This window comes from Roseomonas genomospecies 6 (assembly GCF_008365375.1).
Classification (GTDB): domain Bacteria; phylum Pseudomonadota; class Alphaproteobacteria; order Azospirillales; family Azospirillaceae; genus Azospirillum.
Genome location: NZ_QOKW01000020.1, coordinates 1 through 114,421, shown reverse-complemented (window position 1 = coordinate 114,421; position 114,421 = coordinate 1). Strand labels below are relative to the sequence as shown.

Sequence of the window (114,421 nt, the reverse complement as noted above, 5' to 3'; positions counted from 1 at the left end):
TCAACGTGTGCGCACCATCGGCCAGCGAAGCGGCGGCAATGGTCCAGGTTCCGGCTGCGGCCACGGTCGCCGTGCCGAGCGCCGTAGCACCTTCATAAAGGATCACGGTGCCGGCCTCGGCCACGCTCCCCGTGATGACCGGTGCCGCGACGCTGGTCAGAGTGTCGCTCGTGGAGCCGCTGTTCGACGAGACCGCCAAGCCGAGCCCCGTTGGGGCCGAAGCACTCGTGTCGATGGTCACCGTCAGCGCCGACGATGCTGTGGACGTATTGCCCGCCGTGTCGGTCACCGTGACGCTCAACGTGTGCGCGCCGTCCGTCAGCGAAGCGGCGGTGATCGTCCAGACCCCGGCCGACGCCGCGGTCGCCGTTCCGAGCGCTGTTGCGCCCTCGTACAGCACCACCGTGCCCGCTTCGGCCACGCTGCCTGTGATGACCGGTGCCGCGACGCTGGTCAGCGCGTCGCTCGTGGACCCGCTGTTCGACGAGACCGCCAAGCCGAGCCCCGTTGGGGCCGAAGCACCCGTGTCGATGGTCACCGTCAGCGCCGACGAGGCTGAGGACGTATTGCCCGCCGTGTCGGTCACCGTGACGCTCAACGTGTGCGCGCCATCGGCCAGCGAAGCGGTGGTGATCGTCCAGGTTCCGGCTGCGGCCACGGTCGCCGTGCCGAGCGCCGTAGCACCTTCATAAAGGATCACGGTGCCGGCCTCGGCCACGCTCCCCGTGATGACCGGTGCCGCGACGCTGGTCAGAGTGTCGCTCGTGGAGCCGCTGTTCGACGAGACCGCCAAGCCGAGCCCCGTTGGAGCCGAAGCACTCGTGTCGATGGTCACCGTCAGCGCCGACGAGGCTGAGGACGTATTGCCCGCCGTGTCGGTCACCGTGACGCTCAACGTGTGCGCGCCATCGACCAGCGAAGCGGTGGTGATCGTCCAGGTTCCGGCTGCGGCCACGGTCGCCGTGCCGAGCGCCGTAGCACCTTCATAAAGGATCACGGTGCCGGCCTCGGCCACGCTGCCGGTGATGACCGGTGCCGCGACATTGGTCAGCGCGTCGCTCGTGGACCCGCTGTTCGACGAGACCGTCAAGCCGAGCCCCGTTGGGGCCGAAGCACCGGTGTCAATGGTCACCGTCAGCGCGGACGAGGCCACGGAGGTGTTGCCGGCCGTGTCGGTCACCTTGGCGGTCAGGCTGTGCGGGCCGTCTGTCAGCGAAGCGGCGGTGATCGTCCAGACCCCGGCCGACGCCGCGGTCGCCGTGCCGAGCGCTGTTGCGCCCTCGTACAGCACCACCGTGCCCGCTTCGGCCACGCTGCCGGTGATCACCGGGCTCGTGACGCTGGTCAGCGTGTCCGCTGTCGAGCCGCTGTTTGACGATGCCGACAGGGCGAGCCCCGAAGGAGTGGCCGCCGTGGTGTCAATGGTCACCGTCAGTGCGGTCGAGGCTGAGGACGTATTGCCCGCCGTGTCGGTCACCGTGACGCTCAACGTGTGCGCGCCATCGACCAGCGAAGCGGTGGTGATCGTCCAGGTTCCGGCTGCGGCCACGGTCGCCGTGCCGAGCGCCGTAGCACCTTCATAAAGGATCACGGTGCCGGCCTCGGCCACGCTGCCGGTGATCACCGGTGCCGCGACATTGGTCAGCGCGTCGCTCGTGGACCCGCTGTTCGAAGCCGTGGTCAGGGACAATCCCGTCGGCGCCGAAGCACTTGTGTCGATGGTCAGCAGGAAAGACCCCGACGGCTCGCTTTCGACTCCGGATGTGACCACCTTGGCGGTCAGCGTCCAAGCGCCGTCGGCCATCGCCGTGCCGGGGGCCACCGACCAGGCGCCGGAGCCGTCGGCCGTTCCCGTCCCCAGATCGACACCGTTTCCGTACAGATGCACGACGCTGCCGGCGTCGGCGGTTCCGGTCAGGGTGGGCTGGGATGCGTTCGTCAGCGCGTCGCCGGGCAGGCCGCTGTCCGACGCCGGAGCGAGCGCCGGGGCGGACGGGCTGGCCGGCAGGACGATCAGCGTGTCGGTGCCGTTGAGGGTCAGCGTCTGGAACGGCGTATAGACGGTCTCCACGCCGGAAACGAACAGGGTCCCCTGGTTGCCGGGCGGGGAGAAGGTCACCATGTCGATGCCGGTGCCGCCGATCACCGTTTCCAGCAGCGACACCGTCAGCGTGTTGCCGCTGCTGCTGAGGGTCACCACGTCGGTGCCGGAACCGCCGGTCAGTGTTTCGACGCCGCCCACCAGCAGCGTGTTGCCGCCGGTGCCGAGCGTCACCGCGTCGGTGCCGCTGCCGCCGGTCAGCGTTTCGATGCGGCTCACCGTCAGCGTGTTGCCACCGCTGTCGAGCGTCACGACGTCGGTGCCGGCGAGACCGCCGGTCAGCGTTTCGATTCCGCTCACCACCATGGTGTTGCCAAAGGTGGAGAGCGTCACCACGTCGGTGCCGGAACCGCCGGTCAATGTCTCCAGCCGCCACACCGTCAGCGTGTTGCCACCGCTGTCCAGCGTCACCACGTCGGTGCCGCTGCCGCCGGTCAGGGTTTCGACGCCGCCGATCAGCATCACGTTGCTGCCGGTGCCGAGCGTCACCGCGTCGGTGCCGCTGCCGCCGGTCAGCGTCTCCAGCAGCCGGACGAGCAACGTGTTGCCGCTGGTGCCGAGCGTCACCACGTCCGTTCCGGAGCCGCCAGTCAGCGTTTCGATGCCGCTCACCGTCAGCGTGTTGCCGCCGCTGCCGAGGGTGACGAACTCGGTGCCGGTGCTGCCGGTCAACGTTTCGATGGACGACATCAGCATCGTGCTGCCGAAGGTGCCGGTGAGCGTCACCGCGTCGGTGCCGGCGCTGCCGGTCAGCGTGTCCAGCCGCGACGCCGTCAGCGTGTTTCCCCCGCTGTCGCCGAGCGTCACGACATCCACGCCGGATGTGCCGTTCAGCGTTTCGATGCCGCTCACCAGGACGGTGATGCCGCTGGAGGTGACCGACACCACGTCGATGCCGGAACCGCCGATCAGCGTCTCCAGGGAGGTCACCGTCAGCGTGCTGCCGCCGCTGTCGCCGATCGTCACCACGTCGGTGCCGGCGCCGCCGATCAGCGATTCCAGCAGGGACACCGTCAGCGTGTTGCCGCCGCTGAGGAGTGTCACGGCGTCCGTTCCAGTGTTGCCGATCAGCGTCTCGATGGACGACACCCTCAACGTGTTGTTGCCGGTACCGAGGTTCACCACGTCGGTGCCGGACCCGCCGGTCAGTGTCTCCACCAGCCGGACCTGCATCGTGTTGCCGCCGCTGCCGAGCGTCACCATGTCGATCCCGCTGCCGCCGGTCAGCGTTTCCACGCCGATCACCAGGGTCGTGTTGCCGCCGGCGCCGAACGTCACCACGTCCGTCCCGGCGCTGCCGACCAGCGTCTCCAGCGCCCGCACCGTCAGCGTGTTGCCGCCGCTGTTGCCGAACGTCACCACATCCGTGCCGGCGCTGCCGGTCAGCGTTTCGATGCCGCTCACCCTCAGCGAGCCGCCGCTGCCGATCGTCACCACGTCGGTGCCGATGCCGCCGATCAGCGTCTCCAGCAGGGCCACCGTTATGGTGTTGCCCCCGCTGCCGAGCGTCACGACGTCCGTGCCGGAGCCGCCGGTCACCGCTTCGACGCGGCTCACCAGCATCGTGTTGCCGCCGGCGCCGAGCGTCACCACGTCCGTGGCGGTGCTGCCGGTCAGCGTTTCGATCCCGGTGACGAGATAGGTCGCACCGAGGGTGCCGAGCGTCACCACGTCGGTGCCGGTGCCGCCGGTCAGCGTGTTGATCTGCGACAGCGTGACCGTGTTGCCGCCATTGCCCAGCGTCAGGACCACGGGCGAGATGTTGCGGAAATACTCCTTGTTGCCGCCGTCGAGGCCGAACAGCAGGTCAAGGTCGCCGTCGCCGTCCAGGTCGCCCAGGGCCGGCCGCGGGTAGGCCCCCGGACTGCCCGCCATGAAGGCGTTCGTCCCGACCAGCGAGAAGGTCGGCGAGGCGGTCGTCCCGGTGTTGATGTAGACGACGCTTTTGACCATGAGGTCGATGTCGCCGTCGCCGTCGATGTCCTTCAGCAGGGGCGAGGCGAAATCGTCGGCCTTGACCATGCCGAAGAGGTTGGTGCCTTGCAGCGAGAAGGTGGGCGCCAGCCGCGTGCCGGTGTTGCGGAAGAAAAGCAGATCGCCGCCGTTGTTGCCGATCAGCAGGTCGAGGTCGCCGTCGCCGTCCACATCGGCGAAGCTCGGCGTCCCAAAAGTGCCGCTGGACTGGATGCCGAAGAGGTTGGTGCCTTCCAGCGTGAAGGTCGGCGCCAGCGTGGTGCCGGTGTTGCGGAAGAACTGGACCGTGCCGGCGTGGTTGCCGATGAACAGGTCGAGATCGCCGTCGCCGTCGATGTCCGTCAGGGTGGGAAGCGCGCCGCCCTGGCTGATGTTGGCGAGGCCGAAGGGATTGGTGGCGTCCAGCGAGAAGGTCGGCGCCAGCGTGGTGCCGGTGTTGCGGTAGAGGATCGTGTCGCCGGACACGTTGCCGATCAGCAGGTCGAGGTCGCCGTCTCCGTCGATGTCCGCCAACGCCAGGGCGGCCTCGTTCCCGCTGTTGGCGAGACCGAAGCTGTTGGTGCCGATCATCGTGAAGGTTGGATTCGCCACGCTCTTTCAACCCTTCGCCAACGCAGCCGGTAGTAGCACCAGCCCTAAATGAACAAATGTAGGATAAAATCCTAATTATCAGTATATGAAGCTCTTGTCGGCTAAAATGTTGCGTAACGATATCTGTTCGCCCACAAATGGAATGAACTTCGGCTACGAATGTCTGGATGGCTGAGAAACCATCACTACCTTTCGCTGAAAAGGCCTTGAACCGTTGCGCCGTTCAGCGGCTGCGGGTTGCAGTGCGGATTTCAACGCTCCCCTTGTGGGCGATAAGCGGTGTTCGACCCAATCTCTGATGACGGAAGACGGACTCATGCACGGGGATGGCCGCAGCGACTCGGGTACCGACGACGATCCGCTCGGGGGCGCGGTGGACGCCGCCCTCGCGGCCAACCCCCGCGACGGTGGCGCCTGGAGCACGCTCGGCCTCCTGCTGCGCCGCGCCGGGAGGCTGGAGGCCGCCATCGCCTGCCACCGGCGAGGGCTGGAGTTCGCGCCGGACAAGGCCGGTATCTGGAGCAACCTGGGCAACGCCCTGACGGAGGCCGGCCGAATCGAGGAGGGCGTGGCCGCGCAGGCCGAGGCGCTCCGGCTCGATCCGGGCAACGCGACCGTTCTGCACAACGGAGTGGTCGCTCTGCGCAAGGCGGGGCGCTTCCGGGAGGCGCTGGCGCTGATCGACCAAGCCATGATCCGCCCGACTCCCGAGCTGCAATGGGAACGCGCGCTCGTCCGGCTGCAGGTCGGCGACTATGTCCACGGCTTCACGGACTACGAGGCCCGCCGGGGGCTGGCCGCCTACCATGGCCGGACGCCGTCGGGACTGCCGTGGGACGGCGGCCCGCTGGAGGGGCGCACCATCCTGCTGTCCGCCGAGCAGGGGTTCGGCGACGCGCTGCTGATGGCGCGCTACGTGCCGCTGGTCAGGGCTCTGGGGGGCCGGTTGCTGTACGAATGCCATGCGGAGCTGCGGCGGGTGCTGGCGGGGCTGGAGGTGGACGGCTTCGTCCCGGCGGGAGGCCCGGTTCCGGCCTTCGACGTGGAGGCGTCGCAGATGAGCCTGCCGGGCCTGTTCGGCACCACCCTGGCCTCGGTTCCGCCCCCGGTGCGCCTGACCATCCCGGTGGAGGCGCGGGAGAAGGCCGCCCGCCGCCTCGGCGCGCGGGAACCGGGCACCCTGCGCGTCGGGATCGTGTGGTCGGGCCGGGTCACTTTCGCCGACAATGGCCGGCGCGCCGCCAGCCTCGCCCGCTTCCTGCGCTTCGCCGAGGTGCCGGGCGTGCGGCTGTACAGCCTTCAGAAGGGGCCGCCGGAGGCCGAACTCGCCGGTCTCGGGCCAGCCGGCCGCCTGGTGACGCCGCTCGGCCCCGACCTGGAGGACTTCGCCGACACGGCGGCGATGCTGGAACAGCTCGACCTCGTCATCATGACCGACAGCGCGGTCGCGCATCTCGCCGGGTCGCTCGGCACGCCGGTCTGGAACCTCGTGCAGCACGTCCCCTACTGGGTCTACGGCTGTTCCGGCGCGCACACGCCGTGGTACCCGACGATGCGGCTGTTCCGCCAGGGCCGCGACCTGGATTGGGGACCGGTGTTCGCCGCGGTGGCGGACGCCCTGCGCGACGAGGTCAGCCGGCGGACGGGTCGGTCGAGGAATTGAGCCAACCGTGCCACAGGCCGCGGTATGCGTCCTCGACCGCGCCCGCGAAGCCCCGGTGGTCCAGAAGTGGGGATCGTTCGAGCATCCCCCGCAAATCCCGGCGCAGCGCGGCGAGGCGCGGCGGGTCCTGAGCCAGGGCGACGGCACTCTCCACATAGCCGGCCTCGTCCGTGGCGACGAGGTCCGGCAGCCCGCATCGGGTCAGCAGGCTGGCGCCCACCCGCGCCACATGGTGCCTGCCGGCCAGCGTGATCACCGGCACGCCCATCCACAGCGCCTCGCACGTCGTCGTGGTGCCGTTGTAGGGGAAAGGGTCGAGGGCGATGTCGAGGCGCCCGTAGGCGCGCAGATGGTGGTCGGTCGCGGGCAGCGGCGGCAGCAGCTCGACCCGGCCGGGCGCCACGCCGTTGTCCACGAACAGGCGGGCGTAGCGGCCGCGCGTCGGCGGGTCCGCGAAGGCACCGCTCTTGAGGAGCAGCCGGGCCGACGGCAGCCGCGTCAGGATGGCCGACCAGACCCGCACCACCTCCGGCGTCACCTTGGCGGCGTTGTTGAAGGACCCGAAGGTGATGCCACCGCCGCCCGGCGCCGGCGGGTCCTGCGGCGCGTCGATGCCGGGGGGAGGCCGGTAGGCGAGGAACCCCGTGGGAAGGCGGATCAGCCGCTCCGCGTGCCAAGCGTCGGTCCGGCCCGGCGGATCGGCGACGGCGTCGGTCAGGCGGGCGTCCATCGCCGGCATCCCGGTGGTGTCGGGATAGCCCAGCCAGGCGACCTGGACCGGGGCCGGTTTGCGGGCGAAGATCAGCGGGCGCCCTCCGGCGGTGTGGCCGGCCAGATCGACCAGGATGTCGATGCGGTCGCGCTCGATCCGCGCGGCGGCGGCGGCATCGTCCAGGCCGGCGAGCGACCGCCACCCGTCGGTCAGCGCCGTCAAGCGGCCGGTCACGGCGTCCTCGCGCCGCGACAGGGCATAGCCGACCACCTCCACCGCCTTGCGGTCGTGCCCGCGCAGCAGGGCTTCGATGAAGTGGGCGCAGGCGTGGGCGCGGAAGTCGGGCGAGACGTACCCCACGCGCAGCCGGCGGTTGGGGCTGCGGTCGTTGGCGAAGCGTTTGCCTGGCGGCGCTGGCGGCATCAGGGGCCGCGCATGCCGCTCGTTCCAGAAGGCGTGGGCGCGGGCGATGACCTCGGGCGGCACCCAGGGCGTGTAATGCAAGGCGAGCAGCAGGTTGGAATGCAGCAGGGCAAGGCCGGGGTGACGCTCCAGCCCGCCTTGCAGGACCTGAATGGCCTCGGCGATGCGCCCCTGCGCCTTCAGCGCCTCCCCCAGGTTGACGACGGGCTGCGGCAGGTCCGCCCGCGCCGCGATGGCCGCCCGGTAGAGGTCGATCGCGAGGCTCGACTCCCCCATGCGCTTGTGGACGTCGCCCAGATTGCTGAGCGCCTCCCCCATGCCGGGCGCCAGCCGGAGCGCCCGGCGGTACGCGGTCGCCGCACCCGCGTCATCGCCGGCGGCTTGGCACAGGTTGCCGGCGTTGAACCAGGCGTCGGCGTGGTCAGGGCGCAGGGACAGCGCAGCGCGCAGCGCCGCAGCGGCCTCCTCTCCCCGGTTCTGGTCGGCCAGCGCGCAGGAGAGGTTGCAACGGATCGCCGCGTCCTCCGGCGCCGTCCGGACGGCTTGGCGGTAGCGGACGACGGCCTCCTCCGCCCGTCCGGTGGCGCGCAGCAGGATCGCCAAGTTGTTGTTGGCGTGGGGGTGTTGCGGATTGTTGCGCAGGACCGCGCGGTAAGCGGCCTCCGCCGTGTCGAGCCGCCCGGCCCGGTGATCGGCCATCGCGGCGGCGAGGTCCGCATCGCTTCCGGCGGTCACCGCAGGCCCGCCTCGTCGAGAATGGCGAGCAGCCGGTCGGCCGCACGGCTCCAGGTGAAGCGTTGCAGCAGGTGGTCGCGGGCGGACGGAAGGACGTCGCCGCGAAGAATGCCGGCCAGAATGGCCGCCGCCGCGTCCTCGTCCGGGCTCCACCAGTCGAGCCCGTGGAACGGCGGAAAAGGCTGGTCGCTGTAGGGGAGCCGCGCCGGACCGACCGTAGCCGGGATCAGGCGGGCGACCCGGTCGTCCAGGTAATCCACATAGGCGGAATGGCGCGGCGCGATCAGGCCCAAGCCCAGAGCGCCCGCCCGGACCATGGGGAGGTCCCAGCCCTCGCCATGCGACATGCTCCAGTAATGGGTCGCCGTGCGGACCAGCGCCGTCATGTCCGCGTCCGTCAGCGTGTGTTCGACCAGCACCACGGGCGCCGCCTCCGCCAGCCGCCGGCCCACCACGGATTCCGAGCGCCGGACCAGGGTGGCGAGTTCCGCGCGCAGGGCCGGGCTGGCGCCCTTGCCCAGCTTCAGGATCAGCACCGCGTCGTCGGCCCGCGTCGTGCTGCGCAGCCAGACCCGCAGCAGCCCGTCGATGTTCTTGCGCGGCGTGAAGTCGGAAATGTTGAGGAAGCGGTGCCGGTAGCCGGACACCGGGCGCCCTTCGGGATCGACGAGGGTCAAGGGGGCGCCGCCGGCCGATTCGTCCGGGTCGACACCCTGCGGGCAGACGCGCAGGCGATCCTCCGGAAAGCCTGCCGCCGCCCAGGCGATGCGGGACGATTCGCAGGGCACGACGATCAGGTCGCTGAGGTCGCTCTGCCGCCGCCAGGCGGACGGAATCCGGGTTCCCTCGAACACGGTGAAGGTCACCGCGGCGAGGCCGGGCACCCGCTCCACCACGGCGGGCGTGACGAAACTCACCATGGTTTTGGCCGGCACCGGCCGGTCGAGGTCCTCGCCCGTCCAGGATTCCGCCCCCCGGACCCCAATCGCCTGGAGCGGCACCCCCCGCGCGCGCAGCGCCTGGACAAAGCGCCGGCAGGCATAGCCGTAACCCGTGCTGTTGGCGAAGGCGCCGCGGATGACCAGTCCGTCGCCCGTGCCCGCGTGGGGAACGGCTGCCGCGGCCAGTCGATAGCGCCGGCACCGCTCCAGGCCACCGGTCGCACCGGTGGCGGTCGGATCGAGCCGAAGCGCGCGGCGGAAGGCGTCCGCAGCCGGCACCACCCGGCCAAGGCGCAGCAGCGATTCGCCGAGCTGCACAAAGGCGGCGGTGCCGTCCGGGGCGATGGCGATCGCGCGGCACAGGTCGCCGATGGCGCCCGCGACGTCGCCGTTGAGGCTTCGCACCGTGCCCAGGTTGAACCAGTGAACGCCTGTTCGCGGAGCGGACCGGGCCACCCGCCGGAAGAACCGCAGCGACGCGTCGAAGTCCCCCATTTCCCCCGACACCGTGCCCAGAAGGTTGAGCGCGCCGGCATGCCTGGGCCCGGCCACCAGGACGGCTCGGCAGGCGCCGATGGCGTCATCAAGCCGACCGGCGCGGTAATGCCGGGTTGCCGTCTCGATGCTGGCCGTCACGGCCGATCCTCCCCTGTGTGTCAGGGCAACGCAGTGAGGTTGGAAAACGGCCTGCTTTTCCCTCTCCCCTCCGGGGAGAGGGGAGGGTGAGGGGGCAGCACAGGCAACGCCTGTGCCAGGGGATTGCCAAGGGGCAGAATGCCCCTTGGTGGCGCGCGAGCGCGCGCCAGCCCCCTCACCCTCCCCACCGCTGCGCGGTGGGTCCCCTCCCTCTCCCCGGAGGGGAGAGGGCAATTCCCGCAGCCGTTAAACCAAGCCCATTGATCCGCCCTAATGTATCGGCCTCCGCCTTCTGCTATCCTAGCGTCACCGGCGCCGCGTGGCGAGGCTGGGTGAGGCCGTGCGTGGAACAGACTCTGGCGTTGACCTGGCAGCTTTCCGAAATCCACGGCTGGGGGTTGGTCGGCGTCCACACGACGCTCCATCTGGTCGAGCAGGGCCGCCCGCCGCTCCTGCTGGAAAGGCCGCTGATGTCCACCCTGCGGCCGGAAAACCGGGAACGGCTGGAAGTCCTGGCCGACGGCCACCGGCAGATCGCCGCCATCGCCGCCCGCTCCGCCGCCCAGTCCGCCAACCGCGTGCTCGGCCTCGACGGCTGCACGGTCCTGCACGCGCTCGGCAACGGCTTCGTGCCGGGCCCCCTCTCCGCCCAATTCCACGGCGACCGCAACGTGGGGGTCATCGCCTTCGAAGACACGCTGTTCGACCGGGACACGCTGAACCGTGCGCGGCGGTACGACCGGCTGGTGGTGCATTCGACCTTCAACCGGGACCTGCTCGCGGAGCAGGGCATCACCGGCGTGGCCTGCGTCTTCCAGGGGGTGGATTTCGACGAGTTGCGGCCCGTGCCCCCGGCCAAGCGCTTCGGCGACCGCTTCGTGGTTTTCTCCGGCGGCAAGCTGGAGTTCCGCAAGGGGCAGGACATCGTCCTGGCCGCCTTCCGCCGTTTTTACGAGCGCCATCCCGATGCGCTGCTGGTCACCGCGTGGCACAACCCCTGGCCCCACACCTCCGCCGACATCGCGCAGTCGCCCCTGGCGCCGACCGCCCCCGCCGTGGGAGACAACGGCAAGCTGCGCATCGTGGAATGGGCGATGGCCAACGGCCTGCCACCGGAAGCCTTCGTCGACATGGGGTTCCTTGAGCGCCGCCAGCTCCCCGGCATCCTGGCGGAGTGCCACGCCGCCCTGTTCCCGAACCGCTGCGAAGGCGCCACCAACCTCGTCGCCATGGAGGCCATGGCCTGCGGCGTGCCGGTCATCCTGTCGGCCAACAGCGGCCACTTGGACCTGATCCGCGACGGTGCCTGCCTGCCGCTCGGCCACCAGTCCCCGGTGGCCGACCCCACGGGCCGGCGCCGGGGCTGGGGCGAGTCGTCCGTGGAGGAGGCGGTCGAACGGTTGGAAACCCTCTACACCGACCGGGCCGCGGCCCGCGCCCGCGCCGACCGGGCGCAGGCATTCCTGCGCGGCGAGCGGACGTGGCGCGCCTTCGCTGAAACCTTTGTCGCGGCGGGGGCCTAGGGCATGGCGGAAGACATGGCGGATAGCCCGGCAGCGCTCCTTGCGGCGGGCCTCGCCCACCACGGCGCCGGCCGCCGGGCCGAGGCGGAGACGGCGTACCGCCGGGTGCTGGCCGCCCGGCCCGACCAGCCCGACGCGCTGCATCTGCTGGGCGTGCTGGCGCTCCAGGACGATCAGCCGGCGACCGCGGCCGAGCTGATGGCCCAGTCCATCCACCGGCATCCCGGCAATCCGGCCTGCCTGTCCAACCTCGCCAGCGCGCTGCGGCGGCTTGGCCGGCGCGACGAGGCGCTGGCCCGCTGCCGGAATGCCCTGGCGCTGGACCCCGCTTTTGGCGATGTCCTCAACAACCTCGCCAACGTCTTGGCCGACCGGGGGGATCATGCCGGGGCGGCGACGGTGTTGCGCCGGCTGCTGCGCCTGAAGCCGCAACTGACCGAGCAAAGGGTGCAGCTCGCCCAGACGCTGATCCTCGACGGCCGGCCTGGGAAAGCCGTCGAGGAGCTGATGACCCTTCTGGGCATGACGCCACTGTCGGTCGCCGCCTACGCCACGCTGGGGCTGGCCTGCAGGCGCCTCGGCCGGGTGGAGGAGGCGGTCCGCTATTACCGTTGCGCGTTGGGATTCGCGCCGGGCGACGCGGGCGTGCTCAACAACCTGGGCGTCACGCTTCAGGATCTCGGGCACCTGGACGAGGCCGCAACCTGCTTCCGCCAGTCCATCGCGCTCCAGCCGGACGCCGCCCACGCCTACCTGAACCTCGGCCTTGCGGCGCGCGACGCAATGCTGGTCGATCAGGCGGTGGACGCGGCGCGGACCGCGGTCCGGCTCGCCCCCGCGCTGGCGGAGGCCCACACCGCGCTCGGCTTCGGGCTGCTGCTCAAGGGCGAGTTGGAGGAGGGGTTCGCGGAGTACGAATGGCGCTCGCGCATGGCCGACTTCCCGTCGCCCCGGCGGAGCTTTCCGTCACCCGCCTGGGACGGGCGCGACCTCGCCGGGCGGACGCTGCTGGTCCACGACGAGCAGGGCGTGGGGGACACCATCATGCTCGCCCGCTACGCCCCGCTGTTGCAGGCACGGGGCGTCCGCGTGATCGTCGAGTGCAACACGCAGCTCGTCCGCCTGCTCTCCGCCATGCCGGGCATCGCGGGCGTGGTCGGCCGGTTCGACGCCCTGCCGCCGCACGACGCCCATGTCGCGCTGGCGAGCCTGCCGCACCGGCTCGGCACCACGCTCTACACCATCCCCGCCGACGTGCCCTACCTGTGGCCCGAGCCCGCGCTGGCCGAGGCCTGGGCGGAACGTTTGGCGGGCACGCCGGGGCTGAAGGTCGGGCTGGTTTGGGCGGGCAATCCGGAATTCAAGGGCGACCGCTTCCGCTCGGCACGGCTGAGGGACTTCCTTGTGCTGCTGGAGGTTCCAGGCGTCGCCTTCTTCGCTCTTCAGAAGGGGCGGGGGCGTCAGGATCTGGACGGCTGCGGGCCTTTGCCGGCGTGCTTCATGGATCTTGGCCCGGACATCGCCGACTTCGCCGACACCGCCGCGCTGGTCGCCGGGCTGGATCTGGTGATCACGGTGGATACCTCGGTCGCGCATCTGGCGGGGGCGCTCGGCCGCCCTGTGTGGACGGTGCTGCCCTTCGCCCCGGACTGGCGCTGGCTGGGCGCCGGCGTCTGCACGCCGTGGTATCCGACGATGCGCCTGTTCCGCCATGACCGGCGCGACGACTGGCCATCGGTCCTGGCCCGCGTCCGCAACGCCCTCCACTCCCTCAGCCGGACCCGCTCCGCCGGGCGGTGAGCGCCGCCAGCGCCGCCGCCACGCGCTCCACGGCCGGCGCCCAGGCGCCCGGCTCCGGCTGGTGGAACAAGCGGAGCGTCGGATACCAGGGACTGTCGTCGCGGCCGGTCAGCCAGCGCCAGCAACCGTTGTAGCGCGACAGCACCCACACCGGCTTTCCCAACGCCCCGGCCAGATGCGCGACGGAGGTGTCCACCGTGATCACGAGGTCCAGCCCGGCGACCAGCGCGGCGGTGTCGGCGAAGTCACCGACCTCGTCCATCCAGTCCAGCAGTTCCATGCCGGGCGGCGGCTCCTTCGCCTGGGCGGCGGGCGAGCCCTTTTGCAGACTGATGAAAGCGACGTCGGTCACCGCGGCGAGCGGGGCCAGCGCCGCCAGGGTCAGGCTGCGCCTCCGATCCACCGCGTTGGCCTTCGGGCTGTGCGGCCGCGGGTCGCCCGACCAGACCAGCCCGACCTTCAGCCGCCCATCCAGCCGCCCATCCACCCGCCCGTTGGCCGGAAGGCGGGCGCGCCAGCGCTCGGCGTCCGCCGGATCAGGGGTGAGGTAGGGCATCTCCGCCGGAATATCGTCCAGCCCGGTGTTGAAGGCGCGCGGCAGGCTCATCAGCGGGCAGTGCAGGTCGGTCACCGGCAAGGGGTCGTGCAGGTTGTGCACGGACAGGAGGCCGGGCATCCGCTCCGCCAGCCGCCGCAACGCGCTGTGCACGGCCAAACGGACCCGGCCGCCACGTTGCGCGACCAGCGGCGCGTAGCGCATGAAGTGCAGCGCGTCGCCGTGTCCCTGCTCCGCATGCAGCAGTATGGTCCGGCCGTCCAGCGGCTCCCCGGTCCACAGCCGGCCCGGGGCCTTGGGCACCGGGAGTTCCCCGACCGTCCAGCGCGCCTCGTAATGCTCCCACCCCTCGCGCAGGCGCCCGGCCTTGAGCAGCACCAGCGACAGGTTGAAGCGCGCCGACGGGTTGTCGGGGTCGAGGTCGAGGATGCGGCGGAAGCCCGCCTCCGCCTCCTCCAGCCGCCGTAGGTCCAGCCCGGTCACGGACAGGACGTTCAGCGCCGGCGGGTGGCCGGGCACCAGCGCCAGCGCGCGGCGGCACAGCCGCTCCACGGTGGTGTAGTCCTCTGCCGAAGCGGCCTGGGTGCGCAACGCCTCCGCCAGATTGGCGTAGGCGACGGGATGGTCCGGGGCGAGCGCCAGCGCGCGGCGGAAGTAGGCCAGGGCCGACGCGGTCTCGCCGATCTCGTGCAGCGCGTTGGCGTGGTTGTTCCAGGGATCGGGATAGCCGGGCCGCAGCGCCACGGCACGCCGGTAAGGCAGCCGCGCCTCTCCGAAGCGTTGCGCGCCGAGCAACGCGCCGCCGAGGTTGTTCAGCGCCTCCGGAAAGTCCGGCTGCAGCGCCACGGCGCGGCGCAGGCAGCCCTCCGCTCCCTTCGGGTCCTTGCGCCTCAGCCGGATGTCCCCCAGGCTGCGCCAGGACTGCGCGGCGTCGGGGCTGAGGCGGAGCGCCCGCGCCAGCAGCGCTTCGGCCTCTGCCAGCCGGCCCTTGAGGGCGCAGGCGCGCGCCAGATGGTCCAACCCTTCGTCCCGGGCCGGGTTCAGCGCCAGAGCGTGCCGGTAGGCCACCACGGCTTCGCCGCTGCGCCCGCCATCGAGTGCGGCGTGGCCGAGCGCCCACCACGCGTCGGCCAGTTGAGGGGCCAGCCGAACAGCCCGGCGGGCGAGCCGGTATCGCTCCGCCGCCCCGGCCAGTTTGGCGAGGTTGACCAGCGGTTCGGCGTAGGCGGGGTCGATCACGGCGGCCCGCCGGAACCGATCCATGGCATCGCCGGACCGATTGGCGGTGCGGTGCAGCTCCCCCTGCGAATTGAGGAAGGCGGCCCGGCTGCTCTCCAGGCGGACCGCGTGGCCGAGCAGAGCCGCAGCGGCTGCCACCCGCCCGCCGGTGAGCGCCGTCAGCCCCAGCAGGTGCTGCGCGTCGGCATGGCCGGGGTCGAGCGCCAGCACATGCCGGTAGCCACGGGCCGCAGCCGCCGTCCGCAGCGCCCGGTGATCGGCCAGCGCGGCGGCCAGGATTGTGGGTATGGGATCGGCTCTCCCTTCCCCCGCCCGCTCCGCTGCCCATTTTGCTAAAGCGGCGGCGACGCGCGCGACGACCGGGTCCCAGGCGCCGGGCTCGGGCTGGCGGAACAGCCGCATGGTGGGGTACCAGGGGCTGTCCTCCCGGTGATCGAGCCAGCGCCAGCAGGCGTCGAAGCGCGACAGCACCCACACCGGCCGGCCAAGCCCGCCCGCCAGATGGCACACGGAGGTGTCGACCGAGATGACGAGGTCCAACCGCTCGACCAGCGCCGCCGTGTCGGCGAAGTCGCGGAGGTCGCCGGTCCAATCCACGATCTCCAGGCCGGGGGGAGGCGCCTTGGCCTGCGCCCCCGCCTCGCCTTTCTGGAGGCTGTAGAAGGCCACGCCCGGAATCCCGGCGAGCGGCGCGAAGGCGGCCAGGGTCAGGCTGCGCCGGCGGTCGACCGAGTTGGCCTTGAAGTCGTCCCGGCGCGGTTCCCCCGCCCAGACCAGCCCGACCTTCAACCGGCGTTCGCCCGCCAACCGGTCGCGCCAGGTCCGCCGGTCCTCCTCCGCCGGGACGAGGTAGGGCAGCGCGGCCGGGATCGTGTCGATCCGGGTGCCGAGCAGGCCAGGGACGCTCAGCATCGGCGCGCACAGGTCGCAGGGCGGCGGGGCCTCGTCGAGGCCGTAGGCGGCAGCCACGCCGGGCGTCCGGGACAGCAGGCGCTTCAGCGCCGGCTGCACCTGCACCACCACCCGCGCCCCCTGCCGCGCCAGCAGGGACGCGTAGCGGACGAAATGCAAGGTGTCGCCGTAACCCTGCTCGGCCACCAGCAGGAGGCTCCGCCCGTCGAGGGGGCCGCCGTCCCAGGCCGGGGCATGCGTCGGGTAGGCCGATCCCCACATCGCCCAGCGTGCCTCGTACAGCGGCCAGCCGCGGGCGAAGTCGCCCGTCGTCAGCAGCGCCAGCGACAGGTTGAAGCGGGCGGCCGGGCTCTTGGGGTCGAGCCGTAGGGCGCGCCCGGTCCAGGCAATGGCTGCGCCGAGATCACGCAGGGCGTGGAACAGCAGGCCACCGTTGATCAGCACCCCGGCCCGGTCGGGCGCCAGGGCCAGGGCGCGGCGGGCGTGGGCCATGCCACGCCGGAAGTCGCCCCGCATCATGCACAGCAGGCAATCCTGGGCGTCGGCCTCCGCCGCCGCCGGGTCCAGGCGGCGGACCCGCTGAGTCAGCGCCAGCGCGCCGTCATGGTCGCCCGCCTGCATCAGCGCCGTGGCGAGGTTGCCGCAGAGCCTCGCCTCCCCCGGCGCCAGGGCGACGGCGCGGCGGAGCTGAGCGACGGCGGCCGTCTCCTTGACCTCCGCCAGAGCGAGGCCGTAGGCGGCACGCGCCGTCGCGTCGGCGGGGGCCAGCACGGCTGCGCGCCTGATGATCCGCAGCACGGCGTCGGGCCGGTTCAGGTCCTGCAGCATCAGGCCAAGGCACTGCCAGCCCGCCGCCAACGCCGGATCGAGCACCAGCGCCCGCGCGGCCGTCCGCCGGGCGGCCCGCATCCCGCCGGCCTGCTGGTGCAGCGTGGCGAGCGCCACCAGCGCCCTGGGGTAGTCCGGGCGCAGCCGCAGCGCGCGGTGGACGGCGATGGCGGCCTGGGCCGGCCGGCCAGCCAGCCGCAAGGCCTCCCCCAGATTGTGCAGCGCCGACGCCCGGCCGGGTTCCAGCAGCATCAGCCGCGCGAAGCAGCGGGCGGCCAAGCGGAACCGCCCGTCGTTCAGCGCCAGCCCACCCAGCCGCAGCCACGCCTCCCCGACCATGGGGTCGGCGGCGAGGATGCGGCGAAGGACGACCTCCCGCTCTGAGAGCGCGGTGAAGCTGCGGCTTCGGAAGGCGACGTCCGGGGCGCCAAGGTCGGTCATAGGGGCGTCTGCCAGATCGTCGCACCAGCCCGGCTCCCTTGCACGCGCATTTGCGCACGCGTGTGATCTTGGGCCAAAGTTCCAAGCGCAAGAAAGGCGAGCTTGAGTTGCATGATGATCTCGGCTGCTCCCAGGCTCGTCAGTTGTGACGCCGTCTCGCGTACCACAGGGCGTAGTCCTTGATCCAGCCCCTGAACTATGCCCGTTTCCGACCCGCTGCAACGTGTTGCACGGAGGTGGTGCAGTTTGAAAAGGCCTCTTCCCTTGTAATGCTACTGTGTCATAGAAGGCTTGCCATATAGGAGACATGGCACAGAGGGGTTTGGATCGCCCCGATGCGGCTGAGCGCCGGTTCGATGAGTATCTGGAGGCCATCGCCGGTGTGTTGGGGCACGCTGACCGGCACGCGCCGATGCGCGCCTATTGCAGGGGTCTGTTGCTGCCGGGACAGCGCATGACACCGGCGTGCCGAAGAAGGGCAAACAGTCGGTCGGCGTGGCGCGGCAGTATTGCGGGCAGATCGGCAAACAGGACAACTGCCAGGTGGCCGTTACCCTGTCGGTCGCCAAGGATCACGCCAGTCTGCCCATCGCTCACCGCCTTTCCCTGCCGGAAACCTGGACGGACGATCCTGCCCGCTGCCGCACGGCCGGGGGGCGCCAAGAGCCTCCCAGGGCAAACCTGGCAGACGATCACATGGCGGGAGGGAACAAATGCGCCTTTGTCGTCGCGTTTCGCCGCCGGAGGAATGCCTGTTGGTGGAATGGCCGGACGGGGCGCCGGAGCCTGCCAAGTACTGGCTGTCCACCCTGCCGGCCGACACGCCGCTCATGGAGTTGGTCACCGCCGCGAAAGGCCGCTGGCGCATCGAGCGCGATTATCGTGAGCTCAAGCAGGAGGTCGGGCTGGGCCACTTCGAAGGGCGCGGCTGGCGCGGCTTTCACCATCATGCCAGCCTGTGCATCGCCGCTTATGGCTTTCTGGTCGCCGAGCGGTGTCTTTTCCTCCCTGAGCAACGCATCGAAACCGGGCAGCGCGCGGCGCCTGTCGTATCCGAAGAATACAGGCTCCGAGGGGTTGGTGCGTCCTGAACGCCACGCGCCGACGTCCATCGCCTCCGTCCATCGCCTCCGTCCAGCGGCGACCTTCAATCGGCTTGGCGCAGCGCCTGCCGAGGTGCCCATGTTGCCTTCAGGCTTACCAAGCTCAACAGCGGTGTTTATGACGCAGCAGTAGTATGTCGGTGCGGTAATGCTATGTAAATGAAAAGAGAAGGTTGGAAATAATACGCATGAATGCATTTGTTTCCTGTGCAAAATGATTTGCGCAAGTAGCTTCGCTAAATAATATTTTAAGTTTTCATGTTCAGCATTCTTGCAGTTAAAACACGGAAGAATGCACTTTCATGCTTGACGACGCCATGCGACCTCGCATGACGGTGGAGGAATTCGTCCGCAAATGGAAACGATCTTCACTGGGCGAGAGTCAGGGAGCACAACAACATTTCGTCGATCTTTGCCATGTCTTGGGGGAAAAGACTCCGGCAGATGCCGACCCGACGGCGAAGGACTATTGCTTCGAAAAGGCCGTCGCCAAGACCGATGGGCGGCCCGGACGCGCCGACGTTTGGAAACGCGGCTGCTTCGCCTGGGAATACAAGGGACCCGGACGCAACCTGGAAACGGCCTATGCGCAGCTTCAGCGCTATGCGCCGTCCCTCGACAACCCGCCCCTGCTGATCGTCAGCGACATGGTCCGTATCCGGGTCCACACGAACTGGACCAACGCCGTCACGGAGAAGCACGAGATCGGCCTGACCGACCTGCGCGACCCCGACCGCCTGAACATCCTGAAATGGGCCTTCACCGCTCCGGAACGGCTGCGTCCCGGACAGACGCGGACCATGCTGACCGAGGAGGCGGCCGGGCGTTTCGCCGCCCTTGCCGCCCGGCTTGCGGGACGCGGGCATGACCGCTGGACGGTGGCCCATTTCCTCATGCGGCTGGTCTTCTGCATGTTCGCGGAGAATGTCGGCCTGCTGGGCGAGCGGATGTTCACACGGCTGCTGGACGAGGCGGCCCACGAACCGGCGGAGTTCGTTCCGCTGGCGGAGCAACTGTTCCGTTCCATGCGCCACGGTGGGCGGGTCGGGTTCGAGAAGGTCGATTGGTTCAACGGCGGCCTGTTCAACGACGCCGACGCGTTGCCCTTGGAGGCCGGCGACATCGCGATGGTGCGCGAGGCGGCGCGGCTGGACTGGTCGGACATCGACCCGACGATCCTGGGAACCCTGTTCGAACGCGGATTGAGCCCCGAACGGCGCACGGTCCTGGCGCGCGAGGTGGTGCGGCGTGACCGCTCCGGCCTGTCGCAGGGGGCGGTCGGCGTCTACTACACGCCGGAGCCCACCATTCTGAAGCTGGTGGAGCCGGTGGTCACCCGCCCCTTGCGCCGGGAATGGATGGCGGCGCGCGACCGCATCGTCGCTTTGCTGGGCAAGGCCAGGGCCGCCGCGCCCACGGAACGCGAGCGCCTCCGCCGGAAGGCACGGGCGCTGTACGACGGCTTTCTGGACCGGCTGCACCGCTTCCGCGTGCTGGACCCGGCCTGCGGCTCGGGCAACTTCCTGTATCTGGCGTTGCGCGCGCTGAAGGACCTGGAGCACGAGGTGGTGGTCGAGGGCGAAGGCTTCGGCTTTCCCCGCCAACTGGAGTTGGACCTGAAGGGCAACGCGCGGCCGAAGACCATCGGGCCGGAGGCGGTGCTGGGGATCGACGTCAACCCGCTGGGCGTCGAACTGGCCCGCATCTCCGTCTGGATCGGCGCGATCCAGTGGATGCGCCGTCATGGCTACGACGTGCCGCGCAACCCGATCCTCCAAAGCCTGAAGACCATCGAGCAGAAGGACGCCCTGATCGACCTGATCGGCGGCGAAGCCCGCTGGCCCGACGCCGAGACCCTGGCCGCCGATGAGGATAAGGACAGGAAGAACGGGAACGGGGAGCCGTACCGCGTGGTCATCCTGGGCAACCCGCCCTTCCTTGGCGACAAGTCCATGCTGGGCGAGTTGGGAGAGGAGTATGTGACGCGCCTGCGCCGGCTGTTCGCCGGGCGGCTTTCCGGCAACGTGGACCTCGTGTGCTACTGGTTCGAGAAGGCCCGCGCCTTGCTGGAGGAGGGCAGGGTGGAGCGTGTCGGCTTCGTCTCCACCAATTCCATCCGGGGCGGGGCCAACCGTAGCGTGCTCGACCGCATCCGCGCGAGCGGCACCATTTTTGACGCTTGGTCCGACGAGCCCTGGCAGGTGGAGGAGGGGGCCGCCGTCCGCGTGTCGCTGGTCTGCTTCGGCCCCAAGGGCATCGACGAGACGCCCCGGCTGGACGGGAAGGAGGTCCCGGAGATATTCGCCGACCTGACCGGGGGCGGGGTGGACCTGACAACGGCGCGACCGTTGGCGGAGAATGGCGGGGTGTGTTTCGAAGGCATCAAAAAGTATGGGGCGTTCGATGTTCCAGGTGCGACGGCCCGCGCGTGGCTGGCTGGGCCGTTGAATCCGAACGGGCGACCGAACGCCGACGTGCTTCGTCCTTGGCTGAACGCCATGGATGTCGTGCGGCGTCCGTCGGACACCTGGGTGATCGATTTTAACGGTTTGAACGAACAGGAAGCCGCGCTGTACGAGGCGCCCTTTGAACATGCCTTGCGCCATGTCCGCCCTGAACGGGCCAAGGACCGTAACTTGCGCACCCGGCAATTGTGGTGGCTGCACGAACGCTCCCGTCCGGAACTGCGTGCGGGTCTGGCGGGGCTTACCCGGTGCATCGTCACCCCGGTTGTTGCCAAGCACAGGGTCTTTGCCTGGCAACCGACAAGCGTGCTGTCGGCAAATCTTTTGGATGTGATCGCACGCGACGACGACACTGCGTTCGGTATCCTGCACAGCCGCTTCCATGAACTGTGGGCGTTGCGCCTGGGAACGAGTCTCGAGGACCGGCCCCGCTACACGCCGTCCACGACCTTCGAGACCTTCCCCTTCCCGGACGGCCTTACCCCTGACCGTCCGGCATCGGCCTATGCCGACGATCCGCGTGCGAAGGCCATCGCGGCGGCGGCGAAGCGGCTGAATGAACTGCGCGAGAACTGGCTGAACCCGTCCGACCTCGTGGAGGCGGTGGACGAGGTGGTGCCGGACTACCCGAAGCGCTTGCTGCCCCGCGACGAGCGCGCAGCCGCGATCCAGAAGACCCGCACGCTGACCAACCTCTACAACCAGCGTCCGGCGTGGCTCGTGCAGGCCCACGCCGCCCTCGACGCCGCCGTGGCCGACGCCTACGGCTGGCCGGCAGACCTGTCGGACGAGGAGGTGCTGGAACGTCTGCTGGCCCTCAACCACGCGAGACTGGCAGCGAGCGAGAACAAGCGCCGGAAGAAGGTGGGCAAATTGCCCAACCCCAATGCGCCGCAGTTCTTCTACTCGTTTTCCGGAGACAAGGCGGAGGCGTCGGTTTCCACGGAAGCCGGTTCGCCTGGGACAATCCTCCCTTCCGTGCAGTCGGGCCAAGCGCGGAAGCTGAAAAGGACGGGTTGACCGCAGCCGTGGCGTCCCGAAACAAGAAGGGGCAGGCCGTAGCCTGCCCCGCATCTTGTGCCCGCCGGAGCGGGCTTGTTAACGGCTGGACCTCGGTTTCCCATCGGCTAAAACAGGTATCGTTTCCAGCTACGGAGAGAGTACCACAACCCTTCACGCGGTCAAGGGTTGTGGTACTCTCGACTATGAATGGTGTTCGATAAGGCTGCCGCCGCCGAACACGCGCATATTCCTTTTGGGGAGCGGACCGATCCCATGCAGCCCTATCGCCTGTCCCTTGATCTTGGCACCAATTCCCTTGGCTGGTGCGTGCTCGAACTCGATCACGACGGACAGCCGAAGGGCATCCGGCGCATGGGTGTCCGCATCTTTCCGGATGGACGCAATCCCCAGGACAAGAGTTCTCTCGCCGTGGCGCGGCGGATCGCGCGGCAGATGCGGCGGCGGCGTGACCGGACGCTGGTGCGGCGCGACCGGCTGATGGCGGCGCTGATCCGCTTCGGCCTGATGCCGGCGGATCGGGCGGCGCGCAAGGCGCTGGAGACGCTCGATCCGCTCGCTCTGCGCGCGCGGGGGGTGACCGAGCGGCTGGAAGCGAACGAGATCGGCCGGGCGTTGTTCCACATCAACCAGCGCCGGGGCTTCAAGGCGATGCGCGGCACCGGCGACGAGGAGGAGGCGGGCAAGATCCGCACCGCCATCGACAAGCTGGAAGTCCAGATGGAGGAGGCCGGTGCCCCGACCCTCGGCGCCTTTTTCGACTGGTTACGCGCCAACGGGCGCAGCGTGCGCGCCCGGATGGTGGGGAGGGGCGCCAAGGCCGAATACCCCTTCTACCCGGCCCGCCCGATGCTGGAGGAGGAGTTCGACAAGCTGTGGGCGGCACAGGCGTACCACCACCCCAACCTGCTGACCGAGGAGGCGCGGACGACGCTGCGCCACCGCATCTTCCACCAGCGCCCGCTGAAGCCGCCGGCGGTCGGCAAGTGCTCGCTGTTCCCCGACGATCCGCGTGCCCCGCGCGCGCTGCCCTCGGCGCAGAGGTTCCGGCTCTACACCGAACTCGCCAACCTGCGGATCATCGCGCCGGACCGCAGCGAACGCCCGCTGACCATCGAGGAACGCGACCTGATCTTGCGGGCGGCGAAGGCCAAGCCCACCAGGAAGGCCATCACCTTCAAGGACATCCGCAAGGTCCTGAAGCTCGGCTCGGACGTGGAGTTCTCCCACGAATCCACCCGCCGGCCGGAGCTGGCGACCGACGAGACCTCGGCCCTGCTGTCCGACAAGAAGCGCTTCGGCCCGCGCTGGGCGAAGCTGACCCTGGCCGAACAGGACGAGGTGGTCGAGCGGCTGCTGTCGGAAACCGACGAGGGCGCGCTGATCGACTGGCTGGCCGCCCGCTGGGAGCTGGAGCCCGAAGCCGCCGCCCGCGTCGCCGACACGCCGCTGCCCGACTTCCACCTGCGCATCGGCCGGAAGGCTCTGGCCGCCCTGCTGCCGGTGCTGGAGCGGGAGGCGCGCGAGGGGCGTCCGATCCGCTACGACGAAGCCGTGCCGGTCGCCATCCCCGGCGCCCACCATTCCGACCGCCGGCCGGGGGAACAGCTTTACACGCTGCCCTATTACGGCGCGGTTCTGGAACGCCACGTCGCCTTCGGCACCGGCGATCCCAAGCACTTGGACGAAAAGCGGCTTGGCCGGCTCGCCAACCCCACGGTGCACATCGGGCTGAATCAGGTCCGGCTGGTGATCAATGAGCTGATCGAGCGCTACGGTCGCCCGCAAGAGATCGTCGTGGAACTGGCCCGCCCGCTGAAGCAGAGCCACGAGGCCCGCCGCCGCGCCGAGAAGGAGCAGGCCGGGAATCAGAAGAAGAACGACGACCGCAAGGCCCTGCTGCGCAGCGTCAACGCGCCGGTCAACGGCCGCAACCTGATGAAGCTGCGCCTGTGGGAAGAGCAGGGGAGCGGCGTCAACCGCCGCTGCCCCTACACCGGCGAGACCATCGGGTTGGAGCTTCTGCTGTCCGAAAAGGTGGACATCGACCACATCCTGCCCTTCTCCCGCAGTCTGGACGACAGCGCCGCCAACAAGGTCGTCTGCCTGACCGCGGCCAACCGGGAGAAAAGCAACAAGACGCCTTGGGAGGCCTTCGCCGGGGACGAGGGGCGCTGGTCCCAGATCCTCGGCTGCGTGGAGGACCTGCCGCCCAACAAGCGCTGGCGCTTCGCCGAGAACGCCATGAACCGCTGGGACGAGGAGGGCGGCTTCCTCGCCCGGCAGATCACCGACACCCAGTATCTCGCGCGGCTGGCGCGGGAGTATCTGCGCCACGTCTGCCACCCCGACCGGGTGCGCGTCTCGCCGGGGCGGCTGACCGCTCTGCTGCGCCGGCGCTGGGGCGTCGATTCCATCCTGCGCGACCACAACCGCGAGGGCGGCGATCCGCCGATGGACGCGACCTTCGCCAAGAACCGCGACGACCACAGGCACCACGCGCTGGACGCGGCGGTGATCGGCTGCATTGACCAGGGCATGGTGCAGAAAGTGGCCCAGGCCGCTTCCCGCGCGGAGGACACCGGACTCGACCGGCTGATGGACGATCTGGATGAACCATGGAAGGGCTTCCGCGACGAGTTGGCCGCGCGGGTGCGCGGGCTGACCGTCTCGCACAAGCCCGAGCACGGCACCGGCGGCCGCCTGCACGAGGACACCGCCTACGGCCCAACCACGGAAAAGGAGCGGGAGAAGGGCTTCAACCTTGTTTACCGCAAACCACTGGACGGACTGACGGAAAAGGAGATCGCCCGCATCCGCGACCCCGACCTGTGCCGGGCGATGCAAGAGCGCGTGGCCTTCCACCGCAACGGCCCGGACCGGCTGGACGTCAAGCAGGCGGTGGCGAAGGCGGCGGAGGATCTGGCGGCGACCGCGCCCTGGATCGGCATCCGCCGCGCCCGCCTGCTGGCCAAGGAGGCCGACCCGATCTGGCTCAAGGGGCCGGACGGGGAGCCCTACAAGGGCCTGATCGCGGGCGACGTGCACCACATCGACATCGTGGCCCTGTCCGACGGCCGCTGGACCGGCCGCGCCGCGACCCTCTTCGAGGCGCACCGCACCGCCCTGCCGGACGGCCGCGCCGCGCCTTACGTGCCGGCGGAGGGCGAGCGTTTCGTCATGCGCCTGCACAAGGGCGACCTCGTGAAGCTGAAGCATGACGGGCGCCTGCGCATCATGCGCGTGGCCCGGCTGGAGCCCGCCAACAACCGCGTCCGCATGGCAGAGAATTTCGAGGCGGGCGAGCTGGACAAGCGCCACGCCGACCCGGACGACCCGTTCCGCTGGCTGATTATCGCCTTCAGCGTGCTGCGCCAGCGCGAGGCGCGGCGGGTCACGGTCGATCCGCTGGGCCGGGTGTGCGACCCCGGCTTTCCGAAATGGGCGACGACTCCCGCCGCGCCCTCCGACCTGGAAGCCGCCTCATGACCGGCCGCATCGTCGAGATTGCCGAGGACGGCCGGCACCTGTCCCTGTCGCGCGGATTTCTGGTGGTGGAGGCGCGGGGCCAGGAGATCGGCCGGGTCCCTTTGGACGACATCGGGTCTGTGGTGGCGAACGCGCACGGCCTGACCTATTCCAACAACCTGCTGTTGGCCTTGTCAGAACGGGGAGTGCCGGTGGTGCTGTGTGGGCCGAACCATGTGCCGGCGGCCTTCCTGTGGCCGGTGGACGGCCACCATGTGCAGGCCCAGCGCATGCGCGCGCAGCTCAACGTCTCGGTCCCGCAGACGAAACGGCTGTGGCAGATCCTGGTGCGCGCCAAGATCCGCCAGCAGGGTGCGGTGCTGGAGGCGCGCGGCGCGCCCTCCGGCGCCTTCGAGGCCCTGGCCCGCAAGGTGCGTTCCGGCGACCCGGACAACATCGAAGCGCAGGCCGCGCGCCGTTACTGGCCACTGTTGTTCGGCGACGATTTCCGGCGCGACTCGGACGCGGGCGGCGTGAATGGGCTGCTGAATTACGGCTACGCGATTCTACGCTCCACCGTTGCGCGCGGGGTGATGGGGGCGGGGCTACACCCCACGCTTGGGCTGTTCCACCGCAACCGGGCCAACCCGCTGTGTCTCGTGGACGATCTGATGGAGCCTTTCCGCCCCTTCGTGGACCTCGCCGTGCTGCGGCTGGCCGAAGCCGGGCATGACGAGGTGACGCCCGAGGCCAAGCGCTTCCTGGCGCTCGTGCCGTCGCTGGATCTGCCGACGGCGGAGGGAACGACGCCCCTGTCCACGGTGGTGATGCGGGCGGCGAGATCGCTGGCGCAGGCCTACGAGAGCGGGGACGCCACGCTTGATCTGCCGGCGGGCGAAGGCAGCAAGGCGTGGGCGCCGATGCCGCTGGAATGGCCAGCACCTCCAAAGGTGCCGCAACCGGCGTGATGGGGCAGGCCTACGGAGGGGCAATCAGGCGGCGATGCTGAGCGGATACCGGATCATGTGGATGATGGTTCTGTTCGACCTGCCGGTGCTGACCAAGCGCGAGCGCAAGGCTGCCACGAGCTTCCGCAAGTTCCTGCTCGACCAGGGATTCGAGATGTCGCAGTTTTCCGTATACCTGCGCCATTGCGTGGGCAAGGAGCAGGCCGAGGCCCTGACCCGCCGAATCGAGAAGGCTGTGCCGCCAACCGGCAAGGTGCACATCGTCTTCATCACGGACAAGCAGTATGAGACCATCGTGTGTTTCGACGGCCGCGTGCGCCAGCCATCCCGGAAAAATCCGGAGCAATACGTGCTGTTCTGACCCGCGCGGAGAGGGATTCCGTGCATGTGGAGGGCGGGATAAGGCTGCCTTTTCAGAGCCTTATACCGCCGCGTGCCGATGGGAAAACGCGGTCCAACCGCAACAAGTCGCCGATGGTCACCCCATCGACGTGCAGTGTAGCCGATGGGAAAACGCGGTCCAACCGCAACTCGCCGCGGCGCTTGACGACAACAGCGTCAAGTGTAGCCGATGGGAAAACGCGGTCCAACCGCAACAGAACCACCTTGCGGTCGTGGGCCGCCGCGAGTGTAGCCGATGGGAAAACGCGGTCCAACCGCAACGGCGGCAGGGGGCGGGACCACGTCGGGGTGAGTGTAGCCGATGGGAAAACGCGGTCCAACCGCAACGGCATCTGCCTGATGGTCGACAGCGGCGGCAGTGTAGCCGATGGGAAAACGCGGTCCAACCGCAACAAGAGCTTCCCCTTCGGCGCCATCACCTTCAGTGTAGCCGATGGGAAAACGCGGTCCAACCGCAACACCGGCGCCGCTGTCATCCTGCCACGCCACAGTGTAGCCGATGGGAAAACGCGGTCCAACCGCAACTCTCGGCGCACGCCAGCGACACCCATATCCAGTGTAGCCGATGGGAAAACGCGGTCCAACCGCAACGGCGAGCTGCGCGCGGCATGCCTCCCACACAGTGTAGCCGATGGGAAAACGCGGTCCAACCGCAACCACACAGCCGACCCGGCAGGCCCATGTAGATAGTGTAGCCGATGGGAAAACGCGGTCCAACCGCAACCGGGGGACAGTTGTCCGGTGGTGCCAGGATAGTGTAGCCGATGGGAAAACGCGGTCCAACCGCAACGCCGCGATGGGCGACACCTGACCGATGTAGAGTGTAGCCGATGGGAAAACGCGGTCCAACCGCAACTCTTCGAGCACATCCCCCTTAAACGTCTCGAAGTGTAGCCGATGGGAAAACGCGGTCCAACCGCAACGCGGCGTGACCGGTCGTGGCTCCGACGGTAGTGTAGCCGATGGGAAAACGCGGTCCAACCGCAACAGCGTGGTCAGCCCCGTCTTGATGCCAGCTAGTGTAGCCGATGGGAAAACGCGGTCCAACCGCAACATAACGCAATCGGCGCTGGAGAGGACCGCCAGTGTAGCCGATGGGAAAACGCGGTCCAACCGCAACCGGCAGAGCCGTAACGACCAATGGGCGGCCAGTGTAGCCGATGGGAAAACGCGGTCCAACCGCAACGCTGCCGGGTCGCGGCGGCTTGTGTTGATGAGTGTAGCCGATGGGAAAACGCGGTCCAACCGCAACAGCCATGACGCTGTGGTGGCAGGCGTGGCAAGTGTAGCCGATGGGAAAACGCGGTCCAACCGCAACCGGCAATTACACCCGCGTGGGTGCGTCCAGCAGTGTAGCCGATGGGAAAACGCGGTCCAACCGCAACTGGAGCCTGAAACCCCGTCTGAAACCAGCCAGTGTAGCCGATGGGAAAACGCGGTCCAACCGCAACTGGGCCGCTCGTTGTCAATGACCCATTTGACAGTGTAGCCGATGGGAAAACGCGGTCCAACCGCAACAGGACGTAGGGGTGCACGTTCACGTGCTTGAGTGTAGCCGATGGGAAAACGCGGTCCAACCGCAACGCTGCTGGCTGTACTGGGTCTTCATGGACGAGTGTAGCCGATGGGAAAACGCGGTCCAACCGCAACGAAGTCGTTCTTGAGGCGTTGGCGAATGGCAGTGTAGCCGATGGGAAAACGCGGTCCAACCGCAACGTGGCCATTGGGAGCGTCGGCCACATTCACAGTGTAGCCGATGGGAAAACGCGGTCCAACCGCAACAGCCCCGTGTAGGGCCGCACTGCGGCCTCCAGTGTAGCCGATGGGAAAACGCGGTCCAACCGCAACACGATGCGCCGCCCCCGCCCGAAGAGAGTGTAGCCGATGGGAAAACGCGGTCCAACCGCAACCATCCGGACGAGTCCCATAACGTTGCAGGGAGTGTAGCCGATGGGAAAACGCGGTCCAACCGCAACTACGGCGACGCGAGCGAGGCGCAGAAGGATAGTGTAGCCGATGGGAAAACGCGGTCCAACCGCAACCGGGCTGGAAGCCAGCCCCGCGCGCTCCGAAGTGTAGCCGATGGGAAAACGCGGTCCAACCGCAACGCGCCAAGCGCGTCCTGATCGACGGCATCTAGTGTAGCCGATGGGAAAACGCGGTCCAACCGCAACCGAAAATGGATGGCCCAATTCAAACAATCGAGTGTAGCCGATGGGAAAACGCGGTCCAACCGCAACGCCGCCGGGCGTGCTGCCGCCGATCCCGGTAGTGTAGCCGATGGGAAAACGCGGTCCAACCGCAACAGCCAAGGGCTGGCCCACGGCCTCATAGTAGTGTAGCCGATGGGAAAACGCGGTCCAACCGCAACGACCGCTTCGGCGTTGTCGGCCAGCGTCTCAGTGTAGCCGATGGGAAAACGCGGTCCAACCGCAACGGCCTGAAGAAGCCGGACGCCGAGCGGCTGAGTGTAGCCGATGGGAAAACGCGGTCCAACCGCAACGAACTGGCGGAGTCCCTGTTTGGCGAGGGCAGTGTAGCCGATGGGAAAACGCGGTCCAACCGCAACGTGATCGTGCTCGATCTCGTCGTGGTCATGAGTGTAGCCGATGGGAAAACGCGGTCCAACCGCAACGAACGGTTGAAGCTGGAGTATGACCACACCAGTGTAGCCGATGGGAAAACGCGGTCCAACCGCAACCACGCCGGTCGCCTTCAGCTACTTCGCGCGAGTGTAGCCGATGGGAAAACGCGGTCCAACCGCAACTTGGGAGAACTTGTCCTTGAGTTCGAGGGAAGTGTAGCCGATGGGAAAACGCGGTCCAACCGCAACGCCGCCGGTCACGATGCGGTGCTGGTGGATAGTGTAGCCGATGGGAAAACGCGGTCCAACCGCAACGACCTGCTCGCCCTCGACCGCGCTGAAGAAAGTGTAGCCGATGGGAAAACGCGGTCCAACCGCAACGTGGCGGAGGCGAGGGCGGCGAGCGCGTCAAGTGTAGCCGATGGGAAAACGCGGTCCAACCGCAACTCCGCCTGGATCGCCGCCAGCACCGCCAAGAGTGTAGCCGATGGGAAAACGCGGTCCAACCGCAACTGCACACCCACTACGTCGATGCCAAGCACAAGTGTAGCCGATGGGAAAACGCGGTCCAACCGCAACCGTAACCGGGGCTGACCCGCGCCGGCTTCCAGTGTAGCCGATGGGAAAACGCGGTCCAACCGCAACCGCGGTGCCGCACACGCCGGGCATCCCCGTAGTGTAGCCGATGGGAAAACGCGGTCCAACCGCAACAACCCGGAAGGCCCCAGACGGGGCGACCGGAGTGTAGCCGATGGGAAAACGCGGTCCAACCGCAACACCAGTCAATTCCTTGCGTTCGATGAACATAGTGTAGCCGATGGGAAAACGCGGTCCAACCGCAACGCGAGCGCGTCGATCCCGAGGATGCGGGTGAGTGTAGCCGATGGGAAAACGCGGTCCAACCGCAACGGCCTCTCCGAGCGCTCGGTCACCTCGGCCAGTGTAGCCGATGGGAAAACGCGGTCCAGCCGCAACATGGTGGCGTCAGTTGAGCGATAGGAGAGCCGAGACGAGGTGAACAGCGGCCAAGAAGGTGCCGGCGAGCTTGTCGGAGCGGGTTGTGATGGCTCGGAAGCTCTTCAACTTGTTGACGAATCGCTGGACGAGGTTGCGTTCCCGATACAAGGCAAAATCGGTGTCACGGGGCGTCAACCGATTCGCCTTGGAGGGGATACCGGGGTGATGCCTCGCGCCTCCAAGGCGACGATCATGGCGTCACCGTCATAGACCTTGTCGGCGATGAAGGCTTGGGGCTCGACCCGTTCGAGCAAGGGAGCGGCTTGGCTGAAATCGGAAACCCGGCGCGGTTCACCCAGCCGGGTGTCTCATTTCCCGGCCGCGGTACACTTGGACGGACCCGGTCCAGAAGCTCCACAGAGAAGCTCCACAGCGGCCTCGGCGACGTCACCGGGGCGGATGGAGGTTATGCATCGCTTGGCCTGTTCGACACACAGGCTCAGCCCACAGCCGGCGCACGTGGTGTCCCGGTAAAAGATCGCGTGCCCGCCGCCGCGTGGAAACCAGACGCCCGGCAGATTGCGGCTGCTGAACACGGCAACGCACCGTGTTCCAACGGATGCGGCAAGGTGCATCGGCCCGCTGTCGTGTCCCAGGAAAAGCCGCGAGCGCTGCAACACGGCGGCGCTCTCCCGAGGTGACAGGCGGCCGCACAGGTTGACGGTCAAGCCCGGCCAATGCGCCGCGATGGCATCGGATCGATCAACCTCGTTCCTCGCTCCAATGATTGCAAGTCCGAGAGAGGGGAATCGCCGACCGATTTCCCCGAGAACCACTTTCCAGTTCTCGTCGCCGTAATCGTTGGGCTGCCATTTCGTCCCGATGCTGAACGCAATGAAAGGGCGATCCATTCCCAACGGCGACAACGCTTCGACCGCCGCCCGATGCTCGCTGTCCAGAAGCCGCAGGGACCAGGAGGTTTCGTCTCCGATCCGACCGTCCCCCAATTCGCTCAAGCCATCGACGAGATGCTCCGTGATCGAAGGCCAGAGCCTCGTAACGGGGTCGCGTCGTGGGGTGGACGGCATCCCGAGGGGAACGCCGATCAGACGCCGGATGCCGCACAGGCGGAAGAACGCGGCGTCACGAAGCACCTGCGACCGCCGGCGTTGATCGACCAGGTAAATGAGAACGTCGGGGCGCCATGCCCGGATGGATCGCCAGAGCGACCAGAGAGCTTTCGGGTCCCGGGTCTCGATGGGATATTCGATCGTGCCGTGGATGAAACCGCCCGGTTTCAGCAGCGCTTCCGCGGGCGCCACGAAGCCGTTGATCGGGATGTTGGTCAGCAGCCGGCGCTCGGCCTGTGGAAAGGCCTTCTCGATCAAATGAAAACACGGCAAGGCGACCAGCGTGTCCCCCAGCGACCCCTGCCGGTAGATCAGAACACGCCGCGCCATGGCTGTTGCTCCACGTTCATGCGGTCGGAGGTGCGCAAGCGATGTGCCGATCATGCCGGTTTTCCCTGATGGCTGTCCCGCTTCCTGAGCGCGTACGCGACGGCCGCGACGTAGGATTCGGCCATGCTCTCCTGCGTCCAATGCGTGATGACCTGCCGACAGGCGTTCCGCATCCGGGCGGCCAGCTCCGGTTCCGTAAGGATGCGGCCGATCGCGTTCGCAAGCGCCTCCGCGTTGCGTTGCGGCACCACGAAGCCGGTCCGGCCGTCCTGAACCAGGCCACCCGCCGCAGCTCCGACCGCATCGGTGGCGATCACCGGAAGCCCTTGATTGAACGCTTCGTTCACGACGAGACCCCAGGTTTCCTTCACATAGTCCAATTCGACGGACGGAAGCACGAAGACGCTGGCCATGGCGTAGTGGGCCACCGTCCCCGCCCGATCGACGTAGCCGGAAAAGCGCACGCGCGGCCCGATGCCCAGCGAGTCCGCCAGTGTCCGAAGCGCCGGCAACTCTTCCCCCGTGCCGGCGATGACGAGCACGGCACGGTCGTTCGCGGCCGCCACGTCGGCAAAGGCCCGGACCAGATAGGGCAGTCCCTTCACCTCGTTCAGACGGCCCAGATACAGGACGACCGCCTGATCGTCCTCGATGCCGAGCCGGCGCCGGAGGTGCGCCACCTCCTCCGCATGGACGGGGCGCCGGTAGAAGGCGTTGTCCACGGCCTGGCGCGCGACGAAGATGCGGTCCGGATCGACTCCCTCGTCACGAAGGAACGACGACACATGCTCCCCGCAAGCGACGATGGCGTCCGCGTTCCGGTAGATGTGCCGTGTGATCGGGTAGAAGAATCGGTGAGCCGGAGTGCGGAACTTCATCCACACTTCCGTCCAGAGGATGAAGGGGCGGCCCTGAAGGCGTGCCATGGCGTAGGTCACGGGCAGGGCGAACCGGCCGTTGATGCACTTCACATAGGCGTCATACCGGCGCGCCATCAGGTGCAGCGGCAGAAGCGGAGCGATCCGGGTGTTCGCGATCGAAAATCCCTTGAGGTACTTGTGATTGATCGAGCCCTGCCAAAGCCCTTGCTCTTTCTGCCAGTACTTTTCAGTCCCATCGGAATAGAACAGAAAGTCGGTGTCCATGGTCTGGGCAATGGCATGGAACAGCCCGTCACGATAGGAGGTGTTGAAGTTGGTAACCAGGCACAGCTTCGTCTGCGGGTCCGTGGGAGAGGTCATCATTCGACTCCTGGCCGGCGGTGTTTCCGAAGTTCCGGTGCATCGGGTTCCCGGCACGCCTCTGCTGCGATGAGGGCGAGGGAAAACAGAAAGGCGATTTGGGCGAACTGGAAGACCCCATCCGCCCTGGGTTCGAAGAACAGGAGCCCCGCCATTCCGGACAGGACCCCCAGGCAGCCCCGGACCACCGCGCCCAGGAAGGGCGACGGTGCTCCGTGCGCGACGCTTCCACCCAGCCGGCGCAGGACGTGCAGCCACATCCAGGCGTACAGAACCAGGGACGGAAGGCCGAACATCACCGCCTGGTTGATCCAGGTGTTGTGGGCATCGGGGTAAAGCCAACCGGCCAGGGCCGGGCTCCAATACCGGATTCCCGCGCTGGCGTCGCCGAACAGCCAGGTGAATCCGTCGCCGTCCATCACGAACAGAGTGGTCTGCCACAGGCCGATCCTCGCGGCCGTCGTGGAGGTGTCGATCACCGCAGCATCCTGTCGAGGGAGGGCGCCGTACAGAGTCACGGCGAGGATCGTCAGCGGCGTGAGGAGGAGGGCGACGCGGTGACGGCTGCGCCCCCATGGACCGATCGCGATCAGCAATCCGACGCCGCACCACAGGAGCCCGCCCTTGCTGAACGAAACCACCAAGGCGGCGAAAAGGACGATGCAGAAGATCGACAGGAGAATTCCATGGGCATACCGCCGCCGCCGCAACTTCCAGACGGCGAAGGTCGCGCTCAGGATCACGCAGGGAACCAGCGCGGCGGCGAAATTGTTCGGGGTGCTGTACAGCCCAAGCGCGATCGTGGTCAGGTAGCTGCCATCGAAATCCGCCTTCCAGGCGTTGTTCTCCAGAGAGGGGAACAGATAGAAACTGCCGGTCTCGTATTGCAGTATGCCGAGGGCGGCCACGGCCACCGAGGTGCCCAGGTACAGGAAGATGACGCTGGACAGTTGGCGCTCTCCGCGGACGCAGGACTGCATCATGATGAAGACGAGCGCGCCTGGAAGCAGATTCTTCAACTTGCCGACCGTGTCACCGGAGGCGCGCAGGCCATAGACCATGATGACGGCGAACAGGCACCACGCCAGATACAGGAACAGGGGCGGCATCCTGTTCCACCCCCGGCGCAGAATGTCGGCCCTTCCGATGGAGAGTTCGTTGCCCAGAACGAGGCCGAACAGGCACCAGGCAAGGGTTTCGTAGAAATAGACCGACACCATGCTCGTCGTGTCTTGCCCGAAGAGCACGACATCCACCGGCAGGCACAGCGTCAGCACGACGGACACCGTCATGTAGGGAACCGCCAGAGGGCGATCCGCTCCCGCGGTTTCCGTTCGGGCTGCATCTCCGCCGGTTCCCGGCTGGCCGAGCGCTTCCTTCCGCGCGAGGTGGATCATCCGTCCACCCTCCCGTCCGCACGGGCCAATGCCACGCGGAAGCCTTCGCGCCGTCCGGACAGAAGGAACGCGATCACCAGCAGGCCGCACGCATAGGTCAAGGATTTTCCGATGACCGCCGGCAGTTCCCCGCCTCCGGCGAAACGCTCGATGATGACGCCGAGGGCCATCGCCGCGGCGCTCAGCAGGGCCAGCCGCGCAAACCTGAAATTGACCCGGTGGACGCGCTGCGACAAGCCGCAGAGCACGGCCGTGAAGACCAGCGTGGCGGCCGCCTTGGCACCGGCTCCGCCGATCATGCCCAGCGCCGGCACGAGCAGCACCGACAGCACCAGCGCGCCGGTCAGGCCGGCCGCGCTGGCGATCAGGTTCAGGTGCGTGAAGCCGGGCTTCAGCAGGCCGACATTCAACGGGTAGCTCATGCCGACCGCCACCACGCCGGCCAGCAGCAGAAGCAGGACCCCGGGCGCGTAGGGGATCTCCGGTGCGAACCACCCGAGCAGGAGCGGCGCGCTGAACCAGACGATGCCCGCCGCCAGCAGCAGCGCCGTCAGCATGAGAAAGGCCACCGTCCCGAAAAAGCGGTCGCCGCCGTCGCTGTCGTTGAAATGACGGAAGCGTTCCATCGGGAACCAGATCATGAAGGGGGTGGTCACTCCCTGCACGACAATGGTGGCCAGCTTGATGTGGAGCACATAGCCGCCGACCTCCGCGATGCTCGCATGCCCCGCCAGCAGATAACGGTCGCAATTCTCCAGCACCTGTCCCATCAGGCCGGTGAGCAGGATGAAGACGCCGTAGGTCCGGGCGTCCGCATGGCGGTCCGGCCGCCAGCGTGGACGCGGGCGAAGCGCGGCGATGAGCGCCAGCGCCAGCGCCAGCACGAGCGCCAGACGAACGCCGAGCAGCGTTTCGACCGGTGTGCGGCCCGCCGGCGAGAGCATGGCCATGACGGCCAGGACGATCAGGAACGACACGGACCGCCCGGCCTGCCCGACGCTGTAAACGGCCAACCGGTCGGCGGAGCGGTAGGCCGTGGTGATCAGGGTCAGCAGGGCTTCGGCGGCGACCAGCCCGGCGACCAACAGGGACACGGCCGCCCCGAACCACCAGTGGAGGACGGTCGCGCCGATCAGGTCGACAAGCAGGATGACCAGCAGAACGGCGGGCAGCAGGTCGCCGACGACCTTGCGGATCGACGTGCCGTCATGGGCCGCCTGCTTGATGACGCCGTGTTCGACCCCGCACAGGGCGACCATGGCGCCGATCACCAGCAGCGGTTCCAGAAGCGACCATGTGCCGAACTCATCCAACCCGAGCAGGCGCACCAGCAGCGGGACGGCCAGCAGGGTGGCCAGCGCGCCGCATCCCGTCGCCGCTCCATAGCCGGCGAGCCGCTGCAGCGACGGCGATCGCAGGAGGGTTCGAAGATCCCCCATGGGTCACGTCCGCAAATAATCGCGATAGGAGCGATCGGCGAGATATTGCGATTCGGTGCAGTCGAAGCGGGCGAGCTTCTTCTGATCGACCTTGTTGAAGACGACCCCGGACAACGTCGCACCGCCTTCCAGCAATTGATCGACGGCGTGCCGCACGACCCTTCTTGCGGTCCGGTTCCAGGCGACCACCATGATGGTGTGCTTGAACACGCCGGCCAGAAGCAGCGCGTCGGGAACGGGAAGCACGGGGGGGGCGTCGATGATGATGGCGTCGTATTCAGGCCGCATCGCGTCCACGAAGCCGCTCAGCCGCGCGAGATGCAGGGGTTCGATCGTCGCCTTGCCGGGGAGGGCCCCCGCCGTGACGATGTCCAGCCGCTCGTGGACGGTCGGGCGCCGCAGATCGGCCGCGGCGATCCCCTCCTCCGGAACGAGGAACTGGGCGAGGCCCCGCTCGTTGGTTTCCCCCAGCACCTGATGCACGCGCGGCCGTCTCAGGTCGGCGTCGATCAGAAGCACGCGCCGGCCGGAACGGGCCAGGATCAAGGCGGTCGAGACCGCCAGCGTGGTCTTCCCCTCTCCGGGCAGGGACGAGGTGAAGACGATGGGATCGCCGAGATCGTTGCGGCCAAGATCGTTTCTGTTGATCCAGGAGATGGTTCCGGCGACGAGGCTGCGCGCCGCCACGCCGAGGGAGGACTCGGGGTGGGCACAGGCATAGCCGGCCACATCGCGCCCGGTCCGGGCCCATCCGAGACGCTCCGGATGCCGGCGCGCGTTCCACACCGGAATGGTTGCATGGATCGGCAGGCCCAGGTCGGTCCGGAGCTGATCGATGCTGTAATAGCGGCGGCGTGCCCGCGCCTCGGCGCCCAGCGTCGCGGCGGCGCCGGCCAGCAGGGCGAGAAGAATTCCTCCGCCACCCAGGACGGCGAGGTTGGGACTGGACGCCTTCGCTGGAAAGTCCGCCCGCGCGATCACTTCGGCGTAAGGCTCCTGCGGAGCGATCTCCCGCGCCTCGCGGGAACGCTGCAGGAAGACCTCCAGAACGGACCGGTCCGCAGTGGCTTCCCGCTCCAGTTCCCGCAAGGTGATCTCGGCCCGGTTCATCGTGGCCTTTTCGGCCTGCAGGAGCTCCAAGGCCCCCTGGATGGTCGCCACCTGCCGCGCCGCCTCGTCCTGCTGCAGGCGCAGGCTTGCCATCCAACTCCGCGCTTCCCGCTCCATCTGGGTCTGGAGCTTCCGGATGCCTTCCTGGATCTCGGCCATGCGGGGGTGGTTCGGGCCCGAGTTGACGCCAAGCTCGGCGGCGCGGCGGACGAGGCCGGCCTCGTCGATGGTCAGCCGCTCCCCCACCGGCAAACGGGCAAGCCCCAGAACGCCGCGCGCCCCCCGTGCGGCTTCGGCGTCCTCCGCGGACTTCACCTGAGCGGAGCGCTGCTGCCAACCGGCCTGTGCCGTGACGAGCTGGCGGCTCCAGTCCGCGATCTGCTGGTCGATCACCTCGGGATCGCGCCCTTCCCGCAGGATGGAACTGGCGCGGAACTGTTCGACCTTGCCCTCCGACCGCCGGACGCGGTCCTTCAACTCGTCCAGACGCGCGTCGAGCCAGAGTGCGGCGCGGGACGTGGCGTTGACCGGACCCGCCGCCTTGGCCTCCAGATACAGATCGACCAGACGATTGGCCACGTCCGCCGCGAGTTGCGGATCTTGCGACCGGAAGGAAACCTCAATGGCGCGCGACGCATTCAGCGTCACCGTGTTCACCCGCTGGGCAACCTTGTCGATCACCCTTGCTTGCTGCAGCCGGCCCGAAGCCTCTGCTCCATCGCCGCCCGCTGCGTCGTTTAGCGCATCGTTGAACTCCGCGCGCCGGTCGAGCCGAAACTCTTGGACGATGGACCGGATCGCATCGCGGGATCGGATCATTTCGAGTTCGGTGGAAACGGCGGCGGGATCGCCCAGCACGCCTTCGACGACGGCCTTGATGTCCACGGTGTTCCGGGCACGCGGGTCCACGGCGACGATGGCACGCCCGGTGTAAATCTTGGGCAATGTCCATAACGCTCCGCCGATCAGCAGCGATGTTGTCAGGAACACGCAGAGGAAAAGCGTCCAATGCCGGCGCAAGGAGCGCCAGAACCACCCGACATGAAGTTCGGATAGGGTGTCGTTTCCCATTGCACCATCTTTCGTTCCAGCCGAGCCGGGAATGCGGGGCGTGGGGTGTCCCGCAGTGCGATCACTTCGGTCATCGAGGCACGGCACACCAGATCGTATTCAACCAGATTGGCGTTACGGGCAGATCGGTGTTACGGGTCTTCTGATGCGGTCGCAATGGAGAAATTCTTCAAACAAATGAGCGAACGTCTGTTGTATCCGTGTTTAAAAATTTTCATGATTGTTGCATTTTCTTCGCAGCCGAGCCGTAGGAAGCAAGCGACATCATGAGGTTTGTTTCTAGTTGGTATTCAACATCGCCGCCAATTGTTTTTTCGTTCCAAGAAGATCGTCCTTTATAGTTGTTCTGCGTTGAAATTCTTTGCAATGAGGAAAATGAGGTAGCGCAACGCATTGTTGGTAAACACAGGAACAAGTTGTTGGCAAACACAGGAACAGGACAAATCTGTAACCTTTGATTGACCCAGCGCGACGGTCGGAGCGGTGCTTCACCACAAGCCGGGAACCATAGGGAATGTGCGTGCGGATCGCTGTGGGAAAACCGATGCCGATGCGCTCAGGCATCAGCAATCCATTAATTTTTAATTGGTTAGTCGGCGGCATAACGCAGCATAACGTTGCTGACTGACAGCGCGGTACAGCCCGGTCTTCCATTGGAAAGCTAAACCCGGCAGGCTCCTCACAAATGAGGGGGCCTCCTTCAGTGCACCACATAGCGTCGCATAGCCCCGATCCGAATTGCCTATCTGCCACCTTTATACTGTAGTAGACATTTTCCTTTTTGCGGTTGTCTAAGAAAGTTATCTGGTGGCAGTAAGTTAACCTCACATTATTGGTGGCATGTATACAGGGTTCTCATCCCGTTATTGTCATCACGTTAAAGCGGCATGTGGGGAGAGCGATGTTGATCTGAAATATCATTTGGTATTTGCGATGTAATCTGCGTTTAATTTTCATAGGCGCGAAGAGTATTCGAAAGCCGTTCCCGGTTTGCTGGCCTGTCCGATGCCGCGAACCACCTCCCGAAGTCTGACGATGCGGAGGCTGGTCGATGTCCGCTGAAATGAAGGGGGCGCTCCGGTTGGGACGGCGCGACGTGGTACGGCTTTTCGCCACCGCCGTTTCCGGGTGCCTTCCGACATTCGCCTTGGCGGCCCGTTCTCCAGGTTCGCGAAGGTTTCATGTTTCCCCGGATGGAGCCGACGATCAGGACGGCCTGGCCCCGGACCGTGCGTTCAGAACCGTTGCGGCGGCAAACGCCCTGGCTTTGCAGCCCGGCGACGCGGTCCTTTTCCAGCGCGGCGGTGTCTGGCGTGAAACCCTGACCCTGGCCGCGTCTGGCGCGCCGAACCGCCCTGTGGGCCTTGGGGCTTTTGGTGTCGGAGATGCTCCTGTCATCAGCGGCGCGGATTCGCTTGCGGCAACGCCGCTGCTTGCTGGGGGAGCCGCAATCGACAACGCGGCTGATGACGGCCGAACGCGGCGATGGGTGTCTCCGGTTGCCGGCGAACCCTCCCAATTGTTCGTGGACGGGCAGCGGGGCAACCGCGTTGCGTCGCCGGCCTTTCTGTCCGCGCATCGCCAATGGTGCTACGACGCGACACGGAAGCACGTCATCGTCCTGGGCCAACCGGATGGAGCGAGGCCGGAAATCGAGGCCAGTGTTCGTGACCACGCCTTCGTCGCGAGAGAGCGAGCGGATTTCGTCATCGACGGGCTTCGGTTCGAACGGGGGGCTTGGCACACGGTTCTTCTTGAAGGGTGCAACCGCTTCCGCATAAGCGGCGCGGTCATCGCCGACGGCTTTGTCTCCGGTCTGCTGGCATCCGGCGAGCGACCGTCCACCGACGTGGACATTCGCGGTTGCACGATCCGGGGCTGTGGCGGTTCCGGAATCCTGCTCGGCGGCAACAGCCATCGGTGGGTGATCCGGGAAAACCTGATCTTCGACTGCTGCCAGCTTCACGACGCGGTGCTCGGCCCTCAGGACAAGGTTCGCCAGTTGGAATGGAGCGGCGGGATCAAGGCATGGGGGTGGGGCCGTGCCGGGCTCCAGGGCGCGGTGGTGGTCGAACGCAACCGCGTCCATCATTGCCTTCCCGCAGACTGGGCCGGGCCGGGGAGCGAGCCTCACAAGCGCGGCGTGGGTATCTGGTGGGACGAGGTGGTTGCCCCACGCGCCCGGCAGGTCATCAGCCGCAACCATGTTCACGACTGTCAATCGCGAGGCATCTTTCTTGAGAAATCCGACGACTGCGACGTCGATTACAACCTCGTGCACGATTGCGGACAAGTCCCATACGCCGCCGGACTGGCGATCCAGGCGAACGCGGCCGGATGGGACCCGGTCGCGGACCGGGCGGCCGATCTTCCCAGGGATGCCCGCAACAACCGGGTGCGCAACAACACGGTGGTCGGCGGCTGGTGGGCGCTGGAGATATCCTCGCGGACGGACGGCGCCGCCGTGTCGGGCAACCAGATCGTCAACACGATTGCCGTGAATGCCCGCCACCAGAACCTGTACGCGGCCGGGGGCGGCAGCAACGACCGGCGCCATGGGCAGGACAATGTCTACAGCAACAACTGCTTCGGTTCCGACGGCGGCCGGATGGCCGTCTGGGGCGGGGCACGCTGCGCGCGCCGCGACGAGTTGGAGCGCGTCTCTGCATCGGCGGTCAGAAACAGCGTCGCGGGGGACCCTCTTTTCGTCGATCCCGCACGGGGGAACTATGAACTGGCGTCGGCAAGCCCGTGCCGCGGCCGTGGACTGGAAACGGGGCTGAGCATGGATCGCCTGGGCAGAACCTTGCCTCGGCCCGGTGCGCCAGACGTCGGCTGCCACGAAGAGGGTTGATGGACCGTTTTGTCCGGCCCCTTCCGAATTAAATGACTTTGGCTCTAATACCACAAAAATGACCTTCGGCACCGGCTATGATCCTCGCATCGAAGCGCATATGAGGATCAGCCGATGGTCACGGCCGCGACACCGCTTATCGACGCAAACATCGTCGTCAACGCCTACGGCCATCCCGCCGCAGGCACTTGGCCGCATTTCCGTCTGCTGATCGACGGCGTGGATGCCGGTCAGGCGACCGTGAACAAAGCCGATCCCACCGCCTTTCACTTCACCGTGAAGGTGGCCGCCGACCGGCCGCACAAGATTCAGGTCCACTACGACAACGACGCCGTCGTGAACGGCGAGGATCGAGACCTGTCCGTCCGGTCCATCGTCGTCAACGGAAGCAGCCTGATGCCGTCCCAGGCCACCTATGACCGCTTTGCGCTGGATGGCCTGGACGTCATCGCCGGACAGGAGAATCTGTGGTGGCAGGGTGCACTCACCTTCGACACGCCGGCGAGCCTTTACGTGGCACCCCCGCCCCCCGGCGTTTCGACCATCGTGGTGAATGCCCGCGGCAATCCGGCGGGCGGGGTCAACGCCCATTTCAACCTGTTGATCGATGGCCGGAAGGTCGGCGAAGGACGGGCGGATACCGTGGCGAAGGATTTCGTCTTCACCGTGGATGCGGCCCCCGGCACGCCTCATCAGGTGCAGGTCCAGTATGACAACGACACCATCATCAACGGCCAGGACCGTTCGCTGATCGTCAACACCATCACCATCAACGGACGTTCCGTCGCGCCGACGGACGGATCGGTCACCTATGACAAGGGAGCGCTCGACGGCAAGGACGTGGTCAAGGGTCAATCCGGCCTGTGGTGGAACGGCACGCTGACGGTGAACGCGCCATCATCGGATTTTCCATCCGCGGCTCCGCCAGCCGTTCCCAACACCGAAGGCTCGACCATCGTGGTGAACGCCCGCGGCAATCCGGCGGGCGGCGTCAACGCGCATTTCAAGCTGCTGGTGGACGGTCAGGTGATCGGCGAAGGCGTGGCCGATACCACGGCGAAAGACTTCACCTTCACCGCCGACGTCGAGCTTGGCCGCGGCCATGCCATACAGATCCAGTACGACAACGACACCGTCATCAACGGCCAGGACCGTTCGCTGATCGTCAACGCGGTCACCATCAACGGGCGTGCCGTCGCGCCGACGGACGGCTTGGTCAGCTATGACAAAGGGGCGCTCGACGGCAAGGATGTGGTGAAGGGCCAGTCCGGCCTGTGGTGGAACGGCACGCTGGTGGTCAACGCCGACAAAAGCTTTTTCCCCGCGGTCGTGGACACACCCGTGCCTCCCGCCCCGGCATCCGCCTTCTACGTCGCGACCAACGGGAACGACGGGTGGTCGGGCAAGCTGGCGGCTCCAAACGCCGACGGAACGGACGGTCCTTTCGCGACCTTGGAGCACGCCCGCGACGCCATGCGCGCAACGCCAAACGTGACGACCACCTTCGTCCGGGGAGGGGACTATTATGTGGCTCATGCGCTGGAATTGACCGCAGCCGACTCCGGCAGAACCTATGCGGCCTATTCCGGTGAAACGCCGACCATTCACGGCGGGCACCCGATCGCGAACTGGAGTTCCTCCGGCGCGGGGGTGTGGTCGGCCGCGCTCTCCGTTCCGGAGCCCGGCGTGCTGGACGACGCTGATCTTATCGTGGGCGGCGGTCGCCAGACCATGGCGCGCTTTCCCGATCGCACGCCGGACAATCCGATCGAAGGCGGATGGCTGTTCGCCGACGCAAGCGGCCCCGCCGACAATCCCTATTCCAGTTTCAGGTTCCGTGAGGGCGACATCCCGACCGGGCTCGACGCCGCTGGAATGAAGGTCAACATCTACGGACAGCGCGGCTGGGAGAACTACGTCCTCGACGTGAAGAGCATCGACCACGCGACGAACACCGTCCATGTGGACGGAACGACATGGGACGCGCTCGGCGCCGGATCGCGATACTATCTGATGAACGCGCCCGCCATGCTGAACGCACCCAAGGAATGGTACATCGACGGAGCCACCCAGAAGCTGTTCTTCGTTCCGGAGGCCGCGTCCTTCGATGGGCATGGCGCGTTGCTCGCCACGACGGATAAGGTCATCAGCGTCACGGGTGCCAAGGGAATCGTTTTCGACGGCATCAGCGTCGATGGGACCATGTCCTCCGGCGTGGCGTACGCCGTCGATCGAAGCGACGACATCGTCATCCGAAACGCCAAGATCACAAACGCCGGCGTCGGCATTCACATCACGCAGAGCACCGATACGGTGATCGTCAGGAACGAGGTGGCGCAAACCAACGGACACGGCATCCTTCTGGAACACGGCGCCGACCGCACGCGGGTGAGCGGAAACTGGATACATGACGTGGGCGCTTTGACGAAGAAGGGCAGTGGGATCTGGTTCGACGCCTCATCCGACAATGTGTTCTCACACAACAGCATCGAGGACATCGCAAAATTCGGTATTGGCGGCGGATCTCTTGAAAGCGGCGCCGCGCTGCGCAACGTAATCGAATACAATGAAATCAAGAACACCAACGAAGAGACCAGCGACGGCGGCGCCATAATGCTGATCAATTGGTCACAGGTAAAAACCAGCGATGTCATTCGCTATAACGAAATTTCGAACACAAAAGCCGCCGGCAACATCGGCTGGGACGGTGTGGTCAGCACCGTCTTCCAAGATCCCACGACCAAGCTGGTCAGCAACGCCATCTATCTGGACGACTGGGCCAGCGGCGTGGAGGTTTACGGCAACCTCCTGCATGACAATATTGGCGGCATTTTCGTCCACTCCGGATGGGACAACAGCATTCACAACAACATCGTCACGCGAAACTCGGGCATCGCCCTTGCCGGCTTCGAACCCAATTGGCTTGGCGAGGGCAAGAGTCCACATGCGATGGAAAACAACGTTTTCAGCAAGAACATCATCGACCTGACCTATCCCAGCGACGGGCAATCAGGTGCGACAGCCGTCAACGGGGCCACGAGCACCGTTTTCTTCGATAGCAATGTCTACTCGGGCATTCAATCGACATCGTTCCATGCAACTCCCGTCAAGATGCCTTCGGGTTACAGCGGCGCGCTCGGCGAGTGGCAGGATTTGGGCTACGACATGCATGCGATTGTCGGCAACCCTCTCTTTAAAAATCCGGCAGAGGGAGATTGGCGTCTCCAATCGAACTCGCCGGCTTATGACGTTGGCTTCACCGACATCGCCTATGATCAAATTGGTGTGCATGGATACGTTGACCCAGTGACCATATAGCTGAGGTGGTATCCGTTCAGCGGACCGTCTCGTAGGACACGTCGATACCGCGTTCGGCCCGCAGCTCCTCGACGTCCCGGTAGCTCAGCGTGAACCGCAGATACAGCCAGATCGCGTGCTGGTTCACGGTGGGCTGCCACCGTTGCCGTGGCAATGCGCCTCGAAGGCGCCCGGTCCCCAGTGGTGGGACGTCGCACATGCCGATGCGGGCGATGCCCTCATGCCGTGGGCACCTGAAAGCGCCGCCGGAGCGACCGACTCGATCAATGAAGGCACCGATCGGCCGGCTTCACGGTTGGAAAATGACGGAAGTGATCATTTTCCAACCGTATCAGAGGCTCGACACCGTCCAGGCGGTGCTCCCGTGCTGGGCAGGGCGCTGGCTTCCCGTTGCCGCCGCACGGCTGACGACCTCGCCATCAAAGTTGACGAAATACGTCGCGGTGCGCGCGAGCTGCTCCGGCGTCAGGCCATTGGCCCTCAACTCCTCCCACATCTTTGCCATCTCGTGTTCTGGCCGACCAAGATAGGAGTCGGTGATGCGGTCCATCAGCTTCTGCTGGTCGGCCGTCACGTAGGGCATGTAGCCGCGGTCATTGACCGGCAAGGCCAGTTGAATGGCCGGCGGGTCGATCGTCCGCCCCTGGACGACCTTTTCCCGCTGGCGCTTGTACGCCTCCAGTTCCTTTTGCATGCGGGCGATCTCGTCGCTCTCGGCCTGCTCGGCCAAAGGCGCTTCGGGGGCGTTCGCCGACAGCAGGTCGGAGAAGGTGGGGGAGCCTGGGGGATGGCTGGCGTCCGCCGTCCTGCTCCGATCAGAGACGACGGTATGGCCGGCAGCCATGTGGGGTCCAAGGACGTGCACGCTCACCTCCGCTGCGGTTCGTGGCTTTCGCCATGTTCCGCTGAGCAAAAGCAATGGTTGTGCCACACCCGGCTCGGGCCGAAGGACGCCGTCGTCCGGCGCGCGGAAGGCCGATATGTGCCGCCTTTCGCCGGGCAGGCTTTGCCGATGGGCAGAATGCGCTTGGCGGGAGGCGGCTGGGATGCCAGCCACTACGGATCAGGCCGCCGTCGTCGTGCGGAAGCGCTTCCGGTAGTCGGCCGGGTTGATGCCGAGATTGCGGACGAAGGCGCGCCTCATGGTGCCGGCGTCACCGAAACCGCAAACAAAGGCAACCCGCTGGAGCGGCGTGGACGAATCGACCAGCATCCGGCGCGCCGCGTCGAGCCGCGCCGCTTCCACGAAATCGGCCGGAGGACGACCGACGTCGCGCCGGAACACCCGGGCGAAATTCCGCGCACTCATGCCGGCCTGGGACGCCAGGGCCTCCACGGACAGGTCGGCGGAGAGGTTGTCGAGCACATACTCCTGGATCTTCTGGATTTCGGTCCGGCTCGACGCCTGGGCGGCGAGATGGGCGCTGAATTGCGATTGCCCGCCGGGCCGCTTCAGGAACATCACCATGTAGCGGGCGACCAGCAGCGCCAGCTCCCGCCCGTGATCCTCCTCCAGCAGGGACAGCGCCAGGTCGATGCCGGAGGTGACACCGGCGGCGGTGGAGATGTTGCCGTCGCGGATGAAGATCTGGTCCGCATCGACCGTCAGCGTTGGAAACTCGGCGCGAAGCTTGTCGGCGCATTCCCAATGGGTGGTGACGCGGCGGCCATCGAGCAGCCCGGTGGCTGCCAGAAGAAAAACCCCCGTGCAGATCGACCCGTAGCGGCGGACTTCCGGCGCGCGCCGCCTGAGCCAGTCGATCACCGCCGGATCGATGGCGCTGAACGACGGGTCCCCCGCGATCAGCAGCGTGTCGATGGGCTGGTCGGGGTCGTGGATGGTGCGGTCGGCCAGGAACCGCAGGCTTCCGGTCCCGCAGACCGGCCCCTCCGCGGTGCCCATCACCTGGACCTCGTAGGCCTTCGGATCGCCGAGGCGGCGCGCCGCTTCCCAGAACACCTCCGCCGGACCCACCACATCCAACGCCTGCACCCCGGGAGGGGCGAGAAGCACAATCCGCATGAACGACGCTCTTCCTGAAATCGGGCGGCCGAGGGGGCCCAGCCGCCCGATTGTATTTGGCATGCCAACTGTCAGGCAAGAGCCGGGCTGCGCAGCGTGGTGACGCGAAGCAGCGGATTGGCGGCGTCCAGCCGGCCCAGCGCCCGCAGAAGCCCGCAACTGATCGCCGGCTCACACAGCACGACCGGCAGATAGGCGGCGGCGAAGACCGCCCAGTCCGCGAACGGCGTCGCCCGTTCGCCCATCATCAGCCAGAAGCCGACCATGGCGACCACGCCGCTGTAATAGACGGCGTCGAAGCGCAGCACCGACGACCAGCGGATCGAGGCCAGACGGCCGGATTCCAGCAGGCGCTTTCCGCCCATGGCGTGCGCGGCGACCAGCGGAACCATCAGCGACAGCGAATTCACGGCAAGGTGCGCGAGATCCTGCGGCTCGAACAGCAGGGCCTGGAGCGCAAGGCCGATGCCGAACCCGAACAGGGTCGCGGGAAAGCCGAAGACGAAATAGATGGCCGAGGCGCCGATGAAATGCAGTTCCGACGGGCCGACCGGCTGGTGCCAGACCTCCATGAAGACCGAGAAGAAGACGGCCGCCAGGAGCGCCTTGACCCATTCGAGGGGGCGGCGCAGGAAGGCCGGACAATGCGTGGCGAGAAGGCCGAGCGCGGCCGCGTTGGCGCCGACGATCTTGGCGGCGGACAGCATGCCGGGTTCGATGTGCATGAACGTCTCCCGATGTGTTCGGAGGGTGGTGTCAGGCCGACCGCGTGTCGGCGGGCGCGGTGGCGGTAAGGGTGGCCGTGGCGAGGCGGGCCGACAATTCGTCGGGCGTGGCGAGACCGGATTGCAGGATCGTCGCCTCCAGGGCGCTCAACCACTGCTCGTAATAGTTCCAGGAGGGGCCGTCGGGGGCCTGGGTCCGCTCCCAGTCGCCGATGGCGGCGATCAGGTTCTGGCGGAAATCCTCCCATTCGAAATGGCCCTCCCGGGCCAGGGCGAGCGCCACCCCGAAGGCCGAGCGCTCCCACTCCTGCGCGAAGCAGAGAGTGCCGTTGGCACGGGGCGGGGAATCCTCGGCCCCGGCCATGCTGGTCAGGGCGAAATGTTCGAAGCGGGTCAGCATGCCCGTTCCTCCGGACGATGTTGAGGGGCCGGTTCTGGGGTCAGGCGGAGGCGGCCACCGCCACGCCCATCATGGCTTCCGGCGTGACCAGGGCGGCGAGCTGGTCCTCGCTCATGCCCTCGGTCCCGGCGGGGCGCTCGGGGATGACGAACCAGCGGATCTGCGCGCTGCTGTCCCAGACCTTGACCTCGGTGCTTTCGGGAACGGTCAGCCCGAATTCCTTCAGCACGGCGCGGGGTTCGCGGGCGGCGCGGCTGCGGAAGGTCGGGTCCTTGTACCAGTAGGGCGGCAGCCCCAGAACCGGCCAGGGATAGCAGGAGCAGAGCGTGCAGATGACCAGATTGTGGACGCCCTCGCCATTCGCCACGGCGCGCATGTGCTCGCCCTCGGCACCGGCCATGCCCTCCGGCAAATCCGTCATCTCGGCGATGGCGGCCGGCGCGTCCTCGATCAGCCGCTGCTTGAAGGCCGGATCGACCCAGGCGCGGGCGACGATCCGGGCGCCGTTGAACGGACCCATCTTCGTTTCGAAGACGTTCAGCACCGTGTCCACGGTCTTGCTGGTGATGACGCCCTTCTCGATGAGCAGCGCTTCGAGGGCGCGGACACGCGCGGCGCTCCGGGCCTCGCGGTCGTCGGGATAATGGAAACGGTCGGTCATTCTCGATGGCTCCGGTCAGGCGGCGGGCTTGGTGACGTAGGCGGCGTAGAGGTCGGCGTAGAGCGTGACGTTCGGCTCCGTGTTGCCGGGCCACAGGTCCTCGGCCTCGAAGCGCACGCAGTAGACCGGCATCGGCGCGCCGACGCCGTCCGCCCCGGTGTCGGTCAGATAGCCGTAGGCACCGGGGTAGACCGTCTCGACCACGCCGTTGTGGTTGCGCAGGAAGCCGGGCAGGCGGGTGTGTTCGAGCGTCGGCACGTTCTTGACCGTCACCGTGTCGCCTTCCCGGAAGTCGGGCAGGACCGCGACGTCGCGCTTCGGGGAATCCCCTTCCGCCAGATAGCGTTCGACGCGCTGGTCGATCTCCGGCGCGCCGCCCTGCGGCAGAGGCTTGTCCGGGTCGGCGAGATACTCGGCGGTGCGCGCCTCCAGCTCCTCCTCCGTGATGTAGCCGTTCTCGATGAAGTAGCCGCTGATGCCGCCCAGCCACTTCTCGTAATAGCGGTATTTGAAGTAATCGAAGGGGTTGAGCCCCTCGGCCCCGGTGCGCAGGTGGGCCCAGGTCCAGACGGTGTGAAAGGCGCTCGGCGTGGCGGGAAGCGGCAGTTGCGGGCTGAGCGCCATCATCGCCGTGTGAATGCCGAAGATGCGCTTCTCCCACTCTTCCACGAAGACGCGCGTTTCGATGGTGATGGGGCCGAGACCTTGCAGGCCCCCGAGATAATGTTGCAGCTTCATTGGGTGCTTCCTGAATTCGGGAACGGGATCAGAGGGCGGGGGCGTCCGCCGGGACGGCGCAGCCGCGAAGTCCCTCCAGCAGCGTTTCGGCATCGAGGCCGCGACCGATGAAGACGAGCTGGTTCAGCCGTTCCTCGCCGGGCTTCCAGGGCCGCCCCGGGCGCCCGTCCAGCGTCATGTGGACGCCGTGGAAGACGAAGCGGCGCCCCTGGCCGTCGAGATTCAGCACCCCCTTGGCGCGCAGCAGGTCGCGCCCCTTCTCCTGGACGAGCTGGTTCAGCCAGCGGTCCACCGCCGCCGGGTCGAGCCGCCCGGCCTCGCGGAAGGCCACGCAGCCGATGGTGGCGTCATGTTCGTGCTCATGCTCCTCGAGGATGTCGGGGTCGAGGCGCAGGATGTTCTGCAGGTCGAAGGCGCCGATGCCGAGGATTTCCGAGAGGGGCAGGGCGCATTCCCGGGTGCGGTGGATGCGCGCCAGAGGGTTGAGCCGGCGGATGTCGCGCTCCACGGCGTCGAGCTGACCGGCGGGCTCCAGGTCGATCTTGTTCAGCAGGATCACGTCGGCGAAGGCAACCTGCTCGCGCGCTTCGTCATGGCCGAGCTGCAGGGGCAGGTGGCGGGCATCGGCGACGGTGACGATGGCGTCCAGCGCGAAGCGGCCGCGCAGCCCTTCGTCCAACACGAAGGATTGGATGACGGGCGCCGGGTCGGCGAGGCCGCTCGTCTCGATCACCACCCGGTCGAATCCGCGCCCGTCCTCGACCAGCCGGATCAACGCCTCGATCAGGTCGCCCCGGACGATGCAGCAGACGCACCCGTTGTTGAGTTCGACGATGGTCTCGTCCGTCGCCGTCACGAGCAGCCCGTCGATGCCAAGCTCTCCGTATTCGTTGACGATGACGGCGGTCCGCTCGCCGCCCTGTTCCGCCAGGATGCGGTTGAGGAGGGTCGTCTTGCCGGCTCCGAGAAATCCGGTCAGCACGGTCACCGGAATCGGTCGCATGGCGATGCTCCGTTGCTTCAGGTTGCAATGGGCAGCCTTCGCTAGCGCGGATAGCCGAGGAGATCCGGGCGTTCCGCTTCAGCGCTGCCGTGGCATACATTGCACCGCATACATTCCGCCGACTCAACAAGCGGCAGAGGGCAATTCCGGACAAAGCGCCTATCAGAATCGGCCAAGCGCTCCGCGCCCTTCGATGTCCGGCTGGCCCGTTCCGTTGGCCCGGAGAAGAACCGCCTCGCCCGATGCCGGATAGATGCCGGTCAGCGCGGACACGACCACCTGATGGGTGACCAGCACCACCGGCTCTCCCGTCGTCGGCAGAGCCGCCAGGAACGCGCGCAGCGATGCGATTTGCGCCTCCCGCTCCTCCTGCCGGTTGAAGAAGGAGTTGAGCGCCGGAAGCTCCTGCACGGCGCCGACGTCGAGCAGCCGGGCGGTCTCCAGGCACCGGCACCATTGGCTCGAATAGACGGCGGCGCGCTGAATGGCGAGGCGCCGCAACTGGTCGCCGATCCTCCGGGCCTGCTCCCGGCCGTTGGCGTCGAGGTTGCGCTGGGTCGCGCAGTCGCGGAGCTGGAATGCCGGCGGATCGCCGACCCCCGGCGCCTCCGCGTGCCTCATGAGGACGATCAGCCCCTTCGGATCGACCTTGTTCGGGTCGTTGGCCCAACTCATCGAAGCGGAGCCGGCAAACAGGAGCGCGGCGGTCACGGCGGCAAGCGACCTGCGGCGGGAGAGCGTCGGCATCGGACCGTGGCGGTTGGTGACGGAACCACGACGTCCATATTGGTCGGGCGGGCAAAAAGCCCAGCCCGCCCGGCGCCGCGCATTTGCCACTTGACCTCAACTTAACTTGAGGTATTAGGGTGAGTGCAATGTATTTGGCATACCAGCGGTGATCGCGTGGCAAGCCGCTGTCGGTATCACCTCTCACGGGCAGGATGACGATGACCAGTCGGACGGAGACTTCGCAGCGCTCGCCCTCGACAGCGCGGTCGTTGCGTGTTCACCGCTTGGAGCGGGTGGCGCCGCAGGTCCTGTCGGTGGAACTGCGGGACCCGGACGGCAAGCCCCTGCCGCCGGGCGAGCCGGGTGCGCACATCGACGTGCATCTGCCGGACGGTGCCGTGCGCTCCTACTCGCTGTGCGGCGACCCGGAAGACCGGCACGCCTACCGGATCGCCGTTCTGAACGTGCCGGGCGGGCGGGGGTCGCGCTTCGTCCACGGCGATCTGGCGCTCGGCACCACGGTCTCCGTTGGTCCGCCCCGCAACAATTTCCGCTTCGACGCCGCACGGCGCTATCTGTTCATCGCCGGAGGCATCGGCATCACGCCGCTGTTGCCGATGATCCGCAAGGCGGCGGACCAGGAAGCCGAATGGACCCTGCACTACTGCGTGCGCAGCGCGGCGGAGGCGCCGTTCCTCGACGAACTCCGCAGGGTGGGCAACGGTGACGTGGTGGTGCATGCCGCGGACGAGGGCCGGCGGCTGGCGGTGGATGCGTTGCTTGCATCGACGCCGGCCGATGTCCTGATCTACTGCTGTGGGCCGCAGCGCTTGATGGACGCCGTCGCGGCCGCGGCGCTGCCGACGCAGGATGTGCGCTTCGAGTGGTTCGCTCCGCGCTCGAACGGGGTTTCCGAAGCGGCGCCGGACGGCGGATTCGAGGTCGTCTGCGCCCGCTCCGGTGTGACCGTCACGGTGAAGGCGGGGGTCAGCGTGCTGGAGGCGCTCGACGCGGCGGGCGTTCCGATCGCCTCATCCTGCGAGCAGGGCATTTGCGGCACCTGCGAGACGGCGGTTCTTGAGGGCGAACCCGACCACCGCGACAGCGTCCTGTCCGACGCCGAGCGCGCCGCCGGAAGGACGATGATGGTCTGCGTGTCGCGCGCCCGAAGCGCACGGCTGGTTCTGGACGTCTGATCCCGGCCTTGATGGTTCGCCGTCAGGCGATCCGGCAACCACGCAAATCCGCGACGGTCCGGCAACCCAGCAGGGCCATCGTCCGGTCAAGCTCGTCGCCCAGGATCGCCAGCGCCCGCTCCGCGCCCTGTTGGCCGTCGGATGCCAGTCCGAAGAGCGGGGCGCGCCCGAGCAGCACCGCCTCGGCACCGGCGGCCAGCAGCTTGGCGGCGTCGCTGCCGCGGCGCACGCCGCTGTCGGCCAGCAGGGTCAAGCGGTCGCCGACCGCGTCGGCGATCCGCGGCAGGACGGCCAGGGGCGACGGCGCGCTGTCCAGGTTGCGCCCACCGTGGTTGGAGACGACGATGGCATCGACTCCGGCCTCGGCGGCCCGGCGCGCGTCGTCCGGCGACAGGACGCCCTTGACGATGATCCGCCCGCGCCAGCGCTGGCGCAGATCCGCCACGTCGGACCAGCTCAGGCGGTCGCAGAGACGGACGCGGTCGTGCGCCACGGATTCCGTGATGCGCCCGCGGAACTCCGCCGGGTAATGGGCGTAGGCGGGCCAGCCCCCGGTCCGCAGGCAGCGCAGAAGCACCGTCCAGGCCCAGACCGGATGAAGCGCCACGTCGAGCGCGCCGCGCAGGCTGGGAGTGACCGGCACGCCGAAGCCGTTGCGCTGGTTGTATTCGCGCTTGGGCGATACCGCGGTGTCCACGGTGAGCAGCAGCGTCTCCGCCCCGCAGCCCGCGACCCGGTCGAGAAGCGCGTGGGTCAGGTCGCGGTCGCGCCAGACATAGAGCTGGAACCACAGCTCCGCGCCCGATGCGGCGATCTCCTCGATGGCGGTGATCGACTGGGTGGAGACGCAGAAGGGAATCCCGGCGGCGGCGGCGGCCCGCGCCAGAAGCACCTCTCCCCCGAAGCGCACGAGGCCGGCCGCCGCGGTGGGGGCGATGACGAAGGGCAGGGGGCGCCGGCGTCCGAACAGCGGGGCGTCCAGGCTGCGGTCGCCGGTGTCGATCAGCACGCGCGGCATCAGTTCGCAGCGGTCGAAGGACTGCCTCAGCCGGGCGAGCGCCGTCTCGTCCTCCGTCCCCCGGTCGATGTATTCGAACATGCCGCGCGGCAGGAAGCGCCGGGCGGACCGGCGCAGGTCGTCGATGTTGAGCGTGGCGGCCATGGAATTCCCTGGGGGAACGGCGCCGGATGCCGCTACCGCGGATAGCCGGCGAATTTGTTGACGGAGATGGAGGTCGCCGCCACCTGCACATGCCGGGCGAGTTCCTGCTCGGCGGTCTCCGGCGTCCAGCGCGTGGTGGGGACGGAGATGTTCAGGCCGGCGACCGCGTGCCCATGCTCGTCCGTGATGGCGGCGGCGACGGAGATGTCTCCCATCACCGTCTCGTTGGTCACCACGGCGTAACCTTTTTCCGCCGCCTCCCGCACGCGGGCGCGCAGGCGAGCGGGGTCGTTGACGGTGAAGGGCGTGAGCGGGCGCAGGTCGGTGCGGGCGAGGATCTCCTCCTGCTCCTCCTCCGACAGGCGCGACAGGATGGCGGTGCCCGACGCTGTGAAGTAGGCGGGCAACCGGCTGCCGACCATGATGTCGATGTTCACCAGATGCCGGCCCGGGAACCGGGCGACGAAGACGATTTCGTGCCCGTCCAGCTCCTGCAGGTTGGCGGTCTCGCCGACGCTGCGGCTGATCTCCAGCAGGTAGGGCGACGCCTTCTCGATCAGTTCGTTCGCGCGGAGGTAGTTGTAGGAGAACTGCAGCAGCTTCGGGCTGAGCGCGTAGTTGCGCGTGCCGTGGACGCGCCGCAGATAGCCCAGTGTCTCCAGCGTGTAGACCAGCCGCTGGGCGGCGCTGCGGTCCAGCCCTGCCGCCTTGGCGATCTCGGACAGCGGCATCTGCCGGTGCGGGCCGTCGAAGGCGTGCAGGATCTGGAAGGTCTTCTCCGTCGAACCGACGAACAGCGACGAGTCGCGCGGGTCGGCCCGATGGCCGGCGGCTTCCGCCATGCTGCCCGTTTTGGTGGTCTTTCCGGCCTTCATCGGTGCTGTTCCTCGCGTCATCGGCATGGTCGCCTACGCATAGCATCCGGCGGACCGGATGCCACGCGCAAGCGGTGCCACCGGTCAGGCCACCGCGGCCGCCGGCAGTCCTTCATAAGTGGTCAGCAGGCGCGACAGTTCGCTTTTCAGAGCCTCGCGCAGCTCCGGACGCGGCTCGCGCAGAGGCGGCAGCATGGCCGGGGCGTTCACGCCGATCAGGTCCATCACCGATTTCATCGGGCCGGGGTTGGTCTCGGCGAAGGCGAGGTTCATCATCGGAATGAGCGTGCGGTGGGCCTCCAGCGCCTCGGCGGTCTTGCCGGACGAGGCGAGATCGAAGATCAGGCGCCAGGCGCGCGGCAGAAGGTTGGCCGTCACCACGATGCCGCCCTTGGCCCCGGCGGCCACATGCAGCGGGAACAGCGTGTCCTCGCCGCTCAGCATGGCGAAGGACGGGTCGAGCCCGGCCATCGTGCGCAGGAAATGGTACATGTCGGTGTTGCAGGCCTTCATGCCGACGATCCGCTCGTGGCGCGACAGCTCGTGAAGGACCTCCGGATCGACGGCGATGCGGGTGCGGTAGGGGATCTCGTAGATCAGGATCGGCACCGGCGATTCGTCGGCGTAGCGCAGGAAGTAGTCGCGGATGCCGGCCTGGGTCGGGTTGGTGTAGTAGGGCGTCAGGACCAGCAGGCCGTCGACGCCCGCCGCCGCGAAGTCGCGGCCCGCGGCCAGCGCGTCGTGGTAGCCGGTGTCCAGCACCCCGGCGATGACCGGCTTTTTGCCCGCCATCGCCTCGACCGTCAGCGCGGCGAAGCGGTTGCGCTCGGCCCGGGCCAGCGCGCCGTACTCGCCGGTGCCGCCTAGCGGGACCACCCCGTCGATCCCCTGGCGGTTCAGCCAGGAGAACAGCGCCTTCGACGCCGCGACGTCGATGGTGCCGTCGGCGGTCACCGGCGTCGGGGTGGCGGGCAGAATGCCGCGGAGTTTGGTGGCGTCGAGCATGATGTATCCTTGGAAGTGCGAAGAGGTGGAGCGTCGGTTCCGGTGCGGATCAGGAGGCCAGGCTGCGCCGGCGCAGCCGGTCGGCGGCGTAGATCAGCACCGCGACGAAGACGAGCAGCCCGGTCGAGACCGCCGCGATGACGGGGGAGACCTGAAGCGTCACCTCGTCCCAGAACTGCTTGGGCAGGGTGGCGCTGAGCCCGCCCGACGAGAAGAGCGAGATGGTCAGCTCGTCGAAGGAGGTGGCGAAGGCGAAGAGGAAGGACGACAGCATGCCGGCCCCCAGGATCGGGAAGGTGACGTGGCGCAGCGCCGCCAGCGGACGCGCGCCCAGGCTCTGCGCCGCGAGGTCGAGCCGGGTGTCGTAGTTGCGCAGCACCGCCGTCATCGTCATCACCACATAGGGCACGGCGACGACCGTGTGGCCGATCACCAGACCCAGGATGGTCCCGACCAGCCCCATCTGGGCGAACAGGTAGAACATGCCGACGGCGATGATCATGCGCGGAGCGATCACCGGCGACAGGATGAAGGCCAGCATCGCGCCCTTGCCCCGCATGCGGCTGCGCACCATCAGGAAGGCCGCCGGCACGCCGATCGCCATCGACAGCAGGCCGGTGCCGAAGGCCACCACCAGAGACCGGGTCAGCGCCTGCATCCACAGCGGCGACTGGAAGAGCTGCTCGTACCATTGCAGGGAGAAGCCGGTGGGCGGCCAGGCCAGCCCGGCCTTGCCGAAGGACAGCGGGATCATCAGGAAGGCCGGCAGGCTGATCAGCACCAGCATCGCCCACACCAGCGTCCGCAGGGCGGCGGACGGCATCTCGCCGGTGCCGCGCGGGCGGCGGCGCGGGAACAGGCCCAGCAGGGCGTCGCTCGCCGTGCCCAGAAGCCCCAGCACCCGGCCGCCCAGCCGCCGCATGGCGGTGTCGCGGTTGTGAGCGGTCCCGGCGGTCTCGCCGGTCAGAGTCGCGAAGCCGAAGACGCGGTCGTACAGAACGAACACCGCAAGCACCACCGTCAGCAGCAGCACCGAGATGGCGCCCGCCAGCCCCCAGTTCAGCGTCTGCTGGATTTGGTCGATGATGAGCTGGGTGATCATCGTCTCGCGCCGTCCGCCCAGCAGGGCCGGAACGATGAAGAAGCCGATGGCCGTCACGAAGACCATGATCGCCGCGGCGGCGACACCGGGCAGCGACAGCGGGAAATAGACGGTCCAGAAGGCGGTGCCGGGACGCGCGCCCAGCGTGCTTGCGGCGCGCGGCAGGGTGCGGTCGATGTTCTCCATCACCGCCAGCATGGTCATCACCGCCAGCGGCAGCATGGCGTGCACCATGCCGACCAGCACCGACCCGAAGCCGTAGAGCAGGTCGATGGGCCGGTCGATGAGGCCGAGCGACATCAGCGTGCCGTTGATGACGCCGTTGCGCCCCAGGATGATGACCCAGGCGAAGGCGCGCACCAGGAAGCTGGTCCAGAAGGCCAGCAGCACCCAGAAGATCAGCCGGCTCTTCGCCGGTCCCTTGGTGACGGAAATCAGGTAGGCGATGGGGTAGGCCCCGGCCACCGCGACCAGCGTCGTCGCCAGCGAGATCTTCAGCGTGATCCACAGAACGGTGACGTAGAGGCCGGAGGAGAAGAGCTGCCGGTAGGGCGCCAGCGTGAAGCCTTCGCCGTTGTAGACGCTGAGCGCCAGAAGCTGCCCGACCGGGAAGACCAGGAAGACGGTGAGCAGCAGGACGATGGGCGCGCCCATCAGCACCGGCTTGCGCCAGGCCGGTGGGGCGCCGCGCCGTGGGGCGGCGTGAGACATGGTCATGATCTGGTCGCTCATGTCAGGCCGCCTTGGCCGTGGTTGCGGGCATCGCCGCCGGGCCGCTGTCCGCGATCACCACGGCGTCGCGGCTGTCCCAGGACAGAGCCACCACGTCGTCGATGCGGATGGCCTCGGCCTCGTTGCGGGTGGCGAAGGCGGCGACCAGCGGCGGCAGGGCCTTGTCGAGCGGCTGCATGTAGACCTTGGTCAGGCTGCCGGTGACCATCACGTCGGACACCCGGCCCTTCACACCGGACGCTTGATCGTCCGAAGTGCGGGCGATGGTCAGGTTCTGCGGGCGCACCATCACCCGCACCGGGGTGCCCGGCGGCAGGTCGTGGCCATTGGCGAGCGCGCGCCCCGGAATGCCGGCGCTGCCCAGCCGGATTTCCGCCTCGTCGCCCAGGCGCGGCCCCAGCGCCGCCGGCAGCAGGTTGGATTCGCCGAGGAAGTCGGCGACGAACAGGGTGCGCGGGCGGAAATACAGGTCGGCGGGTGTGCCCAACTGCTCGATGCGGCCGGAATTCATCAGGCAGATGCGATCGGACATCGTCATCGCCTCTTCCTGGTCGTGGGTGACGTAGACGACCGTCGTCCCCAGCTCGCGGTGCAGATGCTTGATCTCAAGCTGCATGTGCTCGCGCAGCTTCTTGTCCAAGGCACCCAGCGGTTCGTCCATCAGGATGATCGACGGCTTGTAGACCATGCAGCGGGCAAGGGCGACGCGCTGCTGCTGGCCGCCCGACAGCTCGCGCGGGTAACGCCCGGCGATGTGCGGCAGATGGACCATCTCCAGCGCCTCGCGCGCCCGCGTCTTCGCCTGGGATTCCGGAATCTTCCGCATCTTCAGCGGAAAGGCGATGTTCTCTTCGATCGTCATGTGCGGGAACAGGGCGTAGTTCTGGAACACCACGCCGATGTCGCGCTCGTAGGGCGGGGCGTAGGTCACGTCCTGCGCGCCGATGCGCACGCTTCCTTCATCGGGCGGAACCAGCCCGGCGAGCAGACTGAGCAGCGTCGTCTTGCCCGAGCCCGACGGGCCGAGCAGGGTCAGGAATTCACCGTCGGCGACCACGAGATCCGTGGGGGCGAGCGCCACGAAATCGCCGTAGCGCTTGGCGAGACCCTGGACGGTTAGGCTGGACGACGACATGGCAGGTCTCCTCGCGTCGGAAGGGAAATGGGAAAAATGCGGGAGCCCCGCGACCGGCCCCGCCTTTCGGTCAGGGTGGGGCCGGTCGCGGGTCTTGGGGGGCTAGGCGCCCCGGCGCCTCAGCTCAGAAGCCAGGCGTTGTAGCGCTCCAGCGCCTTCTGCTGGTTGTCCAGCCAGAACTGCGCGTTGATCTTGACGCCCTTCTCGATGTTCGCGGGGAAGGTCGGGCAGTTGGGCGCGATCGCCGGGTCGATGTGCTTGAAGGCGTCGGGCATGGTGACGCCCGCCGGGAAGTACTTCGTCAGCTCCGCCTGCCGCTTGGGATCGCAGGTGAACTTGATGAACTGGCGGCAGGCGTCGGCGTTCGGCGTGCCGGCCAGGATGGCCCAGTTGTCGAGGCCCCAGATGTTCTGGTCCCAGACGATGCCGACCGGAGCACCGGCGGCGATCGCCGCCTGCGGGCGCGACACCCAGGTCGGCACGAGATCGACCTCGCCGGAAATCAGCATCTGCTCGACCTGCGCGCCGCTGGTCCAGAAGATCGGAATGTCCTTCTTGATGCGGTCCAGCGTCTTGAAGGCGCGGTCGAAATCGCAGGGATAGACCTCGCTGGCGGGCACGCCGTCGGCCATCAGCGCCTGTTCGATGGTGTCGAAGGGGTGCTTGCGCAGGGCGCGGCGGCCGGGGACTCCGGCGACGTCGTAGAAATCCTTCCAGGAGGCCGGGGCCTTGCGGCCCTTGAAGACGTCGGTGCGGTAGGCCAGCACGGTGGTGTAGACGTTGGTGCCGACGCCGTATTCCGACATGTACTGCTTGGGAATGGCGGCGACCGCCGGATCGTTCTCCAGCCCGTGCTTCTCCAGCATCGGCTTGTCGCCGGCGGTCAGCATCAGGATGGCCGGCTCGCTGATCTTGGCCATGTCCCAGGTGTAGGACTTGGCCTCCACCATCGAACGGATCTGCGCGGTCGGCTCGGCGTTGGCCTGGACGCCGACGACCTCGATGCCGGTGGCCGCGGTGAAGGGCTTGTAGAAGACCTCGCCATAGGCCTTGGTGTAGATGCCGCCGTCGTCGCGCACGACGATCCGCTTGTTCTGCGCGCGGGCCGGGCTCCAGATGGCCGGCATGGCAAGCGCCGCGGTGCCGGCGGCGCCGGCTTTCAGCAGGGTGCGGCGGGACCAGCCGGATTGGCGCATGCTCATGTCGGAACTCCTTTTGATGGGCCGGGACGGCGGAAAGAGGGTCGAAAGGGCGGAGGTGATCAGCCGGGCGGCAGAAGCCGTCCGGGATTGAAGATGTTCTGCGGGTCGAGCGCCCGCTTGACGGCGCGCATCAGCGCCAGCTCCGCCGAGGGCTTGTAGCGGGCCATTTCGGGGAGCTGGACGCGGCCGACCCCGTGTTCGGCGCTGAAGGTCCCCTTCAGCCGGGCGGCCTCGTCGTTGACGGCGTGGCGCAGCGCGGCGGCGAGCGCGTCGCGGCCGCCCCCCTCCGTCCCGCCGTCCTTCGCGGCGGCTTCCCAGGCGTCGAAGGTGAAGAAGGGGATGAAGTGGACGTTGCCGTCGCCGAGATGGGCGACGACGATCACCGGCAGGTCCGGCACCAGGGCGCGCACCGCCCCGGTCGCCGCCGCGATGAAGGCGGGAACCGCCGACAGCGGCACCGCGCAGTCGGTGGTCAGGCCGACGCCGGCCTTCTTGTTGGCCTCCGACACGCTGTGGCGGACCTCCCACATGGCGTGACGCTGCGCTTCGCTGGACGCCAGGGCCGCGTCGCTCAGCAGGCCGTCGGCGAAGGCGTCCTCCAGGATCGCCTGCAATTCGGCGTCGAGCGCGTCGCCGGACCCGTTGTCCGACAGCTCGATCAGCACATGCCAGTCGGCTTCGCTCCCGATCGGGCTGCGGCGGCCGGGGACATGGCCGGCCACCAGATCGAGCTGCAGGCGGTTGATCATCTCGAAGGCGGACAGCCGGGCCGCGCTGCGCTCCTGCACCCGGGTCAGCAAGGTCAGAGCGTCCTCCGGCGACGCCATCCCGACCCAGGCCACCGCATGGCGCGTCGGCAGCGGATGCAGCTTCAGCGTCGCCGCGGTGATGATGCCCAGCGTGCCTTCCGAGCCGATGAACAGGTGCTTCAGATCGTAGCCGGTGTTGTTCTTGCGAAGGCCGTACAGGCCCGACCAGATGGTGCCGTCGGCCAGAACGACCTCCAGCCCCAGGACATTCTCGCGCGTGTTGCCGTAACGCAGGACCGAGGTGCCGCCCGCGTTGGTGGCGATGGTGCCGCCGATCTGGCAGGAGCCCTCGGCACCCAGGCTGACCGGATAGAGCCGCCCCGCCGCCGCCGCCGCGTCCTGCACGGTGGCGAGGACGCAGCCGGCCTCGACCTCCATGGTGTTGTTCACCGGGTCGATGGCGCGGACCGCCCGCATGCGCGTCAGGCTGAGAATGACCGGGGCAGGACCATTCTCCGACGGAACGGCGCCGCCGCACAGGCTGGTGTTGCCGCCCTGAGGCAGCACCGGCACGCCGTGCCGGGCGCAGCAGCGGACCACGTCGGCCACCTGTTCGGCGGTGGCGGGGCGCGCGAGGCAGAGCGCCGGGCCGCGATAACGCCCGCGCCAATCCTCCGTAACGGCATCCAGGTCGGAGGGGGCGGTCAGGACGGCGTCGGCGCCGATCAGCCCCGTCAGTTCTGCGATCACGTCCACGCGCGATCTCCTTGATCTATCCACTATGTAATCGAAATACGATTACATCAACTGGAATATGATAGCTGGAGATTCGTTTGCCAACAAAGCTCTTTTTGCGGAGCGTACGAATTTTCGGTGCGGGCAAGAATCCGGCGAGAGCGCCATCTCGGCCTTCCCGGCAGGGGCGGTCGACAAGTGCACAGCGCGGTCTAAGACAAACACCGCTCGATAACCCGACCCGATCGGAGGCTTTTTCTTTACCCGTGACGTAATCGCAGGCGGATCGCGGAACGGCGATGCTGTGGGGGTCCGGAAGGTGCAAAGCGCACCGGCTTCCGCATTCCCCAACGTCCCGAACACGGGAGAACCGACCATGTGCACGCCTTCGACATCTCCCGCCGCCCCGGTCCAGCCCGGCTTCATCCACACGGATGACGGCGTGGCGCTCTTCTACCGGGATTGGGGAGGGGGGAAACCCGTCGTCCTTCTGTCCAGTTGGTCGCTGAACTCCGACTCCTGGGCCTACCAGATGCTGGCGCTGGCCGAGCACGGCTACCGCTGCATCGCGTACGACCGCCGCGGCCATGGCCGGTCGAGCGACCCGGGAGTCGGCTTCGACTTCGACCGGCTGGCCGACGACCTCGCCACCCTGCTCGACACGCTGGACCTGCGCGATGTCACCTTGGTCGGCCATTCCATGTCCTGCGGGGAAATCATCCGTTATCTGAGCCGGCACGGCAGCCACCGCGTATCCCGCACAGTCCTGGTTGGCACGGTGACACCAACGCTTTCCCGTTCCGATGACGACCCTGACGGAATCGATCCTGCCGTCTTCGAAGCCTTCCGCTCGGACTGTCTGATGCGGGACTTTCCCAAATGGTTGGAGGACAACATTCGCCCCTTCATGACGGCGGACAGTTCGGCCGACATGATGGCCTGGGTGAAATCGATGGCTTTGCAAGCCTCGATGAAGGCGCTTCTGGATTGTCACCGCGCGACGACCTCCACCGACTTCCGGCGGGAACTTCAGGGCATCGCCGTGCCGACCTTGCTGATCCACGGTGACTTGGATGTGTCCAGCCCGCTTGGCATCACCGGGAGGAAAACCGCCGAGCTGATGCCGAACGCGACGCTGACCGTCTACGAAGGGGCACCGCACGGCCTGTTCCTGACGCACATGGACCGCTTCAACCGCGACTTGCTGACCTTTCTGGATGCACGATAGGCGGCGCTGGTATCATGGAGCGCAAAGCACCAACAACGTCGAACGGGAGGCCAGAACGATGCCGCAAACAGCCGTCCGGCACCGCCCCCTCCCCAGGACCGTGCCGCGCCAGCCGGTCGGCGAGTTGCTGCGCGCATGGCGCAAACGGCGCGGCTTAAGTCAGCTCGACCTCGCCTGCGAAGCCGACATCTCGACCCGGCATGTCAGCTTCCTGGAAACGGGGCGGTCGCAGCCCAGCCGGACCATGCTGCTTCATCTGGCGGAACGGATGGACATCCCCTTGCGCGACCGCAACGCGCTGCTCGCCGCCGCGGGCTTCGCGCCGGTCTTCTCCGAACATCAGTTGGGCGACCCGGAGATGCAGGCGGCCCGTCAGGCTGTCGATCTCGTGCTGACCGGGCACGAGCCTCATCCGGCTTTGGCCGTGGACCGGCATTGGACGCTGGTCGCGGCCAACCGGGCCGTCGCGCCGCTGCTCACCGGCGCCGCGCCGGATCTTCTCCAGCCTCCAGTCAACGTGCTGCGCCTCAGCCTCCATCCGTCCGGGCTGGCACCGCGGATCGAGAACTTCGCTCAGTGGCAAACCCACATCCTGCACCGGCTGAACCGCCAGATCGACATCAGCGCCGATCCCGTGCTGGCCGCGCTGTATGGGGAGCTGAAGGGTTATCTGGTCCCCGACGGGCAGGCTCCGCACAGCCGAAGCGAGCCGCTGTCGTCGCATGATGGCGTGGTGGTTCCTCTGCGGCTTCGGACGGAAGCCGGCACGCTCAGCTTCTTCAGCACCACGACGGTGTTCGGAACCGCGGTGGACGTCACCTTGTCCGAACTGGCCATCGAGGCTTTCTTCCCGGCCGACCTCCCCACAGCGCAGGCGATGCGGCAGGCCCTCGCCGGGTTGTGAAGGGCATCCGTTTCACGCAAACGGACTCATTTCTGCCGCGACACTCCTGTTTCGGGGATGGGCGGTGCTTCCCGCATGGCCCCGATCGCTACACAGGCCACTTTTCGACCTTGGCCTGACCGCGAGAAACATCCGTGATCATGCGCACGACATCGTTCATTTGCTCACGAGGAACCTTGATCTGGAGCTGCACACCTTCGGGCGTGAAGCCGTTGGTCTCGGTGGCGACCGCAGGGAAGGTGCCAAGTCCCGACCTGATCCTGGCCTCGTCGGCGAAGGCGCAAGTGACGGACAAGGCTGCAAAGGTGATGATCGGCTGGCAGTCCGCGGCGTGGAGACAGGCCGCCGCGGTGCCGCCATAGGCGCGCACCAGCCCGCCCGCACCGAGAAGAACACCACCGAACCAGCGGCTGACCACCACCGCCACCTGATCCAGGTTCTGACCGTCTATGGCCTGAAGGATCGGACGTCCCGCGGTCCCCCCGGGTTCGCCATCGTCGCTGCACCGGTAGAGGTCGCCGATCCGGAAGGCCCAGCAATTGTGACCCGCATCCCGTCTGCTGCACGCGGTGATGAACCCACGCGCCTCCTCCTCAGTGCCGACCGGCCCCGCCGAGGCTAGGAAACGGCTCTTCTTGATTTCCTGCTCGAATTGCTCGTTCTTCTTGAGGGTGAACATTATCTCCTGCCGCCATCGTTCCTGCATAGGCCAGAGGCCGACTTCCCTCCGTGCCGATGGAACCTAATCGTCCAACGAGGACATTGCGACAGCGTCGCAGCGATGCCTGCAACGACGTGCGTAATGCAGGAGTCTTGCCCCTCCATCCATGACCATCGCCGTCATCCCCAAGCGTACCGATGAGCGTTGACTCAGCCGTAGCGCTCTTCCAGCCAATTGACGGCGAATGCGGTGATGGCGGTCGCAGGAAAGCGGCTCTTCGCGTGAGCGTTGCCCCTTTTCACGACATCAGTCCGGCCTCCCTGTGGGCGCCAACAGCGTCGGCGTCGCCTCGTCCATTTGCCCATCGAAGTGGCGCGCGAGCGCCTCCCGGTAGAGGGTCGTGGTCTCTTCCGCAGCCAAGGCGAACAGGGTCATGGAGGAATGAAATTTCATATCGTCCGGAGAGCCGAAGATCGTATGGAGCGTTCGCCCCTGGATCGCCAGCACGGCGCGGGTCGCTTTTTCCAATCGCAGGCCGAGCGTCGGGTGCGCCAGATAGGCCCGCGCCTCGTCGAGGGAAGCGATGCCGTAGAACTGGGCTGTCGCCGAGCGGCCAAGGCCGCGCAGTTGCGGAAAAACGAACCACATCCAATGGCTCCGCTTGCGCCCGGCCTGCAGTTCCTCGAGCACGGTCGCGAAGACCGGTTCCTGTGCGTTCACGAACCGCTGGAGATCGAAGGGATCGTTCATCTGGATACCACCTCTCCTGATCCGAGGCGTCCGCAAGGTTTTCCCGCCCCCTTCACCGATGCCTATCAGTAGGTTCAACGCCCGACTTGGAGGATCACCTTGCCCCGGCCATGGCCTGAGTCGAGCCGCTCATGGGCTTTGGCGACCTCCTCGAGCGGAAGGACGGCATCCACGACAACCTTGGCCTGCCCGCGCTCGAACAGCGGCGCCATCTCGCGCAACCGTGCACCCTCGCGCGTCAGGAAGGTCCCGAAGAGCGTCTGGTTCTTGGTGTAGAGGGCGCTCAGATCTCCGGTCGGCGGGAGAATCGTGGCGATCCGGCCGAAGGGCCGGACGACCAGCGTGCTCATGGGCACATTGCCGCCGGCTGTATCGAAGGCGGCGTCGACGCCGCGCCCGGCGGTTTCGCGGGTAACCTGGTCCGCCGCGTCGGGATCGCGATAGTCGATCGCCACGTCTGCGCCAAGCTCATGCAGAGCCGTGTGGTTCGCCTTGCTGGCGGTCGCGATCACGCGGGCGCCCGCGGCCTTGGCGAACTGAATGGCGAAGGAGCCGACTCCTCCGGCACCGCCGTGGATCAGCACCGTCTCGCCCGGCCGAACGTTCAGACGCCGTACGATCGCCTCCCAAGCCGTGCCGCCCGCCAAGGGGATGCCTGCCGCCTCGACGTGGCTGAGGTTTGCGGGCTTGTGCGCGACGATGCCGGCGGAGGCGACGGTGTATTCGGCGTAGCTGCCGTTCGGATTGCCGAAGATTTCCGGCGTGTAGAACACCTCGTCGCCGATGTTGAAGCCGTTCACGCCCGGTCCCAACGCGTCGATGACGCCGGAGACATCATACCCCAGCACGGCCGGGAACGGGATGTTCGCCCAAGTGCCGGCCTGCCGGATCTTGGCGTCGACAGGGTTGGTTCCGGAGGCGATGACCCGCACGAGGACCTCGCCGGGACCGGGCGTCGGAGGTGCGGTTTCCTGCTGCTCGAACACATCCGGACCGCCAAACCGGGTGATGACCATCGCGCGCATGGGTCCCTCCTTCATTCTGCGATGAGCCATGTGGATCATGGCGGGCCCTCGATCAAGCAGAGGCTTTACCCATGCTCTCGCCTGGGCAGCGCCGGCCCGTCGATGCGCAGGCCGTGCACCACGGGCAGCGGTCCGCCCGTGTCCCACAGCGGCTCCAGCCCCTTGACCACCGGGATGTGGGCGAAGTTGTAGCTGGGCGGCGGCGAGGAGGTCGCCCACTCCAGCGTCCCGGCGCCCCACGGGTTCGGACCGGCCATGGGGAAGAAGGCGACGTTGAAACCCACGAAGAACAGCCAGAAGTTCCAGCGCCCCAGCCGCTCGCCCAGCATCCGCCCGGTGACCTTCGGGAACCGGAAGCAGAAGGCGCCGAACAGCGGGAACACCGCGCCGCCAGCGCCGCCACTTCGGTGAAGGTGACCATCTGCGCCCAGAAGTCGGTGCGCTTGCCCGGCGAGAACTCCGGTCCGGCCATCGGGATGTTCTTGCCGACGGCCGCCGTGGCGACAGCCGAAGCTCACAGTGTGTATTCGTAGTACAGCCTGCGTTTTTCGGACGATGCCGTGTGTCCTTCCTCCAGAACGGCGCCCAGGGCGGCCGGCGGCGGTCCGTCGGAGCGGACGAGGTATCCGCCGGTTCTGGCGGTCAGCGCCTCGACCAGCTCGGGAAGCGGCATGTGGTCCCACTTCTTCTTGCGGGCCATCTCCTGGTCCACGGGGATCATGGCCAGTTGAAGCTTGTCCATCAACTCCAGGCCCTTCTGGCGCAGCGTGGCGTTGTGGCTGCCGTGGTGGCCGACCTTGTAGAAGACCGTCCGCTTCAGCAGGTCCGGCCCGGTCACCGTGCGCCCGTCCACGGTCCACTTCAGGTCCTGCCAGGACAGCCAGTTTCCGACCTGCGCGTCGGCGGCGAACAGCAGCACATCCCCGCCGTCGAGTTCGATGGCGAGGACGAGACTGGTGTTGTTGGTGTCGTTGTCGAGGCGGAGCGCGAGTTCGGTCGATGCCGCGAGCCAGTCGCCGTCGATGCGACGCCACGCGCCGCCGTCCTCGCCGCCGCCCCAGTAACGATCGCTGAAGAACGGGACCGTGCGGGCCACGTCCATGGGAATGGCGGACTGCTGCCCGAACGGAGCGGACTGTGAGTCGGGATCACCTTCGAGTTCCTTCAGGAACAGGGCCGCCCAGGCGTCCGTCCCGTCCATCCCGTAGGTTTCCGGATCGCGCTTCGAAGGGAGCGACGTCCTCAGCAGCGTCTCGTCCTCCGGCGGCCCGAGGACATAGAGCCGCGCTCCGGTCCCCGCGATCCGTCCGGGGGGTTCGGTCGGCTTGCAGTAGCGGGGCGTCTTGACGAAGCCGCGGGCGATTTCCAGGGCGCTGCGCGTGGAGTGGGTCCCGGCGGCCCCGAGACGTTCCTCCGTATCGATGTCCTCGCCGAAGAAGCCGAGGAACGTGTTCACGGTGTCGGCGGCGGCGTCGACGCCGAATCCGCGCATCCGGACGCCGCTGTCCACCAGGGCCTTGATCGCGGCGCTGCGGCGGGTGACGAGGGCCTGGGCCTTCTCGTCGTCCGGATTCTCGGTCCAGCCGAACCAGACGCTGCCGAACGTGATGCTCTTGAATTCCGTCTGCGCCTGGGCGAAGCCGGACACATGGTCCCAATGCTCATGGGTCACCACCAGCAGATCGATGAAGCCACCGGTCGTCTCGGCGATGTTCGCCACCACCTCCCGCATCTTCGCCTTGGCGTCCCCGGTGCCGAGGATCAGCCCGCAATCGATGAGGATGAACGCCTGCTCACGGCCATCCACCGGGGTGTCGCGCGGCAGCGTCACCAGGAAGCAGTCGCCCAGCCCATGGCAGTACATGCGTATCTTGGCGCGGTGACGGTCGGCCGCGGGCTCGACCGTGGGCTCCGTGCCCGTCCGCGCGGGCGAAGCGGCTTTCCTGATCCTGGCCATCTCGTCCCTCCCTCGTCAATGCCCGCCGTGGAGCATGGCGAACGGCTCGCTTTCGGCGCCGCGTGCGAAATAGTTGCCGGACAGCGAGACCTCGCCCGACCCCGCGAAGCCGAGTTGCCGTTCCACGCGGATTTCGTGGTTGAGCTTCTTGCGGATGAAGTAGCGGACCGCGCCCGTCTTGAGGTCGATCAGCAGGGTGCAGCCGCCACGGACCCTGTTGCGCCAGGACCCGGCGGGTTCCCAGGCCTGGGTGATCTCGACCACCAGGTCGGCACGGCTCTGGCCGTCCGGTCCGATGCGGCGGGCCGGACGCACCGAATGCACCTCGATGCCCCGATACCGGCCGTCCATCCGGCCGATGCGTCCATCCGATCCCGGCGCGCGGACAAGACCGAGCGTCTCGATCTCGCCGTCCGTCACCTCGTCCGGCGACATCAGCCAGTTGTGGAAGATGGCGGCGTTCTCCCGCGAGACGTCGAAGGCGGCGCGGCGGTTGGCGGTGAGGTCCCAATCCAGGTTCATCGCCTTCAGCACGTTCGCGACCTTGCGCAAGGGCTGCGGCGGCGGTTCCCAGACGACCGCGTCGGGCGACAGGTGCCGCACCCCCTCGGCGAAGATCCCCCGATCGCGGAACGCCGAGACCAGGGCGACGCGGTAGGAACGCTTGTCGTCGGGCACCAGATCGCGGTCGGCGGTGATGAGGGCGCGCAGATAGTCGCCGAAGGTGATGTCCACCGGCGGGCAGTAATCGAGGGCGCGGATGCAGATGTCCAGCCAGTGCCGGGCGATCTTCGCGGCCTCCGCCGCCAGCCTGTCGGCCAGTCCGGCGGGCAGAGCGCCCTCCGGCAGGACGCCGGACCCGCCGGTGGCGAGCCGGATGAACTCCGCCGCCCGCATGTCGTAGATCTTCAGGAAGGCGTCGAAGACCGCGCCGACCAGAACCGCGCCTCGATCGTGCGCCTCCATGGTCTCCTGGTAGATGCGCCGCTCGGGCGGTGCAGGTTCCCATTTACCGTTCTTCACCTCGCCGATGGCGTCGCGCAGCGCGCCGTAGCCGCGCGTCGCGCGGCCGAACTGCACGGCCAGCTTGGCGAGCGCATTTTCGCGCCGCAGGTCGCCGCCGGTGCGGGCGATCTCCTCGCGCAGCGCGTCGGGAAGCGTGAAATGCTGGAACAGGGCCACGATGTCGGCGAACGCCTCGTGGAAGGCCAGCACGTCCGGGTTGCTCGGCTTCCGGAAGCGCCGGTGCAGCCCGTCCAGCAGCGCGTGCGAGGTTTCGTGAGCGACGATGTCGTGCGACAGGCAGGCGAACACCAGGCCGCCCGGCAGCAGACCGTTGGGATTCCTCTCGGATTCCGGGAAATACCCGAACAGCAGGGCCTTGCGGTCCGGGCTGTAGAAGGCATTGGCGGTGCGCAGCGCATGCGGGTAGATGCGCAGGCGGCGCACGAACTCCTCGCGTGGCCGCCCATTGACGGTCGTCCAACGCGGCGCCCACAGCGCGACCCGCCCCAGCGCGCGCTCGAAATGCTCGATCGTGCGCATGGCCACCGCGTAGGCCATCTGTTGGTGGAACTGCGGGTTGGCCTCGGACGGCGCCAAACCGTTCTGCGGCAGCAGGAACGGATGGTCGAGGTCCACCGGCGCGTAGCAATGCCGGCTGGCCGGATCGATGTCGACCACCTCGATGTATTCGCCGACCGGACCGGGCTGCAGCTTTTCCCAGCGCACGTCGATTGTGGTTTCGTTGATGGCCAGCGTGGCGAGATCGGCACCGGCCGAGGGGTCCTGGGCATAGACGCGAAGGTGCCGCCGTGCCGGCGGGCGCACCGGCGGGTTCAGCGCGTGTTCGAGGAGCATCCGCTGCACCGGGTTCGGTGGCGGCGGAGGGGGCGGAACGGGCAGGGCGTCCGGCGTGCCGCCGGGGGACAGGTCCCGCAGCAGCGCCGTGTGCAGCTTGCTCCGCAGCGTACGGGAGATGCCGGGCCGCTCCAGCAGCGCCTCGGCGATCTGGCGCACGTCCCGCGGATCGGAGGGAGGATCGGACGGGTCCGGCAGAAGGCGCTCGACCTCCCGGCTCTGGGAAAGCTGGAGCGCCTCCAGTTCCAGCATGCGTTGCTGCGTCGCCGGCGTCTCGGAGACGCCGAAGCCGGTCAGGATGCGCAGGATCGGGAAGCTTACCGTGTCCGGCTCCTCCCGGCGGAGGCTCGAAGCGGGCGGGGGCGGCATGGCGAGCGCGTCCGCGGCGCGCAGCGCCCCGCGTCCGCAGCGCGGGTCCCGTTGCCCCGCTTTTTCGAACAGGGCCTTGCGCACCGCCTCCACGCGCAGCCACGGCTTGCCGTCGGGATACGCCTTCAGCGCGTCCCGGTGCGTGTGCAGCCACAGCGCGGCGGCCGCCGCGACCTGGGGCGTCGCCGCCGAGGTGCCCGCGCCATCGAGGTCCACGACCTCCGCGCAGCCGATCCTGGCCCAGGGCACATTGGGCGTGAAGGCCGCCACGGCGGTCGCCATCTTCCGATCGGGGCCGTAGTTGCCCGCCATCCGCCCGTCTCCGAGATCGGCATAGGGCTGGAAATCGGCCATGATGCCGCAGGCGGCGGCGACCCGGCCGAAGCGTGCGGGATAGACGATGTGGCGCGTGGGAAGGTTGTCGAAATTGTTGCCCGCCGCGGCGACCACGAACACGCCACGGTCGTACAGCGCGTTGATCGCATCGGCCCAGGCCTGCGACGGCACGCCGCCCAGGCTCATGGTGACGACGTCGATGCGCGTCTCCGGTTTGCCGGACAGCTCGTGCACGTAGTCCAGCGCCTTGGCGATGGCGCTGTTGCGGAACAGGACCACGCGGTCGGCGACGCGGATCGGCACGATTTCGGCAAGGGGCGCCGCGGCGGCGAGGATGCTCAGCGTTCCGGTACCGTGGCCGAGGTTGGTGAGCAGGCCGCTGGTCCGGTCGGTCGCGTCGCGCGGAAAATCCGCGTCGACGTAGTTGCGCTCCAGTTCGCGCAGCAGCGTCGGCGGGACCGTCGTGTGACGCGGGTCGTAGCCGGAATCCAGGTGCGCGATGCGTACGCGCGGCGCGTCGTCCACCCGCCGGGCAGCCGCGACGGCCTCCTCGAACTGCGCGTAACGGGCGTCGCGGTACCAGTACTCGGGCGTGCCGATCGGAAATTTGCGGTTGGGCTTCGCCTGGGTGCAATCCTTTGCGGCGCCGAAGCCGCGCGGCGGCTGCTCCTCGGTCAGCCAGCGCTGTTCGAAATCCGGTTCGGCGAACGCGATGCCATCGGCCCCGGCGATGCCCAGCCCGTCGCGCAGCAGGGTATGGCAGACGTCCCAGGGGTTGGCGTCCACGTCGGCCCGGGCGGCGCGCAGGATGTGCCACGCCGTGGCCGCCGCGTCGTCGGCCAGGGCTTGGCCGCCGGACACCGGCACGGAAGGAATGCTGTTGAACAGCGGTTCGACGGTGAGGTCGATTCCGCCCGCGCGCACCGAAAACCCGAACTCCGATCGGAGCGGGCGCATGCGGACCAGAAGCGACAGCCGGCTGGGATCGGTGCTCATGGCGTTTCACTCCGGCGGAGGGGGAGGCGGCGGAGGGGAAGGCGGCGGATTGGAACGGCGCTCCGGTGGCTCAGACACCGCTTTTGGGATAAGGGAAGCCGTCCGGCACCGGCAGGGTCGGCTCGTGGTAGGACCGCAAGGCCAGATCGCACACCGCATAGCCCCAGTTGATGAGACGCTCCTGAAGCCGGTCGTCCATGCGTGCCAGCCGGGTCGGCACCGCCGCCAGCTCCTGCGTGGCTTTGGCAGGGCAGGCGAGCGGCGTGGCCGCGGGAAAATCCGTGGATAGGCTGCGGATGCCCCAATAGGCGCCCTTCCGCGTCCCGTTGCAGAAGGAGCCGACGACCTGCCGCTTGCGCAGGGCGCGGACCTGGTTGTCCGTCAGGCTGAAGATCCGGAGAGAGTGCCGCGCCCAATCCTCGTGCGGTTCGTCTTCGGGCGCCATCTTCTGCCCGCCGTCGCTCACGAAAACCGTCCCGTACCGCTTCCAGACCGTTTCCAGGCCCAGATTGTCGTAGACCCCACCGTCGGTGAGCACCACGCGCGACGTGTAGGGCTTCCGCTGCAGCGGCGCTCCCGGGTCCACCTGGATCGTCGAGGGGTCGATCTTCAGCACCAGCGGCGACAGCACCGGCGGGAAGGCCGACGAGGCGGCGACCGCGGTGGACAGCGCCAGCGTCGGGTTGGGCACGCGACCGACTTGCCAATCCCCCATGTAGGGGCGCGAGAAGCGCCAGAGCGACCCGGTCTGAACGTTGGTGGCGTTGATGACGAAGCGGGGCGCGGGGGTGTCCGGCAGGTCCTGGAGCGTGGTGCCGCCGTAGAGGGTTTCGTCGTAGTTCCGGGCGACATGATCGGCGATGGTGCCGGGCAGGAAGATGCCGCCGATGATGGCGTTGGCATCGAGGGTGCGGCTCGCCAGTTCCCGCAGGGGCGCCACCACCAGGGGCTCGAAATCGGACCGGACCTTCGTGGGGATGAAGCTCAGCCGTCCCCAGCGCAGGGCGAGCATTCCAGCGGTGATCGACCCGCCGGAGACGCTGGACACGCGCGCCAGCGTCTTCAAACGATCGGCCTCGTACAGCCGCCACAGGACACCGACATGGAAGAGCATGGCACGATAGCCGCCGCCGGACAGGCACAACCCGGCACCGGCCGTCAGCGGTTCGTCGTTGTCCCGCGTGTTGTCCCGCGTATTGACCGGACTTTCCCGCAGCGACATCGAATCGGCAATGTCCGCCATCGCTCCCTCCCCATCGTCGTTATGATTTCAGGATGCGCAGCCCCGCCTTCGGTGCAGTCGTAATAATGATCGAGTCGTTCTCATATATCGCACCGAAGGGGGCGCGGCATGTGTAGAATTTACCAAATCACAAGCTATTGCATACTCGGGTATGAAAGATAAGTCATCGCGCTTGGCGATGATGCATGCCGTTGTATTCTTAAGATCCCGCTTTCGAAGCGTTTCGTTTTGGGGCAGGGTGCGGTAAGGACGATGGCTGCAACGCAGTCGCGCGGGAAAACGCCGTGCCTTGATTACCCTGGTGTATCTGGGGTTGTATGTTCGTTGTCGGTCTTTTCAAGGAAAGCGGAGCATGGCTGAGATCGTCATATCGGTTGACCGCGGCGACCATGCGGAGCGCCTCGGCGCGAACGAGCGGCTTCAGATGCACGCCTACGCGCAGGTGACCGGCTATCTGCTGACGTCGCTCGCCCATGCGCAGACGTCGCTGGATCGGGATTGCCGGTCGACCGAACGGCAGGACAGCCGGGACCTGCCCAGGGTGCACGACGCGATCTTCATTGAAGGCGGGCGCGGGACCGGCAAGACGGCTTTCATCCTGAATCTCCGATCCCAGGTTCCCGACGCCGACGCCAGGCGGATTCATTTCTGCGAACCGATCGACCCGACGCTGCTGAACGAGGGCGAAAGCTTCCTGAATGTCGTGATCGCCAAACTGCACGACGAGGTCAAGCAGCGCTCCGGCAAACCCGAGCGGAACGACCGCCACCACAGCGACCACCGGGCATCCTACTACGAGGCGCTGGAGGCCGTGTCCCACGGCATGGAGGCGCTGGAGGGAAAGGACCAGGCGCCGGGCATGGAACGCATCCTGGTGCACCGCAACGGGCTGGGCCTGCAACGCCACCTGCAACGCTACTACCGCGAGGTCTGCCACGCCCTGGACTGCGACCTGCTGGTCCTGCCCGTGGATGATGCCGACATGGCTCCCCATTGGGCGTTCGAAATTCTTGACGTCATCCGCCGCTATTTCGCGTGCCCCCTCATCGTTCCGGTGGTGACCGGCGACATCCGCCAATACCGGCACATCGTCGCCCGCGAGTTCAACGAGAAGCTGAACAGCAATGCCGAGCCGAAGTACAAGCCGGTTGCCGAACTTGCGGAGCAGTATCTCAACAAGGTGCTGCCCATTCATCGGCGCACGCGGCTGCTGACCGTGCCGGAGCTGCTGGAGCGGCACACGCTGTTCGTCAAGCAGGGCGAGCGGGCGATCCGTTTCACCGCCTTCCGAGATTTCTACAAGCACGTCATCTATCGCCGGACCAACGGCGAGGAGGGCAGCCATCCGTCCTTCGTTCCGGGCACCACGCGCGGCCTGATCCAATGGCTGCTCGCCACGGCCAAGCCGATCCTCGACGTGGAAGCGCTTCGCGCCATCGACGCGAAGAACCCGGACGATCTGGAGAAGCAGGTCCGCGATGTCGCCTGGAGCCTGCGGGAGAATACGGACGAGGCGGTGCGCAGTCGTTTCCGCCGGATCGTCGAGGCGATCTGCGCCTACGGTTCCAGTTCCGGGAAGTGGGTGGATTATCACCGTGGACAGGCCGATCTGCGGATGGCCGAAGTGGCGCTCTCCGACCGTCCGGCATGGCCGCTGCGCGATCTGGTGTGGCTCGATGCCCTGCGCCAGCCCCAGGAGCAAGCCGATTACCCGTGGCCGGAGGTTGTCGAAGAGGCATTGAGAGCGTCCGACAACCCGATCCCGCGGGGGCATGAATTCCCGCGGACCCTGGTGGCCTTCCCCCCGCTGGAACCGTTCAGCGTGGATGCGATCTTCTCGAAGGGCGACATGGCGGGAGTGAACGATCCCGAGACCAGGTTCCTTGCCCGTGTGTTCAGCTACAACAATTACTATTCGAGCTACCAAACCACCAATCTGGTCTTCTTCGGGCGGGCGTTCGAGATCGTGACCTCGTCGTTGCTGGGGCGTTACGATGAGAGAATCTGCGCCCGCATCCTGCGCGATGCCCCCTACCACTCCTACTTCCGCGCCTTTCCCACCAAGACTCTGGACGAGGTCGGTGAGGCGGATGCCGTTGCGGTGGCCGGAGATGAGGGCTTGGACGAGTTCCTCATCACGTTTGTCAAGAACGTGCAGAACTGGCAGGAGAAGCATGTCGGCGCCCGGCCGTCCGCGCAACTCGTGCAGAAGGCCATGAACAAGGCGTTCAATGTCTTCACCCAAATGAAGCGACGACGCATTTTGACCGGCGATTCGCTCTTCGACGTCATTGATCGTTGCCGCCGGGTTCTGTTGAACAGCTTTGCGAGCTTTGAAAAGAGCCCGCTCGACGGTGACCCGATCATCGTCCGCCAGAGCGTTGCGCTTGAGAAACGCACGACTGTACCCCGGGCCGGTGAGTGGGAGAACGATCCGTCGTTCCGTTTCAACGTTAAGCCTCTGCTTGTGAAGGGAAGCGTCACGCACGCCATAAACGCACATCCTCTTTTTGCGACGCTTGAAACGAGTGACGGCGCCACGCGGGCTTTGATGGTGCGTTCCACCTCAGGGAGTGCACCGGTTGTTCAAAACAGCCCGCCATCAGACAAACCGGGGGACGCTCCGTCGCCGGGAAACCGTTTGCGCCGCATACTTGCGAATAACAAGGTTCTCATAGAAACCGCCGCCAGAAGCCCCAGAAGCGATGCCCTCCACAGATCAATTGTTTCTTTCATTGACGCCATCAAAGCAGATAAATATGCGGAAATCATAAAATATTACATAAGTGATTGTGTCAATAACAATAAATCTAATGTTTCCATCGAGAGACTTTTAAATGCAGTTGCTGCGCAGGGTGCGGATGATCACCTGATTGACTGGATCAAATCATGATCCTTCGCACGCCGCTTGACCGCCAAGCCCGCATAATCCTGCTGCGCTCCGACCGGGTGCTGATGCGGGCGTTGCGGGCGCTGGGGAACGGAGCGGAGCAGGAGGATCTGGTCGATGCGGCGGCGCAGGCGCTTCTGGCGACCGATCCGATGCAGTTGCGCCATCGCGATGTGGAGGCGGCGCTCGACGGGGCCTTCGGCGGGGTTGGGCGCCCGGCCGTACAGCGAGGGATCTACCGCTTCCATGCGCTGCACGAACTGGCCGACGAATTCCTGTTCTTCGACGGCGACCGGTTGACGGCCAGACCCGAACGGCTGCTGGATTACGCGGCGCTGATCGCGGAGGTGGAGCCGGCGCTGCTGATCGGCAGCCTTCTCGCCGAGCGGCTGGACACGGGCGAAGTGACCCCCGCCAGTCTGGATGCGCTGGTCGAGGTCCAATGCCCGCTGGGCATGCCGCGGCACGATGCGGGCCGGCTGCACGTCGACAACCATGTGCATCTGGGGGGAGTCACCTCGGTCGGCCACGCGCTGATGGGATTTGCCATGGGGCGTGCCGGCGCGGTGTCCGGCTGGGCCTTGCCCAAGACGTTCCGGGCCGTGTTCGAGACGCATCTGGAACGGCCGATGCCGGCTCTTGCCGGTGCCTTCCGGATGCTGTTCGCGTCCATCGCCCGCTGGGTTATGGCGGGGGCGGAACCGGGGGCGGCGCAGCCATGGAGGGAACTGGCGGACGGCCTGGGTCCCGTGCTCGACCGCGGCCTCGCCGACGATGGGCCGGCGCCCCTGTCGTTCCACGCGATCGCCGAGATGGAGGGGGCGTGGCCCGGCGAGGTCGGGCGCAGCCTGCTGACCATGGCGGCCCGCCGCGCCGTCCGGGGGGATTGGAGCGGCGCCTTCCTGCTGGTCGCGACACTGATCTGCCGGCTCGACCGCCGGACGCCGATGTCGGCGCGCATCCCCCGGCTGGCGCTGATCGGTTTCGTGCATCTGATGCATGCCCTGCGCGACGCCATGATCATGCACGGGCTTGGGCTCGACTCTTTCGTCGAGTACTTCAATTCGCGGGCGCGCACGTTGCAGGCGGACCAGTTCCGGCGGCTGCGCTGGATGATCGGACACCATGAGTTCCGCGCCGACATCAAGACCACTTGGGTCGACCGGGCCGGTCTGCGTCACTACGCCACCGAATCGAGCGGGGCGGCCAGGACGGAACACCAGGATTCCCATCCCTGGCAGCGCTATCACCTTTCCTACCACTTCGTCCGCAAGGCGCCCGGACGCGCCGCCCTCGCGGACGAGCGCCTGCGCTTTCAGGCGCGCCGCCTGGAGATCCGGCAGGAAGCCCTCAGGCTGCGCCGCCGGCTCGCCATTCCGGAATTCCAGGAGACGGCGGCGATGGTGGCCGGGCGCCAAGTGTGCCAGGAAATGACCAGCCGCGTCCGCAGCTTCGACGTCGCCGGCAACGAGAACGACGAACCGATCGAGCTGTTCGCCCCTGCCTTGCGTTGGCTGCGCGAGAAGCCGCTGATCCAATTGGACCGTGGGGAGCGGCTGGCCGGTCGGCGTTCGCTCAGCATCCACGCCGGAGAGGATTTCGACCACATCGTGGGAGGGCTGCGCCACCTCGACGAAACCGTGCGCTTCTGCAACATGGGGCCGGGCGACCGCGTCGGGCATGCGCTGGCGCTCGGGCTTCAGCCGCGCGCCTGGGCCGAGCGGCAGGGCCGGGCCTTCGTGCCGCTGGAAACGCATTTCGACAACCTCGTCTGGCTGTGGCACCACGCGACAACGCTGTCGCGAGGGCTGGCGGCGGCGGGCGGCGTCCTGCCCGGCCTGGAGCGCCGCATCGCGTATTACGCCGGGCGCCTCGGCCTGTCCGACCGGGACCCGGAAATCCACCACCGGGCCTGGGGGTGGCGCCGCAACTGTGCCATCGCGCTGGGGCTGTGGGCGGACAGTCCCAGCCTGAGCGATGCCCGCTACTGGGTCCCCGACGCACGCACCGCCACCGACTCCCGCGATCCGGCCCATCGTGAATTCATGGACTATCTGTACCAGCGCCGGCCGAACAGGGCGCAACGGATCACCGTCCTGCTGGGCGAGGACGGACCGCCGGAGGACGAGCGCGACTGTTTCAGCCCGCACGACCTCGACTTCGTGGAGGCGCTCCAGGACCAGTTGATGACGGAATACGACGCCAGGGGTATCGTGATCGAGGCTTGCCCGTCTTCAAACGTCTTCATCGGGCGCATCGCCGATCTGGCGGAGCATCCCTGTCTGCGCTGGCATCCGCCGCATCCCGATCTGCTGGGGCCGGGTGGACCGTTCAACCGCTTCGGCCTGCGCAAGGGACCCGTCAAGCTGTGTCTGAACACCGACGATCCAGGCGTCTTTCCCACCACCATCGCCACCGAGCACCGGTTGGTGGCCCATGCCGCACGGGAGCGCTTCGCGCTGTCGCAATGGGATGTCGAGACCTGGATCGACCGGCTGCGCCTTGTCGGCATCGCCGTGTTCGATCAGGCCCATGCCGAAATCCGCTACCGTCCCGCGTCTTGGCCGGGCATGCTCCCGGGACGGGACCGCTGACCCGGTGCGACGCATCCCGGACGGTACGGTCCGAGGCGAACCTGCCCTACAGCTCCGCTGTGTGAATTTTCAATGCTCCGCTGGACGCCGCGTGGGAGCCGGCGCGTTTGGTTTCCTCATGATCCGGGAGAATTCTTATCCCCTCCCGGTATGTCAACCGGTAGTAGATTTGACTGTTTAAACATATCACCCGCAGTTTATTGCTGTTCTGTAATTGTTTCCCTGGGTTGATCATCGTCTTTGTTGTGATGTATGCTGGTTACATAAAATCCTTATGGCTCCGGTTCGAGGCCGGCAGGTCAATCGCCTGCGAACGATCGGTGCAGGCCTGGAGTGACAAACCGCGGCGATCCGACGCTCGCACGCGCCCACCGTATCCGGGGTTCTCGACAAACATTCATCAACCGATAGATTCAGGAGACTCTCATGGCGGCCGCCACTCAGACCGGTGTTGACAACAGCGAGGCGTTTCTCAAAACCGTCAATGACATGGGTGATCAGAGCGACATCGCTGCTGTCAGCAACCTGTTGAAGGCCCAGAATTGGCAGGGAGTCGTCGACTATGCCAAGACCTTCCAATACTACAACTACAACAAAAAGCCATTCACAGCCGCGGACGCCGATGTCGGCTTGAATCCGTGGATGTTCGTCGCGATCCCCGACGATTACAACGACAAGGACATCAAAGGGTCGATGGTGGCGATCAGGCCCTACAGCGGCGTCGGCTTCGGCGTCCTCGACAAGGGCGGCATCGCCACGATGCCCTCGGGCGATGTGCTGGAGACGGACAAGGCATCCACCGATGCCGGGAGCCCGGTCGGCGCCCCCTACACGGTCCCCTCCATGAACGGCACCAAGTCGAGCTGGTACCTGTCCCAGACCAGCACCGGAAAATTGGGCTTCTTCAAGGGGACGACCTGCCATTGCGTCCTTGCCGGCACGGGCACGGTTTGGACCAGACAGAATTCCGACATGAAGGAACCCCCCCTGGAGCGGTCCGACGGCAACCTGGTCACCGGTGCCTCGACCAGCGTTACCGCAGGGAACGACCTCGTGACCACCTTCGCCAACTACGCTGCGCAAGCGTGGTCGGTCGCAGAGACGGATCTGGGCAATCTGGTGTTCCGCTCGCAATCGACGAGCGGCGGCACTCCCATCGTGATCGCCGACGGGGCCACCGGTTTGCTGTGCAACGGGACCGGCGCGGTTTTCAAGCCGGACGATTTCAAAATCTCCTGGCAAGGCTACATCGACTACTTCTGGAAGGAATTCACCGATCTCACCGGCGAGGGCTTCGGCTGGGTCGAGAACCTTGCCGACATATCGGCTTCTTGGATGGAAGACGCCGCAATGGATACGTGGGATTGGATCAACGATACCGCTTCAGACGCCTGGAAGGCGATCGATGACAGTTGGGATCAGGTCGAGAAGGGCATCGATGACGGAATCAAGGACGTCGGAAAGGCACTCGATGTGACGAAATGGTAGTCTGATCGTCGTCGTGAACCAGCCGCCGCATCGGAAAACCGCCCGGACAGGAATGTGCGAGGCGGTTCCTCGGCGGCCTCTGAAGATGCCGCCGCTGTACGGGCGGCTGACGGTTGCGAAGCATGGGCGACTCCCTCCCTGAAACATCGGATACGATCCACGAACTTGCGTTGGCGTCCGGCGGATCGGGGAGACGTCCGCGCGGTGGAGAGGAATGCTCCGCCGCGTCCGTGTGGCGGCTTGCGGCCTCATCCATTGCGGAAGCGCTGGTGCCGCGGGCCGACCGGCAAATCATCGGGCGTGCCGTCGGCCCACTCCCCGCCGGATCAGCCATGATTGTGGAGCGGCCCCTCGGTACGGATGCGCCACGCGTGGACTTTTCGCTGGCCACGACTCGCGGCGATGGCAGCGACGCCATTTTGGCCGGGCATCACCATGAGAGGGACCTGCCGCCTTTCTGGCTGGAACAGCCGGAGTGGAGGACCATCCGCGACCATTACCGTCGTTGGATGCAGCGTGAGTCCGTTCTGCACGAGCCGATACAGAGCACATGGCTTGAATTCGACCACGACCAGCTTCTCTCCCGTTGCTGCCTTCCAAGTGTTTTCGTGGGATTCCGCGACACCTCCCTCATCGGCGGTCAGCCGCTTTGCGGCATTGCCCTGAACGATTTCGTCGCCCACGCGGCACGCGCAGAGGTCGCTGCCGCAATGCAAAGGATGTGGCCGCAGCTTCCCACGCAATCAGGGCTGCCGTTCGTGGGGGTCATGCTTCCACGAGATCGGAGCAGGGTCCGTCTCTGCATCGCCTTGCCCTTGTCCGAACTGACGGGCGTCGCGTCTCGGATCGGCTTCCCGGCCAGCCGCGCGCTGGAGCGTCTCGTCACGTTCGCGTCCGGACACGCTGACTCCGTGGTGCTTCACCTCGATGTGGGCGCACGGCTCGGGCCGACGCTGGGGGTTGAACTCAAGCCCGTCCGCAGACATGGCTGGTCCGCTCTGCTGTCCGATCTGGCGGGGGAGGGGCTGTGCACGGCGGGCGAGCGCGAAGCCCTGCTTGCCTTCCCCGGGCAATCGGCCCTTGTCCGGAGCGGACCGGAGCCGACCGGGGCCGCCGATCCGGTTATCGGTTCCCCGGACCGCTGGCGGGACGTCGGTCGCTGCCTCATCGTCAGAAGCCTGAATCACATCAAGCTGATTTGCCGGCCCGATCAGGCCGTTACGGCGAAAGCGTACATGCACATAGGCTATGCGTGGGGGAAACGGGTGGCTCCGCGTCCGCCGGGCCAAGGTCGATGATCAGCACATGGTCCTCCGACGGTTTGATGATGCCGTCCAGCCGGGCGTCCAGCGCGGCCCGCGCTCTCGGCTGCAAAGGTCACCTATTGAGTGAAGAAAATCCAGGCGGCGGCGGCGAGTGAGGCCAGCGCGGCGATCACGGCGCCGCCGCGCGTCATCACGCCCTGCCGGTGCAACAGCACGGCCATGCCGATCAGCAGCGGCGTGACGATCAGCAGTCCGATCTGGGCTTGGTTCATGGGGCACCTGTCGTTTCCGTACGCTCGGTTGACCGCTCCGGCGAAACACGAAATTGGGTGGCGGGAGGGTGACCGGCCTTGATCGTCGTCAAGCAGCGTTCAGGCGCCGTCCGCATCAGGCGCTGTCCGGACGGTTGAATTCCGCGATCTCGTTGACGATCCTGTCGCGGAACGGCAGAGGGGGCGCGCGTGGACCGGTTGCAGGCGATGCGGATTTTCGTGAAGGTCGCGGAGACGGAAAGCTTCGCCCAAGCCGCTCGCCACATGCACATAAGCGCTCCGGCGGTGACGCGCGCCGTGGCGGCCCTGGAGGAGCTGATCGGCGCCCGCCTGTTCGTTCGCACCACGCGTTCGGTGAAGCTGACCGACGCCGGGGCGCGCTATCACGAGGATTGCCGCCGGATACTGTCGGACATCGCGGAAGCGGAGGCGACGGCCGGCGGCTTCTACGCCACCCCGACGGGGACGCTCGCGGTCACCGCCTCCGCGCTGTTCGGGCCGATGCATGTGCTGCCGATCGTGACCGAATATCTGGATCGGCATTCCGGCATGCGCGCGCGGACGTTCTTCGTCGATCGTGGAGGAGGGCATCGACGTCGCCGTCCGCATCGGGCACCTTCCGGATTCGGGGCTCACGGCCATCCGGGTCGGTACGGTCCGGCGCGTGATCTGCGGCGCTCCGGCCTATTTCGACCGCCATGGCGTTCCGGCGACGCCGGCCGACCTCAGGCACCACCGGATCGCGGCATCGACGAGCGCCTGGGCCTCGCCGGAATGGCGGTTCGCCCGGGACCAGCGGGTGACCATCGACCCTGCGCTGCAATGCAACACCATCGAGGCGGTCATCGCCACCGCCAAGGCGGGGTGGGGCCTCACCCGGGTCCTTCATTACCAGATCGGCCCCGCCCTCCTTGCCGGCGAGCTGCGGATCGTGCTCGGCGACCATGAGGAACCGCCCTTGCCCATCCATGTCCTCCACCCCGAAGGGCGTCACGCGCCGGCCAAGGTGAGAGCCTTCGTGGATCTGGCCGTGGCGCGCCTGCGCGAGAACCCCCTCCTCAACTAGCGTCGCCGCGCCATGGATCAGACTTGCGGTTTGGGCGGCGCGGCGCGGCGTGGCTGCTTCACGCGACGGGACGTGACCGGCGGAATCCGGTCGAGCACGTCGCGCGCGTTGTTCAGGACCCCCGACGGTCCTTCGGCGTCCAGCGCAAAGACGAGGCGGTCGTCGGCGCGGCGCACGCGCCCGGTCCAAGCATGCTCCAGCGCCGCTTCGCGATCGGATCGGCAGGGTGTGTCATTCAGGGTCAGCGACACTCCCGAAGGGCCGGCGGCCAGGGCGGCGACACCCAGGCGCCGGCAGCGCGCGCGAAGAGCGGCAACCGCCAGCAACAGCTCGACCTCCTCCGGCAGCGGCCCGAAGCGGTCCTCGATCTCTTCGCGCAACGGCTCGACCGCCGCTTCGTCGCGCAGGCGCGAAAGGCGGCGGTGCAGGCCGATGCGCAATTCCTCCTCCGGCAGATAGGCGGCGGGAATCGTCTGCGGCACGCCCAGGCGCAGGTCGGGGGCGTCGTCCGCTTCGGCGCCCCCCAGCGCGCGGGCCAGCAGATGCTGGTACAGCTCGGTGCCGACGATCCGCAGATGGCCGCTCTGATCGGTTCCCAGCAGGTCGCCCGCCCCGCGCCGGTCGAGATCGAGCAAACTGAGGGTGAAGCCGCCGCCCAGGCTTTCGATCGCCTCCAGCGACCCCAGCCTCCGTTCGGTCCGCTCGCCGAGCGGCGTGTCCGGATCGGTCAACAGGTAGGCGTAGGCCTGCGCCGTCCCGCGCCCGACCCGGCCGCGGAGCTGATGGAGCTGGCCAAGCCCGAACAGATCGGGGCGGCGGATCACGATGGTGTTGGCGCGGGGAATGTCGATTCCGGTCTCGATGATGGGGGTCGAAACCAGCACGTCGACCGTTCCCTCCGCCACATCGACCATCACCCGATCAAGCTCGGCGGCGGGAAGGCGGCCGTGCGCGACGGCGACGGACAGGCCGGGGGCGAGCGCGCGCACCTCGGCCTCCAGCGCGGGCAGGTCGGCGATCCGCGGGGTCACGCAGAAGCTCTGTCCGCCCCGTGCCTTCTCGCGCAACAGCGCGGCCCGCAGGACCGGGCCGTCGTGGGGAGCGACCCGCGTGCGGACCGGCCGGCGGCGCACCGGGGGCGTGTCGATGACGCTGAGTCCCCGCAGCCCGGCCAGCGCCCCCTGCAACGTCCGCGGAACCGGCGTGGCGCTGAGCGCCAGGGAATGGACGCCGGACGAAAGCCGGGCCAGCGCCCGTTTTTGCGCGGTGCCGAAGCGCTGCTCCTCGTCCACGACGACCAGGGCCAGATCGGCGAAGCGCACCGTCTTCGACAAAAGGGCGTGCGTCCCGATGGCAATCGCCACCGAACCGTCGGCGAGGCCCTCGCGCACGGTCTTCGCGGCGGACGCCGCCATTCCGCCGGTCAGCGGCTCGATGCGCAGGCCCAACCCGGCCAGCCGGCGCCGGAACACCTCAAGATGTTGGCGCGCGAGCACGCTGGTCGGGGCAAGAACGGCGACTTGGCGGCCGGTGAAGGCGACCGCCGCCGCGGCGCGCAACGCCACTTCGGTCTTGCCGTAGCCGACGTCGGCGCAGACCAGATGGTCCATCGGGCGCCCGCTCGCCAGTTCGGCCATCACGGCGGCGATGGCACGCCGCTGCCCTGCGGTCTCCTCGTAGGAGAAGCGGGCGGCCACGCGGCGCATCGGTCCAGCGGGCGGCGCGATGACCGGGGCCTTCAGGCGGGCCCGGCGGGCGGCCTTGCGCACGAGGCTCTTGGCGGTCGCGCCGATCTCGCGCTCCAACTCCGCACGGCGGGTGATCCAACTCCCGCCCTTCAGCCCGTCGAGCGCCACCCCGGCATCGCCGCTGCCGTAGCGCCACACCCGGTCGAGGTCGGCCGCCGGCACCAGGAGCCGATCCTCGCGGGCGTATTCCATGACCAGGACGTCTTCCGGCTGACCTCCGGCATCGACCGTTTCGAGGCCGCGCACCGCACCGATCCCGTAGTCGAGATGGACCGCGAGATCGTCGCCCGACAGATCGACGGGCGCCAGCGGGGCCACCGGCCCCGCCCCGCCTTCCGGCCGCGGGCGCTGGGCGAGCACGGTCACGCCGTCGATGGCGAAGCCAGCCGCGACCCGGAGGACCAGCACCGCCGGCGTGACGGGAGGGCCATCCACCGGCCACCGGTCGAGCACCGGCACCGGCTGGCCGGTCGCCGCCGCCACCCGCTCCGCCATCCTGGCCGCGTCGGCGGCGTTCGCGGCGGCGACGATCACGGACCCGCCCGCCGCAATCCGCTCTCCGGCGATGCGTGGGAGGCTGCGTTCGGACAGCGCCGGCTCCTCGGTGGATGAGGCCAACTCCTCGGGCTCCAGGGTCAGGACCGCGCGCCCTCGCAGACCCACTTCCCACGCCTGTCGGTCGATGTGCATGGCCGATGCATCGGCTTCGGCCAGTTCGTCGAGCCGCGCCTCCAGCCGGTCGCCGACCCCCTCGTCGAAGACGACCGGACTGTCGGCCAGAAGTTCGAGCAGGCTCGGCAAGCGGACGTAGGCCAGGGGCAGCAGGCGTTCGAAGGCCTGGGGGCGCCGTCCGGCGGCGAGTTCCTCGGCAAGCCCCGCGGCCATCGGATCGCCGCGGCTCTCCAGCCCCCGGACCAGCCGATCGACGATCCCGGGCGCCGCCGGAATCTCGGTCACCGGATGAACGGTGATGCCGCCGCAATCGCCGATGGTGCGTTGGCTCACCGGATCGAAGGTCCGTATCCGTGCGACCCGGCCATCGACGATGTCGCAGCGCACGGGACGGTCCGCATCGCCCGGAAAGATCTCCACCACGGCCCCGCGGAAGGCGGCCTCTCCCGGTTCGTCGATCCGGTCGTCCAGGATGTAGCCTCCGGCAACCAGAAGGCTCCGCCATGCCGCCTCCTCGTAGGGCGCGTCCGTCGCGATGACCAGCGCGGAGCCGGGCCAGGCGTCGGGAGGCGGAAGACGTTGCAACGCTGCCTCGGCGGTCGCGAGAACCAGCCGCCCGGCACCCTCGGCCTGCCGGGACAGGGCGGCGATGGCGGCGGCCCGTTGCCCGAGCACGACCCGCGATGGCTGGTCCCGCTCGCCGAGGGGGATGTCCCAACTCGGGAGCAGCACGACGTCGAGGTCCGGCGCGGCATCCCGGATCGCCCGGGCGAGCCGGGATGCCCGGCTGTCGCTGCGGGTGACGACCAACGGGGCTGCCTGCGAACGGGTGGCAAATCCGGCGAGCCGTATCGCGAGGGCGCCTTCGGCGGGAGCGACGCAGGTCACGGACCGGCCCGCGGCGAAGGCGGCGCCGTCGAACTGCATCAAGGGAGCGGAATCGGGCATGGCTGGCTGCGTCACGGGAGTCGGGGGCGGTTGGCACTTAACAGCCCGGCGTCCAACCATTCCCGGCCAAATCGATGAAAATTGACTCGAGGCCGGTCAGGTGAGGCGGGGGCGCGCCGCCCATACGGGCCGCCCATACGGGCCGACCTTCCGCCTCTGCTGATTTTCCCCGTGGAAGACCCCTTGAGGAGGCCCGGCCATATCACCATCTGAGCACTCTCGCCGATGGCGCCGCAGAGCAAGCGCCGAGAAGACGGTCCATATTCGGGCCGCTCATCCTTGACAAAACGCGCCTCCGTCCCCATCTGCGTCGATAGAACGGCCCTGTGAGCCATCAAATGCTGAAGCGTTGAGCGCTCAGAGATCTTGAAAGCCGCTCCGTTATCACCATATATACAGTGTTGCGACGATGCATGGCGGACAGATCATCTCGAAGCTGCGCATCTGGATCTTTGGTTTTCAGTTCGGTGGCGCTGGTCACAGTGCGCCCTGCCTCTCCTCTCCAGCCTCGTGGCGTGCCGGCTGCCGTGATGCCCCCTCCCGCATCATGGCGCCGCCCGCGGGGCCGGAGAGGTCCCCTGCACCGCAAGCCAGTTTCCGCATCCACGAGCGATGCACGCCCACCGGCAGCGTCGAATGCCGGCCCTGAGCATCAACGACCGTGAACGCCGATCCGTACGGACGCCGAAGGGATTGCCCGACGGTGCTCTTCCTGTCGGCTTGGAGAGACAGAACGATGAAGCTGAACGCCGCTTCCGCCGAGCCGATGCAGTTGTACCTGCAGGAAGCCCGGAAGTATGACTACCTGACGCCCGAACAGGAACGCGATCTCGCCATCCGCTGGCGGGACCATCAGGACCGGCGCGCCCTGGACACGTTGGTCGGCAGCCATCTGCGGCTGGTTTTCAAGATGGCCCGCGGTTATCAGGGCTATGGGCTGCCGCTGTCGGACCTGATCGCCGAAGGCAACGTCGGCGTCATGCAGGCGGCGCAGAAGTTCGACCCCGACAAGGGCTTCCGCTTCGCCACCTACGCCTCCTGGTGGATCAGGGCGGCGATCCAGGAATATGTGCTGCACAACTGGTCGCTGGTGAAGATTGGCACCACCGCGGCCCAGAAGAAGCTGTTCTTCAGCCTGCGCCGCCTGAAGGCCCAGTTGCAGGATCGGCAAGACGGCTCGTCCGGTGGCGACCTGTCGCCGGAGGCGGTGGAGAGCATCGCGACGGAGCTGAACGTGCCCCAGGCCGAAGTGGTGGAGATGAACCGCCGTTTGGGCATGGACCGTTCGCTGAACGCCACCCTGGCGGAGGAGGGCGACAGCGAATGGCTGGACCTGTTGGCCGACGAGCGTCCCGACCAGGAAACCGTCCTGGCCGGTGCGGAGGAGCGCAAGCGGCGCCAGCAGTTCCTGAAGCTGGGGCTGGGTGTGCTGGACGACCGCGAGCGGCAGATCCTGGTGGCCCGCCGCCTGCGCGACGAGCCGCTGACGCTGGAGGAGCTGAGCCAGCACTTCCACGTCTCGCGCGAGCGCGTCCGCCAGCTCGAGGTGCGCGCTTTCGAGAAGATCCAGAAGGCCGTGATGGCGAGCGCCAGGGAACAACAGATTGCTGCGGCCGCAAAGGGCCGTGAACAGGGCCGCGCCTGATGCGCCGGCACGACGAAGGAACCTTATGGGTACGCATCTGAAGACCACCCGTAACACCGAAACCTCGCGGTCCTTTTGGGGCCGTGCCCTTGTTCTTCATCCGGTCCTTCGCGGGACCACATCCGACCGCAGCCCCGAAGCCTCGCTGGAGGAAGCCGTGGGCCTGGCGTCGGCCATCGATCTCGACGTGGCGCAGGCCGCCGTCGTCAAGGTCAACCAGCCGCGCCCGGCCACCCTTCTGGGCGGTGGCGCGGTGGAGCAGTACGCGCGGATTTTGGAAGAGGCCCGCGCCGCCGGGGCGGCGATCGATCTGGTCATCGTCGACCACGCTCTCTCTCCCGTGCAGCAGCGCAATCTGGAAAAGGCGCTCCAGGCGAAGGTCATCGACCGCACCGGCCTGATCCTGGAAATCTTCGGCGAGCGGGCCCGCACCCACGAAGGCCAGCTTCAGGTCGAACTGGCGGCGCTGAGCTATCAGAAGTCGCGGCTGGTGCGGTCCTGGACCCACCTGGAACGCCAGCGCGGCGGCTTCGGCTTCCTCGGCGGCCCCGGCGAGTCGCAGCTTGAGATCGACCGCCGGCTGATCGGCGACCGCATCGTCAAAATAAGGAAGGAGCTGGAGGACGTCCGGCGCACCCGCGGCCTGCACCGCAAGGCGCGCGCCAAGGTGCCGTACCCGGTGGTGGCGCTGGTGGGCTACACCAACGCCGGCAAGTCCACGCTGTTCAACCGGATGGCCGGGGCGGACGTGTTTGCCAGGAACCTGCTGTTCGCCACGCTCGACCCGACCATGCGGCAGGTGGTTCTGCCGTCGGGCCGCAAGGTCATCCTGTCGGACACGGTGGGCTTCATCTCCGACCTGCCGACCCATCTGGTGGCGGCGTTCCGCGCCACGCTGGAGGAGGTGCAGTCGGCGGACATCATCCTGCATGTCCGTGACATCGCGCATCCCGACACCGAAGCCCAGAAGGCCGACGTGGAGGCCATTCTGCGCGACCTCGGCATCGACCCGGAGCACGATCCGCGGGTGGTCGAGATCGCCAACAAGATCGACCGGCTGGACGGGGAGGCGTACGCCTCCGTCGTCGCCCGGGCCGATCGGTCCGGCGACGCCTGCGCGGTGTCGGCGGCGACCGGAGAAGGGCTGGACAGCCTGTTCGGCATCCTCGACCGCCGCATGACCGCCGGCCGGGCGGTCGTGGAGATGGACGTTGCACACGCCGACGGCGCGACGCTCGCCTGGCTCTACGCCCATGGCGAGGTGCTGGACCGCCGCGACGATGAGGACCATGCGCACCTTCAGGTGGCCATCGAACCGGCGATGCTCGCCCGCATGGGCCGGCGGCAGGAAGAAAGAGTTCCGGCCTGATGCGGCCTGAAAAAGATCACAGCGCCGCGTCGTCAGAAAAGTACTTGTAGCCGCTCACGCCGGCAGCCATATACCGGTTCAGTCGTCAACAACCGAAAGGAGGTGATCTCGTGTCTCATTGTCTTTCTCTGCTGCCGTCGGGCGCCGTGACCGGGTTCTCCTTCGCTGAGAAGGGTTCCCTCGTCTGATAAAGACGCGCCGTGGTCCGATGGATTGCGGATCGACAATGGAAGGGCTGCCGGAAACGGCGGCCCTTCTTTGTTTTCGGTGAGTCCCCGGACCCGCTGCGGACAGGCTCCGAGCCACCAACCGGCATTATTGCGATGGCTGTAATAATGAGCTGCCAAATCGGGTCATTCCCGTAACCGGCTGACCGCGGCAAGGTCGGTGTGCGGATCGGGAATCGGCCCGTCCGGCATCGCAGGAAGCAGCCATGAAGCTCTATCATCACCCGTTGTCGGGCCATGCGCACCGCGCCCGCCTGTTCGTGTCCCTGCTCGGACTGCCCCACGAGCTGGTCGAGGTCGACCTGAAGGCGGGCGCGCACAAGAAGCCGGAATTCCTGACGCTGAACCCGTTCGGGCAGGTGCCGGTGCTGGATGACGACGGCGTGGTCGTCCCGGATTCGAACGCCATCCTGGTCTATCTGGCGAAGAAGGCGGGGCGCACCGACTGGCTGCCCGAGGATGCGCAAGCCGCCGCCGCCGTCCAGCGCTGGCTGTCGGTCGCCGCGGGGGAGGTCGCCTACGGCCCGGCGGCGGCGCGGCTGGTCACGGTGTTCGGCGCCGGCTTCGATCACGAAGAGGTGGTCGCCCGTGCGCATGCCTTGCTGACGAAGCTGGACGACCATCTTTCCGGCCGCGATTGGCTGGTCGGCGGTCAGCCGACGATCGCCGACGTCGCCATCTACAGTTACGTCGCGCGCGCCCCGGAAGGCAACGTCGACCTGTCGGGCTATCCAGCCGTCAACGCCTTCCTCCGCCGGGTCGAGGCGCTGCCGGGCTTCGTCCCGTTCGTCCGGACACCGGCGGGGCTCACCGCCGCGTGAAGGCCGTATCCGGGCGCGCAACCCGGCGCGCCCGCTTCTTTCATAGGGGAGACAGGACATGGACGGGACCCCGAAGACGCTGCCGACATGGCATGAGGGCGAGACGTTCATCCAAGAGACACTCGGCGTCGCCGAACGGATGGCGGCGGTGGGACAGCGGGTCGTGCGCGACGTCATGCCCGACCAGCACCGCGACTTCTACGCCCAGCTTCCCTTCGTCGTGGCCGGCAGCGTCGACCCGGGCGGGGATGCGTGGGCCACCATTCTGGAGGGCCGGCCCGGCTTCCTGTCCTCGCCCGCCCCGACCGTTCTCGACATCGCCGCGCGTCCGGACCCGAGCGACCCCGCGGGCGCCGGCATGACGGACGGGACGCCGGTCGGCCTCCTCGGCATCGAGATGCAGACGCGGCGCCGGAACCGCATGAACGGCGTGGCCGCAGCAACACCGGAGGGTTTCCGTGTCGGCGTCGAACAGAGCTTCGGGAATTGCCCCCGCTACATCCAACGGCGCGACGCTGCGTTCGCCCGCGACCCCGGCCAGCCTTTCGCCGGTGCCGTCGAGGCGATGGCCGTGCTCGATCCGGCGGCGCGTGCGACGGTCGAGGGGGCGGACGCCTTCTTCGTCGCCTCCTACGCCGACCGCGTCGGCCATCGTCAGGTCGATGTGTCGCACCGCGGCGGGAAGGCCGGCTTCGTCCGGGTGGCCGAGGACGGAACGCTCACCATCCCGGATTTCAGCGGCAACCTCTTCTTCGCCACGCTGGGCAACATCCTGCTCAACGGGAAGGCGGGGCTGCTCTTCGTCGATTTCGAACGCGGCGACACGCTGCAGATGACCGGGGACGCCGCGGTGCTCCTGGACTCGCCCGAGATCGCGGCCTTCCAGGGCGCCGAGCGGCTGTGGACCTTCCGGGCGCGCAGGATCGTCCGCCGGCGGGGCGCCCTGGCCTTGCGCTGGACCTTCCGGACGGATGGCTGATTTCCCCGTTCCCTGATGAGGGCGACCGGCATCAGTGCGGGTCGTGGTCGATCCCGTCCCAGCCCCGCGATTCCAGAAGCTCCATGGCGCGGTCGATGGGGATGCGGGCGAGGCCGGGCTGACCGTCCACCCAGCCATAGCCGTTCAGCCGGGCTTCGGCGCGGGCGCGCTCCGCCTCGCCGGCCTCCGGGTCCACCGGCAGGGTGCGCGGCGGCGGGAACACCTTGGCCTCGCGGCGGCCGAGCGTGTGGAGATAGGCGGCGATGTCGCGGGCCTCCTCGCGGCTCACCCCGAGATTGGGCATCGCCGTTCCGGGAGCGTGGGCGGGCGGATCGACGATCCAGGCCACCAGGTTCTGCGGCTGGTTCGGCAGCACCCCGCCGATGTAGCCGCGCACCGCGAAGTCGTCCAGCGGCGGTCCAACCTGACCGGAAGCGCCGAAACCGGGAATCCGGTGGCAGGCCGCGCAGCCGTAGCGCGCGATGTGGAGCTTGCCGCGGTCGGCGTCGCCGCCGGGAACGCCGAGGTGGGGCGGCGGTGCTGCCTCGCCGCAGGAGGCTAGAAAAGCGAGGATCGCGGCGAGGGGGATCAGACGCATGGCGGCCTCATCAGCGTCGGCACCCCGACGATCACCGTGGAGAAGGCGAACAGCGCGCTCTGCGCCGCCGTCGCCTGAGCGATGAAGCGGCTGCGGCGGGACCGCGCGTCGGTGGGATGGGCCGGCGCCTCCGGAACCGCCCGCCAGGCGCGGACGCCGATCAGCGCGATCAGCAGGACGGTGAACGCGGTGGCGAGCGACACCACGGCGGCGACCACCCCGATGCCCAGCACCGTCGCCCCCTGCCACCCCCACAGGCAGGCGAGCGAGGCGAAGACGTAGACGAACAGGAAATGCATGCTCCACAGGACGGCGGGAGCGACGAGGACGGCGGACCCCTGGCGGACGGCCCCCTGATGGACGGACGGCATGGGCGGTTCCTCCTCGCTCAACCCATCACGGGCAGGATGTGGACGAGCACGAATCCGGCCACCCACAGCGCCGCCGTGTAGTGCCAGAAGCGGGCGGCGACGCGCAGCATCAGATGGCGGTCGCGGGTGAGATGCCCCATCCACGCGGCGGCGGCGGCCAGCCCCGCGATCAGGATCGCCGCAGCGGCGTGCATCGCCTGATAACCGTAGAGCGTCCACAGCACCGCCGCCAGAGCGTGCTCCTGCGCGGGAAAGCCGAGATGGGCCGAGGACAGAAGGCCGTGCCCCAGCGCCGCCGCGGCCATCCCCATGGCCAGCGGCAGGGCGAGCATGGCCGGCAGCACGGAACCGGCGCGCATCCGCCGCTCCGCCCAGGCCAGCAGGACGCTTCCCGCCAGCAGCAGGCCCAGGTCGAGCGCCGCCGGCCAGACGGACGGCGGGGGAAGGGGCGCGCCCGCTCCGTCGGGGGTGTAGCTCCACAGGAAGAACAGGCTGAAGGCCAACGACGCGTACAGCGCCGCGTCCGCCGCTAGCGTGACGTTCAGCGCGGCGGCGCCGGGTGCGGCGTGGTGGCCGTGGGCGGTCGGCAGTTCGATGCCGGGGGAGGCGACGATGCTGCCCCGCCGTCCGCCGGGGTTGGCCGGCCACATCCAATAGAGGAAGGCCGCGACGCTCAGCACCGCGCCCAGCGCGGCCATGGCGTAGACCTTCACCAGGACGCTGACGAAGAAGACGCCCACGCACAGCGCCGTGACCAGCGGCAGGTAGGTCGGGCCGGGCAGTTCGAGCACCTGTTCGGGCCGGGCGTCGGCGGCGCTGGTCCCCAGCATCAGGCGCCGCCCGCCGAAGCTGTCGGGAAGGAAGCCCGCCCCCCGCTCGACCGCCTTCGGCAGGTCCGGCTGGTCCCACAGCGGGTCGCGGCTGGAGATCAGGGGGATGCTGCGGACGTTGTAGGAGGGGGTTGGCACGTTCAGCCATTCCAGCGTCCCGGCGTTCCAGGGATTGTCGCCGGACGGCGCGCCGCGCCGCGCGGTCCACAGCACGTTGACCATGGTCAGCAGGACGCCCAGCGCGAACAGGAAGGCCCCGCCGGTGGCGATCAGGTTTCCCCACTCCAGGTTCAGGCCCGGCAGGTAGGTGTAGACCCGCCGCGACATGCCGATCAGCCCCAGCCAGTGCTGCGGGAAGAAGGTCAGGTGGAACCCGGCGAACATGGTCCAGAAGCTCCACCGGCCAAGCCGCTCCGACGGCATCCGCCCCAGCGCCAGCGGCATCCAGTAGTGGATTCCCGCGAACAGCGGAAAGACCGCCCCGCCGATCAGCACGTAATGGAAGTGGGCGACGACGAAGTAGGTGTCGTGGACCTGAAGGTCGAAGGGCACGATGGCGACCATCACGCCCGTGAAGCCGCCCATCACGAAGGTGACGATGGTGCCGATGGCGAACAGCAGGGGCGTGTCGAAGCGGGGGCGCCCGTGCCACAGCGTGGCGATCCAGGCGAAGACCTGGATGCCGCTGGGGATCGCCACCAGCGTGCTGGCGGCGGAGAAGAAGGCCACCGACATCTGCGGGATGCCCGTCGCGAACATGTGGTGGGCCCACAGCCCGAAGCTGAGGAATCCCATGCCGATGGCCGCCAGAACCAGCCAGCGGTAGCCGACGATGGGGTGCCGGGCGAAGGTCGGGACGACCATCGACATGATGCCCGCCGCCGGCAGGAAGATGATGTAGACCTCCGGATGGCCGAACAGCCAGAACAGGTGCTGCCACAGCAGCGGATGCCCGCCCTTGGCGGCGTCGAAGAAGGGCAGGCCGAAGGCGCGCTCCAGCTCCAGAAGGATGCTGCCCATGATCAGCGGCGGAAAGCCGAAGACGATCATGAAGGCGGTGATGAGGATGTACCAGGCGAACAGCGGCATCCGGTCGATGGACATGCCCGGCGCGCGGGTCTTCAGGATGGCGACGATCAGCTCGATGGAGGCGGTGATCGCCGAGATCTCCATGAAGGTGATGCCCAGCAGCCAGAAGTCGATGTTCATCCCCGGCGAGAACAGGGTGGAGCTGAGCGGCGGGTAGATGAACCAGCCGCCGTCGGGCGCCAGCCCCAGCGGCAGGCTGGTCAGAAGCAGCAGCCCGCCCAGAAGATAGCACCAGTAGCCGAAGGCGCTGAGGCGCGGAAAGGGCAGGTCGCGCGTGCCCAGCATCGGCGGCAGCAGATAGACCGCCACCCCTTCCAGGATCGGCACGGCGAACAGGAACATCATCAGCGTGCCGTGCATGGTGAAGATCTGGTTGTACGCCTCCGGCGTCAGCAGATCGTTCTCCGGCACGGCGAGCTGGACGCGCATCACCAGCCCCAGAATCCCGGCGATCAGGAAATAGACGAAGCCGGTGATGACGAAGCGGCGCCCGACGTTGGTCTGGTTCACCACCGAGATCGCGCGCCATCCCGTGGGGGAGCGCCACGCGGCGTCCAGGTCGTCGCGCTCGCGGGCTTGGTTGTCCCGCGCGATGGCCGCGCCGCTGCCGGTGGCGGGATTGCTGGCGAAATCGGTCATTTGAGCTCGTACAGATAGCGGGACAGGGCGCGCAGCGTCTCGCCGTCGTACCCGTTGAAGTTGGGCATCCGGTTGCCCGGCTTGATGGTCTGCGCACCGGCGATCCAGCCGCCCATGGAGCCTTCGCCGTTCGGCAGCATACCGGCGGCCAGCGTCAGGCGCCCGCCGACATGGGTCAGGTCGGGACCGCCCTCGCCGTCGGCGGGGGTTCCCCGGATGGCGTGGCAGGACGCGCAGCCGCCGCGCAGGAAGGCCTGGAGCGCCCGTTCCTCCTCCGGGCCGGCGGGCGCCGGGGCCGGCTGCGCCTCGCGCGCCAGCCAGGACGCGAAGTCGCCGGGCTCCATCACCACGGCCATGAAGGCCATGTGGGCGTGCTGCGCCCCGCAGAACTCGTAGCATTGGCCGCGGAAGACGCCGGTGCGCTCGGCTGTGATCTCCATGTGGTTCACCTGTCCGGGGATCATGTCGATCTTTCCGGCGAGGTTGGGCAGCCAGAAGCTGTGGATCACATCCTCGGTCGTCAGCCGGAACTGCACGGGCTGACCCACCGGCATGCGGATCTCGTTGGCGCTGACGATGGGCCGGTCGATGCCGGGGCCGGTGTAGCGCACCTCCCACCAGAACTGGTGGCCGACGACGTGGATGGTCAGCCGGTCCGGGCGCTCCGGCACCAGCGGCCAGTCGATGGTGAAGCTGGCGATCAGGAAGACCGGCACGACCGCGACGGGCAACGCCACGCCCCCGGCGGCGATCATCGTCGTCCCGCGCAGGCGCCCGCGCCAGGGACGGGGCGCGAACAGCGCCGCCGCCAGCGCGGCCATCACGATCACGAAGGCGCCGCCCAGCACCCAGAGCATCAGCCACCAGAGGTCCGCCACCTGCCGGGCGTTGACTCCCGCCGGGTCGAGCGCCGACTGGATGGTCGAACACCCGCCCAGCGCCGGGACGGCCGCCGCCAGCAGCGCGAGGATCGTGCGCCTAGGCATCGCCGCTCTCCCCTCCGGGTTCTCCCCCGGGTTCGCGGGTCCAGACCGAACGGAAGCGGTCGTTGCGGCCGACGATCCGGAAGGCCCGGTCGGCGTGGCCGCCGCGCACGGCGGAAACGCCCTCCTGGTCGTAGAGGTGCAGCGTCATGACGCTGTGGATCACGCCCAGATGCGTGAAGGCCTGCGGGAAGTTGCCGAGAAAGGTGCCGTCCGCCTCCATCTGCTCGGGGTAGAGGCCGAGGTCGTTGGCGCGGCCCAGGAGATCGTCCAGGAGCGCCCGCGCCTCCTCCCCCCGATCCAGTGCCAGCAGGGCGTCCACCAGCCAGAAGCTGCACAGAAGGAAGGCTCCCTCCTCCCCCTCCAGACCGTCGTCGTTCCGGTAGCGGTGGATCAGCGCCCCGTTGCCGAGATCCGCGCGCACCTTGCGCACCGTCCGGTCCAGCACGTCGTCGCCGATGGGCAGGCCGTAGCCGGCGGCCACCAGGGTGGCGGAGTCGGCGTCCTCGCCGCCGAAGACCTGTGTCAGGTAACCGCCGGTCGGGTGGACTCCGTTCTCCCGGATGTCCCGCAGGATGTCGTCGCGGGTGCGGACCCACTCGGGCCGGTCGCCGAACATGCGGATGGCCCGGTCCATGCCGACCCAGCTCAGGATCGCGGAATGGACGTGGCGGCGGTCCGGCCTGCGCGGCTCCCAGATGCCGGAATCCGGCTTCCGCCAATGTTCGACGATGCAGGCGGCGAATTGCTCGACCTGCTTCCGGGTCTGCTCGCACAGCCGTCCGCCCAGCCGCTCGAACAGGTGGGCGAGGTCGATGGCCTGCCCGTAGACGTCCATCTGGTGCTGGTCCACCGCGCCGTTGCCGCTGCGCACCGGGCGGCTGCCCCTGTAGCCGTCGAGGTGGTCGTGGCAGCGCTCTCCCGGATCGACGGCGCCGTCGATTCCGTAGAGCGGCAGGATGCGCGCTCCCGTCTTCCCGCACACGCTCATCAGGAACTCGAAGAAGCGCCGGGCCTCGCTCGCGTGGTTCAGCTTGGCCAGCGAGAACAGCGTCAGGCTGGCGTCGCGCAGCCAGCAGAACCGGTAATCCCAGGTGCGCGGCGTGCCGATGCCTTCCGGAAGGGAGGTGGTGGGCGCCGCCACGATGGCCCCCGTCGGGGCGAAGGCCAGCGCCTTCAGCACGATTCCGCTGCGCAGCACATGCTCCCGGTGCGGACCGTCGTAGCTGGTGTGGGCGCTCCAGACGGTCCAGAATTCGGCGGTCTCCTCCCGGAGGCGGTCCGCCGCCTCGGCGACTCCGTCCGGGGGCAGGGCCGCTGCGGGACCGAGGACGAAGCTGCGCGTCTCGCCCGCCGCCATCTCCACCGCGCCGACCGCCGCGCCGTCCCGGCACTCCAGCCGCATGTCGGTGAAGAGGGGCGGCAGACCCTCCGCCGCGACGCCGCCGTCCCCGGCGCGCATCGGCACGGGGGCGGTGCGGAAGCCGGAGCCCATGGGACGGTAGGTGGCGCGGACGCGCACGCGGCCCTCCGTCACCTCGGCGATGCGCACCAGCCTGGCGGGGTTGTGGAGTTGGGTGAACTCCCCTTCCGGCGCGCCGGGGCAGAGCGCGACGGGCATGAAATCGGTCAGGCGCAGCACGCCGTCCGGCGTGGTGAACAGCGTTTCCAGCAGACAGGTGTCGCCGACGTAGCGCCTGCGGACGGTGGCGCCCGCGCAGGGTCGGATCTCGAAGAAGCCGCCCCGCTCGCGGTCGAGCAGGCGGGCGAACACGGGATCGGCGTCCAGCCGGTCCAGGCAGCACCAGTCGATGGAGCCGTCCCACGCGACCAGCGCCGAGCCGTGGCAGTCGCCGATCAGGCCATAGGCGGCGATCGGGCGGTAGCCGCGCGCGCTACCGTCATCGCCCTCGCCGGATAGCGGCGGCAGCTCGAACGCGGGATGCGCAAAGGGCGTGCCGGAACCGTTCATGACGTCCTCCGCGTCGGTGTGCCGGAGAGGCGGTGCGCGAACAGGGCGAGGCAGAGCGCGCCGAGCGCCGCCGCGACGACCGCGTCGAGCCAGTGAAGCTCCGGCCGCTGCGCCGCCGGGCGCACCAGCCAGACCATGTGCGCGAGATGCTGGGCCAGCAGCAGGCCGCCCGCGGTCAGCAGGGCCAGCCGGTGGCTGCGCAGCCAGCGCGGCAGCAGGATCAGAACGGCCAGCGCCGTCGCCGGCACCACGATGCCGGGCATCAGCCACAGCCACGCCCCGCCGCGGTCGAGGTACCAGCCCGCTTCCTCCGGCAGGTTGGCGGCCCAGACCACAAGGAAATGGACGAACCAGAGGTAGGCCGTCGTCCCGACGAGGGCCAGCAGCGCCCCGGCCATCCCGCCGGCGCGCTGGGGAAGCGCCCGGTCCGGGCGAAGCTCGGCGGCGAGCAGGGCGACGGCGAGCGCCGCCACCGTCTGCGTCACCCCATAGGCCAGCCCGAACAGGCTCGACAGCCAGTCGGGGTCGAGCGACATCACCCAATCCAGACCCGCCAGCGTCACCGTCGGCAGCATCAAAAGCAACCCCACGGCGGCGGTGCGCCGGTGGTGGTGCCCGGGCCGGGTCATCGCCCAGGCGAGCGCGCACCAGACCCCGAGATAGACGGCGCTGCGCAGCACGAAGCCGCCCTGGTCCAGCCAGTGGCCGCGCACCGGCCCCATCGGCCCGGTCCCCGTCTCGGCCCAGCGGTAGAGGTCCGGCAACCCGGCGAGCAACGGCAGGCCGAGCAGGGCCAGAAGCGGCAGGGTGAGGGCGCCGGCCTCCAGCTCGTCGAGGACCGGCTCCAGCCGGGGATGGCTCAGCAGATGCCCGGCCAACAGAAGCGTCAGGCAGCCGACCGCCAGCCCGGTCCACAGCAGGAAGGCCAGAAGCCACGCCTGGAAGAAGAGGGGCGGGTCCAGCCACCAGCCGAACGCCGCCAGGGCCAGCCCGCCCGCCGCCGCCGCGAGAGCGAAGCGCCGGGTGCGGGCGTAGGCCGCCCCGATGGCCGGAGAATCGATGGCCGGGGATTGGGCGCTCATGGGGGCGCTCATGGCGGGGGCAGCCTTTCCCGGTCGGCGGCGGGCAGGGCCTCCGCCGGAACCGCTTGCGAATACTGGAGCGCCTTGACATAGGCGGCGATCCGCCAGCGGTCCTCTCCGGCGATCCGGTCGGCGAAGGAGGGCATCGGGCCGGCTCCCTCGGTGACGGCGGTCACGATGTCGCGCAGCGGCAGGCTGCGCTGCCCGGTGTCGTGGAAGGAGGCGGGGGGCGGAAAGCCGCGGCGGGCCACCGGGCCGTCGCCATGCCCCGTCAGCCCATGGCAGGGCGCGCAATGGATGCCGTACCGCTCGCGCCCGCGCTCCAGGTCCATGACGTCCGGCGGGTTCGCCAGCGCCGCCGCGCGGTCGAGAGCGCCCATGGGCACCGTTCCCGGCGGCAGCGGGTCGAGCGCCGCGACCGCCGGGGCCTGCGGGTCGGCGTAGGCGTGCTGATCGGCCATGTTGTCGCCGCAGGCGGCGAGCAGCAGGACGAGCGCCGGAAGGGCGGCGCGCCTCACCATGGCACCTCCTCCAGCCGTTCGGGGCCGAGGGAAGCGAGGAAGGCGCGGGTGTTCTCCGGATCGAAGCGGAAGTCCGCCGTCTCGATGCAGAGATAGAAGGAATCCTCGGTCGTGCGGGCGAAATGGGGGCTGTTGAAGACGGGGTGGTAGAGCTGTGGCAAGCCACTCAGCATCAGGAACGCGCCCGCCGCCGCGACCGACCCGCCCAGGATGGCGAGCAGGATCGCCGAGGGCAGGAACAGCGGCCAACTGTGCAGCGGCCGTCCCCCGACGTTGAGCGGGTAATCGACCACCGAGGTCCAGTATTGCAGCAGGTAGGCCGCTCCGGCGGCACCCACCACTCCCAGGAAGGCAATTCCGCGCAGGACGTAATGGCTCCAGCCCCGCGCCGCGACCGGGAACAGCTCCGGCATGGGAAAGGGGCTGTAGGCGTCGAAGCGGCGGTAGCCGGCCCGATGGGCCGCCTGGACGGCTTCCGCCAGCCGCTCCGCCGAGGGGAACTGCGCCAACAGCCCATAAAACCCGGCGGGGGGCGTCATGACTCACCTCCCCGGTGGTGTTCGGCCTGCGTCTCGAACAGGAAGATCACCGGTACGAAGCGGACGAACAGAAGGATCAGCATGGCGAACAGGCCGAGCGACCCGACCAGGAGCCCGATTTCCGGCAGCGTCGGCGCGTAGCTCCTCCAGGCCGAGGGCAGGTGGGTGTGGTAGAGCCCGCCGACGACCACCATGAAGCGGTCGAGCCACAGCCCGGCGTTGATCGCCAGAGCGATCACGATGAGGGCGGTCGCGTTGTGCCGGATCGCCCGCACCCAAAGGAGTTGCGACGCCCCGGCGGTGCACAGCAGCGCTCCCCAATAGAGCGCCGCGAAGTCGCCGGTGACGCGGGCGACGAAGGCGTCGCGCTGCTCCGGTCCGCCGTACCAGGAGCTGTAGGCGTCGAAGCCGTAGGCCCACAGCATGACGATCCCGTTGGCGACGAGCAGCCAGCCGATGACCTCGCGTGGCCTGCGCGCCAGAACCGGGTGCAGGACCAGGAAGCGCTCCATCAGCAGAAGGACGGCCAGGACGAGCGCGAGGCCGGACATCAGGCCGCTCACCACGAAATAGGGCGGCAGGCGCGTCTGGTGCCACTCCGGAACCAGGGTGACGGCGAACTCGAACGCGGCGGTGCTCTGCATGAAGATCACCAGCGGCACCACCAGCCCGGCCAGCAGATGATAGGCCGACCGGTGCAGACGCCATTGCCGCGCCGACCCGCGCCAACCCAGAGCCAGCACGCCGAAGACCAGCCGGGCGCGCCGCCCGGCGCGCTCGTGGTCGCGCAGATGGGCGAGGTCCGGGATCATCCCGACGTACCAGAACAGGGCGGTCACGATCAGATGCGCGTTGATCGCGAAGAAGTCCCAGACCAGAGGGCTGCGGAACTGCGGCCAGACGCCGAAGGTCGCGGGGTAGGGGAAAACCCAGTAGAACAGCCAGGGCCGACCGAGATGGATGATGGGAAACAGTCCGGCGCAGATCACCGCGAACAGGGCCACCGCCTCCGCCGCCCGGTTGGTCGCGCTGCGCCAGTGGACGCCGCGCAGCACCAGCATGGCCGACAGCAGGCTGGCGGCGTTCGCCACGCCGATCCAATAGACGTAGAGCGTGATGTCGAAGGCCCAGACATAGGGAACGTTGGTCCCCCAGACGCCGGTGCCGCGCACCATCAGATGGACGAACACCGCCCCGAACAGCAGCACGACCAGGGCCGACGCCCCGAAGGCCGCCATCCAGCGCCAGGTGAAGGGCTGGTCCAGCACCATCAGCCCGGCATGGCGGTGCGGCGGGTGGCGTTCGGCGAGGGCGGAGGGATCGGCGTTCATGAACCGCCTCCGTCCTGCTGTCGCCTGTTCTGGGGCCGCTTCTGGACGTCCGGGTTGGGATTGTCCACGCGCGCCAGATAGGTGGTGCGCGGCTGGGTGTTGAGGTCGGCCAGCACCCCGTAGTTCCGGGGGGACCGCTTGCGGGCGGCGACCGCGCCGTTGGGGTCGTTCAGGTCGCCGAAGGTGATGGCACGGGTCGGGCAGGCCTGCTGGCAGGCGGTCCGCACCTCCCCGTCGCGCAGGGGGCGGCCCTCCCGCTTGGCCTCGATGCGGGCGGCGCTGATGCGCTGGACGCAGAAGGTGCATTTCTCCATGACGCCGCGCTCGCGGACCGTGACGTCGGGGTTGTAGACCTCGACCGGCGCCCCTTCCCGCCTCCCGGCATAGTCGAACCAGTTGAAGCGCCGCACCTTGTAGGGGCAGTTGTTGGAGCAGTAGCGCGTGCCGATGCAGCGGTTGTAGACCATGACGTTCAGGCCCTCGCTGTCGTGGACCGTCGCGTTCACCGGGCACACCACCTCGCAGGGCGCCTTCTCGCAATGCATGCACAGCATCGGCTGGAGATGCAGGGCGGGGTCGTCCGGCGGCCCTTCGAAATAGCGGTCGATGCGCAGCCAATGCATCTCGCGCCCGATCGCCACCTCCTCCCGCCCGACGACGGGGACGTTGTTCTCGGCCTGACAGGCCACCACGCAGGCGTTGCAGCCCAGGCAGGCGTTCAGGTCGATGGCCATGCCCCAGGCGTGCCCCTCGTACCGGACCTCCGGGTAGAAGGAGGGCAGGGGAGCGGCGTCAGGCCGGGCGAAGCCGGGATTCTGCCGGAACTCCACCAGCGTGGCGGCGCGCACCACGTCGCGTCCGGCCATCGTGTGTCCGGCCATCGTGTGATGATCCTGCGTGGTGACGAGCGGATCGCGCCTGCCGGTCCGGCGCAGCGCCGCGCCCGCGCCGAACCACGCCGCCTCGTTGCCGCGCAAGGCATAGGCGCTGAAGCCCACGCCGCTGCCGACGAAGCCCGCCCGCCAGCGCCCGTAGCCGAGCGGCAGGGTCGCGGAGTCCGGCGCGTGGCCGGGCATGACGAACACCGGCCCGGAGACCGTCCGCCCGTCCAGCTCCACCTCAACCACGTCGCCGTCCGCAATGCCCAGCGTCGCCGCCGTCGCGGGGGCGAGCAGAACGGCGTTGCCCCACACCAGCTTGCTCAAGGGGCGGGGAAGCTCCTGAAGCCAGGCGTTCCCGGCGTAGCGCCCGTCCCACACCGCCGGGTCCGGCGCGAAGGCCACCCGCAGCCCGCCGCCCGCTCCGCCCAGGTCGATGGGGGGTGGAGTGGCGGGCTCGACGGGCTGCGGCTCGTGGGCGGTGCCGGCGATCACCCCGTCGTGCAGCGCCCGTGTCCAGAACGCCTCGAAGTCGGCCTCGCCCCGCTCGCCGCGCCAGTGGTCGCGGACGAGCGCCCGTCCGTCCGCCGCCCGTCCGGCCATCTGTTGTCCGGCCAGGGGAGCGATCAGTTCCAGCGCGCTTATGCGCCCGGCGCCCGGCGCGCGCACCGGCTGCATCAGGCTGACCGTCCCGTCCCAGGCCCGCGCGTCGCCCCAGGATTCCAGGGCATGGGCCATCGGCACATGCCAGCGGCAACCGGCGGCGGTCTCGTCCTCGTACAGGCCGAGATGCAGCGAGAAGGGCAGGCGGGCCAGCCGCTCGGCGAAGCCCAGGCCGGCGGGCGCGTCGTAGACCGGGTTGGCGTCCAGGATCAGCAGATGGGTCGCCGTTCCCGCCGCCATGTCCTCGGCCAATGCGGCGAGGCCGTCCGCCTCCGCCACGGGAAGGACCGGCGCGGTGTGGACCACGGTGGTGCCGATGGCGCCGAGCCGCCCGTTGATGGCGTGCACCAGCGCGTGGATTTCCGGCGGCAGGCGCGGCCCCGCCACCACCAGCGCCGCCGCCCCGGCGCGCCGCAGGTCCTCCGCCAGGACCGGAACCATCGGGTGCGGCTCGCCCCCGCCCGGCGCCGAAACGCCCAGCGTGGCGCCGAGATCGGCGGCCAGACGCAGGATCGCGTCGGGTGCCAGCGCCAGCCGGTGATCGGCGCGGGTTCCCGTGGGGGTCGGGCAGGGCTCCGCGACATAGAGTCGGCTCATGAGACCATCAGGGTCGCGCCGCGCGGCGAAGGCGGCGGCGTGGGCCATCCAGCCCGGCCCCTGCGCCAGCACATCGGCGTCGAGGGCGAGGATCACCTCCGCCCGCGACAGGTCGAACCGTGTCTCCAGCGCCTGCCCGAAAGCGAGCCGGGCGCCCTGGTACGGGCTGTCCGACAGCGCCGGCGCGTGCCGGTGCCAGCGCGCCTCAGGGAAACGCTCCGCCAGGGCGGCGGCCAGGGCGATGAATGTGGGCGAACTGGTCGGGCCGGTCAGAAGGCGCAGGCCCGCGCCCCCACGCCCCTCCATCTCCACGGCGAGCGCGTCCAGCATCCGGGCCAGATCGCTCCGCGAGCGCACCGCGCCGCCCTGCCGGATCGCCGAGGAGCGGTCGGGGTCGTGGAGCGTCAGGATCTCGGCCTGGGCGAAGGCATCGGCGGCGCCGAGGCTGGCGGGGTGGAGCGGGTTTCCCTCGATCTTCACCGGGCGGCCGCCGTGGCTTTCCACCACGACGCCGAGGCCGTAGCCGTCCTGCATCAGCGTGGTCGCGACGTGCAGGGGCTGCCCCGGCGCGTGGCCCGGCACGTTCCGCGCCCGCGCGGCGATGGGCCGGTTCGGCGCCTCCTCGCAGGCGGTCAACCCGGCGAGCGCCAGCGAGGCGCCCAGCAGCTTCAGCAGGGTGCGGCGGTCGGTGCGCGCGGCCTCTCCCAGATGGGGGAATTCCCGCTCCAGGGCGCGCATGGCGTCGGGCGAGGCGGCAAGCTGCTCCAGGCTGCGCCAGAAGCGCGGCCCGTCGCCTTCGGCCAGGGCCGAGGCGAGAGATGGCGGAATGGGGCGGTGGTCGCGTTCGCTGGCCATGCGGTGCCCCGTCAGTAATGGCAGATGGAACAGTCTTCGAGCTGCGCCAGCCGGTCGGGCGGCACAGTCACGGAGGGCAGGCGGCCATGCGGGTCGCGGTGGCAGTCCAGGCACCAGGACATCGACATGCTCTCGACCTTGCGGACTTCGGCCATGCGCGCGACGTCGCCATGGCAGGTCGCGCATCCGACACCGCTCGCGACGTGAATCCCGTGATGGAAGCGGACATGGTCGGGAAGCCGGTGGACGCGGTTCCAGGCCAGCGGCTCCCCCGTCGCCGCACTGGCCTGCAGCGGCGCCAGGGCCGACGCCGCGGTCCAGACCTGGGAATGGCAACCCATGCAGGTCTCGACAGCGGGAATCCCGGCGGTCGCCGCCGTCTCCACACCGCTGTGGCAATAGCGGCAGTCCATCCCGAGTTCTCCGGCATGGACGGCATGGCTGAAGGGGACCGGTTGAGGGATGGACGACCCGACGTTCCAGAAGGGGCCGGATCGCACGATGATGAGACCGGCCACGATGGTGAGCACGAACGCGAGCGCCGCGGCGGCGAAGACCGCCCCCAAGGCTCTGTTCGCGCCTGGCCGGAACAACTGTGTCATGGCAACCGGATTCCGATCATGAGCGTATCGAAGCCTGGGCGTAAGAAGGGCGGGCAAGAACGCAACCCCTGTGCGGCCCTCCGGTTCCACCGCCCCGGCCTCATTTCAGCCACCGGTTCCGGCTTCGGTGCCCCGCCCGGAAGCGACGATGCAAATGCTTGAGCAACCGTGCTAATCCGGATCACCGGCGGACTAAAAGGCCGGTGTGATCGGGCGGGCGGCGAGATTACATGGTGAAAGCCGTGTCCGGCTTCCCGAAGGCCGGCTTGGACCCGCCACGACCGGTTCCGAACGTTGCGGAGCGGGAGCGTGCATGGAACGAACGAAAGGGACAAGCGCGTGACGGATCGGGCGACGGACATGGACGCCTTGAGGGCCATCGAGGCGGACATCGAACGCCTTCAGGCCGAAGCCGCGCGGCAACGCGCGCAACTGGGACTGTCGCCCGAAATCCCCGCGTCATCCGAGGCGGATCAGGCGCTCGCCATCCTGCAGAGCGTCAGCGAACACGCCATCGTCACCACCGATCTGCACGGCCGCATCACCGGCTGGAACTCCGGTGCCGCCGCCAATCTGGGCTGGAGCGAACAGGAGGCGCTGGGACAGGACGCCGGCACGCTGTTCTTCACCGCCGAGGATCAGGCCGCCGGTCAGCCCGAACGCGAAATGACCCTCGCCCGCACGCGTGGCCACGCCACCGACGAGCGCTGGCACAGGCGCAAGGAGGGCCGCTTCTTCGCGCAGGGCGAGATGACGCCGCTGCTCGACACCTGGGGCGTCCACATCGGCTATGTGAAGGTCTTCCGCAACCGCACCGGGCAGCGGGTGGCCGAGGACGCGGCCCGCACGGCGGCCACGGAACTGCGCGAACTCACCGACGCCCTGCCCCTTCTGGTCGCCATCGTCGGACCCGACCACCGCTACCGCTTCGCCAACCGCCATTACGAGGCGTGGTTCGGTGTGCCGCGCGAGCGGCTGGTCGGCATGCACGTTCGCGATCTGGTCGGCGAGGATGCCTATCGGGCCCGCCTGGCCCAGTTGGAGCGGGCCCTGGCCGGCGAGGCGGTCGAATATGAGGGCTTCCTGCCGAACCGGGATGGCGAGCGGCGGGATTGCCACATCCACTACCTGCCGCGGCGCAACGCCAGCGGCGACGTCGACGGCATCTACGTCCAGGTCATGGACATCACCGAACGCAAGCGGGCGGAGGCGGCGAGGCGGCGGGCGGACGAGCGCATCCGGCTCGCCCTCGATTCCGAGGCGGTGCTCGGCACCTGGATCTGGGATCTGGCGGAGGACCGCTTCACCAGCGACGCCCGCTTCGCCCGGACCTTCTCCCTCGATCCGGCGGTGATGGAGCGCGGCGTGGGGATCGCCGAGGTCGTGCAGTCGATCCATCCCGACGACAAGCCCCGCGTCGAGGCGCTGATCGCCCGGGCGATGCGCGACGGCGGCGCCTACAGAGCCGAGTACCGGGTGCGCCAGCTCGACGGCGGCTATCGCTGGATCGAGGCGAACGGCCACATCACCCAGGACGAGGCCGGCCGCCCCTTGCGCTTCCCCGGCGTCCTGGTGAACATCCACCGGCGCAAGACCAACGAGCGGTATCAGGCCGCCCTTCTGCAACTCGGCGACCGGCTGCGCCTGCTGGACGAGCCCGCCGGCATCGCCGCCGCCGCCGCCGCGATCGCCGGCCGGACGATGGACCTGCTGCGCACCGGCTACGGCACCACCGATCCGGCCCGTTCCTGCATCGTGGTGGAGCGCGACTGGTGCCGCGGTCCGGACGTCGTGAGTACGGCGGGCCGCCACCGCTTCGCGGACTACGGGTCCTACATCGAGGATCTGAAACGCGGGGAGGTCGTCGCCATCGCCGACATCGCCGCCGACCCGCGCACGGCGGCCGATTGCGACACGTTTCTGAAGCTTGGCGTCCGCTCGCTGCTGAACGTTCCGCTGATGGAGGAGGGCGGTCTCACCGGCGTCTTCTTCCTCCACCATGACGCTCCGCGCGTCTGGGGGGAGGAGGAGATCGCCTTCGTCCGCGGGGTGACGGACCGCACCTGGGCCGCCATGACCAGGGCCGAGGCCGCCCAGGCGCTGCGGCGGCTGAACGACACGCTGAAGCAGCGCATCGATGCCGCCATCGCCGAACGCGACCAGCTCTGGCACAGCTCCCGCGATCTCATCGTGATAACCGACCGGAAGGGGTGCGTCACGCTGACCAACCCGGCCTGGAACCGGGATTTTGGCCACCCCGCAGGCATGACGGACAGAGTCCCCTTCACGGACTTCGTCCATCCGGACGACCGCGCCGTCTTCCGGCGTCTGCACGCCACGATGGGCATCGGGGAGACCGTCCCGAACGTCGAGGCGCGGATGCGCACCGCCGACGGCGCGGAGCGGCTGATCGACTGGTCGGTGGCGGCGCTGGAGGGCGGCTTCTCCGCGACCGGGCGCGACGTCACCGAGCAGCGCCGGGTCGAGGAGCAGCTTCACCAGTCGCAGAAGATGGAGGCGGTGGGCCGGTTGACCGGCGGGATGGCGCACGACTTCAACAATCTGCTTCAGGCGATGTCCGGCTGCCTCCATCTCGTCGAACGGCGGGCCGGCCACGTCGCCGGGGTGCAGAAGGTTCTCGATGCCGGGCGGCAGGCGGTCGACCGCGGCGCCAGCATGATCCGCCAGTTGATGGCCTTCTCGCGCCGCCAGAGCCTGCAACCGGAAGCCTTCGACGTGCGCGACCGGCTGCTCGGCATGCGCGTCTTCCTGGACCGGGCGTTGCGCGCCGACATCCAGTTGGAATTCGACCTGGAGGCCGGTCTGTGGCCGGTCATGGCCGACCGGGTGCAATTCGAACTGGCCGTGCTGAACCTCGCGACCAATTCCCGCGATGCCATCCCGGCGGCTGGCCGGGTGGTGATCGGCGCCGGCAACACCGTGCTCACGGGGGAGCATGGCCTGCATGGGGCCTTCGTGCGGGTGTGGGTCCGGGACAGCGGCCACGGCATCGCGCCGGAGGCGATCGGGCGCGTGTTCGAGCCCTTCTTCACGACCAAGGCGGTGGGGCAGGGCACCGGGCTCGGTCTGGCGCAGGTTTACGGCTTCTGCCGCCAATCGGGCGGCACCGCCACGGTGGAGAGCAGGCTGGGCGCGGGCACCGTCGTGACTCTGCTGCTGCCGCGCGCCGAGGCGGCATCGGCGGAGAATGAGGAGGCCCAGCGGTCCATCGCGGGCGGCGGCGGCGCCCGCGTGTTGCTGGTCGAGGACGATCCCGTGGTGGCGCCGGTCATCACGGCGGCGCTGGAGGATCTTGGCTACCGCGTCGCCCGCGCCGTCACCGGGGACGATGCCTTGCGCCGCCTTCAGGCCGGGGAGGAGGCGGATCTGCTGTTCAGCGACGTGGTGATGCCGGGCGACGTGGACGGGATTGCCCTGGCGCAGGCGGCGCAACGTCTGCTGCCCGATCTGGCGGTGGTGCTGACCACCGGCTACAGCGAGAACCAAGCCGGGCTGGAGGGGCTGCCGGTGCTGTCCAAGCCCTACCGGATCGAGGACCTGTCGGCGGTCTTCCGGGAAGCGCTGAACCGCAGGGGCTCCCCGGACCCGTGACCGGGCATTGGCGTGGAGGCGGCGCGCATCGCGGCGCTCGCATTTTCTGAAGTCATTCGTTCACAAAGCTTGACCGGAGCGGCGGGGTTCTCCATCAATGGTGCCGGTACTGGTTCTTCCGGCGGCTTGCGCCGGAAGCTAAGAGGGAACCCGGTGAGCCGCGTCCTGCGGCGAGACCGGGGCTGCCCCCGCAACTGTGAGCGGTGAGCCGTTCCGTCATTTCCCGCCACTGGCGCCCGTCGGCGCTGGGAAGGCCGGACGGAGCGGCGACGACCCGCAAGCCAGGAGACCTGCCAGCACCACAACGAAACGTCCTCGGGCGGGGTGTCCCTGTGGAACGCTTGCCATGCGCCCAGCCGGAGTCCGTTCCGAGTGCGGCGTGTGCTCCGCAAGACGTCCGCCGGCTCGCCCCGCCCGCAACGGCAGGAGGCATTGGATGGCGCGATCGCCTCTCCCGACACCCCTTTCGGCCCCGCCCGTCGGCGCGGGGGTCCGCCCGGCCATCGCGGTCGAGGGGTTGCACTGCCGGCTGGGTGGGCGCGTCGTCCTGTCGGACATCGGCTTTGCCGTTCCGGAGGGCGGCTTCCTCGGCATCCTCGGGCCGAACGGGTGCGGCAAGACCACCCTGCTGCGCTGCCTTGCCGGGTTGCAGGCCCCGTCCGCGGGACGCGTCCGCATCGAAGGCGACGATCCGCGGGCCCTGCGCCCGGCGGATCTGGCCCGCCGGCTGGCGCTCCAGGCGCAGGACGCCGCCGCGGCGCTGGGCTTCACCGTGCGCGACGTGGTCGCCATGGGACGGCTGGCCCACCGCCGCTCCGCCTTCGCCGGGACCGGGGCGGACGACCGCGCCATCGTCGGGGACGCGCTGGCCCGGCTGGAGCTGGGCACCCTGGCGGACCGGCCGGTCGAACATCTGTCGGGCGGGGAGCGCCAGCGGGTGATGATCGCCCGCGCCCTGGCGCAGCGCCCGCGCATCCTGCTGCTCGACGAACCGACCAACCATCTGGACATCCACCACCGCTTCGCCGTGCTCGACCTCGTGAGGAGCCTCGGGATCACGGTGGTCGCGACGCTGCACGACGTCGATCTGGCGGCGCACTGGTGCGACCGCGTCCTGCTGATGGCCGACGGGCGCCTCCAGGCCGACGCCGCACCGGAGGAGGCGCTGACGCCGGAGCGCCTGACCGCCGTTTACCGCGTCGCCGCCACGGTGGACCGCCACCCCGGCGACGGCCGGCTGCGCATCGACCTGTCTCCCCTGACGGACCACCGATCCCTATGCCGATCCCCATGATTTCGATTCTCGTCCGCGGCTTTTTCCTGTCGCTTGCCCTGACGACGGGCGTCCAGGCCCATCCGGTCGAGGTCGCGAACTGCTTCGAGACGGCCCGCTTCGCGGCACCCCCCAAGCGTCCGATGGTCCACGACGCCAACATGACGCAGACCATGCTGGATCTCGGGCTGGCCGACCGGCTGGTCGCCGTCTCCGGCATCGAGGGGGCCGAGCACCGGCTGATCGCGCCGCCCGGCGTGGTGGCGGCTCTGCCCCGGCTGCCCGACCGGTCCCCGAGCCTGGAGGCGGTGCTGTCCGCCGATCCCGACTTCCTGTTCGCCGGCTGGAGCTACGGCTTCAGCGAGGCGCGCGGCCTCACCCCGGCCCGGCTGGCGGAGATGGGGGTCGCCACCTACACGCTGCGGGAAAGCTGCATCCGCATCGGCCCCCGCGAACCGATCGGCATGGACACGCTCTACGCCGACCTGCTGGCGCTCGGGAGCATCTTCGGAATCGCGGAGCGCGCCGAGGCCATGGTGGCCGATTTCCGCCGCCGCGTCGCCGCGGTGACCGACCGCACCGGCACGGTCGTGGTTCGGCCCCGCGTGATGTATTGCGACCACTGCCACACCGACGGCGCGCCGGTGTCGGTGGGGCGCGAGGGGATGGCCAGCCTGCTGATGGAATTGGCTGGCGGTCGCAACATCTTCGACGACATTCCCAACAGCTACGTCCGGGTCGGTTGGGAGGAGATGGTCCGGCGCGATCCGCAATGGATCATCGTCAGCGACCACCGCGTCCCCGCCGAGGCCGCGATCCGCCACCTGACCGCCGCCCCGCAACTGGCCGATGTCGAGGCGGTGCGCAAGCGCCAATTCATCGTGCTGACCTACGCCGAGCAGACGCCCTCCACCCGCAACGTCGATGCGCTGGAACGGATGGCGCGGACTCTCCACCCGGAGCGCTTCGCTCCATGATTCGGTCACGCCTGCTTCACCTGTCCCTGGTGCTGGCCGCCGCTGTGGCCTTGTCCACGGTCGCCGCCGTCGGTTTCGGCGCCGCCGCCATTCCCATTCCCAAGGTCTGGGCGGTGATCGCGCACGAGCTGTGGCCGTCGCTGGCCCCGCCTCCCGACGCCAGCCGGGCGGAGCGCAACATCGTCTGGGAGCTGCGCCTGCCGCGCGTGCTGCTGGGCGCGCTGGCCGGGGCCGGGCTGGCGGCGGTGGGCGCCGTGCTCCAGGTGGTGACGCGCAACCCGCTGGCCGACCCCTACCTGTTCGGCGTGTCGGCGGGCGCCTCGGTGGGGGCGGTGCTGGTGATCCTCTACACCGGGACCATCGCGGGGACCATCGGCCTGCCGGCGGCTGCCTTCCTGGGCGCGCTCGCCGCCATGCTGGCCGTCTTCGCGGCGGCGCGCGGGCGCGACGGGGTGGTGACCGGCGAGCGGCTGGTCCTGACCGGCGTCGCGGTCGCCTTCATCCTGAGCGCCGTCACCAACGCCTTGATCGTCACGGGAACGGACCGCGGCGCCGACGCGGCGCTGTTCTGGATGATGGGCGGCTTCGGCACCGCGCGCTGGAGCGTCCTGCCCATTCCCGCCGGGCTGACCGTCGCCGGGCTGCTCTGGCTGTGGCTGCGCGCCGAGACCATCAACACCCTGGCGCTGGGCGACGACGCGGCCCGCTCGCTCGGCACCGATCCGGGCCGCCTGCGGCTGGAGCTGTTCGTGGTCACCGCACTGATGACCGGCGCGCTGGTGTCGGCCTGCGGCGGCATCGGCTTCGTCGGGCTGGTCCTGCCCCACATCGCCCGGATGCTGGTGGGCGGCCATCTGCGGGCGCTGCTGCCGGTGGCGGCGCTGGGCGGCGCGCTGCTTCTCCTGTGGGTGGACGTCGCCGCCCGCAGCCTGTTCGCCCCGCGCGAGATTCCCGTCGGCGTCGTCACCGCGCTGGTCGGCGGCGCCTTCTTCCTGTGGCTCATGCGCCGCCGCCCGGCGGCCTGACGGAGGATCACGCCGTGACGTCATCCCATTCCGTACCCGCGCGCGCCATCGTCCTCTACGGGCGCGCGTCCTTCGACCATGGGCAGAATCTGAAGGCGCTCGCAACGGCGCTCGCCGACCTCCACGCCGCCCGCGGCGCGACGGTGACGGTGCGGACCGCCCACGCCGATCTGTCCGGCCCCGCCCTGCCGGCGGTGCTGGCGGAACTGGAGCGGGAGGGCGCAACGGAGGCCCTGGTGATTCCCAGCATGGTGCCCGCCGATCCCAGCCTGTCGGCGTGGCTGCCGGGCGCGCTCAGCCACTGGGCCGGCACGCAGGGCTCCCGCATGACGGTCCGTCTGGCGCCGCCGGTGGAAAGCGCGCTGGACCTGCCTGCCGCTCTCGACCGCATCGCCTCCGGACCGGCGGAAGCGCTGGCCGACGTGCGCGAGACGAACCCCAGCCTGGGCAAGCCCGGCTGGTCGGCCATCCCCGAACATGGCCGGCAGGTCTTCGTCTGCGTCGGCGCACGCTGCCTGCACCGCGGCGCCGACGCGCTGTATCAGCGTCTGCGCGAGGCGATGAAAGGGCACCGCGCCCTGAACGCCGGCCCGCACCGGGTGATGTGCGCGCGGACGAGCTGCCTCTACCCCTGCAACCGCGGGCCGTTGGCGGTCGTCCAGCCCGACGGGGTCTGGTACGGCGATCTGACGCCGGAGCGGATCGACCGCATCGTCCATGGCCATCTGCTGGCCGGTCGCCCGTCCACGGAGGATGTCCTGCACCGCAAACCCGCCGCCGGAGGAGCCGGCCATGGGCTGACTCCGCCTGACCGTCCAGCCAGCCACCGGTCGCTGACACCGCGCCGGTCCGGCCCGATCACTTGAATCCCTTTTCACCCGACCACCGCGGAACGCGCCCGTTTCGCGGAACGCTGCCGCTCGTCCTGAAGCGATCCTGTTGGAGAGTATCCATGTCCGCGTTTCCCGTCCGCCTCGAACGCCTCCGCTCAAGGTCCCTGGCGCCATTGCTCCTGCTGTCGGCCTCCTTCGGTCCGGGCGCGGCCCTCGCGGAGGACGCCGAAGCGCCGGTGACGCTGCCTCCCGTCACCGTCACCGGCGAGCGTCCGGCCTCCGCCGGGCTTGCGCTCGACGTTCCGAGCACCGGAGGCAGCCGTTTGGGTCTTGCCCCGCTGGAAACGCCGGCCAGCGTCGAGGTGATCTCCGGCCAGACAATCCGCGACCGTGGGCAGACCAGCGTGACCGAGGCCGTCACTCAGAACGCCACCGGCTTCAGTTCGCTGGCCGCGCCGGGCAACGGCGGTTCGTCCCTGGCGACGCGCGGCTTCGCCGGCCACGGATCGGTGATGCAGCTCTACGACGGCACGCGGCTCTATGTCGGGTCGGGCACCGTCACCTTCCCCTTCGACACCTGGTCGGCGGAACGCATCGAGGTGCTGCGCGGCCCGGCCTCCGTCCTTTACGGCGAGGGTGCGATCGGTGGCGTCGTCAACTTGGTGCCCAAGCGCCCGACCACCGATGTCCGCAACGAGGCCATGGTCGCCATCGGCACCGATGCCCAGCGCCGCGCCGCCTTCGGCAGCGGCGGGCCGCTGAGCGAGACGCTGTCCTACCGTTTGGACGTGAGCGGCAACCGGTCCAACGGCTGGGTCGACCGGGGCGGGACGAAGAACCTCGCGCTGTCCGGAGCGGTGACCTTCCGGGCCACGCCGGACGTCTCCGTCACCCTCTCCAACGATTACGGCGACCAGCAGCCGCAGGAGTATTTCGGGACGCCGCTCATCAACGGAGGCCTCGACCGGGCGCTGCGGCACCGCAATTTCAACGTGGGTGACAGCGCGATCCGCTATCGCGACAACTGGACCCAGCTCAAAGCCGAATGGACGGTGTCCGACGCGCTCACCCTGCGCAACACCGCCTATCACCTGACCAGCCACCGGCATTGGAAGAACGTGGAGAGCTATGCCTGGAACGCTGCCACACGGCGGGTCGACCGCAGCAGCTACATCGAGATCTACCATGACCAGCGGCAGGTCGGCGACCGCTTCGACGCGACGTGGCGCAGCCGCCTGTTCGGCATGAGGAACGAGCTGGTCGGCGGCTTCGACGTCAACCAGATCACCTTCAAGAACAGCAGCAACTCGGCCTATGGCGGGACCAGCAGCGTCGATCCCTTCGACCCGTCGCCCGGCCTGTTCGTCAACCTCGCCGGCACGAGACCGCGGGTGAGGTCGAAGACCGACCAGTACGCGCTGTTCCTTGAGGATCGCCTGTCGGTGACCGACCGGTTGGCATTGGTCGGCGGGTTGCGTTACGACGCGCCGTCGATCCACCGCGCGGACCCCGTCTCCGGCACCAGCTTCGACAAGGATGTCCACGCCACCAGTTGGCGGGCCGGCACGGTCTACGAGGTCTTCCCGGGCCTTGCCCTTTACGGGCAGTACGCCACGGCGGTCGATCCGGTGGGGAACCTGATCTCGCTGTCCGCGGCCCAGAAGGACTTCGACCTGTCCACGGGCCGTCAGGTCGAGGTCGGCGTCAAGCAGTCCTTCCTGGAGGGACGCGGCGAATGGACGCTCGCCGCCTATCACATCGTCAAGGACAAGCTGCTCACCACCGACCCCAATCAGCCGGGGGTCACCATCCAGGTCGGCCAGCAGTCGTCGCGGGGACTGGAGGCGTCGCTGTCGCTCGGCCTGTGGGAGGGGGTGCGGGTGGACGTGAACGGCGCGCTGTTGCGCGCGAAGTACGACGACTTCAGCCAGACGGTGTCGGGCCGTGCGGTGTCCTACGTCGGCAACGTGCCGGCCGGCGTGCCGGAGCGCACCGCCAACGCCTGGGCGAGCTGGGCCTTCCTGCCGGGCTGGGAAGCGCGGGCCGGCGTGCAGTATGTCGGCAAGACCTACGCCGACGCCGCCAACACCGCCGTCCGGCCCGCCTACACGGTGGTCAACGCCGGCCTGGACTACCGACCGACCGCCAACACCAAGCTCAGCTTGCGCGCCTTCAACCTGTTCGACGAGGTCTATGCGGTGAGCGGCGGAACGACGAGCTGGGTGCTGGGCCGTCCGCGTTCGGCCGAGCTGGCCTTCTCCATGACGTTCTGACCGTCGCCCGATCATGGGGGATTCTCACGGGGGATTCCCTTCCGCCCGGCATCGGCGTTACCATCCGGGGCCAGACCGGGGATGTCGCGGGCCGGCTTGGTCCGCAGGCGGGCCATCCCCCTTCCGGAGACCGCGCACCCATGAGCCAAGCCGCCCCGTCCACCCAGCCACCGGACACCGAGTCCCCGGTGGACCGGCAGTTGCGCCTCTGGCGGGACCACCGGCGCCCGGTGCAACCGGATGAGCGGATGCGCGCCCTGACGGAGCGCCGGATCGGGCCTCTCCTCGGCGATTTGGAAGCGCTGATGCTGGAACTGCGCCATTCCGTCGACCGCGACGTGGCGGCGGGCCGGTTGCCCATGCCGAAGCGCCGGTACGCCTATCCGAAGGGCTTCTGCCGGGAGATCACGGACGCGGTGTTCGCGCGGTTGAGCCAGCGGATCGCCGCGCCGGACACGCCGGTGACGGAAGCGCTGGCGACGTTCATTCGGGAAGGCGGCGCCCTGTCCCCGGTCTGGGGGGCGTTGCGCGGCAGCTACTTCCAGAACGCCATGCAGTTCGGTGCCCTGTACGTCGACGCGGCCAACGACACCGTGACCGTCACGAAGCCGAAGGTCGAGATCCTGCCCATGGCGGCGAGCGGGCTGGAGCCGGTCACCGACGTCGCCCTCTTCGCCCGGATCGCGCAGGTTTATTGGGGCGGTGCGATCTGGGCGAACACTCTGTTCCCGCGTCTGGCGCCGGTTCTTCCCATCATCCACATCGGCCCGGAGGGGAGGCCCGCCCTCCACCCGGACAGCATCGGTGTCTTCGCCGAGAATCTGGTCGGCGGCTGCCGGTCGGCACTTGCCTTCCTGGAGCAGGAGCGGGACGGCGGGCGCGTCCTGCCGGCGAACCTCGCGGCGGGCTTCGCGCGGTGGCAGGGCTGCACCCCATTGTTCGAGGAGTTCTGCCCCACGCCGGACTGGGAGCGGCTCCGGGCCAGCTTCGCCCTGGCGGACGACCCGCAGGGGCCGTACCGATCGGTCGAAGGCTTTCAGGAGATCATCAAGGCGGTCAAGCGGGTGGGGACGGCGTAGGGCGCGCGACGGCACGGAAGCGCATGTCAAAAAACGCTCACCGCTGAAAAAAGCGCTTGCCGGGTTTGGCCGAGGCGCCTATAACCCGCCTCCCACGACGCCGGGGCCGCTGAGAAGCGGGACGGCGGCAAGGGAACGGCAGAAGTGCCGAAGGTGAGACGAAGTAACGTTTGGCCGGCGTGAAAACAAAGGCTTGACAGAGCAAGTCGAAGCTTCTAGATAAAGCGCCCCGACGCGCCGCACCGGACCCCGGTGGCGCAGCGCGGAACGGGCAGCGGTCCTTACCTGAGGATCGCGGGATCTTGGAAATCGTTGATACCGTGTTGTGAGAAGGGATGCGCAGGCGGCGGTATGGACCGTTGGCCGCGGGTTGGTTCCGGAT

Annotated in this window: 73 protein-coding genes, 4 pseudogenes, 1 CRISPR repeat array and 1 riboswitch; of the genes and pseudogenes, 30 read left to right on the top strand and 47 right to left on the bottom strand. The window is 68.3% G+C overall.

The window, feature by feature from the left end; genetic code table 11:
- Positions 1-4,666, bottom strand: a 4,666-nt coding sequence (locus tag DS843_RS21920; protein ID WP_286192253.1) for a beta strand repeat-containing protein, incomplete at its 3' end; no start/stop codon positions are given.
- Positions 4,667-4,982: 316 nt separating this feature from the next.
- Here DS843_RS21920 and DS843_RS21915 point away from each other — a divergent pair.
- A complete protein-coding gene (locus DS843_RS21915) occupies positions 4,983-6,329 on the top strand; it encodes a tetratricopeptide repeat protein (protein WP_149470951.1) in 1,347 nt (448 codons plus the stop codon).
- Here DS843_RS21915 and DS843_RS21910 read toward each other — a convergent pair.
- Both DS843_RS21910 and DS843_RS21905 read right to left on the bottom strand, forming a co-directional pair.
- Positions 6,298-8,199, bottom strand: a complete 1,902-nt coding sequence (locus DS843_RS21910; protein ID WP_286192252.1) for an O-linked N-acetylglucosamine transferase, SPINDLY family protein — start codon at positions 8,197-8,199, stop codon at positions 6,298-6,300. The two genes, DS843_RS21915 and DS843_RS21910, sit on opposite strands and share 32 nt — an antisense overlap.
- Complete coding sequence (locus DS843_RS21905) at positions 8,196-9,776, bottom strand: tetratricopeptide repeat protein (RefSeq protein WP_286192251.1); 1,581 nt, start codon at positions 9,774-9,776, stop codon at positions 8,196-8,198. The genes DS843_RS21910 and DS843_RS21905 overlap by 4 nt, the downstream gene beginning before the upstream one ends.
- Positions 9,777-10,120: 344 nt before the next feature.
- Between DS843_RS21905 and DS843_RS21900 the strand changes: the two genes are divergently transcribed.
- Positions 10,121-11,299: a glycosyltransferase family 4 protein gene (locus DS843_RS21900; protein WP_149470950.1), complete on the top strand. Its 1,179-nt coding sequence runs from the start codon at positions 10,121-10,123 to the stop codon at positions 11,297-11,299.
- 15 nt (positions 11,300-11,314) lie between these two features.
- Positions 11,315-13,099: a tetratricopeptide repeat protein gene (locus DS843_RS21895; RefSeq protein ID WP_167525408.1), complete on the top strand. Its 1,785-nt coding sequence runs from the start codon at positions 11,315-11,317 to the stop codon at positions 13,097-13,099.
- Here DS843_RS21895 and DS843_RS21890 read toward each other — a convergent pair.
- Entirely contained in the window at positions 13,071-17,075 is a 4,005-nt protein-coding gene (locus tag DS843_RS21890) for a tetratricopeptide repeat protein (protein ID WP_167525407.1), read from the bottom strand. The two genes, DS843_RS21895 and DS843_RS21890, sit on opposite strands and share 29 nt — an antisense overlap.
- Before the next feature lie 307 nt (positions 17,076-17,382).
- Here DS843_RS21890 and DS843_RS21885 point away from each other — a divergent pair.
- The 5 genes and pseudogenes from DS843_RS21885 (at position 17,383) to cas2 (ending at position 26,460) form a co-directional block, all read left to right on the top strand.
- Positions 17,383-18,166 (top strand): annotated as a pseudogene (locus tag DS843_RS21885) (IS701 family transposase).
- Between the two features lie 434 nt (positions 18,167-18,600).
- Positions 18,601-21,663 carry a class I SAM-dependent DNA methyltransferase gene (locus tag DS843_RS21880; protein WP_208852296.1) on the top strand — a complete coding sequence of 1,021 codons (3,063 nt, stop codon included), beginning with the start codon at positions 18,601-18,603 and terminating at the stop codon, positions 21,661-21,663.
- Positions 21,664-21,918: 255 nt separating this feature from the next.
- Positions 21,919-25,152, top strand: coding sequence for a type II CRISPR RNA-guided endonuclease Cas9 (gene cas9, locus DS843_RS21875; protein ID WP_149470947.1), 3,234 nt, complete (start codon positions 21,919-21,921; stop codon positions 25,150-25,152).
- Positions 25,149-26,099, top strand: coding sequence for a type II CRISPR-associated endonuclease Cas1 (gene cas1, locus DS843_RS21870; RefSeq protein ID WP_149470946.1), 951 nt, complete (start codon positions 25,149-25,151; stop codon positions 26,097-26,099). The genes cas9 and cas1 overlap by 4 nt, the downstream gene beginning before the upstream one ends.
- A 55-nt stretch (positions 26,100-26,154) precedes the next feature.
- Positions 26,155-26,460, top strand: a complete 306-nt coding sequence (gene cas2 / locus DS843_RS21865) for a CRISPR-associated endonuclease Cas2 (protein WP_149470945.1) — start codon at positions 26,155-26,157, stop codon at positions 26,458-26,460.
- A gap of 68 nt (positions 26,461-26,528) precedes the next feature.
- Positions 26,529-30,060: direct repeats of the CRISPR family, unit length 36 nt; unit sequence AGTGTAGCCGATGGGAAAACGCGGTCCAACCGCAAC.
- A gap of 9 nt (positions 30,061-30,069) precedes the next feature.
- Here the strand turns inward: cas2 and DS843_RS21860 are convergent.
- From DS843_RS21860 to DS843_RS21835, 7 genes and pseudogenes are all read right to left on the bottom strand, one after another.
- A pseudogene (locus DS843_RS21860) lies at positions 30,070-30,392 on the bottom strand (transposase); the annotation flags it as partial.
- A gap of 18 nt (positions 30,393-30,410) precedes the next feature.
- The gene (locus DS843_RS21855; protein ID WP_208852294.1) at positions 30,411-31,556 is read right to left on the bottom strand and encodes a glycosyltransferase family 9 protein; all 1,146 of its coding nucleotides are present in this window, start codon (positions 31,554-31,556) and stop codon (positions 30,411-30,413) included.
- Positions 31,553-32,743 (bottom strand): glycosyltransferase family 4 protein, encoded by a 1,191-nt coding sequence (locus DS843_RS21850; protein WP_167525406.1) that lies wholly within the window; start codon positions 32,741-32,743, stop codon positions 31,553-31,555. Before DS843_RS21850 ends, DS843_RS21855 begins: the two co-directional genes overlap by 4 nt.
- Entirely contained in the window at positions 32,743-34,020 is a 1,278-nt protein-coding gene (locus DS843_RS31315; RefSeq protein WP_167525405.1) for an O-antigen ligase family protein, read from the bottom strand. The genes DS843_RS21850 and DS843_RS31315 overlap by 1 nt, the downstream gene beginning before the upstream one ends.
- 116 nt (positions 34,021-34,136) lie before the next feature.
- On the bottom strand, positions 34,137-35,579 hold the full coding sequence (locus DS843_RS21845) for a lipopolysaccharide biosynthesis protein (protein ID WP_149470943.1): 1,443 nt from the start codon (positions 35,577-35,579) through the stop codon (positions 34,137-34,139).
- A gap of 3 nt (positions 35,580-35,582) precedes the next feature.
- A complete protein-coding gene (locus DS843_RS21840) occupies positions 35,583-37,634 on the bottom strand; it encodes a GumC family protein (protein ID WP_167525404.1) in 2,052 nt (683 codons plus the stop codon).
- 405 nt (positions 37,635-38,039) lie between these two features.
- Positions 38,040-38,324, bottom strand: a complete 285-nt coding sequence (locus DS843_RS21835; RefSeq protein ID WP_149470941.1) for a hypothetical protein — start codon at positions 38,322-38,324, stop codon at positions 38,040-38,042.
- 487 nt (positions 38,325-38,811) lie between these two features.
- Here DS843_RS21835 and DS843_RS21830 point away from each other — a divergent pair, with 487 nt between their 5' ends.
- Both DS843_RS21830 and DS843_RS31875 read left to right on the top strand, forming a co-directional pair.
- Positions 38,812-40,614 (top strand): right-handed parallel beta-helix repeat-containing protein, encoded by a 1,803-nt coding sequence (locus tag DS843_RS21830; protein WP_149470940.1) that lies wholly within the window; start codon positions 38,812-38,814, stop codon positions 40,612-40,614.
- Between the two features lie 114 nt (positions 40,615-40,728).
- Positions 40,729-43,932, top strand: a complete 3,204-nt coding sequence (locus tag DS843_RS31875; protein ID WP_286192250.1) for a carbohydrate-binding domain-containing protein — start codon at positions 40,729-40,731, stop codon at positions 43,930-43,932.
- Positions 43,933-43,951: 19 nt separating this feature from the next.
- Here DS843_RS31875 and DS843_RS21810 read toward each other — a convergent pair.
- The 9 genes and pseudogenes from DS843_RS21810 to DS843_RS21770 all read right to left on the bottom strand — a co-directional run.
- Positions 43,952-44,086 (bottom strand): annotated as a pseudogene (locus tag DS843_RS21810) (IS6 family transposase); the annotation flags it as partial.
- A 177-nt stretch (positions 44,087-44,263) separates the two neighbouring features.
- The gene (locus tag DS843_RS21805; protein WP_286192249.1) at positions 44,264-44,776 is read right to left on the bottom strand and encodes a hypothetical protein; all 513 of its coding nucleotides are present in this window, start codon (positions 44,774-44,776) and stop codon (positions 44,264-44,266) included.
- 219 nt (positions 44,777-44,995) lie between these two features.
- The gene (locus tag DS843_RS21800) at positions 44,996-45,955 is read right to left on the bottom strand and encodes a GlxA family transcriptional regulator (RefSeq protein ID WP_149470938.1); all 960 of its coding nucleotides are present in this window, start codon (positions 45,953-45,955) and stop codon (positions 44,996-44,998) included.
- Between the two features lie 71 nt (positions 45,956-46,026).
- The gene (locus DS843_RS21795) at positions 46,027-46,680 is read right to left on the bottom strand and encodes an energy-coupling factor ABC transporter permease (RefSeq protein WP_149470937.1); all 654 of its coding nucleotides are present in this window, start codon (positions 46,678-46,680) and stop codon (positions 46,027-46,029) included.
- A gap of 31 nt (positions 46,681-46,711) precedes the next feature.
- On the bottom strand, positions 46,712-47,080 hold the full coding sequence (locus tag DS843_RS21790; RefSeq protein ID WP_149470936.1) for a nitrile hydratase accessory protein: 369 nt from the start codon (positions 47,078-47,080) through the stop codon (positions 46,712-46,714).
- Between the two features lie 40 nt (positions 47,081-47,120).
- On the bottom strand, positions 47,121-47,741 hold the full coding sequence (gene nthA / locus DS843_RS21785; RefSeq protein ID WP_149470935.1) for a nitrile hydratase subunit alpha: 621 nt from the start codon (positions 47,739-47,741) through the stop codon (positions 47,121-47,123).
- 15 nt (positions 47,742-47,756) lie between these two features.
- Positions 47,757-48,479, bottom strand: coding sequence for a nitrile hydratase subunit beta (gene nthB / locus DS843_RS21780; protein ID WP_149470934.1), 723 nt, complete (start codon positions 48,477-48,479; stop codon positions 47,757-47,759).
- Between the two features lie 28 nt (positions 48,480-48,507).
- Positions 48,508-49,482 carry a CobW family GTP-binding protein gene (locus DS843_RS21775; protein ID WP_149470933.1) on the bottom strand — a complete coding sequence of 325 codons (975 nt, stop codon included), beginning with the start codon at positions 49,480-49,482 and terminating at the stop codon, positions 48,508-48,510.
- 162 nt (positions 49,483-49,644) lie between these two features.
- Positions 49,645-50,193 carry a histidine phosphatase family protein gene (locus DS843_RS21770; RefSeq protein WP_286192248.1) on the bottom strand — a complete coding sequence of 183 codons (549 nt, stop codon included), beginning with the start codon at positions 50,191-50,193 and terminating at the stop codon, positions 49,645-49,647.
- A 236-nt stretch (positions 50,194-50,429) separates the two neighbouring features.
- Here DS843_RS21770 and DS843_RS21765 point away from each other — a divergent pair, with 236 nt between their 5' ends.
- Complete coding sequence (locus DS843_RS21765) at positions 50,430-51,407, top strand: PDR/VanB family oxidoreductase (protein ID WP_167525403.1); 978 nt, start codon at positions 50,430-50,432, stop codon at positions 51,405-51,407.
- 22 nt (positions 51,408-51,429) lie between these two features.
- On the opposite strand, the gene DS843_RS21760 is transcribed toward DS843_RS21765, so the two are convergent.
- The 7 genes from DS843_RS21760 to DS843_RS21730 all read right to left on the bottom strand — a co-directional run bounded on the left by DS843_RS21760 (position 51,430) and on the right by DS843_RS21730 (position 60,125).
- Positions 51,430-52,569: an alpha-hydroxy acid oxidase gene (locus DS843_RS21760; RefSeq protein WP_149470931.1), complete on the bottom strand. Its 1,140-nt coding sequence runs from the start codon at positions 52,567-52,569 to the stop codon at positions 51,430-51,432.
- A gap of 32 nt (positions 52,570-52,601) precedes the next feature.
- Positions 52,602-53,444 (bottom strand): IclR family transcriptional regulator, encoded by an 843-nt coding sequence (locus DS843_RS21755; protein WP_208852293.1) that lies wholly within the window; start codon positions 53,442-53,444, stop codon positions 52,602-52,604.
- An 84-nt stretch (positions 53,445-53,528) separates the two neighbouring features.
- Positions 53,529-54,449, bottom strand: a complete 921-nt coding sequence (locus tag DS843_RS21750; protein WP_149470930.1) for a dihydrodipicolinate synthase family protein — start codon at positions 54,447-54,449, stop codon at positions 53,529-53,531.
- Positions 54,450-54,498: 49 nt separating this feature from the next.
- Entirely contained in the window at positions 54,499-56,283 is a 1,785-nt protein-coding gene (locus tag DS843_RS21745) for an ABC transporter permease subunit (RefSeq protein WP_149470929.1), read from the bottom strand.
- Between the two features lies 1 nt (position 56,284).
- Positions 56,285-57,418, bottom strand: a complete 1,134-nt coding sequence (locus tag DS843_RS21740) for an ABC transporter ATP-binding protein (RefSeq protein ID WP_149470928.1) — start codon at positions 57,416-57,418, stop codon at positions 56,285-56,287.
- 119 nt (positions 57,419-57,537) lie between these two features.
- On the bottom strand, positions 57,538-58,620 hold the full coding sequence (locus DS843_RS21735; RefSeq protein ID WP_149470927.1) for an ABC transporter substrate-binding protein: 1,083 nt from the start codon (positions 58,618-58,620) through the stop codon (positions 57,538-57,540).
- A 59-nt stretch (positions 58,621-58,679) separates the two neighbouring features.
- On the bottom strand, positions 58,680-60,125 hold the full coding sequence (locus DS843_RS21730) for an FAD-binding oxidoreductase (RefSeq protein WP_149470926.1): 1,446 nt from the start codon (positions 60,123-60,125) through the stop codon (positions 58,680-58,682).
- A gap of 355 nt (positions 60,126-60,480) precedes the next feature.
- On the opposite strand from DS843_RS21730, the gene DS843_RS21725 reads away from it, so the two are divergent.
- Positions 60,481-61,332 carry an alpha/beta fold hydrolase gene (locus DS843_RS21725; RefSeq protein WP_149470925.1) on the top strand — a complete coding sequence of 284 codons (852 nt, stop codon included), beginning with the start codon at positions 60,481-60,483 and terminating at the stop codon, positions 61,330-61,332.
- A 58-nt stretch (positions 61,333-61,390) separates the two neighbouring features.
- Entirely contained in the window at positions 61,391-62,236 is an 846-nt protein-coding gene (locus DS843_RS21720; protein WP_149470924.1) for a helix-turn-helix domain-containing protein, read from the top strand.
- Positions 62,237-62,324: 88 nt separating this feature from the next.
- Here the strand turns inward: DS843_RS21720 and DS843_RS21715 are convergent, their stop codons facing one another.
- The 7 genes from DS843_RS21715 to DS843_RS21685 form a co-directional block, all read right to left on the bottom strand.
- Entirely contained in the window at positions 62,325-62,915 is a 591-nt protein-coding gene (locus DS843_RS21715; protein WP_149470923.1) for an IMPACT family protein, read from the bottom strand.
- 288 nt (positions 62,916-63,203) lie between these two features.
- Positions 63,204-63,647: a DUF1810 domain-containing protein gene (locus DS843_RS21710; protein ID WP_286192247.1), complete on the bottom strand. Its 444-nt coding sequence runs from the start codon at positions 63,645-63,647 to the stop codon at positions 63,204-63,206.
- A gap of 74 nt (positions 63,648-63,721) precedes the next feature.
- Positions 63,722-64,672 carry a zinc-dependent alcohol dehydrogenase family protein gene (locus DS843_RS21705; RefSeq protein ID WP_149470922.1) on the bottom strand — a complete coding sequence of 317 codons (951 nt, stop codon included), beginning with the start codon at positions 64,670-64,672 and terminating at the stop codon, positions 63,722-63,724.
- Between the two features lie 65 nt (positions 64,673-64,737).
- Positions 64,738-65,190, bottom strand: coding sequence for a cbb3-type cytochrome c oxidase subunit I (locus tag DS843_RS31870; RefSeq protein WP_286192246.1), 453 nt, complete (start codon positions 65,188-65,190; stop codon positions 64,738-64,740).
- On the bottom strand, positions 65,187-66,629 hold the full coding sequence (locus tag DS843_RS21695) for a ComEC/Rec2 family competence protein (RefSeq protein WP_149470921.1): 1,443 nt from the start codon (positions 66,627-66,629) through the stop codon (positions 65,187-65,189). The genes DS843_RS31870 and DS843_RS21695 overlap by 4 nt, the downstream gene beginning before the upstream one ends.
- A 15-nt stretch (positions 66,630-66,644) precedes the next feature.
- Positions 66,645-70,190: a S8 family serine peptidase gene (locus DS843_RS21690; protein WP_208852292.1), complete on the bottom strand. Its 3,546-nt coding sequence runs from the start codon at positions 70,188-70,190 to the stop codon at positions 66,645-66,647.
- Between the two features lie 70 nt (positions 70,191-70,260).
- Positions 70,261-71,433 carry a patatin-like phospholipase family protein gene (locus tag DS843_RS21685; RefSeq protein ID WP_149470920.1) on the bottom strand — a complete coding sequence of 391 codons (1,173 nt, stop codon included), beginning with the start codon at positions 71,431-71,433 and terminating at the stop codon, positions 70,261-70,263.
- Positions 71,434-71,785: 352 nt separating this feature from the next.
- On the opposite strand from DS843_RS21685, the gene DS843_RS21680 reads away from it, so the two are divergent.
- The 4 genes from DS843_RS21680 (at position 71,786) to DS843_RS21665 (ending at position 79,703) form a co-directional block, all read left to right on the top strand.
- Entirely contained in the window at positions 71,786-74,326 is a 2,541-nt protein-coding gene (locus DS843_RS21680; protein ID WP_149470919.1) for a hypothetical protein, read from the top strand.
- A complete protein-coding gene (locus tag DS843_RS21675) occupies positions 74,323-76,917 on the top strand; it encodes an amidohydrolase family protein (protein WP_149470918.1) in 2,595 nt (864 codons plus the stop codon). Before DS843_RS21680 ends, DS843_RS21675 begins: the two co-directional genes overlap by 4 nt.
- Before the next feature lie 426 nt (positions 76,918-77,343).
- Positions 77,344-78,405 carry a hypothetical protein gene (locus DS843_RS21670; protein WP_149470917.1) on the top strand — a complete coding sequence of 354 codons (1,062 nt, stop codon included), beginning with the start codon at positions 77,344-77,346 and terminating at the stop codon, positions 78,403-78,405.
- Between the two features lie 371 nt (positions 78,406-78,776).
- Positions 78,777-79,703 carry a hypothetical protein gene (locus DS843_RS21665; protein WP_149470916.1) on the top strand — a complete coding sequence of 309 codons (927 nt, stop codon included), beginning with the start codon at positions 78,777-78,779 and terminating at the stop codon, positions 79,701-79,703.
- An 83-nt stretch (positions 79,704-79,786) separates the two neighbouring features.
- On the opposite strand, the gene DS843_RS31310 is transcribed toward DS843_RS21665, so the two are convergent.
- Positions 79,787-79,942 carry a hypothetical protein gene (locus tag DS843_RS31310; protein WP_167525402.1) on the bottom strand — a complete coding sequence of 52 codons (156 nt, stop codon included), beginning with the start codon at positions 79,940-79,942 and terminating at the stop codon, positions 79,787-79,789.
- A gap of 207 nt (positions 79,943-80,149) precedes the next feature.
- Here DS843_RS31310 and DS843_RS31865 point away from each other — a divergent pair.
- Together DS843_RS31865 and DS843_RS31860 are read left to right on the top strand one after the other, a co-directional pair.
- Positions 80,150-80,305 (top strand): annotated as a pseudogene (locus DS843_RS31865) (helix-turn-helix domain-containing protein); the annotation flags it as partial.
- Positions 80,306-80,519: 214 nt separating this feature from the next.
- Positions 80,520-81,008 carry a LysR substrate-binding domain-containing protein gene (locus DS843_RS31860; RefSeq protein WP_286192245.1) on the top strand — a complete coding sequence of 163 codons (489 nt, stop codon included), beginning with the start codon at positions 80,520-80,522 and terminating at the stop codon, positions 81,006-81,008.
- Between the two features lie 17 nt (positions 81,009-81,025).
- Here the strand turns inward: DS843_RS31860 and DS843_RS21655 are convergent, their stop codons facing one another.
- Positions 81,026-84,376 (bottom strand): DEAD/DEAH box helicase, encoded by a 3,351-nt coding sequence (locus tag DS843_RS21655; protein ID WP_149470915.1) that lies wholly within the window; start codon positions 84,374-84,376, stop codon positions 81,026-81,028.
- A gap of 736 nt (positions 84,377-85,112) precedes the next feature.
- Here DS843_RS21655 and rpoH point away from each other — a divergent pair.
- The 4 genes from rpoH to DS843_RS21635 all read left to right on the top strand — a co-directional run bounded on the left by rpoH (position 85,113) and on the right by DS843_RS21635 (position 89,417).
- Positions 85,113-86,021: an RNA polymerase sigma factor RpoH gene (gene rpoH / locus DS843_RS21650; RefSeq protein WP_149470914.1), complete on the top strand. Its 909-nt coding sequence runs from the start codon at positions 85,113-85,115 to the stop codon at positions 86,019-86,021.
- Positions 86,022-86,046: 25 nt separating this feature from the next.
- Entirely contained in the window at positions 86,047-87,390 is a 1,344-nt protein-coding gene (gene hflX / locus DS843_RS21645) for a GTPase HflX (RefSeq protein WP_208852291.1), read from the top strand.
- 433 nt (positions 87,391-87,823) lie between these two features.
- A complete protein-coding gene (locus DS843_RS21640; protein WP_149470913.1) occupies positions 87,824-88,438 on the top strand; it encodes a glutathione S-transferase family protein in 615 nt (204 codons plus the stop codon).
- 58 nt (positions 88,439-88,496) lie between these two features.
- Entirely contained in the window at positions 88,497-89,417 is a 921-nt protein-coding gene (locus tag DS843_RS21635; protein ID WP_149470912.1) for a pyridoxamine 5'-phosphate oxidase family protein, read from the top strand.
- A 31-nt stretch (positions 89,418-89,448) separates the two neighbouring features.
- Here the strand turns inward: DS843_RS21635 and DS843_RS21630 are convergent, their stop codons facing one another.
- Genes DS843_RS21630 through DS843_RS21580 form a run of 11 tightly spaced genes read right to left on the bottom strand, consistent with a single transcriptional unit; the run spans position 89,449 to position 102,967 of the window.
- Positions 89,449-90,015, bottom strand: coding sequence for a c-type cytochrome (locus DS843_RS21630; RefSeq protein WP_149470911.1), 567 nt, complete (start codon positions 90,013-90,015; stop codon positions 89,449-89,451).
- Positions 90,006-90,386: a hypothetical protein gene (locus DS843_RS21625; RefSeq protein WP_149470910.1), complete on the bottom strand. Its 381-nt coding sequence runs from the start codon at positions 90,384-90,386 to the stop codon at positions 90,006-90,008. Before DS843_RS21625 ends, DS843_RS21630 begins: the two co-directional genes overlap by 10 nt.
- A 17-nt stretch (positions 90,387-90,403) precedes the next feature.
- Positions 90,404-92,944: a cytochrome c oxidase subunit I gene (ctaD, locus tag DS843_RS21620; RefSeq protein ID WP_149470909.1), complete on the bottom strand. Its 2,541-nt coding sequence runs from the start codon at positions 92,942-92,944 to the stop codon at positions 90,404-90,406.
- Complete coding sequence (coxB, locus tag DS843_RS21615) at positions 92,941-93,930, bottom strand: cytochrome c oxidase subunit II (RefSeq protein ID WP_149470908.1); 990 nt, start codon at positions 93,928-93,930, stop codon at positions 92,941-92,943. The genes ctaD and coxB overlap by 4 nt, the downstream gene beginning before the upstream one ends.
- Complete coding sequence (locus DS843_RS21610) at positions 93,923-95,899, bottom strand: glycoside hydrolase family 15 protein (protein WP_149470907.1); 1,977 nt, start codon at positions 95,897-95,899, stop codon at positions 93,923-93,925. Before DS843_RS21610 ends, coxB begins: the two co-directional genes overlap by 8 nt.
- Positions 95,896-96,981, bottom strand: a complete 1,086-nt coding sequence (locus DS843_RS21605; RefSeq protein ID WP_149470906.1) for a hypothetical protein — start codon at positions 96,979-96,981, stop codon at positions 95,896-95,898. The genes DS843_RS21610 and DS843_RS21605 overlap by 4 nt, the downstream gene beginning before the upstream one ends.
- A gap of 8 nt (positions 96,982-96,989) precedes the next feature.
- Positions 96,990-97,502 (bottom strand): c-type cytochrome, encoded by a 513-nt coding sequence (locus DS843_RS21600; RefSeq protein WP_208852290.1) that lies wholly within the window; start codon positions 97,500-97,502, stop codon positions 96,990-96,992.
- A complete protein-coding gene (locus DS843_RS21595) occupies positions 97,496-98,041 on the bottom strand; it encodes a DUF3341 domain-containing protein (protein WP_149470905.1) in 546 nt (181 codons plus the stop codon). Before DS843_RS21595 ends, DS843_RS21600 begins: the two co-directional genes overlap by 7 nt.
- Positions 98,038-99,372 (bottom strand): NrfD/PsrC family molybdoenzyme membrane anchor subunit, encoded by a 1,335-nt coding sequence (gene nrfD, locus DS843_RS21590; protein WP_149470904.1) that lies wholly within the window; start codon positions 99,370-99,372, stop codon positions 98,038-98,040. Before nrfD ends, DS843_RS21595 begins: the two co-directional genes overlap by 4 nt.
- On the bottom strand, positions 99,369-102,365 hold the full coding sequence (locus DS843_RS21585) for a TAT-variant-translocated molybdopterin oxidoreductase (RefSeq protein ID WP_149470903.1): 2,997 nt from the start codon (positions 102,363-102,365) through the stop codon (positions 99,369-99,371). The genes nrfD and DS843_RS21585 overlap by 4 nt, the downstream gene beginning before the upstream one ends.
- Positions 102,366-102,376: 11 nt before the next feature.
- Entirely contained in the window at positions 102,377-102,967 is a 591-nt protein-coding gene (locus DS843_RS21580) for a cytochrome c3 family protein (RefSeq protein WP_149470902.1), read from the bottom strand.
- Between the two features lie 360 nt (positions 102,968-103,327).
- On the opposite strand from DS843_RS21580, the gene DS843_RS21575 reads away from it, so the two are divergent.
- The 7 genes from DS843_RS21575 (at position 103,328) to DS843_RS21545 (ending at position 114,039) form a co-directional block, all read left to right on the top strand.
- A complete protein-coding gene (locus DS843_RS21575; protein WP_286192243.1) occupies positions 103,328-106,579 on the top strand; it encodes a PAS domain S-box protein in 3,252 nt (1,083 codons plus the stop codon).
- A gap of 93 nt (positions 106,580-106,672) precedes the next feature.
- Positions 106,673-106,891: riboswitch (cobalamin riboswitch) on the top strand.
- A gap of 124 nt (positions 106,892-107,015) precedes the next feature.
- Entirely contained in the window at positions 107,016-107,873 is an 858-nt protein-coding gene (locus DS843_RS21570; protein WP_149470900.1) for an ABC transporter ATP-binding protein, read from the top strand.
- Positions 107,870-108,829 carry an ABC transporter substrate-binding protein gene (locus tag DS843_RS21565; RefSeq protein WP_286192242.1) on the top strand — a complete coding sequence of 320 codons (960 nt, stop codon included), beginning with the start codon at positions 107,870-107,872 and terminating at the stop codon, positions 108,827-108,829. Before DS843_RS21570 ends, DS843_RS21565 begins: the two co-directional genes overlap by 4 nt.
- The gene (locus tag DS843_RS21560; RefSeq protein WP_149470898.1) at positions 108,826-109,854 is read left to right on the top strand and encodes a FecCD family ABC transporter permease; all 1,029 of its coding nucleotides are present in this window, start codon (positions 108,826-108,828) and stop codon (positions 109,852-109,854) included. The genes DS843_RS21565 and DS843_RS21560 overlap by 4 nt, the downstream gene beginning before the upstream one ends.
- A 14-nt stretch (positions 109,855-109,868) precedes the next feature.
- The gene (locus tag DS843_RS21555; RefSeq protein WP_149470897.1) at positions 109,869-110,720 is read left to right on the top strand and encodes a (2Fe-2S) ferredoxin domain-containing protein; all 852 of its coding nucleotides are present in this window, start codon (positions 109,869-109,871) and stop codon (positions 110,718-110,720) included.
- An 86-nt stretch (positions 110,721-110,806) separates the two neighbouring features.
- Positions 110,807-112,960 (top strand): TonB-dependent receptor, encoded by a 2,154-nt coding sequence (locus DS843_RS21550; RefSeq protein WP_149470896.1) that lies wholly within the window; start codon positions 110,807-110,809, stop codon positions 112,958-112,960.
- A 140-nt stretch (positions 112,961-113,100) separates the two neighbouring features.
- Positions 113,101-114,039: a hypothetical protein gene (locus DS843_RS21545; protein WP_149470895.1), complete on the top strand. Its 939-nt coding sequence runs from the start codon at positions 113,101-113,103 to the stop codon at positions 114,037-114,039.
- Positions 114,040-114,421 lie beyond the last annotated feature (382 nt).

Bases quoted from the DNA above. Each gene is read 5' to 3' on its own strand.
- DS843_RS21805 (WP_286192249.1), bottom strand. From the start codon at position 44,776: ATGGCTGCCGGCCATACCGTCGTCTCTGATCGGAGCAGGACGGCGGAC.
- DS843_RS21690 (WP_208852292.1), bottom strand. From the start codon at position 70,190: ATGAGCACCGATCCCAGCCGGCTGTCGCTTCTGGTCCGCATGCGCCCG.
- DS843_RS21605 (WP_149470906.1), bottom strand. From the start codon at position 96,981: ATGAGCGCCCAATCCCCGGCCATCGATTCTCCGGCCATCGGGGCGGCC.
- ctaD (WP_149470909.1), bottom strand. From the start codon at position 92,944: ATGACCGATTTCGCCAGCAATCCCGCCACCGGCAGCGGCGCGGCCATC.
- DS843_RS21685 (WP_149470920.1), bottom strand. From the start codon at position 71,433: ATGGCGGACATTGCCGATTCGATGTCGCTGCGGGAAAGTCCGGTCAAT.
- DS843_RS21740 (WP_149470928.1), bottom strand. From the start codon at position 57,418: ATGTCGTCGTCCAGCCTAACCGTCCAGGGTCTCGCCAAGCGCTACGGC.
- DS843_RS21745 (WP_149470929.1), bottom strand. From the start codon at position 56,283: ATGAGCGACCAGATCATGACCATGTCTCACGCCGCCCCACGGCGCGGC.
- DS843_RS21575 (WP_286192243.1), top strand. From the start codon at position 103,328: ATGGACGCCTTGAGGGCCATCGAGGCGGACATCGAACGCCTTCAGGCC.
- DS843_RS21830 (WP_149470940.1), top strand. From the start codon at position 38,812: ATGTCCGCTGAAATGAAGGGGGCGCTCCGGTTGGGACGGCGCGACGTG.
- DS843_RS21725 (WP_149470925.1), top strand. From the start codon at position 60,481: ATGTGCACGCCTTCGACATCTCCCGCCGCCCCGGTCCAGCCCGGCTTC.
- DS843_RS21570 (WP_149470900.1), top strand. From the start codon at position 107,016: ATGGCGCGATCGCCTCTCCCGACACCCCTTTCGGCCCCGCCCGTCGGC.
- DS843_RS21560 (WP_149470898.1), top strand. From the start codon at position 108,826: ATGATTCGGTCACGCCTGCTTCACCTGTCCCTGGTGCTGGCCGCCGCT.
- DS843_RS21635 (WP_149470912.1), top strand. From the start codon at position 88,497: ATGGACGGGACCCCGAAGACGCTGCCGACATGGCATGAGGGCGAGACG.
- DS843_RS21760 (WP_149470931.1), bottom strand. From the start codon at position 52,569: ATGGCCGCCACGCTCAACATCGACGACCTGCGCCGGTCCGCCCGGCGC.
- DS843_RS21855 (WP_208852294.1), bottom strand. From the start codon at position 31,556: ATGATCGGCACATCGCTTGCGCACCTCCGACCGCATGAACGTGGAGCA.
- DS843_RS21695 (WP_149470921.1), bottom strand. From the start codon at position 66,629: ATGGCCAGGATCAGGAAAGCCGCTTCGCCCGCGCGGACGGGCACGGAG.
- DS843_RS21680 (WP_149470919.1), top strand. From the start codon at position 71,786: ATGGCTGAGATCGTCATATCGGTTGACCGCGGCGACCATGCGGAGCGC.
- nthB (WP_149470934.1), bottom strand. From the start codon at position 48,479: ATGAAGCTGCAACATTATCTCGGGGGCCTGCAAGGTCTCGGCCCCATC.
- DS843_RS21715 (WP_149470923.1), bottom strand. From the start codon at position 62,915: ATGTTCACCCTCAAGAAGAACGAGCAATTCGAGCAGGAAATCAAGAAG.
- DS843_RS21800 (WP_149470938.1), bottom strand. From the start codon at position 45,955: ATGCGGATTGTGCTTCTCGCCCCTCCCGGGGTGCAGGCGTTGGATGTG.
- DS843_RS21705 (WP_149470922.1), bottom strand. From the start codon at position 64,672: ATGCGCGCGATGGTCATCACCCGGTTTGGCGGTCCGGATGTGTTCGAG.
- cas1 (WP_149470946.1), top strand. From the start codon at position 25,149: ATGACCGGCCGCATCGTCGAGATTGCCGAGGACGGCCGGCACCTGTCC.
- DS843_RS21550 (WP_149470896.1), top strand. From the start codon at position 110,807: ATGTCCGCGTTTCCCGTCCGCCTCGAACGCCTCCGCTCAAGGTCCCTG.
- DS843_RS21610 (WP_149470907.1), bottom strand. From the start codon at position 95,899: ATGAACGGTTCCGGCACGCCCTTTGCGCATCCCGCGTTCGAGCTGCCG.
- DS843_RS21545 (WP_149470895.1), top strand. From the start codon at position 113,101: ATGAGCCAAGCCGCCCCGTCCACCCAGCCACCGGACACCGAGTCCCCG.
- DS843_RS31875 (WP_286192250.1), top strand. From the start codon at position 40,729: ATGGTCACGGCCGCGACACCGCTTATCGACGCAAACATCGTCGTCAAC.
- rpoH (WP_149470914.1), top strand. From the start codon at position 85,113: ATGAAGCTGAACGCCGCTTCCGCCGAGCCGATGCAGTTGTACCTGCAG.
- cas9 (WP_149470947.1), top strand. From the start codon at position 21,919: ATGCAGCCCTATCGCCTGTCCCTTGATCTTGGCACCAATTCCCTTGGC.
- DS843_RS21585 (WP_149470903.1), bottom strand. From the start codon at position 102,365: ATGGCCAGCGAACGCGACCACCGCCCCATTCCGCCATCTCTCGCCTCG.
- DS843_RS21915 (WP_149470951.1), top strand. From the start codon at position 4,983: ATGCACGGGGATGGCCGCAGCGACTCGGGTACCGACGACGATCCGCTC.
- DS843_RS21775 (WP_149470933.1), bottom strand. From the start codon at position 49,482: ATGCGACCGATTCCGGTGACCGTGCTGACCGGATTTCTCGGAGCCGGC.
- DS843_RS21710 (WP_286192247.1), bottom strand. From the start codon at position 63,647: ATGAACGATCCCTTCGATCTCCAGCGGTTCGTGAACGCACAGGAACCG.
- DS843_RS21580 (WP_149470902.1), bottom strand. From the start codon at position 102,967: ATGACACAGTTGTTCCGGCCAGGCGCGAACAGAGCCTTGGGGGCGGTC.
- DS843_RS21750 (WP_149470930.1), bottom strand. From the start codon at position 54,449: ATGCTCGACGCCACCAAACTCCGCGGCATTCTGCCCGCCACCCCGACG.
- DS843_RS21845 (WP_149470943.1), bottom strand. From the start codon at position 35,579: ATGGGGGATCTTCGAACCCTCCTGCGATCGCCGTCGCTGCAGCGGCTC.
- DS843_RS21850 (WP_167525406.1), bottom strand. From the start codon at position 32,743: ATGACCTCTCCCACGGACCCGCAGACGAAGCTGTGCCTGGTTACCAAC.
- DS843_RS21655 (WP_149470915.1), bottom strand. From the start codon at position 84,376: ATGCCCGATTCCGCTCCCTTGATGCAGTTCGACGGCGCCGCCTTCGCC.
- DS843_RS21600 (WP_208852290.1), bottom strand. From the start codon at position 97,502: ATGGTGAGGCGCGCCGCCCTTCCGGCGCTCGTCCTGCTGCTCGCCGCC.
- DS843_RS21640 (WP_149470913.1), top strand. From the start codon at position 87,824: ATGAAGCTCTATCATCACCCGTTGTCGGGCCATGCGCACCGCGCCCGC.
- DS843_RS21790 (WP_149470936.1), bottom strand. From the start codon at position 47,080: ATGCTGACCCGCTTCGAACATTTCGCCCTGACCAGCATGGCCGGGGCC.
- DS843_RS21765 (WP_167525403.1), top strand. From the start codon at position 50,430: ATGACCAGTCGGACGGAGACTTCGCAGCGCTCGCCCTCGACAGCGCGG.
- DS843_RS21795 (WP_149470937.1), bottom strand. From the start codon at position 46,680: ATGCACATCGAACCCGGCATGCTGTCCGCCGCCAAGATCGTCGGCGCC.
- nrfD (WP_149470904.1), bottom strand. From the start codon at position 99,372: ATGAACGCCGATCCCTCCGCCCTCGCCGAACGCCACCCGCCGCACCGC.
- DS843_RS21835 (WP_149470941.1), bottom strand. From the start codon at position 38,324: ATGCCTGAGCGCATCGGCATCGGTTTTCCCACAGCGATCCGCACGCAC.
- DS843_RS21565 (WP_286192242.1), top strand. From the start codon at position 107,870: ATGATTTCGATTCTCGTCCGCGGCTTTTTCCTGTCGCTTGCCCTGACG.
- hflX (WP_208852291.1), top strand. From the start codon at position 86,047: ATGGGTACGCATCTGAAGACCACCCGTAACACCGAAACCTCGCGGTCC.
- DS843_RS21630 (WP_149470911.1), bottom strand. From the start codon at position 90,015: ATGCGTCTGATCCCCCTCGCCGCGATCCTCGCTTTTCTAGCCTCCTGC.
- DS843_RS21735 (WP_149470927.1), bottom strand. From the start codon at position 58,620: ATGAGCATGCGCCAATCCGGCTGGTCCCGCCGCACCCTGCTGAAAGCC.
- DS843_RS21895 (WP_167525408.1), top strand. From the start codon at position 11,315: ATGGCGGATAGCCCGGCAGCGCTCCTTGCGGCGGGCCTCGCCCACCAC.
- DS843_RS21755 (WP_208852293.1), bottom strand. From the start codon at position 53,444: ATGAAGGCCGGAAAGACCACCAAAACGGGCAGCATGGCGGAAGCCGCC.
- DS843_RS21595 (WP_149470905.1), bottom strand. From the start codon at position 98,041: ATGACGCCCCCCGCCGGGTTTTATGGGCTGTTGGCGCAGTTCCCCTCG.
- nthA (WP_149470935.1), bottom strand. From the start codon at position 47,741: ATGACCGACCGTTTCCATTATCCCGACGACCGCGAGGCCCGGAGCGCC.
- DS843_RS21625 (WP_149470910.1), bottom strand. From the start codon at position 90,386: ATGCCGTCCGTCCATCAGGGGGCCGTCCGCCAGGGGTCCGCCGTCCTC.
- DS843_RS21890 (WP_167525407.1), bottom strand. From the start codon at position 17,075: ATGACCGACCTTGGCGCCCCGGACGTCGCCTTCCGAAGCCGCAGCTTC.
- DS843_RS31310 (WP_167525402.1), bottom strand. From the start codon at position 79,942: ATGAACCAAGCCCAGATCGGACTGCTGATCGTCACGCCGCTGCTGATC.
- coxB (WP_149470908.1), bottom strand. From the start codon at position 93,930: ATGCCTAGGCGCACGATCCTCGCGCTGCTGGCGGCGGCCGTCCCGGCG.
- cas2 (WP_149470945.1), top strand. From the start codon at position 26,155: ATGTGGATGATGGTTCTGTTCGACCTGCCGGTGCTGACCAAGCGCGAG.
- DS843_RS21675 (WP_149470918.1), top strand. From the start codon at position 74,323: ATGATCCTTCGCACGCCGCTTGACCGCCAAGCCCGCATAATCCTGCTG.
- DS843_RS21720 (WP_149470924.1), top strand. From the start codon at position 61,391: ATGCCGCAAACAGCCGTCCGGCACCGCCCCCTCCCCAGGACCGTGCCG.
- DS843_RS21670 (WP_149470917.1), top strand. From the start codon at position 77,344: ATGGCGGCCGCCACTCAGACCGGTGTTGACAACAGCGAGGCGTTTCTC.